Annotated in this window: 108 protein-coding genes and 1 pseudogene (2 of these 109 cut by a window edge); 73 read left to right on the top strand and 36 right to left on the bottom strand. The window is 59.0% G+C overall.

Annotation, left to right across the window (positions count from 1 at the left end; translation table 11 throughout):
* Positions 1-1201: the 3' portion of a 5-guanidino-2-oxopentanoate decarboxylase gene (locus RBB49_RS12370; protein WP_306143100.1), read on the top strand. It extends 413 nt beyond the left edge of the window; the window shows 1201 of its 1614 coding nt (coding positions 414-1614); its start codon lies off the left edge, out of view; it ends in the stop codon at positions 1199-1201.
* 44 nt (positions 1202-1245) lie between these two features.
* Here RBB49_RS12370 and RBB49_RS12365 read toward each other — a convergent pair whose 3' ends face one another.
* Complete coding sequence (locus RBB49_RS12365; protein WP_306143099.1) at positions 1246-2844, bottom strand: GMC family oxidoreductase; 1599 nt, start codon at positions 2842-2844, stop codon at positions 1246-1248.
* Positions 2845-3021: 177 nt separating this feature from the next.
* Between RBB49_RS12365 and RBB49_RS12360 the strand changes: the two genes are divergently transcribed.
* The 4 genes from RBB49_RS12360 (at position 3022) to RBB49_RS12345 (ending at position 7093) form a co-directional block, all read left to right on the top strand.
* Complete coding sequence (locus RBB49_RS12360; RefSeq protein WP_306143098.1) at positions 3022-4185, top strand: TRAP transporter substrate-binding protein; 1164 nt, start codon at positions 3022-3024, stop codon at positions 4183-4185.
* Positions 4186-4277: 92 nt separating this feature from the next.
* Positions 4278-4946 carry a TRAP transporter small permease gene (locus RBB49_RS12355; RefSeq protein ID WP_306143097.1) on the top strand — a complete coding sequence of 223 codons (669 nt, stop codon included), beginning with the start codon at positions 4278-4280 and terminating at the stop codon, positions 4944-4946.
* Positions 4946-6304: a TRAP transporter large permease gene (locus tag RBB49_RS12350; protein ID WP_306143096.1), complete on the top strand. Its 1359-nt coding sequence runs from the start codon at positions 4946-4948 to the stop codon at positions 6302-6304. Before RBB49_RS12355 ends, RBB49_RS12350 begins: the two co-directional genes overlap by 1 nt.
* Positions 6305-6313: 9 nt before the next feature.
* Positions 6314-7093 (top strand): IclR family transcriptional regulator, encoded by a 780-nt coding sequence (locus tag RBB49_RS12345; protein WP_306143095.1) that lies wholly within the window; start codon positions 6314-6316, stop codon positions 7091-7093.
* Between the two features lie 53 nt (positions 7094-7146).
* Here RBB49_RS12345 and RBB49_RS12340 read toward each other — a convergent pair whose 3' ends face one another.
* Together RBB49_RS12340 and RBB49_RS12335 are read right to left on the bottom strand one after the other, a co-directional pair.
* Entirely contained in the window at positions 7147-8055 is a 909-nt protein-coding gene (locus RBB49_RS12340; RefSeq protein ID WP_306143094.1) for an oxaloacetate decarboxylase, read from the bottom strand.
* A 64-nt stretch (positions 8056-8119) separates the two neighbouring features.
* Entirely contained in the window at positions 8120-8794 is a 675-nt protein-coding gene (locus RBB49_RS12335; RefSeq protein WP_306143093.1) for an IclR family transcriptional regulator, read from the bottom strand.
* Positions 8795-8883: 89 nt separating this feature from the next.
* On the opposite strand from RBB49_RS12335, the gene acnA reads away from it, so the two are divergent.
* From acnA to rraA, 3 genes are read left to right on the top strand one after another with little or no spacing between them, the layout of a single operon-like run.
* A complete protein-coding gene (gene acnA, locus RBB49_RS12330; RefSeq protein WP_306143092.1) occupies positions 8884-11463 on the top strand; it encodes an aconitate hydratase AcnA in 2580 nt (859 codons plus the stop codon).
* Positions 11463-12617, top strand: a complete 1155-nt coding sequence (locus RBB49_RS12325; RefSeq protein ID WP_306143091.1) for a 2-methylaconitate cis-trans isomerase PrpF family protein — start codon at positions 11463-11465, stop codon at positions 12615-12617. Before acnA ends, RBB49_RS12325 begins: the two co-directional genes overlap by 1 nt.
* Positions 12614-13114: a ribonuclease E activity regulator RraA gene (gene rraA, locus RBB49_RS12320; protein WP_306143090.1), complete on the top strand. Its 501-nt coding sequence runs from the start codon at positions 12614-12616 to the stop codon at positions 13112-13114. Before RBB49_RS12325 ends, rraA begins: the two co-directional genes overlap by 4 nt.
* Positions 13115-13382: 268 nt before the next feature.
* Here rraA and RBB49_RS12315 read toward each other — a convergent pair whose 3' ends face one another.
* Genes RBB49_RS12315 through RBB49_RS12305 form a run of 3 tightly spaced genes read right to left on the bottom strand, consistent with a single transcriptional unit; the run spans position 13383 to position 16440 of the window.
* Complete coding sequence (locus RBB49_RS12315) at positions 13383-14423, bottom strand: ABC transporter substrate-binding protein (RefSeq protein WP_306143089.1); 1041 nt, start codon at positions 14421-14423, stop codon at positions 13383-13385.
* Entirely contained in the window at positions 14393-15778 is a 1386-nt protein-coding gene (locus tag RBB49_RS12310) for a sensor histidine kinase (RefSeq protein WP_306143088.1), read from the bottom strand. Before RBB49_RS12310 ends, RBB49_RS12315 begins: the two co-directional genes overlap by 31 nt.
* Positions 15775-16440 carry a response regulator transcription factor gene (locus tag RBB49_RS12305; RefSeq protein WP_306143087.1) on the bottom strand — a complete coding sequence of 222 codons (666 nt, stop codon included), beginning with the start codon at positions 16438-16440 and terminating at the stop codon, positions 15775-15777. Before RBB49_RS12305 ends, RBB49_RS12310 begins: the two co-directional genes overlap by 4 nt.
* A 114-nt stretch (positions 16441-16554) precedes the next feature.
* Here RBB49_RS12305 and RBB49_RS12300 point away from each other — a divergent pair, with 114 nt between their 5' ends.
* The 5 genes from RBB49_RS12300 to RBB49_RS12280 all read left to right on the top strand — a co-directional run bounded on the left by RBB49_RS12300 (position 16555) and on the right by RBB49_RS12280 (position 21676).
* Positions 16555-17535 carry a tripartite tricarboxylate transporter substrate binding protein gene (locus RBB49_RS12300; RefSeq protein WP_306143086.1) on the top strand — a complete coding sequence of 327 codons (981 nt, stop codon included), beginning with the start codon at positions 16555-16557 and terminating at the stop codon, positions 17533-17535.
* Between the two features lie 84 nt (positions 17536-17619).
* Positions 17620-18111, top strand: coding sequence for a tripartite tricarboxylate transporter TctB family protein (locus RBB49_RS12295; RefSeq protein WP_306143085.1), 492 nt, complete (start codon positions 17620-17622; stop codon positions 18109-18111).
* A gap of 1 nt (position 18112) precedes the next feature.
* The gene (locus RBB49_RS12290; protein WP_306143084.1) at positions 18113-19636 is read left to right on the top strand and encodes a tripartite tricarboxylate transporter permease; all 1524 of its coding nucleotides are present in this window, start codon (positions 18113-18115) and stop codon (positions 19634-19636) included.
* Positions 19637-19664: 28 nt separating this feature from the next.
* Positions 19665-20858: a CaiB/BaiF CoA-transferase family protein gene (locus tag RBB49_RS12285; RefSeq protein ID WP_306143083.1), complete on the top strand. Its 1194-nt coding sequence runs from the start codon at positions 19665-19667 to the stop codon at positions 20856-20858.
* On the top strand, positions 20855-21676 hold the full coding sequence (locus RBB49_RS12280) for a citryl-CoA lyase (RefSeq protein WP_306143082.1): 822 nt from the start codon (positions 20855-20857) through the stop codon (positions 21674-21676). The genes RBB49_RS12285 and RBB49_RS12280 overlap by 4 nt, the downstream gene beginning before the upstream one ends.
* Positions 21677-21754: 78 nt before the next feature.
* On the opposite strand, the gene RBB49_RS12275 is transcribed toward RBB49_RS12280, so the two are convergent.
* Complete coding sequence (locus RBB49_RS12275) at positions 21755-22807, bottom strand: LacI family DNA-binding transcriptional regulator (protein WP_306143081.1); 1053 nt, start codon at positions 22805-22807, stop codon at positions 21755-21757.
* A 155-nt stretch (positions 22808-22962) separates the two neighbouring features.
* On the opposite strand from RBB49_RS12275, the gene RBB49_RS12270 reads away from it, so the two are divergent.
* From RBB49_RS12270 to RBB49_RS12220, 11 genes are all read left to right on the top strand, one after another.
* Complete coding sequence (locus RBB49_RS12270) at positions 22963-23142, top strand: hypothetical protein (protein WP_306143080.1); 180 nt, start codon at positions 22963-22965, stop codon at positions 23140-23142.
* Between the two features lie 30 nt (positions 23143-23172).
* Entirely contained in the window at positions 23173-24315 is a 1143-nt protein-coding gene (locus RBB49_RS12265; protein ID WP_306143079.1) for a TRAP transporter substrate-binding protein, read from the top strand.
* A 113-nt stretch (positions 24316-24428) separates the two neighbouring features.
* Entirely contained in the window at positions 24429-24944 is a 516-nt protein-coding gene (locus RBB49_RS12260) for a TRAP transporter small permease (protein ID WP_306143078.1), read from the top strand.
* 11 nt (positions 24945-24955) lie between these two features.
* Complete coding sequence (locus RBB49_RS12255) at positions 24956-26287, top strand: TRAP transporter large permease (protein ID WP_306143077.1); 1332 nt, start codon at positions 24956-24958, stop codon at positions 26285-26287.
* 7 nt (positions 26288-26294) lie between these two features.
* On the top strand, positions 26295-27608 hold the full coding sequence (hisD, locus tag RBB49_RS12250) for a histidinol dehydrogenase (protein ID WP_306143076.1): 1314 nt from the start codon (positions 26295-26297) through the stop codon (positions 27606-27608).
* A gap of 4 nt (positions 27609-27612) precedes the next feature.
* A complete protein-coding gene (locus RBB49_RS12245) occupies positions 27613-28365 on the top strand; it encodes an SDR family NAD(P)-dependent oxidoreductase (protein WP_306143075.1) in 753 nt (250 codons plus the stop codon).
* Positions 28362-29357 carry a zinc-binding dehydrogenase gene (locus RBB49_RS12240; protein WP_306143074.1) on the top strand — a complete coding sequence of 332 codons (996 nt, stop codon included), beginning with the start codon at positions 28362-28364 and terminating at the stop codon, positions 29355-29357. The genes RBB49_RS12245 and RBB49_RS12240 overlap by 4 nt, the downstream gene beginning before the upstream one ends.
* Before the next feature lie 10 nt (positions 29358-29367).
* A complete protein-coding gene (locus tag RBB49_RS12235) occupies positions 29368-29658 on the top strand; it encodes a UxaA family hydrolase (RefSeq protein WP_306143073.1) in 291 nt (96 codons plus the stop codon).
* A 12-nt stretch (positions 29659-29670) separates the two neighbouring features.
* Positions 29671-30852: a UxaA family hydrolase gene (locus RBB49_RS12230; RefSeq protein WP_306143072.1), complete on the top strand. Its 1182-nt coding sequence runs from the start codon at positions 29671-29673 to the stop codon at positions 30850-30852.
* A 54-nt stretch (positions 30853-30906) separates the two neighbouring features.
* Entirely contained in the window at positions 30907-31914 is a 1008-nt protein-coding gene (locus RBB49_RS12225) for an Ldh family oxidoreductase (RefSeq protein WP_306143071.1), read from the top strand.
* A 72-nt stretch (positions 31915-31986) separates the two neighbouring features.
* Positions 31987-32406: a universal stress protein gene (locus RBB49_RS12220; RefSeq protein ID WP_306143070.1), complete on the top strand. Its 420-nt coding sequence runs from the start codon at positions 31987-31989 to the stop codon at positions 32404-32406.
* Between the two features lie 28 nt (positions 32407-32434).
* Here RBB49_RS12220 and RBB49_RS12215 read toward each other — a convergent pair whose 3' ends face one another.
* The 3 genes from RBB49_RS12215 to RBB49_RS12205 are packed head-to-tail and all read right to left on the bottom strand — an operon-like array spanning position 32435 to position 34873.
* On the bottom strand, positions 32435-33388 hold the full coding sequence (locus RBB49_RS12215; RefSeq protein ID WP_306143069.1) for a hypothetical protein: 954 nt from the start codon (positions 33386-33388) through the stop codon (positions 32435-32437).
* Positions 33366-33800 (bottom strand): hypothetical protein, encoded by a 435-nt coding sequence (locus RBB49_RS12210; RefSeq protein ID WP_306143068.1) that lies wholly within the window; start codon positions 33798-33800, stop codon positions 33366-33368. Before RBB49_RS12210 ends, RBB49_RS12215 begins: the two co-directional genes overlap by 23 nt.
* Positions 33797-34873, bottom strand: a complete 1077-nt coding sequence (locus RBB49_RS12205) for a glycosyltransferase (RefSeq protein WP_306143067.1) — start codon at positions 34871-34873, stop codon at positions 33797-33799. The genes RBB49_RS12210 and RBB49_RS12205 overlap by 4 nt, the downstream gene beginning before the upstream one ends.
* A 147-nt stretch (positions 34874-35020) precedes the next feature.
* Here RBB49_RS12205 and RBB49_RS12200 point away from each other — a divergent pair, with 147 nt between their 5' ends.
* From RBB49_RS12200 to RBB49_RS12185, 4 genes are read left to right on the top strand one after another with little or no spacing between them, the layout of a single operon-like run.
* A complete protein-coding gene (locus RBB49_RS12200) occupies positions 35021-35314 on the top strand; it encodes a hypothetical protein (protein WP_306143065.1) in 294 nt (97 codons plus the stop codon).
* 8 nt (positions 35315-35322) lie between these two features.
* A complete protein-coding gene (locus RBB49_RS12195) occupies positions 35323-38238 on the top strand; it encodes a caspase family protein (protein ID WP_306143064.1) in 2916 nt (971 codons plus the stop codon).
* Positions 38239-38255: 17 nt separating this feature from the next.
* Positions 38256-38717, top strand: a complete 462-nt coding sequence (locus RBB49_RS12190) for a hypothetical protein (protein ID WP_306143062.1) — start codon at positions 38256-38258, stop codon at positions 38715-38717.
* 14 nt (positions 38718-38731) lie between these two features.
* Complete coding sequence (locus tag RBB49_RS12185; protein WP_306143061.1) at positions 38732-41011, top strand: glycosyltransferase; 2280 nt, start codon at positions 38732-38734, stop codon at positions 41009-41011.
* A 101-nt stretch (positions 41012-41112) separates the two neighbouring features.
* Here the strand turns inward: RBB49_RS12185 and RBB49_RS12180 are convergent, their stop codons facing one another.
* Complete coding sequence (locus RBB49_RS12180) at positions 41113-41772, bottom strand: VPLPA-CTERM sorting domain-containing protein (protein WP_306143060.1); 660 nt, start codon at positions 41770-41772, stop codon at positions 41113-41115.
* Between the two features lie 183 nt (positions 41773-41955).
* Positions 41956-42501, bottom strand: a complete 546-nt coding sequence (locus RBB49_RS12175; RefSeq protein WP_306143059.1) for a TlpA disulfide reductase family protein — start codon at positions 42499-42501, stop codon at positions 41956-41958.
* A gap of 863 nt (positions 42502-43364) precedes the next feature.
* Here RBB49_RS12175 and RBB49_RS12170 point away from each other — a divergent pair.
* The 5 genes from RBB49_RS12170 to RBB49_RS12150 all read left to right on the top strand — a co-directional run bounded on the left by RBB49_RS12170 (position 43365) and on the right by RBB49_RS12150 (position 49351).
* Entirely contained in the window at positions 43365-43625 is a 261-nt protein-coding gene (locus tag RBB49_RS12170) for a DUF4212 domain-containing protein (RefSeq protein ID WP_306143058.1), read from the top strand.
* A gap of 11 nt (positions 43626-43636) precedes the next feature.
* Positions 43637-45424: a sodium:solute symporter family protein gene (locus RBB49_RS12165; protein ID WP_306143056.1), complete on the top strand. Its 1788-nt coding sequence runs from the start codon at positions 43637-43639 to the stop codon at positions 45422-45424.
* Positions 45425-45531: 107 nt separating this feature from the next.
* The gene (locus RBB49_RS12160; RefSeq protein ID WP_306143055.1) at positions 45532-47361 is read left to right on the top strand and encodes a DUF294 nucleotidyltransferase-like domain-containing protein; all 1830 of its coding nucleotides are present in this window, start codon (positions 45532-45534) and stop codon (positions 47359-47361) included.
* Positions 47362-47417: 56 nt separating this feature from the next.
* Positions 47418-47939, top strand: coding sequence for a hypothetical protein (locus RBB49_RS12155; RefSeq protein ID WP_306143054.1), 522 nt, complete (start codon positions 47418-47420; stop codon positions 47937-47939).
* A gap of 5 nt (positions 47940-47944) precedes the next feature.
* A complete protein-coding gene (locus RBB49_RS12150; protein WP_306143053.1) occupies positions 47945-49351 on the top strand; it encodes an exonuclease domain-containing protein in 1407 nt (468 codons plus the stop codon).
* Positions 49352-49374: 23 nt separating this feature from the next.
* Here RBB49_RS12150 and RBB49_RS12145 read toward each other — a convergent pair whose 3' ends face one another.
* Both RBB49_RS12145 and RBB49_RS12140 read right to left on the bottom strand, forming a co-directional pair.
* Positions 49375-50631 carry a hypothetical protein gene (locus RBB49_RS12145; RefSeq protein WP_306143052.1) on the bottom strand — a complete coding sequence of 419 codons (1257 nt, stop codon included), beginning with the start codon at positions 50629-50631 and terminating at the stop codon, positions 49375-49377.
* 281 nt (positions 50632-50912) lie between these two features.
* Positions 50913-51224: a hypothetical protein gene (locus RBB49_RS12140; protein ID WP_306143051.1), complete on the bottom strand. Its 312-nt coding sequence runs from the start codon at positions 51222-51224 to the stop codon at positions 50913-50915.
* Positions 51225-51988: 764 nt separating this feature from the next.
* On the opposite strand from RBB49_RS12140, the gene RBB49_RS12135 reads away from it, so the two are divergent.
* Entirely contained in the window at positions 51989-52468 is a 480-nt protein-coding gene (locus tag RBB49_RS12135) for an RNA polymerase sigma factor (RefSeq protein WP_306143050.1), read from the top strand.
* 32 nt (positions 52469-52500) lie between these two features.
* On the opposite strand, the gene RBB49_RS12130 is transcribed toward RBB49_RS12135, so the two are convergent.
* The 10 genes from RBB49_RS12130 to RBB49_RS12085 form a co-directional block, all read right to left on the bottom strand.
* A complete protein-coding gene (locus tag RBB49_RS12130) occupies positions 52501-53439 on the bottom strand; it encodes a 3-keto-5-aminohexanoate cleavage protein (protein ID WP_306143049.1) in 939 nt (312 codons plus the stop codon).
* A 2-nt stretch (positions 53440-53441) separates the two neighbouring features.
* Positions 53442-54470, bottom strand: a complete 1029-nt coding sequence (locus tag RBB49_RS12125; RefSeq protein WP_306143048.1) for a branched-chain amino acid ABC transporter permease — start codon at positions 54468-54470, stop codon at positions 53442-53444.
* Complete coding sequence (locus RBB49_RS12120) at positions 54470-55333, bottom strand: branched-chain amino acid ABC transporter permease (RefSeq protein ID WP_306143047.1); 864 nt, start codon at positions 55331-55333, stop codon at positions 54470-54472. The genes RBB49_RS12125 and RBB49_RS12120 overlap by 1 nt, the downstream gene beginning before the upstream one ends.
* A 92-nt stretch (positions 55334-55425) precedes the next feature.
* Positions 55426-56136 carry an ABC transporter ATP-binding protein gene (locus tag RBB49_RS12115; RefSeq protein WP_306143046.1) on the bottom strand — a complete coding sequence of 237 codons (711 nt, stop codon included), beginning with the start codon at positions 56134-56136 and terminating at the stop codon, positions 55426-55428.
* A complete protein-coding gene (locus RBB49_RS12110) occupies positions 56123-56851 on the bottom strand; it encodes an ABC transporter ATP-binding protein (protein ID WP_306143045.1) in 729 nt (242 codons plus the stop codon). Before RBB49_RS12110 ends, RBB49_RS12115 begins: the two co-directional genes overlap by 14 nt.
* Positions 56852-56912: 61 nt before the next feature.
* Positions 56913-58199, bottom strand: a complete 1287-nt coding sequence (locus tag RBB49_RS12105) for an ABC transporter substrate-binding protein (protein ID WP_306143044.1) — start codon at positions 58197-58199, stop codon at positions 56913-56915.
* 41 nt (positions 58200-58240) lie between these two features.
* Positions 58241-59164, bottom strand: a complete 924-nt coding sequence (locus RBB49_RS12100) for a 3-hydroxyacyl-CoA dehydrogenase family protein (protein WP_306143043.1) — start codon at positions 59162-59164, stop codon at positions 58241-58243.
* A gap of 3 nt (positions 59165-59167) precedes the next feature.
* Positions 59168-59968, bottom strand: a complete 801-nt coding sequence (locus RBB49_RS12095; protein ID WP_306143042.1) for an SDR family NAD(P)-dependent oxidoreductase — start codon at positions 59966-59968, stop codon at positions 59168-59170.
* Positions 59968-60315, bottom strand: a complete 348-nt coding sequence (locus tag RBB49_RS12090) for a cupin domain-containing protein (RefSeq protein ID WP_306143041.1) — start codon at positions 60313-60315, stop codon at positions 59968-59970. The genes RBB49_RS12095 and RBB49_RS12090 overlap by 1 nt, the downstream gene beginning before the upstream one ends.
* A gap of 63 nt (positions 60316-60378) precedes the next feature.
* Positions 60379-61218 carry a cyclase family protein gene (locus RBB49_RS12085; protein WP_306143040.1) on the bottom strand — a complete coding sequence of 280 codons (840 nt, stop codon included), beginning with the start codon at positions 61216-61218 and terminating at the stop codon, positions 60379-60381.
* Between the two features lie 50 nt (positions 61219-61268).
* Between RBB49_RS12085 and RBB49_RS28400 the strand changes: the two are divergent.
* A pseudogene (locus RBB49_RS28400) lies at positions 61269-61568 on the top strand (helix-turn-helix domain-containing protein); the annotation flags it as partial.
* Positions 61569-61580: 12 nt separating this feature from the next.
* Positions 61581-62150 (top strand): IclR family transcriptional regulator C-terminal domain-containing protein, encoded by a 570-nt coding sequence (locus RBB49_RS12080; protein ID WP_336623419.1) that lies wholly within the window; start codon positions 61581-61583, stop codon positions 62148-62150.
* 40 nt (positions 62151-62190) lie between these two features.
* On the opposite strand, the gene RBB49_RS12075 is transcribed toward RBB49_RS12080, so the two are convergent.
* Positions 62191-62514 (bottom strand): hypothetical protein, encoded by a 324-nt coding sequence (locus RBB49_RS12075; RefSeq protein WP_306143038.1) that lies wholly within the window; start codon positions 62512-62514, stop codon positions 62191-62193.
* A gap of 154 nt (positions 62515-62668) precedes the next feature.
* Positions 62669-63394 (bottom strand): LexA family transcriptional regulator, encoded by a 726-nt coding sequence (locus RBB49_RS12070; RefSeq protein ID WP_306143037.1) that lies wholly within the window; start codon positions 63392-63394, stop codon positions 62669-62671.
* Between the two features lie 58 nt (positions 63395-63452).
* Here RBB49_RS12070 and RBB49_RS12065 point away from each other — a divergent pair, with 58 nt between their 5' ends.
* The 3 genes from RBB49_RS12065 to RBB49_RS12055 all read left to right on the top strand — a co-directional run bounded on the left by RBB49_RS12065 (position 63453) and on the right by RBB49_RS12055 (position 65129).
* Positions 63453-63896, top strand: a complete 444-nt coding sequence (locus RBB49_RS12065) for a hypothetical protein (protein ID WP_306143036.1) — start codon at positions 63453-63455, stop codon at positions 63894-63896.
* 2 nt (positions 63897-63898) lie between these two features.
* A complete protein-coding gene (locus RBB49_RS12060; RefSeq protein WP_306143035.1) occupies positions 63899-64312 on the top strand; it encodes a hypothetical protein in 414 nt (137 codons plus the stop codon).
* A 442-nt stretch (positions 64313-64754) separates the two neighbouring features.
* Positions 64755-65129 (top strand): DUF6362 family protein, encoded by a 375-nt coding sequence (locus RBB49_RS12055; RefSeq protein ID WP_306143034.1) that lies wholly within the window; start codon positions 64755-64757, stop codon positions 65127-65129.
* A 63-nt stretch (positions 65130-65192) separates the two neighbouring features.
* Here RBB49_RS12055 and RBB49_RS12050 read toward each other — a convergent pair whose 3' ends face one another.
* Positions 65193-66062 carry a LysR family transcriptional regulator gene (locus RBB49_RS12050; RefSeq protein WP_306143033.1) on the bottom strand — a complete coding sequence of 290 codons (870 nt, stop codon included), beginning with the start codon at positions 66060-66062 and terminating at the stop codon, positions 65193-65195.
* Between the two features lie 117 nt (positions 66063-66179).
* Between RBB49_RS12050 and RBB49_RS12045 the strand changes: the two genes are divergently transcribed.
* The 13 genes from RBB49_RS12045 (at position 66180) to RBB49_RS11985 (ending at position 77133) form a co-directional block, all read left to right on the top strand.
* On the top strand, positions 66180-66779 hold the full coding sequence (locus tag RBB49_RS12045; RefSeq protein ID WP_306143032.1) for an amino acid synthesis family protein: 600 nt from the start codon (positions 66180-66182) through the stop codon (positions 66777-66779).
* Entirely contained in the window at positions 66751-67530 is a 780-nt protein-coding gene (locus tag RBB49_RS12040) for an alpha/beta fold hydrolase (RefSeq protein ID WP_306143031.1), read from the top strand. Before RBB49_RS12045 ends, RBB49_RS12040 begins: the two co-directional genes overlap by 29 nt.
* On the top strand, positions 67527-68450 hold the full coding sequence (locus RBB49_RS12035) for a flavin reductase family protein (protein WP_306143030.1): 924 nt from the start codon (positions 67527-67529) through the stop codon (positions 68448-68450). The genes RBB49_RS12040 and RBB49_RS12035 overlap by 4 nt, the downstream gene beginning before the upstream one ends.
* A gap of 2 nt (positions 68451-68452) precedes the next feature.
* Positions 68453-69487, top strand: coding sequence for an LLM class flavin-dependent oxidoreductase (locus tag RBB49_RS12030; protein ID WP_306143029.1), 1035 nt, complete (start codon positions 68453-68455; stop codon positions 69485-69487).
* A gap of 9 nt (positions 69488-69496) precedes the next feature.
* Positions 69497-70966 carry an aldehyde dehydrogenase gene (locus RBB49_RS12025; protein ID WP_306143028.1) on the top strand — a complete coding sequence of 490 codons (1470 nt, stop codon included), beginning with the start codon at positions 69497-69499 and terminating at the stop codon, positions 70964-70966.
* A gap of 319 nt (positions 70967-71285) precedes the next feature.
* On the top strand, positions 71286-71966 hold the full coding sequence (locus RBB49_RS12020) for a GntR family transcriptional regulator (protein WP_306143027.1): 681 nt from the start codon (positions 71286-71288) through the stop codon (positions 71964-71966).
* A 21-nt stretch (positions 71967-71987) separates the two neighbouring features.
* On the top strand, positions 71988-73004 hold the full coding sequence (locus RBB49_RS12015) for an ABC transporter substrate-binding protein (protein ID WP_306143026.1): 1017 nt from the start codon (positions 71988-71990) through the stop codon (positions 73002-73004).
* A 90-nt stretch (positions 73005-73094) separates the two neighbouring features.
* The gene (locus RBB49_RS12010; protein ID WP_306143025.1) at positions 73095-73862 is read left to right on the top strand and encodes an ABC transporter ATP-binding protein; all 768 of its coding nucleotides are present in this window, start codon (positions 73095-73097) and stop codon (positions 73860-73862) included.
* On the top strand, positions 73855-74679 hold the full coding sequence (locus RBB49_RS12005; RefSeq protein WP_306143024.1) for an ABC transporter permease: 825 nt from the start codon (positions 73855-73857) through the stop codon (positions 74677-74679). Before RBB49_RS12010 ends, RBB49_RS12005 begins: the two co-directional genes overlap by 8 nt.
* 385 nt (positions 74680-75064) lie before the next feature.
* Entirely contained in the window at positions 75065-75421 is a 357-nt protein-coding gene (locus RBB49_RS12000; protein WP_306143023.1) for a hypothetical protein, read from the top strand.
* A gap of 73 nt (positions 75422-75494) precedes the next feature.
* Positions 75495-76409 (top strand): peptidoglycan-binding protein, encoded by a 915-nt coding sequence (locus tag RBB49_RS11995; RefSeq protein ID WP_306143022.1) that lies wholly within the window; start codon positions 75495-75497, stop codon positions 76407-76409.
* Positions 76409-76807 (top strand): hypothetical protein, encoded by a 399-nt coding sequence (locus RBB49_RS11990; protein ID WP_306143021.1) that lies wholly within the window; start codon positions 76409-76411, stop codon positions 76805-76807. The genes RBB49_RS11995 and RBB49_RS11990 overlap by 1 nt, the downstream gene beginning before the upstream one ends.
* Positions 76804-77133, top strand: a complete 330-nt coding sequence (locus tag RBB49_RS11985) for a hypothetical protein (RefSeq protein ID WP_306143020.1) — start codon at positions 76804-76806, stop codon at positions 77131-77133. The genes RBB49_RS11990 and RBB49_RS11985 overlap by 4 nt, the downstream gene beginning before the upstream one ends.
* Before the next feature lie 132 nt (positions 77134-77265).
* Here the strand turns inward: RBB49_RS11985 and RBB49_RS11980 are convergent, their stop codons facing one another.
* Together RBB49_RS11980 and RBB49_RS11975 are read right to left on the bottom strand one after the other, a co-directional pair.
* Positions 77266-79200 (bottom strand): multiheme c-type cytochrome, encoded by a 1935-nt coding sequence (locus tag RBB49_RS11980; protein ID WP_306143121.1) that lies wholly within the window; start codon positions 79198-79200, stop codon positions 77266-77268.
* 215 nt (positions 79201-79415) lie between these two features.
* Complete coding sequence (locus RBB49_RS11975) at positions 79416-80210, bottom strand: GlxA family transcriptional regulator (RefSeq protein ID WP_306143019.1); 795 nt, start codon at positions 80208-80210, stop codon at positions 79416-79418.
* A gap of 230 nt (positions 80211-80440) precedes the next feature.
* Here RBB49_RS11975 and RBB49_RS11970 point away from each other — a divergent pair, with 230 nt between their 5' ends.
* From RBB49_RS11970 to RBB49_RS11940, 7 genes are all read left to right on the top strand, one after another.
* Complete coding sequence (locus RBB49_RS11970) at positions 80441-81601, top strand: acyl-CoA dehydrogenase family protein (protein ID WP_306143018.1); 1161 nt, start codon at positions 80441-80443, stop codon at positions 81599-81601.
* A 3-nt stretch (positions 81602-81604) separates the two neighbouring features.
* A complete protein-coding gene (locus tag RBB49_RS11965; RefSeq protein WP_306143017.1) occupies positions 81605-83641 on the top strand; it encodes an acetate--CoA ligase family protein in 2037 nt (678 codons plus the stop codon).
* Positions 83634-84416, top strand: a complete 783-nt coding sequence (locus RBB49_RS11960) for a carnitinyl-CoA dehydratase (protein WP_306143016.1) — start codon at positions 83634-83636, stop codon at positions 84414-84416. Before RBB49_RS11965 ends, RBB49_RS11960 begins: the two co-directional genes overlap by 8 nt.
* A gap of 10 nt (positions 84417-84426) precedes the next feature.
* A complete protein-coding gene (locus RBB49_RS11955) occupies positions 84427-85338 on the top strand; it encodes a 3-keto-5-aminohexanoate cleavage protein (RefSeq protein ID WP_306143015.1) in 912 nt (303 codons plus the stop codon).
* Entirely contained in the window at positions 85335-86753 is a 1419-nt protein-coding gene (locus tag RBB49_RS11950) for a carnitine 3-dehydrogenase (RefSeq protein ID WP_306143014.1), read from the top strand. The genes RBB49_RS11955 and RBB49_RS11950 overlap by 4 nt, the downstream gene beginning before the upstream one ends.
* Before the next feature lie 175 nt (positions 86754-86928).
* Positions 86929-87528: an FMN-dependent NADH-azoreductase gene (locus RBB49_RS11945; RefSeq protein WP_306143013.1), complete on the top strand. Its 600-nt coding sequence runs from the start codon at positions 86929-86931 to the stop codon at positions 87526-87528.
* A 750-nt stretch (positions 87529-88278) separates the two neighbouring features.
* On the top strand, positions 88279-89424 hold the full coding sequence (locus RBB49_RS11940; RefSeq protein ID WP_306143012.1) for a DUF2336 domain-containing protein: 1146 nt from the start codon (positions 88279-88281) through the stop codon (positions 89422-89424).
* 312 nt (positions 89425-89736) lie between these two features.
* Here the strand turns inward: RBB49_RS11940 and RBB49_RS11935 are convergent, their stop codons facing one another.
* Complete coding sequence (locus RBB49_RS11935) at positions 89737-90363, bottom strand: LysE family translocator (RefSeq protein ID WP_306143011.1); 627 nt, start codon at positions 90361-90363, stop codon at positions 89737-89739.
* A gap of 88 nt (positions 90364-90451) precedes the next feature.
* Between RBB49_RS11935 and RBB49_RS11930 the strand changes: the two genes are divergently transcribed.
* Complete coding sequence (locus tag RBB49_RS11930) at positions 90452-91213, top strand: extensin family protein (RefSeq protein ID WP_306143010.1); 762 nt, start codon at positions 90452-90454, stop codon at positions 91211-91213.
* A gap of 246 nt (positions 91214-91459) precedes the next feature.
* Here RBB49_RS11930 and RBB49_RS11925 read toward each other — a convergent pair whose 3' ends face one another.
* Complete coding sequence (locus tag RBB49_RS11925) at positions 91460-91891, bottom strand: BA14K family protein (protein WP_306143009.1); 432 nt, start codon at positions 91889-91891, stop codon at positions 91460-91462.
* A 182-nt stretch (positions 91892-92073) separates the two neighbouring features.
* Here RBB49_RS11925 and RBB49_RS11920 point away from each other — a divergent pair, with 182 nt between their 5' ends.
* Complete coding sequence (locus RBB49_RS11920; RefSeq protein ID WP_336623418.1) at positions 92074-92850, top strand: DUF2470 domain-containing protein; 777 nt, start codon at positions 92074-92076, stop codon at positions 92848-92850.
* Between the two features lie 312 nt (positions 92851-93162).
* Positions 93163-93807: a DUF1062 domain-containing protein gene (locus RBB49_RS11915; protein ID WP_306143008.1), complete on the top strand. Its 645-nt coding sequence runs from the start codon at positions 93163-93165 to the stop codon at positions 93805-93807.
* Positions 93808-93862: 55 nt separating this feature from the next.
* Here RBB49_RS11915 and RBB49_RS11910 read toward each other — a convergent pair whose 3' ends face one another.
* From RBB49_RS11910 to RBB49_RS11900, 3 genes are all read right to left on the bottom strand, one after another.
* A complete protein-coding gene (locus RBB49_RS11910; RefSeq protein WP_306143007.1) occupies positions 93863-95620 on the bottom strand; it encodes a methyl-accepting chemotaxis protein in 1758 nt (585 codons plus the stop codon).
* 218 nt (positions 95621-95838) lie between these two features.
* A complete protein-coding gene (locus tag RBB49_RS11905; protein ID WP_306143006.1) occupies positions 95839-99423 on the bottom strand; it encodes a hydantoinase B/oxoprolinase family protein in 3585 nt (1194 codons plus the stop codon).
* A gap of 164 nt (positions 99424-99587) precedes the next feature.
* Complete coding sequence (locus RBB49_RS11900; protein WP_306143004.1) at positions 99588-101084, bottom strand: glycosyltransferase family 39 protein; 1497 nt, start codon at positions 101082-101084, stop codon at positions 99588-99590.
* Between the two features lie 223 nt (positions 101085-101307).
* On the opposite strand from RBB49_RS11900, the gene RBB49_RS11895 reads away from it, so the two are divergent.
* From RBB49_RS11895 to arsH, 7 genes are all read left to right on the top strand, one after another.
* Positions 101308-102303, top strand: coding sequence for a TRAP transporter substrate-binding protein (locus tag RBB49_RS11895; protein ID WP_306143003.1), 996 nt, complete (start codon positions 101308-101310; stop codon positions 102301-102303).
* A 75-nt stretch (positions 102304-102378) separates the two neighbouring features.
* A complete protein-coding gene (locus RBB49_RS11890; RefSeq protein ID WP_306143002.1) occupies positions 102379-102936 on the top strand; it encodes a TRAP transporter small permease in 558 nt (185 codons plus the stop codon).
* Positions 102936-104240, top strand: a complete 1305-nt coding sequence (locus tag RBB49_RS11885) for a TRAP transporter large permease (protein WP_306143001.1) — start codon at positions 102936-102938, stop codon at positions 104238-104240. The genes RBB49_RS11890 and RBB49_RS11885 overlap by 1 nt, the downstream gene beginning before the upstream one ends.
* A gap of 104 nt (positions 104241-104344) precedes the next feature.
* Entirely contained in the window at positions 104345-104803 is a 459-nt protein-coding gene (locus RBB49_RS11880) for a winged helix DNA-binding protein (protein WP_306143119.1), read from the top strand.
* 65 nt (positions 104804-104868) lie between these two features.
* Positions 104869-105207: a helix-turn-helix transcriptional regulator gene (locus tag RBB49_RS11875; protein WP_306143000.1), complete on the top strand. Its 339-nt coding sequence runs from the start codon at positions 104869-104871 to the stop codon at positions 105205-105207.
* A gap of 13 nt (positions 105208-105220) precedes the next feature.
* Positions 105221-105634: an arsenate reductase (glutaredoxin) gene (gene arsC, locus RBB49_RS11870; protein WP_306142999.1), complete on the top strand. Its 414-nt coding sequence runs from the start codon at positions 105221-105223 to the stop codon at positions 105632-105634.
* Positions 105627-106367 carry an arsenical resistance protein ArsH gene (gene arsH, locus RBB49_RS11865; RefSeq protein ID WP_306142998.1) on the top strand — a complete coding sequence of 247 codons (741 nt, stop codon included), beginning with the start codon at positions 105627-105629 and terminating at the stop codon, positions 106365-106367. Before arsC ends, arsH begins: the two co-directional genes overlap by 8 nt.
* A 325-nt stretch (positions 106368-106692) precedes the next feature.
* Here the strand turns inward: arsH and RBB49_RS11860 are convergent, their stop codons facing one another.
* Complete coding sequence (locus RBB49_RS11860; RefSeq protein ID WP_306142997.1) at positions 106693-108858, bottom strand: bifunctional diguanylate cyclase/phosphodiesterase; 2166 nt, start codon at positions 108856-108858, stop codon at positions 106693-106695.
* A gap of 512 nt (positions 108859-109370) precedes the next feature.
* Between RBB49_RS11860 and RBB49_RS11855 the strand changes: the two genes are divergently transcribed.
* From RBB49_RS11855 to RBB49_RS11845, 3 genes are all read left to right on the top strand, one after another.
* A complete protein-coding gene (locus RBB49_RS11855) occupies positions 109371-110063 on the top strand; it encodes a DnaJ family molecular chaperone (RefSeq protein ID WP_306142996.1) in 693 nt (230 codons plus the stop codon).
* On the top strand, positions 110060-110824 hold the full coding sequence (locus RBB49_RS11850) for an N-acetylmuramoyl-L-alanine amidase (protein ID WP_306142994.1): 765 nt from the start codon (positions 110060-110062) through the stop codon (positions 110822-110824). The genes RBB49_RS11855 and RBB49_RS11850 overlap by 4 nt, the downstream gene beginning before the upstream one ends.
* Before the next feature lie 543 nt (positions 110825-111367).
* Entirely contained in the window at positions 111368-111922 is a 555-nt protein-coding gene (locus RBB49_RS11845; RefSeq protein ID WP_306143118.1) for a lytic transglycosylase domain-containing protein, read from the top strand.
* 89 nt (positions 111923-112011) lie between these two features.
* On the opposite strand, the gene RBB49_RS11840 is transcribed toward RBB49_RS11845, so the two are convergent.
* Positions 112012-112686, bottom strand: coding sequence for a pyridoxamine 5'-phosphate oxidase family protein (locus tag RBB49_RS11840; protein ID WP_306142993.1), 675 nt, complete (start codon positions 112684-112686; stop codon positions 112012-112014).
* Between the two features lie 82 nt (positions 112687-112768).
* On the opposite strand from RBB49_RS11840, the gene RBB49_RS11835 reads away from it, so the two are divergent.
* Positions 112769-113102, top strand: the beginning of a protein-coding gene (locus RBB49_RS11835; RefSeq protein ID WP_306142992.1) for a PLP-dependent aminotransferase family protein. The gene runs 1160 nt beyond the window's last position; the window shows 334 of its 1494 coding nt (coding positions 1-334); its start codon is at positions 112769-112771; its stop codon lies off the right edge, out of view.

The following is a 113102-nucleotide window of genomic DNA, read 5'->3' as shown; positions in this document are numbered from 1 at the left end:
ACCGCGCGATCTGCCGGTGGTCATGGAACGTGCCTTCTCTGTGCTTCAGTCCAGAAGGCCGGGGCCGGTGCATATCGAGATCCCGACCGATGTCATGGACAATCCCATCGAGGTGCAGGCTTCAGCGGCGAGGAAACTGAGCGGACCGCGCGCGGCCTCGTCTGATGTTGCCGTGCTGGCGGAAAAATGCCGGGGCGCGAAGGCCCCCGTAATTCTATGCGGCGGTGGGGCCGTCGCATCCCCGGAAAAGATCAGGAAACTGGCACAGTGCATCGACGCACCGGTTGTCACCACGGTCAACGCCAGAGGTCTGCTCGCCGGCGATCCGCTTTCCGTGCCTGCAAGTCCGAGCCTCGCCGCGGTCCGCGCGCTTCTGGCGGCGTCCGACACCGTTATCGCGCTCGGGACGCAGATGGGACAAACGGATTACGACATGTATGCCGATGGAGGGTTCCCGGAATTAAGAGATCTGGTGCGGGTCGATATCGATCCGGACCAGCTGACGCGCGGTCCTGCGGCGTCTCTTCGCATCCTTTCCAGTGTGGAGTTGCTGCTCGATGACCTTCTGCCCGAACTGGAAGATCGCAAGGTCGACAGGGAGGGCGCTGCTAGGGCAAAAGCGTGCCGGGACGCGGCCTTGTCCGGCCTGACCCCGAAGATGCGGACCGAGATCGGCTTGCTTGAGACGATCCGGGATAGCCTGCCGGGCTGCGTTATTGTCGGCGATTCAACCCAGGCGATCTATTCGGGCAATCTTTTCTTCGAGGCAGGACGCCCGAAAGGCTGGTTCAACGCCGCGACCGGTTTCGGTGCGCTTGGATATGGGCCGCCATCGGCTATCGGAGCAAGCCTCGGCGAACCGGATACGCCCGTTGTCTGCCTTGTCGGGGATGGCGGGTTCCAGTTCTCGCTTGCCGAAATCGGGTCCGCAAGGGACTGTGAAGCGAACGTCATTTTTCTTGTCTGGAACAATGACGGCTATGGCGAGATCGGCACCTACATGATCGAATGCGGGATCGAGCCGGAAGGCGTTACGCCGTCCGCACCCGATTTTCTGAAGATCGCCGATGCCTATGGCGTCCCATCCATACGGCTGGACGATGTCACCGAGCTAGCGTCGGCGCTTCAGCGTTTCGCAGACCGGAAGGGACCCGCCCTGATCGAGATCCACGAAACGAACACGCGGGGCGCGACGGCGTAGTCCCCTGAAGCCGAAGGTCAACTCACGCTAAGGTTTCCGCGGTCTCACGCAGCATTCGCGCGGATCAGGTCCGAGGCCTTCTCGCCGATCATGATGGCAGGCGCGTTGGTGTTCCCCGACACGATCTCGGGCATGATGGAGCAGTCCGCAACGCGCAAACCCTCGATCCCGTGCACCTTCAGTTGCGGGTCGACCACCGAACCGGCATCCGTTCCCATCTTGCAGGTTCCGGTCGGGTGATAGATCGAGACGCTGTTCTGGCGTGCCCAGTCGAGCGTTCCCTCGTAGTCGTCCATGTCGAGGGTCGCCGTCGGGCGGAATTCCTCGGCGATCTTGGAGGTGAGCGGAGCGTGGCGGGCAATCTTGCGGGCAATCTTGACCCCGTCGACAATCGTCCGGCAGTCGGTCTCCGTTGACAGGTATTTCGGAATGATCTTGGGATAGCTGCGCGGGTCGGGACCGTCGAGGCGGATCTCACCGCGGCTTTCCGGGCGCAACTGGCACACCGACATTGTGAAGGCAGAGAAGGGGTGTACGCCTTCGCCGGGCGAATCTGCAGACCAGGGCTGAACGTGAAACTGGATGTCAGGCGTTTCCAGTTCCGGCCGGGTCTTCAGGAAACCCGTCGCCAGACTGGCAGCCATCGTCATCGGACCAGCCCGGAAGAGAGCATATTTCAACGCGATTCGCGCCTGGTTGAAGAGGCTCCGGACTTCATCGTTGAGCGTTGGCTCGTTGCACTTGAAGACGAGTCGTGCCTGCAAGTGATCCTGAAGGCCCTGACCGACGCCGGAAAGTTCGTGCACCGGCTCAATGCCGTTCTGGCGCAACTGGTCCGGATCACCGATGCCGGACAGCATCAGGATCTGAGGAGAATTGATCGCACCGCCGGAAAGGATGACTTCGCGCCGGACGGTGATCGATTTTTCGGCTCCGGATTTGTCCCTGTAGGTGATCCCGGTGACTTTCCTGCCATCCATATTGATCCGGCTGACGAGGGCATGGGTGATGATCTGGAGGTTGTCGCGTGCGCGCGCCGGATTGAGGAAGGCAACCGCGGAACTGCATCTGCGCCCGTTTTTCGTGGTCAGCTGAAAATAGCCGACGCCTTCCTGCGTTGCACCGTTATAGTCCGGATTGTAGGGGTATCCCGCGGTCTGCGCGGCAGCGACCCAAGCATCGCAGATCGGCCGTTGGATGCGCATGTTCGAGACGGAGAGCGGTCCGCCTGTTCCGTGAAATTCGTCGGCGCCGCGTTCCTGATCTTCCGAGCGTTTGAACAGGGGCAGGACGTCGTCCCAACTCCAGCCTTCATTGCCCATCTGACGCCAGCGGTCATAGTCCTCCTTCTGGCCGCGCACATAGAGGAGGCCATTGAGGGAAGACGACCCGCCAAGCACTTTTCCACGCGGCCAGTCGATCGACCGGCCATTCAGCCCCGGATCGGGTTCCGTCTTGTAACACCAGTCGACGGCCGGATTGTGCATGGTCTTGAAGTACCCGACCGGAATGTGGATCCAGGGGTTTATATCCCGGCCACCGGCCTCCAGCAGGATGACCTTGTTGGAAGAATTTTCGCTCAGGCGATTGGCGATAACGCAACCGGACGATCCGGCCCCGATTACGACGAAATCTGCCTCCATTTTTGGTCTCCCAATTATTTCTTTGAAAAAAGCCTATGCAAAAAGGACAAAATAAACTAGCCTTTTTTGAAACAAAACGTCTCAAAAATTGCGAACTGGGAGGAAGCAATGAGTGTGATTAATAAACTGAGCAAAATTTCTCGGCGCGATTTGTTCCGCGTTGCAGGTACTTACGGGATGAGCTCGACGCTGCTTGCAGCGGGTACCTTCGGCGGTGCAATGAGCCTTGCCAACCTCGCGTCGGCGGCCGAATCAACCTACGACAAGCGCTTTTCCAAGCCGGCCAAGCATACGCTGAAGTTCGGTGCGGCGGGCTTCAATGCCCGGAACCTGCTGATCGAGCGGGCCGGTGCGCTTGAATTTGCGCGGGACCTGGAAGCACGTACGGACGGCGAGATTCGCATCGAGTTCATCGGCGACAACCAGATCTGCGGTCAGCTTTCCTGCGTGGAAAAGACCCAGCAGGGCATCATCGACATCTACGCCGCCTCGACACAGAACTCGGCAGGCGGTGCGCCTTACCTCAACGTTCTGGACTATGCGTTCATGTTCCCGGGCAGGGCATCGCAGTACTATTTCCTCTACAGCCCGGAATCGCAGAAGATCCTGCGTGACCCGCTCGAAAAGCGCCACGGCCTGAAGTTCCTGTTCAGCCACTGCGAGCTGCGCGGTATCCAGCTGGGTCTTGGATGGGAAGACCGTCCGACCGTCACGAAACTTGAGCAGCTGTTCGGTACCAAGAACCGCGTGACCGGAACGCAGCTCGGCCGTATCGCCATGAAGGCGCTCAACCTGAACCCGGTTCCGGTGGCCTGGGAAGAAACGCTCGACGGTCTGAAGCAGGGCCTGATCGATGGTGCGGAGACATGGGCGAGTGCCGTGGCATATGCCAACATGTCGCCGGTCGTCAGCCAGTCGGTCGACCTCAAGTTCTTCTGCGGCACGGAGCACACGTCGATGTCGGCGAGTGTCTTCGACAGCCTGGAAGGCAACCTGCAGGACGCGGTCATGGAATCCGCCTACTGGGCGCAGGCACACGTGCAGGCCGCCAACGAGGCTGCACTGGTTAAGACGGTCGGTTTCTCCGATCCTCAGCTGCCGGACACGATCTTTGTCGAGAACAACGTGCGTCCGGCCTTCCTGCCGGATAGCGAGATCAAGCTTGCGGAAGAAATGTGCTCGCCCGAGTTCCAGCCGCAGCTGTGGCAGGAATGGCGTGATCGTCTGAATGGCTGGGCCGGTGGCATCGACACCTACCAGGAAATCTACGACATCGCGCGCCGCATTCCGGCCGACATGAAGCCGGAGAACGTCGAGCCGCGGCGTTGGTGGAAAGGCTGATCACCCTTTAAGCTGACCGGGCTGGCGCGTCGATTCCGCGCCAGCCCTATTCGTCTTCAGATCGGGAAAACCGGCGGAACAGGGAGGGGCAGATGGCAATCTGGTCGGATCTTGGCGCGATCCTGAGCGCTTTAGCATCGCAAGACAGTTGGGAAATCCGCAACGCATTGAAATCGGAGGCTGCCTGGGTTCTGGGTGCCTTTGTCACGTTGGTCGGCGGCTTACTCATCGTCCTGATTTACCGGCTTGTACCCTTTCTCGACCGGCATCTGGAGCGCACCATCATGGTGTGGAGCTACCTCGCGATCGCCTTCATCATCTTCTGGGGCGTGATCGACCGGTTCGTATTTGCGAACCAGCAGCCGTGGTCGACCACCATTCCGCCGCTTTTGTTCATGATCATGACGTGGTTCGGAGCGGCCTTTAACGTGCGCCTGCGCACGCATCTGAGTTTCTCCGAATTCAGAATGGTCATGCCGCGCTGGGGACAGATGGCCTGTCTCTGCCTGGATGCTCTGCTCTGGTTCATCTTCGCGGTGATCGTTCTCGTCACGACCTTGAGGCTGACGGCGCTTTCCGCCTCGAACTTCCAGATCGTCCTGGGGACCGACAATGTCATGCAGTGGTGGTTCCTGATCACCGCACCGCTGTCCTTCCTGATGCTTGCGGCCAGGGTGCTTGAAAACCTTCTGGACGACATCCGGAACTGGCGCACCAACCAGCCGCTGATCAAGCAGGCCGTGATCGGGGAGGACACCTGATGACCGATGCAACCTGGGTTACCCTGATCTCAATCAGTGTCACGGTCCTGTTCATGATCGGCGTTCCGGTCCTGCTGGTGATCGCCTACTGGGTTATCGGATGCTCGTTCGTGCTTGGCCTGACGCTCGACAATCTCGGCGCGGAGCTTCTGAACGTCTTCAACAAGGGCTTCGCGCTTCTGGCGATGCCGCTGTTCATCCTGACGGGAGACCTGATCAACCGCTCCGGCATCGCCCGACGATTGTCGGATTTTGCCTATGCCGTGCTTGGCTGGCTGCGGGGCGGACTGGCAATGGCCTCTCTTGGGGCCTGCGGGCTGTTTGCCGCAATTTCGGGATCGAACTCGGCCACGACCGCAACCATCGGCTCCATGCTTCATCCGGAAATGGTCAAGGGTGGCTACGACGAACGTTTCTCGGCGGCAACGGCTGCGGCCGGCGGTACTGTCGGGATCATCATTCCGCCGTCGATCATCTTTATCGTCTACGGCTTCCTAATGAACCTGCCGATCTCCGATCTGTTTGTCGCGGGCATCATCCCCGGTTCGCTGATGGTTATCGGCATGCAGGTGGCCTGCTGGATCATCTGCCGCCTGAACGGGTGGGGGTTCCTGATTCCGTTCCACCTGAACCGGATCCTGAAAACCGCCTTCGGTGCCTGGCTCGGCTTCTTCGCCATCGGCCTGGTGTTGTGGGGCATCTACACGGGCAAATTCTCGCCGACCGAAGCGGCCGGTGTGACCGTCGGTTTCTGCATGCTCGCCGGTTTCGTCAGTTACCCGCTCAACAAGATCCTCGGCAAACGCGGCGATCGGCCGGTTGCTGAAAAAAGCTACGCCGAAATGTTCGTGGTTCAGGGCTTCACCGTCACCGAGGTTCCGTCGATCGTGATCCGCTCGGCCCAGATCACGGGAATCCTCGCACCGCTCATCGCGATTTCGGTCGTGATGCAGCAGATCCTGTCGCTTCTGGGAGCACAGGCGACAATCGGCGATTTCGTGACGTCGATGGGGGGCTACCACGCGGTCCTGTTCACGTCGATGATCATCGTGTTCGTTTCCGGCATGGTTCTGGAAAGCCTTCCGGTCACGATCATCCTCGCGCCGATCCTGGCTCCGATCGCGGCCTCGGTCGGCGTGGATCCGATCCACTTTTCCGTGATCTTCCTGGTCGGTGCATCCATCGGTTTCATTACGCCGCCTTACGGATTGAACCTTTATGTGGCGTCCGGCGTCACGGGAGTTCCCTATTTCCGGTTACTTCGTTATACGGTGCCTTACCTAGTCGCCCTGATCAGTGTCTGGATCGTCGTGTCTCTGACCCCTGAACTGGCGTTGATGCTGCTGCCGAACCGATGATTGCCGAAGATGTCAGACGACCAAGACACAGAAGAAGCAGGAAAAATTCCGACGAACCTGCGTTTGCTGGTCATTCTGGAGGAGGTCGCAAGAGCCGGGGTTCCGGTCGCGCCCTCCACACTCTGCGAACTGGTCGGATTGCCGAAGCCGACCGTTCACCGGTTGCTGCATACCGCCGAGACTGAAGGGTTCCTGCAGCGCAGCCTTGACGGACGGTCCTACGGTCCGGGCAAGCGAATGCGAAAGCTCTCGACGAACACGTTGTCGTCTCAGCGCATCCGGACAGAGCGCCTGAGGGTGATGCGCGATCTTGCTTCGGATGTGGGCGAGACCTGCAATCTTGCGGCGCCCGGACGCGACGGCATGGTCTATCTGGACCGTGTCGAAACCCACTGGCCCCTGCGCATTCAGCTGCCGATCGGAACGCAGGTTCCGTTTCACAGCACCGCAAGCGGCAAGATGTATCTGTCCACGTTGCCGGGATCGGTTCTCGACCGGCTGCTTTCCTCTGTTGAACTGGAGCGGCGGACCGATCAGACGCTGGTCGAGCCCGAAGCGCTGAAGCGTGAGCTGGCGGATACGAAAACACGCGGCTTTTCCGTCGACAACGAGGAATTTATGGACGGGATGACAGCCGTTGCCGTTGCGATCCGCGACGACAGGGGGCGTTTGATGACAACGTTGTCCATTCACGCACCCAGGCAGCGGCATGATATTGACAGCCTGATCACCCAGTTGCCGAAGCTTCAGGAAGCCGCATCCAGGCTCGAACAGATCGTGCTGGAGTAACCGATCCAGGATTTCGGTGTGTACCGCACTGCTTTCCGCGCAGATGGCCCGTTCTAATCGGCAGCATACTCTTTCTCGAGAGCGTCGTAGAAGTCCTTGTGGACCGCGTTCTGGCGGACTTCGAAACTTGCGACGAGGTCACCTTCGTCCATGCGGCCGTCCGTTTTCAGCACGGCCAGCGCGTCATGCATGCCCTTGAGAGCTCCCTGAAGCGCGACGTTGGCGTAAAGCACCAGTCCAAATCCCATGTCGTCGAGATTGGAGAGATCCAGGATCGGCGTTTTGCCGCCGACGACGAGATTGATCAGTTGCGGTGTGCCGGCGAGCCGGGCAGGGATGTCGCGGATGTTTTCAAGCGTTTGGGGCGCTTCGATGAAGGTGATGTCGGCGCCGTCTTCGATGAAGGCCTGGGCGCGTTCGATCGCGGCATCGAAACCGTGCGTCGCGCAGGCGTCGGTGCGGGCGACAATCTGGAAATTCGGGTCGATGCGTGCATCGGCTGCAGCCTTGATCCGGCTGCGCGCTTCTGAAAGGTCAACCACGTCCTTGCCTGAAAAGTGCCCGCATCGTTTCGGATTGACCTGATCCTCGAGCTGAATGGCGCTTGCACCCGCACGTTCAAGCGTGCGCACCGTGTGGGTAACGTTGAGCGCATTGCCGAAACCGGTGTCCGCGTCGACCACGATCGGAAGGTTTGTCGTGTTGCGGATCGTTGACGTGTGCTGTGCGATTTCGGGCAGCGAGATGAACCCGAGATCGGGCATGCCGAGATAGGTGTTGGTGAGACCTGCGCCCGAGATATAGACCGCTTCGAACCCGAGCCCGTCGATGACCCGCGCGGCCAGGGCATTGGCTGCGCCCGGCATCAGGACAGCGCCGCCGCGCGCGAGGCGTTCCCGAAACGCCTTGTTGATTTCGTGGTTCATCATCTTCGCGAACTCCGGTTCGGTTGCCTTGTGCATCTGACTAAGCTGAGCCCTGTCGATTGGCAAGCAGTGGCGGGAAGCGTTCTGTCAGGCGAAACGTTCAGTCCGCCGCCATGAGGCTCTTGGCGAGGCTCTCCAGGAGAGGGATTGCGTTGGCACGCGCCTCTTCGTCAAACCGGGTGGCAAGACCGGAGACGGTGAGTGCGCCTGCCAGTTCACCGGTGTTTTTGAAAACCGGTGTGGAGACAGAGGAAATATTGGGATTGGTCTGGCCGACCGTGCTGACAGTCCCGTTCCTGTTGAAGTGGGCGAGGTCACCGACATCGTCCCCCGAGAAGTGACGCAGAACCAGACCGGACGCGCCGGTCGAGAGTTTCAGACGCATGCCCTCCTCGACGTGGAAGCGCAGCAGGTTCGGCGAATTTTCCCTGTATAAACAAACGCGTTCATTACCAACACGTACATAGAACGAGGCTGTCTCACCGGTTGCTTCGGCCAATATGCGGAGTGAGGGTGCAACATGTTCCCGCTTGGTGAAGTCCCGACGGAAGATCAGACCGAGACGCCAGACACTCGGTCCGACGCTATAGCGGCCATCTTCGTCGCGCTGGATGAACCCGTAGATCTGCATGGAATTGGTCAGCCGCAGGATCGTGCTCTTGTGCAGTCCGGTCTCTTCGGCGATCTCCGCCAGGGTCATGACCGGTTTTTGAGTAGAGAAAGCGCTCAGGATGGAGAGCGCCCTTTCGACGGATTCAGTACGATTGGTGGCCATTTGCGTTCTATCAAGTGAAACGGTGTGAGAAGCACCTTGCTGCAATCCCTGCAGACTGTCTAGCTTTGTATCAACTGAGGAGAGGCAAAGTGCGCACCCATCCGATTGCAAATTCATCATTTCTGGCGGCAGACTATCGCGGCATCCTGGGCGACAGATACCGGAGCCTGCCGTATTCCCTCCGGCTTCTCGCCGAAAATGCGGCGCGCCACTCGCCCGAGGGAGCGGCCGCCCTCGACGTGCTGGCGCGTAATGGTGAGGCGGTTCCCTTCCGGCCGGCAAGACTGCTGCTTCATGACATGCTCGGGATCCCGGCTCTCATCGACATCATGGCGATGCGCAACCTGCTCGAGGAGCAGGGCGGTGATCCGCTCAGCGTCGACATGAGCCTGCCGGTCGATCTCGTGATCGATCACTCCATGTCGATCAATCACTGGGCGGACAGGTTCGCCCTTGAAAAGAACATGGACCGCGAATTCGAGGTCAACCGCGAGCGCTTCGCGTTCCTGAAAGCCTGTGAGACCCGGTTCCCGCGCCTGCGCGTCATGCCGCCCGGCGGTGGCATCTGTCACCAGGTGAACCTTGAATATCTCGGACAGACCGTCCTGCCTTCGAACGAAGACCCGGGTCTTCTCATACCAGATTCCTGCCTTGGAACCGACAGCCACACACCGATGATCAATGCACTCGGCATCATGGGCTGGGGCGTCGGCGGACTGGAAGCCGAGGCCATTCTGTTTGGCGAAACCACGCCTGTGAATGTGCCGCGCGTGATCGGTCTTGAGATCAGCGGGGCCCCGTCCGACGACATCATGGCAACGGATATCGCACTGGTGATTGCTGAAAAACTGCGCGCACTCGGTGTCGTCGACACGTTCGTCGAACTGTTCGGCTCCGGCTATGGCTCGCTCAGCGTGGCGGACCGGGCGACAATCGCGAACATGGCGCCTGAATACGGGTCCACGATGGTGTTCTGTCCCGTCGACGAGCGCACGACAGCATACTTGCGCGATACGGGCCGCGGCGAGGCGGCTGCCACGACGGAGACGTACTGCAAGGCGCAGGACCTTTGGGTCAAAGGCGCTGATCCGGCCATCGCGTATGACGAGGTTGTCCATCTCGATCTCAGCGCCATCGGTCGATCTGTGTCCGGCCCCTCGCGCCCCGAGCAGCGGATCGACCTGGCAAACGCCAGCGACCGGCTGAAACTGGAGGGTGAAACCGCGCGCCGTGTCGGCGTGCCGGACAAGGACCACGACATCGGCGACGGCGACGTGATTATTGCCGCGATAACCAGCTGTACGAACACGGCCAATCCGCGCAACATGGTGACGGCGGCCCTGATGGCGCGCAATGCCGTTGCCCGTGGTCTGAATGTTCCCCCTCACGTCAAGACGTCTCTCGCACCGGGTTCGAGGGTTGTTGCCGGGTACCTTGAGAAGAGCGGACTGCAAACCTCACTCGATACGCTCGGCTTTGAAGTGGCCGCTTTTTCCTGTTCCACCTGCAACGGCATGTCGGGCCCGCTCGACCCGGCGCATGAAACGGCCATCAAGGAAAACGATATCAAGGGGATCGCGGTCCTGTCCGGAAACCGGAATTTTGCCGGACGTATCCATCCGCTCGCGTCGCGAAACATGATTGCCTCGCCGCCACTTGTGGTCGCCTACGCCCTGATGGGAACAATCCTCAAGGACATCACCTCCGAGCCGCTCGGCACCGACCAGGACGGCAATCCGGTGATGCTGTCGGATCTTTGGCCAAAGGCAGATGAAGTAACGGAGATCGTCGAGACCTTCGTGACACCGGAGGAATTCAGCACGAACTATGCGGCAATCGGCGACATCAACACGCACTGGAATGCTCTTGAGGTTGGGCAAGGAACCTATGACTGGGTGCCGTCCAGCTATATCTCGTTTCCGCCATTCGTGCGCGAGATCGACAGCAAGACACCGCCGCTGAGCAACCTGAAGGGGTTGCGGCCGCTGGTCATACTCGGGGACAGCGTCACCACGGACCACATATCGCCGTCCGGCATCATCACGCCGGAATCGGAAGCGGGCCAGTTCCTGCAGAAGCTGGGTGTCTCGCCGCGGGATTTCAATTCCTTCGGGACCCGGCGCGGCTGTTCGGATGTGGTGGTGCGCTCAACCTATGCCAACTACCGCCTCCGCAACGAGATGACGCCGGACAAGGAAGGTTCATGGACCCGCGTCGAACCGGAGGGCCACGTCACCTCGATCTACAAGGCGATCGAGACCTATCTCGAGCGCGGGCAGAAACTCGTCGTGATCGGCGGCAAGGAATATGGCTGCGGCTCATCGCGCGACACGGCGGCCAAAGCGCCATGGCTCGCCGGTGTCCGGGCCGTGATCGTGGAAAGTTTCGAACGCATCCACCGGTCCAATCTGGTCAATATGGGCATCGCGCCGCTCTGTTTTCCGAAAGGTGTCACGCGTCATACGCTTGGACTGGACGGCAGCGAGACCTATGACATCGACTTCGGTGCGGACCTGACGGGTGCCATGCTGACGGTGCACCGCAAGGATGGCAGCTACGACATGACACCGCTGGATCTGCGTCTCTATAATGACGGCGAACGTGCGACCTTCGCCGAAGGCGGGCTGTTGCCGCGCGCCTTCAGAAACTTCCTTAAAGGAGCCGCCTGATGCCAGAGCGCCTGCGCGCAGCCTTCTATCGCGGCGGAACATCCAAGGCGGTTGTCTTCAACGGCGCGGACCTGCCGGCCGGAACGGCGGTTCGGGACCGGATCTTCCTGCATGTGCTGGGCAGCCCGGACGCTTATGGACGCCAGCTGAACGGGATGGGCGGCGGGCTGTCGTCGCTGTCCAAGGTGGTGATTGTCAAGCCGTCTGATCGTGAGGATGCGGATGTCGACTACACATTCGTACAGATTGCCGTCGACGAGCCGCTCGCGGACTACGGGTCGGCCTGTGGCAACATGGCGAGTTGCGTCGGTCCCTTCGCCGTTGATGAAGGCATGATCGATCTTGCTCCCGGACAGACCGATGCGCTCGTGCGGATCTATGACACCAATACCAAACGCATCTATCACAGCCGGTTTCCCGTTTCGGACGGCAAGGCCGTTGAAGAGGGCGATGTGTCGATACCGGGTGTTTCCGGCACCGGGGCGCCCGTGGTGCTGGAATTCCTGACACCGGGCGGCGCGGCCACGGGAAAGCTTCTGCCGACAGGCAATGCGGTCGACGACCTGACCGTTCCTGGACTGGGTAAGATCAAGGCCTCGCTTGTTGATGCCGCCAATCCCGTCGTTTACGTGCGCGCGTCCGATCTCGGCAGGACGGCAACGGAACAGCCGGGGGATCTCGACGGTGACAAGGACCTGATGACGCGCATCGAGGCCGTCCGCCGGGCGGGAGCCGTGGCCATGGGCATGGCTGATACGGCGGAGGACGCGAAGCGTTCCAATCCGAAAGTGGCGATGCTCGGGCCGGCCGCGCAGTTCACGTCGCTCGACGGAGCAAGCCATGAGAAGGCGACGCATGATCTCAATGTGCGTCTTGTCTCCATGGGCAATTTCCATCGGGCGATCACCCTGACCGGTGGGATGTGCACGGCGGTTGCTGCGCAAGTGCCCGGTTCGCTGGTCCAGGAACTCGCCGGGATCGACGGCAGGGACCTTCGTGTCGGAACCCCTTCGGGCGTTCTCACGGTCACGGCCGATGTACGTGCCGGAGCCGACGGACCCGAGGCCTTGAGCGCCGGGACTTTCCGCACGCAGCGGCGCATGATGGAGGGAGCGGTGCTTTATCCGTCCAACCTGCTGAAGGAGCCCTCATGAAGCATTCAGTGCCATTCCACCCGACCTGTGATCTCAACGACACCCATCCTGACAAGGTCCGGCTTGTGCAGTTGCCGTTCCGCGACTTCGGCACGAAGCGGGCCTTTGCCGGAAAAGTCCGGACAGCGGTGATGGTCGAGGACACAAAACTGGTTCAGGACGAGCTGTTCTCGGCCAAGGGAGAGGGCGGCGTGATCGTGCTGGACGGGGGCGGTTCGATGCGCACGGCGCTGCTTGGGGACAGGATGGGTGAACGGCTCATCAACAACGGCTGGGCCGGGATCGTGATCAACGGAGCGGTCCGTGATGCGCAGTTGCTGGCCGATCTTGATCTCGGTATCAAGGCGCTTGGAACAAGCCCCATCAGATCGGCAAAAGCGGGCACGGGTGCCATCGATGTGCCCGTGGCCTTCGGGAGCGTTCTCATCGAACCCGGCATGTTCATCTATTGCGATGCCGACGGCGTGCTCATTACAGATGAACCGCTCACAATTTAGAGCATCGGACGGTGAATGTGCACCATTTGACCGTATCTCCTTTGTCTGCTGAGGAGGCGGATTGCGCGCCGTGGTGTTTCCCACCACAAGTGCGATCCAACGATGTCAGCGGGCAAAGGAGACCGGCCCTTCGGGTGATGGAAAGCAACCCATCGGCAGCGTTGCGCCGCTTGCCCGATACACCGCATCGCCCTGCGCGACGCGCCTTGCCGAATGAGCTGCTTGCCAACATCAAATGGTGCACACTTACCGTCCGATGCTCTAGGTCTCATGGCTGCACCATGGCGTTCAGCCAGGCGCGGATGAAGGTTCTGCGCTTGAGCTGATCCAGATAGACAAGAAGTCCGGGTCCGAGCCGGATCGGCCGGAAGGCGGCTTCCCGTTGCAGGACGGCCGGGTCGATCGACGGCAACCCGGTCAGGTCTTCGATAAGCTGCCGGTTTTCCGCGGAAACGAGGAAATCGATGAACTGACCCGCGAGATCCGCATCGCGGGCGGTTGTCGGGATCAGGACCGTGCGCAGCATCACGGTGGTGAAATCCTTGAACTGGAGGATGTCCAGGTCCGGGTGGTTTTCCAGATGCTGCGCGGCATAACTGCCGAGCACGTTATAGGCCAGCGCCAGCTGGCCATCGGCAACATCTCCGATCATCTGGCTGGAGCAGCAATAGAGCCTCGCGTTCAGTCTTCCCATGACCTCGGCCATGCGCCAGAGCGATTCAGATTGGCGCGAATCCTGCGTTGCGAAGAGATATCCGGCACCGCTTTCCCGGATATCGTAGGTGCCGACCCTGCCGTTGAACCTGTCGGGATTTTCTCTCAGGAGCGCAATCAGCTCGTCCCGGTTCGTGGGCTGCGGCAGGCCTTCGAACGCTTCCCTGGAATAGACAAGCACGGCGGGTTCCTGCGTGAAGGCAAACAACCGGTCCCGCCATTTCGCCCAGGAGGGCAGCGACCCGGTTTCGGCAGAGACATGGCGCTCGGCAAAGCCGTCGTTGACGAGCTTGGTCTGCAGGTCCATGGCGGAGGAAATAGCGATATCGAATTCGGCATTTTCCTCAAAAAGGGCTTTCATCAATTCGCTGCTGGACGCGGTGACGTAGCGCACCCGGACTGTCGGGTTGCGCTCCTGAAAGGCATCGACAAGGGGCGAGAAGATGTCGAGGTCCGCAGTTGAAATGATGTTCAAGGTTGCAGATGGATTGTCGACGTCGAACAGGCGTTCTTCTTCGGCAACAAAAGCATGCGCCGGTGTCGCCAGAGCAATCAGCCCCGTGATCAGGCCGAGGGCAAAGTTATGGAGGCGCACGTTCCTCTCCCTTCCGGATTGTCCGTCAATGCCAGCGTTCCACCGTGCGCCCGCACGACTTCGTCCACAATGGTCAGGCCGAGGCCGGAACCGATAATATCCTTCACGTTGTCTCCCCGCCCGAAGCGCTGCGTCAAACGTTGCCGGTCACCGTTTCCAAGGCCCCGGCCTTCGTCGAGAACATCCACCTGCACGGTGGACGTATCTTCCGATATCTCGACCCTGATCCTGCTGTCTTCCGGTGAATACTTCACGGCATTGTCGAGCAGGTTTCGCAGGGCGTTCTGGAGAAGGATTGGATCCCCCTCGACGGAACTCGTGGTATCTGAACCGGAACAGGTGATGCGGATATCCTTCAGGTCCGCTGTCGGACTGATCGACCGGATCACGTCCTGGGCGAGATCCTTCATGTTCAGTTTCTCTTTTTCCAGATTGTCCGAGCGCAGCGCCACCATGGCATGATCGAGAAGCTGCCCGGCGGAGCGCGAGCTTTCGTCCGCTGCTCGGATCACTTCACGCAGGATCTGCTTGTTTTCCGGCTTGCGCACGCTGCGCATGGCGATTTCGGACTGCGTCCGCACCGTTGCGAGCGGCGTGCGCACGTGATGGGCTGCTTCGGCGATGAAGTCTTCGGTTCGCGCCAGCGACGCGCTCAGGCGGGCCATGAAGGTGTTGAGCGACTGGAGCAGAGGAACAAGTTCGGTCGGCGCGGATGTTTCAACCGGACTGAGATCCTGGGGACCGCGCCTTTCAACCGATTGCGCGAGCCGGTTGAGCGGACGCATGGCGTTGTTGGTGGCGAACCAGCTGAGCGCACCCGACAGCAGAAAGAAGCCCACGCCGGCGGCTGCCGCCGCAATGGAGATCTGAAGCGACACAGCGGCAAGGCCCAGTCGTGTCTGGGCGACCAGAACCGTCAGGATTACGGTTTCATCGCCGACCGTGAGACGCCTTGGAAGGGCTGCAACGCGGACTTCGTCACTCTTGTAGATCGAGGTTGCAAAGACCGCTGCGCCTACTTCCGAAGCGGCCGGCGGCATCGGCAGGTCATCGTAGCCGGTCACGGTCAGATCGTCCGCCGTGACACGATAGAAAACCCGTTCTTCCGCGATCGAGCCGAGCATGGAGAGGGCGGAATAGGGGACGTCCACAAGGATCTGGCCGCGTTCGGCACGGGCCGCCTCCGATATCGCTGTGGCGGAGGCGATCAGAATGTTGTCCTGCGTTGTCTCGGCGGCCTGCTGCGCAAGCGCGCGCACGGTGAAATAAAGCGCGACGGAGAGGATCGCGGCCACCAGAAGAAGCTGAAGCAGGAGGCGTCTGCGAAGGGAACCACGCGCATGGACGGTCGTCATGTGGCGGTCATCCGATAGCCGACCCCGCGAACGGTCTCGATCCTGACGCGGCCGCCCTGCAGTTTCTTGCGGACCCGGCCGACATAGACCTCGATGGCGTTTTCCGAAACGTCCTCGTCATATGAAAACAGCCTGTCGACCAGATGCGATTTCGAAAAGATCATGTCCGGCGCGGAGAAGAAGACTTCCAGGAGACGCAGTTCGCGGTTCCTGAGATCCGATACTTCGCCCGCGACCGCGACAGTACCTGCCAAAGGATCGAAGATCACGTCCTCGAAGGTCTTCTGGTTGCGCGCCGCACCCTGTCTGCGCCTGAGCACGGCGCGGCACCTGGCTTCCAGTTCGGAAAAGTCGAACGGCTTGGTGATGTAGTCGTCTGCGCCGAGATCGAGCATTCGGACCCGATCCGAAACTTCCGAGCGTGCAGTCAGAACGATCACCGGCGTGTCGTTGTCGCCCGTACGGTGTGTTTCGAGAAAGGTCCTGCCGTCGCCGTCGGGGAGCATGATGTCGAGCAGAATCAGTTCGTATCCCGTCGAGGCAAGACAGTCCGCAGCGGTCTCCAGATCAGGTGCGTGATCGACCACATGCCCGTCCAGACTCAGCCGGTCAACAATGGCCTTTGCCAGTTTTTCGTTGTCCTCGATCAGCAGGAAGCGCATGTTTTCAGCCGTTTGCCAATGTTTTTGATGACGTGACAGGTTCCTGTCAGCTTTCCCACTTCTTTTGTGGTTTGCAAGAGGCTCGTGAAGCCTCTGCGTGTCTGGGAGGATATTATGACACTTATGAAGATGACCCGCCGGGTCGTTCTGGCGGCTGCTGCCGCGTCTCTTTCATTCGCAACACCGACCTTCGCTGACGAAGTTGTCGACAGCATTCACTTCCTGATCCCGGGCGGCGCCGGCGGCGGCTGGGACGGAACCGCGCGCGGAACAGGCGAAGCCCTGACCAAAGCCGGTCTGGTCGGTTCGGCATCTTATGAAAACATGTCCGGCGGCGGTGGCGGCAAGGCCATCGGCTACCTGATCGAAAACGCCGACAGCAACCACGGCACGCTCATGGTCAACTCGACCCCGATCGTGATCCGCTCGCTGACCGGTGTGTTCCCGCAGAACTTCCGTGATCTGACCCTGGTTGCCGGCACGATCGGTGACTATGCGGCGCTTGTGGTGCCTGCGGACAGCTCCATCCAGGACGTCAACGGCCTGATCGAAGCCTTCAAGGCTGATCCAGCTGGAACCGCTGTTGGCGGCGGCTCCGTTCCGGGCGGCATGGACCACCTCGTCGCGGCCATGGTTTTCCAGGCAGCCGGCGCTGATCCGGTTGCGCTGAAATACGTGCCTTACGATGGCGGCGGCAAGACAATGGCCGGTCTGCTTTCGGGCGAAGTCCAGGCTGTTTCCACCGGCTTCTCCGAAGCTGTTGAACTGGCCAAGGCCGGCGAAGTCCGCATCATTGGCGTGACGGCACCTGAGCGCGTGGATGCCTATGCAGATGCACCGACCATGGTCGAGCAGGGCAACGACACCACCTTCGTCAACTGGCGCGGTTTCTTTGCTGCACCGGGCCTTCCGGCTGACAAGCTGGCTGCCTATCAAGGTGCGATTGCCAAGATGTACGACACCCCGGAGTGGGAAGAAGTCCGTGCACGCAACGGCTGGGTCAACATTCACAACCCGGGCGATGATTTCCGCTCCTTCCTGGAAGAGCAGGAGCAGGTGATCGGCGATCTTATGAAGCAACTCGGCTTCCTCTAAGCACCGGTTCAAACCGAGAAGACGAAATGCGCGTCCGGGTCCTCCCGGACGCGTCGACCAATCAAGAAATCCTGGGGGGGAACGATGGCGCTCGACCGCTGGCTGGCCCTAGTCATCCTGCTGATCTGTCTGGCCTATGGCTATGCAGCTTATTTCACCATGGACGCGCTGCTGCCGCCGATCATGAAGCGCAGTCCGATCTGGCCATCGAGCTTTCCGAAAGTCCTGGTGATCGGGGGCATCCTTTTGTCCCTTTCCATTCTGCTGGGCCTGGAGAAATCTCCCGAAAAGAAGGACGCCGCGGACATCAACCTGTCGCGTCTGCATGAATACAAGGTTGGTCAGGCGGTGCTGTTGCTCGCCCTGATGGTCGCCTATGCGCTGCTGCTGAGACCCCTTGGTTTTCTCGCAGCCACGTTCCTGTTCCTGACGGTCGGCAGCTTCATTCTTGGAGAGCGCCGTTACATTACGATGGGGCTTGTTGCGGCCATCGCGGCGGGGACGGTCTGGTACCTTGTGGATGTGGTGCTTGGGATCTTCCTGAGTCCTTTCCCATTTTTCGTGAGCGGGGGCTGAGATGCTTGAAGGACTTCTGACCGGCCTCTCCACGGCCTTTACATTCACAAACATCCTGATGGTCGTCGGCGGCTGTCTGATTGGCACCTTTATCGGCATGTTGCCGGGCCTTGGTCCGATGTCGATCATCGCCATCATGATCCCGGTTGCCATCACGATCGGCGATCCGTCCGCGGCCCTGATCCTGCTTGCCGGTGTCTATTACGGTGCCGTTTTCGGCGGGTCGACATCCTCTATCCTGATCAACGCTCCTGGCGTTGCTTCCACCGTTGCGACCTCGTTCGACGGGTATCCGCTCGCGCGAAAAGGACAGGCGGGCAAGGCGTTGACGGTTGCCGCCATCGCCTCGTTCTCGGGGGGCACGATCGGTGCGATCCTGCTGATGGTGTTCGCACCTGCGCTGGCGTCTGTCGCGCTGCTTTTCCACTCGTCCGAGTATTTCGCTTTGATGGTGGTCGGCCTGTCGGCGATTGCCGCCTTCGCCGGGACCGGACAGGTGGGCAAGGCGCTGCTGATGACCTTTCTCGGGCTGATGATGGCAACTGTCGGCGAAGGCGTCCTGTTCAACGCGCCGCGCTTCACCATGGGCGTCATGGACCTGCAGTCGGGCTTCGGCTTCATCACGCTTGCGATGGCCATGTTCGCGCTGCCGGAAGCGATCTTCCTCGTGCTCGACCCGAACCGTTCGAAGACCGGGGATGGCAGCGACGGTGGAAAGATCAAAAATCTGAGGATCACCGGCGAAGAAGCCCGCAGCATCACGCCGGTCATTGGCCGCCAGTCGCTCCAGGGGTTCTTCATCGGCGTCCTGCCGGGCGCCGGCGCGACCATCGCGTCGTTTCTCGGTTATGCGGTTGAGCGCAATATTGCCTCCAAGGAAGAGCAGGAGCAGTTCGGCAAGGGTTCGGTCAAGGGCATTGCCGCTCCGGAAAGCGCAAACAATGCTGCCTGCACGGGATCCTTCGTGCCGCTGCTGACCCTCGGCATCCCAGGTTCCGGCACAACCGCGATCCTGCTGGGGGCGCTGATCGCGCTCAATGTCAGTCCCGGTCCGCGCCTGATGGTGGACGAACCGCAGATCTTCTGGGCGGTGATCATCTCCATGTATCTCGGCAACCTGGTTCTGCTGATCCTGAACCTGCCATTGATCCCCTATATCGCGAAGGTCCTCGCAGTTCCGCGTAACTACCTGATCCCGTTCATTTTGTTCTTCACCTTGATGGGCGCCTATATCGGGCAGAACAATGCAACGGAACTGCTGATCCTTGTCGGCTTCGGGATCTGCGCCACGCTGTTCCGGTTTGCGGACTATCCGCTTGCACCGCTGCTGATCGGGTTCATTCTCGGGCCATTGCTTGAGAACAACTTCTCCCGCGCGATGCAGCTTTACGATGGCGTCGGCTTTGTCTGGGAACGCCCGATGACGCTGGCGCTGCTGATCCTTGCCGTTGTGCTTGTGGTTCTGCCGGGGTACCGGGCAAGACGCGCCAGGCTTCGCGCCGAAGGCGTTGCCGACGGGGATTGATTGACGGCCGGATTGAGGAACGCGCCAGGTGTCGACACCGCTTGAAGGGATCAGGGTCCTTGACCTGACAAACGTGCTGGCCGGCCCCTTTTGCTGCCATCACCTGGCGCATCTGGGGGCGGAGGTGATCAAGGTCGAGGCCGCCGGCCGGGGCGATCTTGCACGCAAGCTCGGGGCAGACCCTGACCTGAACGACAAGGGAATGGGTGTCTCGTTTCTCGCCCAGAACGCAGGCAAGAAATCGGTCACGGTCAATCTCAAGCATCCGAAGGGCAAGGAATTGTTCCTGAGGCTCGTCAAGACCGCGGATGTGCTGGTGGAAAATTTCCGTCCGGGTGTCATGGACCGGCTCGGCGCCGGCTACGACACGCTGAAAACGCAGAACCCCCGGCTGATCTACTGCGCCATTTCCGGCTTCGGCCAGGACGGACCCTGGGTCCACCGTCCGGCCTATGACCAGATCATTCAGGGTGCATCGGGTGTCATGTCGATCACGGGTGACAAGGACAGTGCACCGCTCCGGGTCGGATATCCGGTTGCCGATACAGTGGGTGGGATCACTGCGGCATTCGCCATCTCGGCTGCACTGAATGCCTCACCAAGAGGCAGCTTCATCGACGTGTCGATGCTGGAATCGGTTCTGGCAACGATGGGCTGGGTGGTGTCGAACTACCTCAATGCAGGTGTCGAACCGGCTGCCAACGGCAACGAGAATGTGACATCGGCACCCTCGGGTGCGTTCGAGGCAGGCCATGGCTTGCTCAACATCGCGGCGAACAAGGACGAACAGTGGGTATTGCTCACGGATCATCTGGGCCTGAGTGAGCTGCGTGAGCGGCCCGACTATGCGACACGCGAAGACCGGAAACGGAACCGGCTGGCACTCAAGGCAGACCTGGAAACGGTTCTGAAAACCCGTCCTGCGCGCGACTGGGCCAAGGAACTCAATCGCATCGGTGTGCCTTCGGGCGCCGTGCTCACGGTTCCAGAAGTGCTGGAGATGCCCCAGGTTGCTGATCGCGGTTTTCTGGGCACATACAAGAATGTCCCCGGTGTCGGGCGCGATATCACGGTCACAAGGACGGGTGTCAAACTCGATGGCAAGGCACCGGAAGTCGATGCGCCACCGCCGCTCCTGGGAGAGCACAATCATGAAATCTGGTGCGACCTCGGTGTATCCGAAGCGGAGCTGAAGGCGTTGCGGGAAGATGGTGCGTTATGAGTTCATCCGGCAAGGACGTTTCGGACTGGTGGTCGACGGAGATCATCGACATGGTGCCGGGCCAGATCCGGTTTCGCGGCCATCCGATTGAAGAGCTGATCGGCAACATATCGTTTCCGCAGATGATCTGGCTGATGACGCGCGGCGACCTGCCGGATGACGGCCAGGCAAAGCTGCTCGAATGCGCTCTTGTGGCGGCGGTCGACCACGGGCCGCAAGCGCCTTCGATTGCCGCCGCACGCATGGCGGTCACGTGCGGGCTCGGCCTTAACGGAGCCATGGCCTCGGCGGTGAACATGCTTGACGATGTCCATGGCGGGGCCGGCGAGCAAGCCGTGGAACTCTATGTTTCAATTGACGAAGCAACTGCCACCGGGCTTACGCTTGAAGAGGCGGCTGCGCAGGAGATCGACCGCTGGCAGGCCGAACGAAGCCGGTTCGTTCCCGGGTTCGGGCACCGGTTCCACAAACCGGAGGATCCGCGCGCTCCCCGGCTGCTCGGGCTTATCGATGCGGCAGCTCGGGAGGGAACGGTGAGCGGACGGTTTGCCGCCATCGGCAGAGCCGTTCAGGAGATCCTCAACACCCGAAAAGGCAAACCGGTACCAATGAATATCGATGGTGCCACGGCGGTCGTTTATGCGGAACTCGGTTTTGCGCCGCAGTTGGCGCGCGGCCTGTTCTGCCTGTCCCGCTCGGTCGGCGTGCTTGCCCATGCCTGGGAGCAGATGCAGCAGGGCGGACGGAACAAGGGACCGACACCTCCGGCCTATCGCTGGACCTACACAGGGCCGAACCCGATCGAGGACCTGGATTGAGGGTTGCCGCCGGGGCCGGTTCATTTGCATCAACGCGCCCAGCGTCTTACGGCATGCGTACCTCGCCTCAGAAAATCGCTATCGTTTTGAGGAACCTGTCTGCGGAGCCGGGCCAAGCGTGTTCCTACGGCAGATCGTCGTGGGGAGTTCGACGCTTTCCGGGCGCTCGCCGCTGATCGCGCTCATGAGCGCCCGCGCTGCACATTGCCCCATGCGCCGATGGGGGACGTGAACGGTCGTCAACGGCACCGGCGCGACACTGGCCAGCTCGATGTCGTCGAAACCGGTGATCGAAACATCGCCCGGTATGCTCATGTTCAGGGCGGTGGCGGCACGCAGCGCGCCGACCGCAAGAACATCGTTGCCGCACATGACGGCGGTCGGACGAACGTCCCGCGACATGAGGCTGCGAAAGGCCATGTCTCCCTTTTCGATTGAATACTGCGTTTCCTGGACGATCAGGTCCGACGGGTCCAGGCCGGCCGCTGCCATGGCATCGCGAATTCCGCTGACACGATCACGCGCCCGGTCGTTGGCGGCGGTGTCGGCCGAGATGCAGCCGATAACGGTGTGGCCGTTCTGCAGGACCAGTTCGGCGAGCGAGCGCATGGCAAGACGGTTGTCGAAACCGACCGATAAATGCCGTTTTTCCGGATTGGACGCCCAGGTCAGCACCGTGGGTATGTTTCGCTTTGCCAGATAGGTGTAGATCTGCGGATTGCGCTGGTAGCCGATCAGGAGCAGGGCATCCGCGCCCCGGACCGTCAGTGTTTTTATCTGTTCTTCCTCAAGATCTTCACGGTAGGAAGAGGAAGCAACGAGAAGCGTGCAGCCGTTTTGCTGAAGCTCTTCCTGGAAAGCCTGAATGCCGCGGGCGAAGATTGCGTTTTCCATGGTGGGAATGATCGCACCGATCGTGTTGGTACGACCTGCCGCGAGCGCGCGGGCGCTGTAATTCGGCGAATATCCCAGTTGATCGACCGCATCCATGACGATCTTCAGCGTCTTCTTGGTGACCCGGTCCGGTGTGTTGAGACACCTGGACACGGTCGCCGTCGACACACCTGCCGTAGCGGCGACGTCAGCTAGTGTCGGGACTTCTCCGATCAGTGAATTCGTGACTTCTTCCATCTGTCCAGTTGAGCGTTGAAACGAGACACGTGTCAAAGGTTCGGACACCCTTATATGCATTTTCATTTTCAGAGAACGATTTTTTCTGCTTGCAAATAAAAATGTAAGCGCTTACATTTTTGAAAGCCGGGTTATCTGATCGTTGGGAGGTGATCATGCTTTTGGTTTTGGCGGCCGTCCTGTTTGCCGCATTTGTGATCAATGTTTCGATCGGTTCATTTGGTGCAACGCCGTTGCTTGGCAACGTTGGCGAGATGCTCTTGCTGTTCGCCATCTCGATTGCGTTCACCGCAGCAGTCCTGAAGAGAGAAGCAAAGAAAAGAACCGGCGAATAACTGAACTTGTTGGATTTTTGGGAGGAAAACATGAAGAAAACAGAAGATCTCGCCTCGCATGAGCGCCGCAATTTCCTGAAGCTTGCCAGCGCCGGCGGCTTCACGGCGGCCGTCGTTGCAGGTGCAGCGGGTGTGCTCTGGTCAGACACTGCAGTGGCTCAGACAGCGCAGGAAGAGCGGTCACGCGAGCAGGCTGCCGACCATATCATGACGCTTGCAACCGCCTATGTCCTGGGCGCGTCGCGCAGCTATCCGATCATGCAGCTCGATCTGAAGGAAAACATCCAGAACGCGACGAACGGCAAGGTTTACGTCAAGCTCGCACCTGGCGGACAGCTGGGTGCCGGTGGCGCGCTGGCACAGGCCGTCCAAGGCGGCACGATCCAGGCTGCGCAGCATTCCCTGTCGAACTTCGCTCCGTTCGCATCGGCTGTCGACCTCATCAACATGCCGTATTTCTGCGGCTCCAACCAGCGCTTCACGAACCTCGTGACGTCTGACGCCTGGAAAAAGGAAGTGCATCCGAAAATCGAGGCTTCCGGCTTCAAGGCGCTTTTCTACGTCGTCATCGACCCGCGCGTCGTCGCCGTGCGCAAGGGCGGCAACAAGGTGATCACACCGGCTGATCTTTCGGGTGTGAAGTTCCGCGTTCCCGGTTCCGCGATGCTGCAGCAGTACTACCGCATGGTCGGTGCAAACCCGACGCCGGTTGCATGGGGCGAGACACCGTCGGCCATCAAGCAGGGTGTTGCCGATGCGCTTGATCCGTCCGTCGGCGCTCTCTACGTCTTCGGCTTCAAGGACATCCTGAGCCACGTCACCTTCACCCAGGCGGTGCCGGACAGTCAGGTCTACTCGATGAACCTGGAGTGGTTCAATTCGCTGCCGGCCGATGTCCAGGAAGGCATCGAATTCGCAGGCGAAATCACCGCCCAGCAGAACCTGGCGAAAGTTCCGGCCGCGCGCGCCTACGCGATGTCCGAACTGGTGAAATCCGGCGTTGAATTCCATTCGCTGTCTGAAGATCAGCTTGCCGAATGGAAAGCTGCCGGTGGATACCAGCGTGAAGAGTGGGATCAGTTCAAGGTTGAGCTTGCCGGTTCCATGGACGCCTTCGGCCGCCTTGAAGAAGCTGCCAACACGATGGGCCGTTACTACGTCCACGACGCATGATCTGATGCGTTGATCGGCCAGCGCCAAAGGCGCTGGCCTGGTCCCTTTTCAAACATCACCACGCCCGATGACCGCATCAGATCTATCTGATGGGAACGGCAGAGGAGTGCCCCATGTCGAATGTTCTTCAAGCCCTGGACCGGAACGGCGAGCGATGGCTCCTGCTGGTCTTCTACGTGATGCTTGTGCTGACCATGTTCATTGAAGTGGTCCGGCGTGAGGTCTTTGCCTATTCGTCCATCTGGGGCGAGGAAATCGTCCGTTATTCCTTTATCTACCTCGCGTGGATCGGTGCTGCGGCAGCGGTCAAGGAGCGCGGACACATCCGCATCGACGTGATCATGCAGTATGTCAGCCCGCGGGTGAAAGCGGTGCTTTACATATTCGGCGATCTCGTCATGGCCTTCGTTGCCGTCGTCGCCTTCTACTGGTCGCTTGAGACAGTTCTGGTTTCCGCGAAATTCGGCTCGGTGACCCATGGATTGCGGATCTCGCAGGTCTGGTTCCTGTCCGCCGTGCCCTTCGGCTTCGCCCTGGTGCTGTTCCGACTGGCCCAGTCCCTTCTTCGTGACATCAAAGACTTTCGTGACGGCCGTCCCGTCTACGAAGGCGACAAACTGTTCGACTGAGGGAGACAGCCATGCTTTGGAATCAACTTCAGCAACAGACCGTCGAGCTGGGATGGGATTTTTATGGCCCGGTTCTGATCTTCGTTGTTCTGGTCGCTCTTGCCGTTCCGGTCTGGGCCGCCATCGGGGCAGCGGCAATCGCCATGCTCATGATCTCCGGCGCGCTGCCGCTTTCGCTGGTCGGTGAAAGCCTGTTCCACGGGATCGACCATTTCGCCCTGACAGCCGTTCCGCTGTTCATCCTGACAGGTGACGTTCTTGTGCGCACCGGTCTCAGCCGCAAGTTTCTCGATGTTGCGGAAGCGCTGACGTGCTGGGCGAAAGGCGGTTTCGGCTCCGCGACCGTTCTGGTCTGCGGCATGTTCTCGGCCATTTCCGGGTCCGACGCCGCCGGTGCTGCAGCCGTTGGCCGGATGACCATCGAACGGCTTGTGGAAAGCGGCTACCCGCGTCCTTATGCCTGTGCCCTGGTTGCCGCCGGTGCGTGTACCGGCATCCTGATCCCGCCGTCGATCGCCTATATCATCATCGGCCTCGTGCTCGGAATTTCGGCGTCGACGCTGTTCCTGGCCGCGCTGATCCCGGGCATTGCCATTCTCGTCTCGATCCTCGTGACCAATATCGTCATGAACCGTATCTATGCCTATGAGGGCGGGGGGCTGATGACCTTCGGCGAATGGGCGGCAAATCTCGGCAAGGCGCTGAAATCCGGCTGGTACGCATTCATCGTTCCAGGTGTGATCTTCTACGGCATCTTCTCCGGTCGTCTGACACCGACCGAGGCGGGCGCGGTCGCGGTCATGATCACCATCGGCATGGGGTTCCTCCTGGGGACGCTGAAGCTGTCGGACTTTCCGGCCATGCTCGTGAGCTCGGCCAAGGTGAACGGCGTTATCGTTCCGATCATCGCCTTTTCCCTGCCTCTTGCGCAGGCGCTCGCTATCCTCGGGGTGCCGCAGGGCTTCGTCTACGCGGTCACATCGCTGACCAGTGAGCCGGCGCTGCTGATCCTGTTGATGATCCTGATCCTGATCGCCGCGGGCTGTGTCATGGAGACGACCCCGAACATCGTGATCCTGGCACCGATCCTGAAGCCACTTGCCGATAATATCGGCATGAACGAAATTCAGTTCTGTATCATGATGATCACCGCACTCGGTGTGGGCTTCATTACACCGCCGCTCGGTCTCAACCTGTTCGTGGTGTCGGGCCTGACCGGCGAGTCGATCCTGAAGATCGCAGCGAAGGCAGTTCCGTTCGTCTTCTTCATGCTGCTCGTGACGCTGTTGATCGCCTATGTGCCGGCGCTCTCCACCACGCTGCTGCCAGACATTTACAAGTAGGTGCACCATGACTGTTGAGTATTTGAAGAAAGCGGTCCTCACGTCGAAAACCGACGCGTCCGAAACCACCAAGATCGTGCAGGAAATCCTGGATACGATCGAGCAGGGTGGGGATGCAGCGGCACTCGACTACGCGGCCAAGTTTGACAAGTATGACGGCGACATTCTGCTCAGCGATGCGGCGATCGCCGAGGCAGCAGCCAAGGTCCCGGAAAAACTGAAACGGGATATCGAGTTCGCCCATGCCAATGTGAAGCGCTTCGCAGAGGCGCAAAAGGAGACCTGCCAGGATATCGAGGTCGAAGTCATTCCGGGCCTGATCGCGGGCCAGAAAAGCATCCCCGTCGAAACGGCGGGCTGCTACATACCAGGCGGGCGCTACAGTCATATTGCCAGCGCGATCATGACGGTGACGACGGCCAAGGTCGCCGGCTGCAAGAACATCATCGCCTGCTCGCCGCCTCGGCCCGGTGTCGGCATCAATCCCGCCATCATCCACGCTGCCAAGGTGTGCGGCGCGGACAAGATCCTGGCAATGGGTGGGGTCCAGGGTGTCGCTGCCATGACGTTCGGCCTGTTCGGCCTGCCCAAGGCAAACATTCTGGTCGGGCCGGGCAACCAGTTCGTTGCGGAGGCCAAGCGGATCCTGTTCGGCCGCGTGGGCATCGACATGATCGCGGGACCAACGGACAGTCTGATCCTGGCAGACGGCAGCGCCGATGCAATGGTCGTGGCTGCGGATCTCGTCGGACAGGCCGAGCACGGCTACAATTCACCTGTCTGGCTGGTGACAGATACGAGGTCTCTGGCAGAAGAGGTGATGTCTCTCGTGCCACAGCTCATTGATGACCTTCCGGAGGTGAACCGCGACAACGCGACCGCCGCCTGGCGGGACTACGCGGAGGTCATCGTGTGCGACACCCGCGAGGAAATGGCGGCAACCTCGGATGCCTATGCGCCGGAACACCTGACCGTTCAGGCCGAGGATCTGGACTGGTGGCTCGACCGTCTGTCCTGCTACGGCTCGCTGTTCCTCGGCGAAGAGACGACGGTGGCCTTCGGCGACAAGGCATCGGGGACCAACCACGTGCTTCCGACCTCGGGCGCGGCGAGTTACACAGGTGGCCTGTCGGTCCACAAGTACATGAAAATCGTGACGTGGCAGCGTGCAACGCGAGACGGTGCCAAGCCGATTGCCGAAGCCACGGCGCGCATTTCCCGGCTTGAAGGGATGGAAGGCCATGCCCGAACGGCAGACATCCGGCTGAAGAAATATTTCCCGCAGGAAACATTCGATCTGACAGCGGATCCGGAAGCCTGACCGAATGGCCAATCTGTTCGACGTCTCCGGCAAGGTGGCTTGCGTCACCGGTGCAAGCTCCGGGCTCGGCCGGCGTGCAGCAACCGCGCTTGCGCGGGCCGGTGCGTCTGTCGTCGGGGTTGCCAGACGGTCTGCTGACCTGGAGGAGTGGAGACGGGATGCGGGCGGACAGACGGCAGCCGTCACGGCGGATCTTTCCGACCGCGCGCGTGTCGCAAGCGTGGCGGCTAGCATTGCCGGTTCGTTCGGACCGCCGCAGATCCTGGTGCATGCTGCCGGGATCAATACACGCGAAACGGCCGACGAGGTGACGCCCGAGGGGTGGGACATCACCCTGTCGCTCAACCTGACGGTTCCGTTTTTCCTCTCAAAAGCCTTTGTGCCGGCGATGCGGGAAAAGCGCTGGGGCCGGATTGTGACCTTTGCGTCCCTGCAGACAACGCGCGCGTTCCCGGGCGGTATCGCCTATGGCGCGTCGAAGGGCGGCATTGGTCAGCTCACGCGGGCAATGGCAGAAGCGTGGTCGAAGGACGGCATCAACGCAAACGCGATCGGCCCCGGGTTTTTCCCGACGGAACTGACCGCGGCTGTCTTCGGCGACGACGAACGTGCGAAGCGCAACGCGGCACAAACATGCATCGGGCGCAATGGCGAACTGGAGGATATGGACGGGCCGCTGCTGTTTCTTTGTTCGGATGCGTCTGCTTATGTGACCGGCCAGGTGCTGATGGTCGATGGAGGGTTCACCGCAAAATGAAAGCTCTTGTCTATACCGGGCCCGAGAGCCAGTCCTACAGGGATGTTGCCGATCCGGTACCGTCCGAGGGAGAGGTCCTGATCAAGGTTGCCCATACCGGTATCTGCGGTTCGGACATGCACGCCTTCCTCGGCCATGATGAACGCCGCCCAGCGCCGCTTATCCTTGGGCATGAAGTTGCCGGGACGGTGGTATCAGGCGCGCAATCCGGACGGCGTGTCACGGTCAATCCGCTGGTGAGCTGCGGGGTCTGCGAAGCCTGTCTTTCCGGACGGGACAACCTGTGCGTCAACCGCCAGATCATTTCGATGCCGCCGCGCGAAGGCGGTTTTGCCGATTACCTCGCAATGCCGGAAAGCAATCTGGTAACCGTGCCCGACCACGTCACCGACGCACAGGCCGCGCTTGCCGAACCGATTGCCTGTGGCTGGCACGCGGTGCGGCTGGCAATACAAGCGCTTGCCACAGACCCGGCAAACGCACGCGCGCTTGCGATTGGTGGCGGCGCCATCGGACTGGGCGCTGCCCTGTCCCTAAAGGCGCAGGGCATCGCAAATGTCCAGTTGATTGAGCCGAATGCGGAGAGAGCACATTTTCTGCAGGAAAATTGCGGCATAGACGTTTTGAGCCCGGACCAGGTGGAGGCGAGCGGGCTTTACGATGTCGTCGTGGACGGCGTCGGATATCCTGCCACGCGTACCACGGCGTCGGCCAGGGTCAAACCGGGAGGCGTCATCGCCCATATCGGCCTCGGTTCAGCTGAAGGCGGGCTTGACATACGGCGGATCACCCTTCAGGAAATTCAATTCATCGGCACGTATACCTACACCGCACAAGACTTCCGCGACACCGCAGCAGCCATGTTCGATGGCCGGCTCGGCGCACTCGACTGGGTTGAAAGCCGCCCGCTGTCGGAGGGGCTGAGCGCCTTCACCGACCTGCGCGCCGGTCACGTCGCGGTTCCGAAGATTTTACTGACACCAGACGCCTAAGGAGACATTCATGTCTGAAATTCCCCACCTTCTCGTTCACGAGCATGCCGACAATGTCGGCGTGGTCGTTGTGGAGGGCCTGACCGCCGGCACCGACATGCTGTGCTGTGTCACCCACGACAATTCCACGTTCCGGCTGACAGCGGGCGCAGACGTGCCGATCGGACACAAGATTGCCCTGAAGGACCTGAACGACGGCGACACCGCCATCAAATACGGCGAGGACATCGGCAAGATCATTGCCGAGATTCCGAAGGGCGGCCACGTCCATACCCATAACTGCAAAACCAAGCGCTGGTAAGGAGCCGTGTCCATGTCTTCCAAGTATTCAAACATCACGGTGAAAGCGTTCCGGCGCGAAAACGGCAGAGTGGGCGTACGTAACCACGTCGTCATCCTTCCGGTCGATGACATTTCAAACGCTGCCTGTGAAGCTGTCGCCAACAATGTGAAGGGCACGCTTGCGATCCCGCACGCCTATGGCCGCCTGCAATTCGGCGAGGATCTGGAACTCCATTTCAGAACCATGATAGGAACCGGTGCGAACCCGAATGTCGCTGCTGTCGTCGTGATCGGTATCGAGCCCGGCTGGACCAAGCGGATCGCCGACGGGATCCGGGAAACCGGCAAGCCGGTGGCCGAGTTCTCGATCGAGCAGAACGGTGACTTCGAGACGATCCGTGCCGCATCCTGGAAAGCGAAGGAGTTCGTGCACTGGTCGAGCGAACTTCAGCGTGAAGAGTGCTCCATTTCCGATATCTGGGTGTCTACGAAATGCGGTGAGAGCGACACCACGACAGGTCTCGGATCGTGCCCGACCGTCGGCAACATGTATGACAAGCTGCTGCCGGAAGGCATCACCGGTTTCTTCGGCGAAACGTCCGAAATCACCGGTGCGGAACACATCTGCCAGAAACGCGCGATCAACGAAGAGGTCGGTGAGCGTTGGTACAAGATGTGGAAGGCGTATCAGGACGATGTGATTTTCGCACACCAGACTGATGACCTTTCCGACAGCCAGCCGACCAAGGGCAACATCGAGGGCGGTCTGACAACGATCGAGGAAAAGGCGCTCGGCAACCTTGAGAAGATCGGCCGCACGTCGCAGTACATCGATATTCTGGAACCTGCGGAAGCACCAAAATCCGGCAAGGGGCTCTATTTCATGGATTCCTCTTCCGCTGCCGCGGAATGCGTGACACTCATGGCGGCCGGTGGCGCGGTGATCCACACCTTCCCGACCGGGCAGGGGAACGTGGTCGGAAATCCGATCGTGCCCGTCATCAAGATCACGGCCAATCCGCGCACCGTCCGGACCATGAGCGAACATGTCGACGTGGACGTTTCCGGCATCTTGCGGCGCGAGATGACGATTGACGAGGCGGGCGATGAACTGATCGACATGATCCGCCGCACGGCGAACGGCCGCAACACAGCTGCCGAAGCGCTGGGTCACCGGGAGTTCTCCATGACCAAGCTCTACCGCAGCGCTTAAACGCAGTCGGCAGGCGGCCGGCAACCCGGCCGCCCGCAATGGAAAGGAATACGCGTGGAACCGAGCAATCGACTCAGCCTTGATGAGGCGACCAGCCTGATTCAATCGGCCTTTGCCGGTGTTGGTGTTTCCGGTGACATCGCTCGTTGCGTTGCAAGGGCGCTGGTTGCCGCAGAAGCGGAAGGTCAGGTGGGGCACGGTTTTTCCCGCGTTGAAGATTATGCGGCGCAAGTGCGCACCGGCAAGATCAATGCAAACGCGGTTGTCGAGATCCACCAGACCGGGACCGGCAGTCTTCTGGCGGATGCGGGTTTCGGTTTCGCCTATCCGGCGCTTGAACAGATCATGGAAAGAGGCATTGCACTCGCCGAGACCAGCGGCTGCGTCACGATGGGTGTTACGCGCTCGCACCATTGCGGGGCCCTGTCGGTGCAGGTGGAGAAGCTCGCCCGGGAAGGGCTCGTTACCATCATGGTAGCCAACACGCCGGCTGCGATGGCCCCTTATGGAGCAAAGGAAGCCGTGTTCGGCACCAACCCGATCGCCTTCGCTGCGCCGCGCGGCGGCCGTGATCCGCTCGTCATGGATCTGTCTTTGTCCAGGGTTGCGCGCGGAAAGGTGATGAGCGCGCACAAGGCCGGCAAGCCGATCCCGGAAGGCTGGGCGCTGGACGCAGAAGGCAAGCCGACGACCGACCCGGAAAAGGCGCTGGCAGGGACCATGCTGCCTATCGGAGAGGCGAAGGGCACGGCGCTGGCACTCATGGTGGAAATTCTTGCATCCGTGATGACGGGTGCGTCGTTCAGTTCGCAGGCAACGTCATTCTTCAAGGCAGACGGTCCGTCCCCCGGGGTCGGTCAGTTCCTGATTGCCATGAAACCGCAGGACGGTCAGTTCGCCGAACGGCTGGAGGAACTGCTGTCGCTCATTGAAACGCAGGAAGGCGCACGTCTGCCCGGCAGCCGCCGGTCTTCCGCGATCCGCGAGGCGCAAGCAAACGGCATCGATGTGCCGGTTCGCTACATTGACGCCTTGCGAAAGCTCGCCGAGGGCGGAACCTGAGATAAAGACGGCCGCCGAACATCCAGCGGATCGATCCGGCCACACCGAAGGAAACGGAGGCAACGTAAGCGCATGTATAAGCATATCCTCATTCCGGTTGCGCTCGACCACGAAACGCTTGTCGACCGGAAGCTTGAAATCGCACGGCATCTTCTGGCCGAAGATGGCCGGATCACGCTTTTGACTGTGCTGGAGAACATTCCCGGCTTCGTCTCCGAATTTGTCGATCTCAAGATCGACAATCACCTGACGCAGAAGGTGGAAGACAGGCTCAGGTCGGCAGCCGATGGGGACGAACGCATCAGCTGCAAGGTCGTCACCGGCAAACCGGGCGTACAGATCGCCGCTTTTGCCGAGGCCGCCGGGACTGACCTTATCCTGGTTGGATCGCACCACCCATCGGCGCAGGACTATTTCCTGGGATCGACCGCGTCGCGGGTTGTGCGCAGGGCTGGGTGCTCGGTGTTCGTCGTGAGGGACAGCGACGGCTGAGCATCATCGCCGGATTGCCTTGCGCCCGTCATGCGGTCATTGTCATGCCGAATGCCCGCTGAGGGCGATAGGTTGATTTGATGAAGCGGGAAGCTGCGGCGTCGAGATCAGCGATTTTCAATCCCAGGTCGTCATTCAGGCGAGCGCCGAGTTCCAGGGTCTTGTCACGCCTTGCAGCGGCGTCATTCCAGTTCTGAAGAACGTCCTGCCGCCAGAATGTTTCAATCCAGCCATAGTCGGCCACGCGGACGTGGTCGAAGTCCTCCAGTGCCGTCATCACGCAGCCGAGGCGTGCGCCGAAGATGGCCCAGTCGCCGTTTGGCGCGTCAACGCCAACGCTGCACCAGATCCTGAGGCGCTCAAGGTTGGCAGCGCCAATGTGCTGAAAGAGCGCTTCGCCTTTCGGAAGATCGGGCCACGCTTCATAGGCGAGAATGCCACCGGCGAGATTGAATTTCACACCTTCGCGAAATCCGCCCCGGAAAGCCTGAAACGGACTTGCCGTCATGTGGACTTCAGACAGGACGCGGTTGACCTGGAAGTAGGGAGTTGTCCAGCAGAAGTCGACGGCGGCCTCCCGGCGCTGGGCATTTTCATGCGAGCGCAGCGTCACCAGGGCTTCGCGGGGCCAGATCTTGACGCCGCCATTGCCATATTCAAGGGCGTTCAGGACGTTGCGGGCGCTGAAGGAAAACACCGCGCCCCGATCCCGTGGCGATACGTCGAATGTGCCGGTGAAAAACAGATCGTCAATCAGCAGGTTGTCCGCGTCGATGGTGATGACGTGATCGCTCGCGGCGAGTTCACCTGCCTGCCTGTGCGCTGCATCGAACCCCTCGACACCATGTACGCGCTTTGCGTGCGGCAGAAGCTCCAGAACACGCGCAAAATGCGTGTCGGCATTCGGCTCGTCAAAGCTCAGGAATACGGCATCACATGTCGACAGGTCGAGCACGGTGTCACCAGTCCTTGTCGTTGCCAAGATGAACGATTGCTTCCGGCTGCCACTTCTCGAGCAGGAGGTCCTTCCGCCTGACGAAATAGGCACGCCAGTCGAGTTCGGGAAGGGACAAGGCACCGGCGGTGACATTGGGCAGCGCATCGTAGGCCAGTCCGGTCTCCTGAAGCGGTACAAGATCGGTCAGATCCACAACGATCACCGGCAGCATGTCCTGGTCCTTTGCACCCTTGCGGGCCGCCGGCAAAAGCAGTTCGATGTCTTCCCAGCCAAGGCCACACAGATTGACCAGCATGATCGAGACCGCCTTGCTGGGTCGCACGAGACCGTCGATGACCGGGCTGTCGCTGTTGAATGGCCAGGCGGCTTCACCCGGATCCAGCCCGGGTGTCTTTTCCTTGCGGCCCCAGCTTATCTGGAAAGAAAAATCCTTCATCCAACTCCATACCTGCCGAAAGGTGATTTTGTAAGGGATGTCAGCACGTCCTGCCAAGTGGCCGCCAGCGTTGTCCGGTCGCGTGCCGCCGCTGCTTCGGCTGCGTGCCGGCCCCGTTCCGTCCACACACCGGTGTCTTCTTCAAGCGCGCTCTTCAGGGCGGCCGCGAGACAGCCGTCTTCGTAGATCAGGCCGGATTTCGGAGGGTCGACAACGTCCCGGAGACCGGGCATGTCCGGTCCAAGAACCGAGCGCGCGAAGGTTGCGGCCAGAATGGCGGAACCCGATGTCAGCGACGCCCGGTAGGGCAGCACGACAAAATCGGCGGCGGCGTGCAGCTTGCCGACATTCTCCTGTGTCGCAAAACCCTCGAACAGCACAAGGCGGTCGTCCCCGGGCAGCGTGAGTGTGAAGTTGCTTGCCTGTTCGCCTGCAAAGACCAGCCGGTCATCAGCTCCGGCAGAAGCAAGGAAGGCTTCTGCGAGTTCGACCGGTTGCTTGTAAGGCGCGATCCGCCCGGGAGACAGCACCACACGGCGAGCGCCCGACAGTCCCAGTTCGCTGCGTGCGGTGCTGCGCGCGTAGACCGGGTACGCGCCTTCGTAGTTGTGATGCGCGATGATCCGGATCTTTCTTTCAGGCAATTTCAATTCAGCTCGTGCGGCGGTCAGCGCATGGAGCGAGTGCAGATGGAGTATGTCGGCAAGCTCACACAGGCCGGCCTGGAGATCATCGTTCGCAGCGCCCTTTTGCCTGTCATGCGGTGCAAGATTGTGGATTGTCCACACCACCTTGCCGCCGGCGGCGCGAAACCTTGCCAAATCGTCCAGAAACTCTTCGACAGACTTCGGGGAGCCGGCTCCAATGAGCACGGCATGCTCCCAGTGCAGATGGAACAGGTGCGGACGCTCAGGTGCTTCGGCTTGCAGGCTCAGCGCATCCTCGATCGACCCCGGCTCTGCCGTGAATGCCGGTTCCAGACTTTCGTAAAGCAGCGTCTGGTATGGATTTGTCCCTCTGTAGTCCGGGAAAAACGTGATTTGCTGCGCGCTTAGGTCTTGCGAAGTGATCATGGCTGCAAATCTGAACATCACTGGTTGGCAGGCGGGGACCATGGGGTGATGTCAAACTCAACAGCGTTTGACTTGACACCTAATCCGGGGTCGCTTCTAATCTTTTGCATATTTTTATTAATGTCAAAAATTCGGGTGAAGGCAGCTATGCCACGTTGGGTTCTCGGAAAAGTCCTGGCCTTGCTGAGCGTTCTCGGCATCCCGCTCAGCAACGCCGCGGCGCAGAATTCCCGCCAGTTCGAATCTCCGGCCTCGGCGCGCGCCTACCTGCGTGCGAACCCTGACGGGCCGGAGGCCAATGCCGCGTTTCTGGCGCTCGTGGAGTTTCGCCTGATGCGGGAGAATCCCGGCTTGTCCAGGGACGAAATCATCGCGATCTTCAATCGGAATGCTTCGGCCTCGACCGGGGCACGTCCGGCACCGGTGCCAGGCCTTTATTGAGAAAAACCATGCGTTGGCCAATTCGGGTATTTTTCAAGTCAACCGGAGCCATTGCGATTGCTGCGGTGGTTCTTCTTGCACCTGCAAGGGCGCAAACGACCGATGCGCTGGCCGGATCGACCTCCCGCGTCGCGCTGGTGATCGGCAATTCGGCCTACCAGTCAGTTGCACCGCTGCCCAATCCTGTAAACGATGCCGAACTGGTTGCTGAGAAACTCTGGGAAGCCGGTTTCGAGGTCATTGAAACGCTCGATGGCGATCGGGAGAAAATGCTTGCCGATCTTGCCACTTTCCGCAGCCGCCTCAGAGAAGGCAGTGAGGCGCTGTTCTACTATGCCGGCCATGGCGTGCAGATCGGTGGCCGCAACTATCTTCTGCCTGTTTCCGTCGCACCCAGATCTGTCGAGGAACTGGTCGAGCAGTCGATCGACGCGCAACTCTTTGTCGACATCATGTCGAACTCGGGTGCCAAGCTGAACATCGTGCTGCTGGATGCGTGCCGCAACAATCCCTTCGGGGAAATCACGGACGAGGAAACAGAAACGATCGCCTCGCGCGCAATCAGTCTTGGCGCATCACGCGAAGAAGTGTCGCGAGGCCTGGAACAGCTGTCGCAATCCAGCCGGGGCGGGCTCGCGGAAATGACGGCCGGCGACACGGAAACGGTGATCAGTTTCGCGACGGCGCCGGGGTCCGTGGCCTATGACGGCGAGGGCCGGCACAGCCCCTATACCCAGGCGATTGCCGACAACATCAGCGAACCCGGGCTCGAAATCATCGACCTTTTCAGGAGAATTCGGGGCAGCGTGCGTGAAAACACCGCCGGCGAACAGATCACCTGGACCACGAGCACGCTGGAGAGCCGGTTTTACTTCATTCCGCTCGTGGACGATCTGCGGCTGGCGACGACAGGCATGTCCATTGCGTCCGATACGCTGGGCGGGCTGCCTCCGCGCCGTATCATCGACCGGACTTTCTGGCGGTCCATCCGCGACAGCGAAAGGGCGGAAGCCTTTGCCTCCTACATCCGGACCATGCCGCGCGGGGCCTTCGTCGAGGACGCAAAGGAGCAACTCAGACAGCTCGGGGGCGATCCCGACAGCATCCTTGTTTCCGACACGGCGCTGCCGGACGCCGCTCCTGCCAGGGGGCCGGTTTCCGGAGACAATGGCCGAAACGACATTATCTCTTCACTGGACAGTGCACGCCTGAATATTCCGATCGGGGTCGGCCAAAAGCGGCTTCAAACCGCAGCTGCCGACAATGGTTGGGTCTATGTCGAAAGCGCGTCCCGTCTTGGCGTCGTGACGGAAAGTTCCGGCAAGCCGCTGCATGGCGGCACGGTTCACTGGCTTTCAGACGAAAATGAGCTGTCCTACACGCCCCAGGTCGGCTCCAATGGCGGCCGCGATGCCTTCCGCAGCCTTGCTTTGGGTGAGGAAGGGAACACCGCTCCGATCGAAGCGCAGCTCGATGTCTATGTCGACGCGTGCGATATCCTTGCCGGAAACCCGTATGACAGCCAGCGTGTCACGGCCGGCACCCGGCAGTTCATCATTGACCGCAATTTCGATGCTGCCATCGAAGTCTGCGAAATCGCCGTTGCGAATTATCCGGACGTGGAAAGGTTCTGGGCTCAGCTCGCCCGGGCCTACCGGTCTGCAGGTGAGTATGAAAAGGCGATCGAGTGGCAGCAGAAAGCCGTCGATGCCGGTTATGCCTCCGCCATGGTTTATCTCGGCCAGATGTATCTGGATGCGCAAGCCGTGCCGCAAGACTATCCGCGTGCAAAGGAACTGTTCGAAGAAGCCGCCGACCGGGGGGAAACTGCTGCCTTCACGGCTCTCGCCTGGATCCATCGCGCCGGTGTCGGCGTTCCCCAGGACTATGGCCGTGCCCTAGAGTTTTACCGGGAAGGGGCGGACCTTGGGAACGACTGGGCAATGACCAACATCGCCGAGTTTTACCAGAAAGGGTTTGGCGTTGAAAAGGATCCGAACGAGGCGGTGGACTGGTATACGGCCGCTGCGAAGAGCGGTGAGTTGACGGCACAAACCCGCCTGGCGCGCATGTATCAGAACGGCGACGGCATCCCGAAGGATTTCGAACAGGCGCGCTTCTGGTTTGAAACGGCTGCAGGGCGCGGTGTACCCAACGCGCTTACACGGCTAGGGATCATGTACGAGAACGGGCAGGGGCTCGACAAGGATGTGGAAGCGGCCGTGCGGCTGTTTACACGGGCTGCACAGGAAAACGATGCGGAAGCCTATTACCGGCTGGCAGGTGTCTACGCCTCCAGGCATCCCCTTTATGATGATCCGGAACGTGCCGCTACGCTGTTTGAGCGCGCAATAGAGGAGGATGTCTTCGGGGCGGAGCGCGGACTGGCGCGGCTGCTTCTGGAAGGACGGGGTGTTGCCAAGGATGTGAACCGGGCGCGCGAGCTGTTCTCCGCCGAAGGGGAAAGGAACCCCTGGGCGGCTCGGGATGCCGGTCGCGCGTGGGCCTCCGCCGACGGCGTTGAACCCGATTTTACCGAAGCCGCCCGCTGGTTCCGGATCGCGGCAGAGGGGGGTGTGCCGTGGGCCGCGCTCGATCTGGCACGCCTGACTGAAGCCGGGCGCGGGGTACCCAAGGACAGGCGCGCTGCCCTGATCTGGTATGCCACGGCGCTCGGGTTGAGCGACAATGCGAGTCTGGCCGAATCCGTAGCCAAGAGCACGTCTTCCTTCACACGGAAAGAGTATGTTGCGGCTGCCCAGTCAATCCTGTCGGAGCTCGGGGTTCTGTCCGGCCCGGCAGACGGGCAACTGGGGCCTGCGACGCGCCGGGCCGTCAATGAGGCTTTCACGGCGCGAGGACTGACACCACCAGGCGATGATATCACCCTCGATGATCTGTCGAGACTGACACAAATGGAATGAAAGACAGGCGGGAACCAATGATCAAGACCATTGCAGCTCTATTCGTCCTAACTGTGTTCCTGGCAGGATGTGTCAGTTCCTCGGTCAGCCGTCCTGACGTGTCCATCGATGCAGAAGTCGCCCGTCTGAAGCAACAGGGATTCCGGCAGGTGACACGGACATCCGACGGAACGCGCATCTTGCGCTACAGCGGCCGTATCTCGTCCGCGGTCGAATGCAGAACCGGCTCGAACAGCTTCGCGCGCATTCCTTCCAGGCAACGGACAGCGGATGGACAGACGCAGACCATCACGCTTGACGCCTATCTTCAACTCTCACCCGGGTCCGACGGCATCCTGCGCAATTCGGGGCGCGACGGCATCTACATTGTCACAATCAAAACGCGCGAGCGAGGCGGCAGCACCTCGCTGACCGGCATCAAATTCGGACCGCGCGGCCAGGCGACCTCCCGCTCCGGTCTGACATGCCGCGCAGCCTAGTCGGACGATCCTAGTTGGCACGGTCATCCGCCGTACGGCTTGATGTTTTTGTACTTGCAGACATTCGTATCGGCGATGTCGCAGCGCCGTGCCATGCCGCAATGCTTGAAGGGCTCGCCAAGGCCGGGTACCGGGTCGGCGTTCTTCCGGTTGCGCCTGCCGAGATCAAGACGGACCCTTACGCGATAGACGCAACCTATTGCCGGCTTTTCGAAGAGGGCCGCTTGAGGCGTCTGGCTCCTGGCGTGCAGGTCGAGTGCGGACTTGCGCTCGGGCTCGACGCACGTCTGTTTTCCGTGCCTCTCGGTAACGTGTGTTCGGTCAAGGCAGATCATCGCGTGATAACGCTTGAGCGCCCGGCCGATTTCGCGTCCATGACGCCCACCCAGCTTGAGTGTGTTGCGGAAAACACTGGCGAGGTGCTCGGCGGGCCGGTTCTCTGGGCCCCGACAACACGGATTGGCAGGGATGCTCTGTCCTACTGTGTCCCACACTGGCCGACAACAAAAACCGACTGGTTGCCGACAGTGCCTTCAGCGCGCATTTCACATCGAGAGGGAACGGAACGGGCGCGGCCGACCGTCGGTCTGGGCCATCATGCACGCGCGCGGTCGGGGCCATGGATCGTGTCGGTTGCAGCTGGTGCACGCGCCTTCCGGGCCGCCAACGTCCTCTGGCGGCTGCGTGCCGCGCCGGATGCAGATCGCCCTTTATGGCCGCAGGCCGCACCCGTCGAAGTCTGGCCCGACGATCAGATCGGGTTTTTCGAATTCCTCGGCAAGATCGACATCCTCGCCAATGGCACTCAGGCCGCCGACGATCCGTGTCCTGTCGAAGTCCTGTGCGCGCTTCAAAGCGGCGTCGTTCCCTTTCTCGAACCCGCATACAGAGCCGTTTTTGCGGGAACGGCGATCTATGGCCGGTCGTCCGAGATTGCCCAGCGCGCCCTGGAGTTTCATGAGACCCCCTCTCTCGTCGCCGACCTGCGGGCCGGCGGCAAGGAGCTCATTGATAAAATGTTCACGGCTCAGGCCGCTGTTTCCAGAGTGCGGGATCTCATCGGCAAACCGCGTGACAACCCCTATGCGCCGGCAGTTCACGCGTCACCGGGCAAGCGGGTGCTTTTTTATTCGACCAACGGTATCGGGCTTGGGCATCTGACGCGTCAACTCGCCATTGCCCGGCGCTTGCCTGCACACCTCACACCCGTGTTCGTGAGCCATTCCAGAGCCGTCGATATCGTGCATCGCTACGGGTATTCGGGTGAGCATCTGCCGTATCATTCAGCTTACGGTGAGCGCAAGGAACACTGGGATGTGGCGCTGACGGATGCGTTGACCGCAGCTCTCGACTTCTACGATCCCAGTGCCCTGGTTTTCGACGGCAACGTTCCGTTCCTGGGACTGATGAGGGCGATGGATACGCGGCCCGATGTCGCGCGGGTCTGGATCCGGCGTGCGTTCTGGGGCGCGAACCGGGATCTGGATGCACTGGACCGGGGCGCCACGTTCGACCTCGTCGTGGAACCGGGCGAGCTGGCGTGGGCGCGCGACGACGGGCCGACCGTCGCCTATCGGCCTCAGGCGCTGCTGGTGCCGCCGGTCAGACTTCTGGACCGAAATCAAATGCTGGACCGGCAGGCTGCCTGCGCGCAGCTCGGCCTTGATGCGGAGCATGTCAACGTTCTCGTCGCGCTTGGATCAGGCAACAACACCGATACCAGCCGTATGGCAGCGCGGACGCTTGCGCACCTTCACGGGCGTTCCGGTGTCGGGACAACGCTCGCCGAGTGGCGTATCGCCGGGGAGAGCACAGACTTGCCGGCAGGTGTTACCCGGCTCACCGAGTACCCGTTCGGCAAATTTCTGAGAGCATTCGACATTGCCGTGGCCGCAGCGGGTTACAACACGTTCACGGAACATATGGCGGAAGGATTGCCAACCGTCTGGGTGCCAAATGAACACGCGCAGCAGGACAGGCAAATCCTGAGGGGACGTTTTGCAGAGGCAAACGGGCTGGGTTGTCTCGTGCGGCACAGAGCCGATTTCGGCCTCAAGCCCGCTCTTGATCGCTTGCTGGACCCGGGAACTCGAGAGGTCATGCGCGCTGCGCATGCCGGTATCGCAAATCATCTTGCAGAGAACGGCGCGACTGGTGCGGGTGAAGCGATTGCCAGTCTGTGCGAGACCGCGATGGTCAGGGTCGTGCCCGGGCGGGACGATGATGAGCCGCAGCCGGACGATCCCGATGTTGAAAGCGATGAGGTCGATGACGTCAGCGACAGTCCTGCATAGGGTACGGGTCTTCCTGACAGCTGTTGTCCTGCCGGACCAAAAAACCGGGCCAATTGGCCCGGTTTCAACTTCACACCAAAAAGTCCGTTTTCAAACCCCGGTCAGGCGGCCTTGCGCCTGCGCATCCGCATTCCCGCGAGAACGGCAAGGCCAACCGGGAGAAGAGCGATGCCGGCTGGCAGCGGTACCGCGGTAAGTTTGAGATTGAAATCGCAAACCGAACCGTTGCCGCAGGGAGCTCCCGGTCCACCGTTGGGTCCCTTGGTGAAGAACCACCCCGAAAGTCCGAGCATGTTTTTCTTCTTGTCATTGGCGCCGACGCCATACTGGAACGTATAGGGACCGTTCTGGGGCTTCATGAGCAGTTCGTACATGCTCGTGAAGGTTCCGACACCCGTCAACGTGGACACGTCCACGAGATCCATGAAGGTCCAGGTCGTTTCGTCGCCCTTGTTCTTTCCCTTCGCGTCCAGGCCCGCCGCTGTCTGAGCGGTCCAGTCCCGGAAGTTTGCAAAGCTCAGCTTCACGTCGTAACCGTCGCCGATATTGTTCGTGGCAGTACCAGTCAGCGATCCGGTATCGTCGCTGTACCTGGTGAACGTGGCACCAGGCTGAAAATGATAGCTCAGGCCATTCATGTAGAGGCTGTGCTTGCCGGGTGCGTAGCTCATCACGTTGTATTGTTCAACGACAGTCGCAGCTGTTGCAACCGATGCGCCAAACATGAGCAGCACCGCTCCCGCTATTACACTTCTTAGCATGGGTTTTCCCTCTTATCGCTATGTCTAAACACAATCTTTCTTTTTGAATTAACCTCACGTTTACAATGTTCTCCAGCATCGGTCAATGCGAGTTGCGTTGGGGGGCGGAGTGCCACTCCATTCTGCAACCTTATTGCAATCAAAACGGGTTTTTTCCAAAATACGCTGGCCATGGTCCATCACCTAGGATCCCAAAATCGAGGACAGCTGGTCCATCGTCTCGGGGCTGTCCCACTTGGCCGGTCCGACCATGCGTCCGATTTCACGGCCTTCCGGGTCGATCAGCACCGTTGTTGGAATGCCGAAGACATTGAAGCTGCGCATGGAGTTCTGGGACGGGTCCATGTAGACGGGAAGGTCCGTCAGCTTGTGGAGCCGGTAGAAGCTTTCGATGTTCCCTGCGCCGGTCGTGTCGATGGAGATCGGCATCACGCGCATGTTCCGGTTGCCCAGATCGCGCGCGAGCTGATCAAGCGCGGGCATTTCTTCGCGGCACGGCTCACACCAGGTGGCCCAAACGTTCACGATCAGGTAGTCGCCCGCAAAGTCCGTCAGGTCCAACGCGTTACCTGCAGCGTCTGAAAAAGCCGTCTCGGGGAGTTCCCGTGGTGTTTCAAGCATGGTGAAACGGCCTGGAGGCAGGTCCGAGCTGAAGAGAAGCGGATAAAGATTTGCCACAACGACAAAGCTGCCGATCAGGACCAGGAATGTCGTGAGTGATGAACGCATGAAACAAACTCAAATTCAAAAGACGGGCTTCAAGTCCTGCAGCTTGTTTTCCGCATGCTGTGTCGCCTCGTTTCAGTTATTCAGGTTTGTTAGCGCAGTCGACCGCCGGTGTGATCAAAAAACTGTGTGCCCGCACGCAACAGCTTTGCCGAATCCGTTTGTGCATTTCTTGCAAGAACGCATTTGGTTCGAGCATAAGGGGGCGCACCAGTGTCAACATCACGGTCTCAGATTTCACGCCTGCAAGCCACGATCGCTCGTCCGATGCGAAGATATGTTGCAGTGCATTATCAATTGGTTGAATGCGCATGCCTAATTTGTATTGCCGATCGGCCATTGACCGGGCGTGGCTCGGTTCAGAACCGCGTGTGTGATCCAGTTCATACGTCTGAAACGTGAGAATTCTGCGGATTTTGACGATCATACATAAGTATTAATCCATCGGAATAGTAGTACTCATACGTATGATTATACCTAAGTAGCGTAATTCGTAAGTAGTGTTGTAAACGCAAAAGCCACTGCTAGTGTCCCGATCTCAATTCTGATCAATTCAGTCTTGCTCATCAAAGTTGTTTTTCGGATGTGAAGCCTAGTGAGGCAGGTTTTGCAAATTTTCGAAGCAACTTTCGAGTAAATTGTCTGGTTTGTCTTGTGGGCAATCTGTGCGTGTCCGGTTCGTGTGACCGACGGTCAATTCCCGCTCCAAACGGATCAAGAATTTCCCAGCCTCACTTCAAGGTCTCGTCTTCGTCTTTTGTGCGATGCGGAAATCTCTGTCGGGGCCAGACATAGTCGAAGGAGACGCAAGCAGCCGCGCGCATCAACGGTGCTTGCATACAGCAGGACGAAGTGGAGGAGACACCATGTCCGAAAACTCATCCAACAACGGATACTGGTCCGCGAACATGCGGATCATATCGATCAGCCTCGTTATATGGGCGCTGGTTTCTTTCGGGTTCGGCATTCTGCTGCGCCCCCTCTTGAGCGGGATACCCGTGGGCGGAACGGATCTCGGTTTCTGGTTCGCGCAACAAGGTTCAATTCTTGTCTTTCTCGCGATCATCTTCTTTTACGCATTCTGGATGAACAGGGTCGACCGCGAGCACGGTGTGGACGAAGAATAGGGGCCTGACAGATGGATCAGTTTACTATCAACCTGCTGTTCGTGGGAGGTTCCTTCGCGCTCTACATCGGCATCGCGATCTGGGCCCGCGCGGGCTCGACCTCCGAATTCTATGCAGCCGGACGCGGCGTGCATCCGGTGACCAACGGCATGGCGACGGCAGCGGACTGGATGTCCGCGGCGTCGTTCATCTCCATGGCCGGCCTGATCGCGTTTACCGGTTATGACAACAGTTCCTTCCTCATGGGCTGGACCGGCGGCTACGTGCTGCTTGCCCTTCTGCTCGCGCCTTACCTGCGCAAATTCGGCAAATTCACGGTTTCCGAATTCATCGGAGACCGGTTCTACAGCCAGACCGCACGGATCGTGGCGGTTGTCTGCCTGATCGTTGCCTCGACCACATACGTCATCGGACAGATGACGGGCGTCGGCGTTGCCTTCGGCCGCTTCCTGGAAGTGGACAACACGACCGGCCTCCTGATCGGTGCCTGTGTCGTTTTCGCCTATGCCGTTTTCGGTGGCATGAAGGGCGTGACCTACACGCAGGTGGCGCAGTATGTGGTTCTGATCACGGCCTATACCATTCCGGCGATCTTCATCTCCCTTCAGCTCACCGGTAACCCGATTCCGGGTCTCGGACTGTTCGGAAATGACGTCGCCAGCGGCGTTCCGCTGCTGACGAAGCTGGACCAGGTGGTGACCGAACTCGGATTCAATTCCTATACAGCTCACCATTCCAACACGCTGAACATGGTGCTGTTCACGCTGTCACTGATGATCGGTACGGCTGGGCTGCCGCACGTGATCATGCGGTTCTTTACCGTGCCGAAGGTTTCCGACGCGCGCTGGTCCGCGGGCTGGACGCTGGTCTTCATCGCCCTGCTTTACCTGACCGCTCCGGCCGTCGGTGCCATGGCGCGCCTCAACATCACCGAGATGATGTGGCCGAATGGCGGCATCAATGGCGGTGCAGTCGCTGTCGAGACGATCGCCGAAGATCCGAAATACGACTGGATGGACACCTGGCAGAAGACGGGCCTTCTCGACTGGGAAGACAAGAACGGCGACGGCAAGATCCAGTACTACAATGACAAGAATGCCGAGATGCAGACCCTTGCCGCCGAAAAGGGCTGGGTGGGCAACGAACTGACAAAGTTCAATCGCGACATTCTCGTGCTTGCAAATCCGGAGATTGCCAATCTGCCGAGCTGGGTGATCGGGCTGGTTGCAGCAGGTGGTCTCGCCGCTGCGCTGTCGACGGCTGCCGGATTGTTGCTGGCAATATCCTCGGCGGTCAGTCATGACCTGATCAAGGGTGCGTTCAATCCACGGATTTCGGAAAAAGGCGAACTCCTGTCGGCGCGAATTGCCATGGCGGTCGCCATCGTGGTGGCAACCTATCTGGGGCTGAACCCGCCAGGCTTTGCCGCGCAAACCGTGGCGCTGGCCTTCGGACTGGCGGCGGCATCGATCTTCCCGGCACTGATGATGGGGATCTTCTCGACCCGTATCAACAACACCGGTGCGGTTGCCGGCATGCTGGCGGGCCTGATCGTGACACTGGTCTACATCTTCTTGCACAAGGGCTGGTTCTTCATCCCGGGTACCAACACCTTCACGGATGCGGATCCTTTGCTCGGGCCGATCAAGTCGACCTCCTTCGGAGCCATCGGTGCTGCGGTCAACTTTGCGGTCGCCTATGTCGTCTCCGGCATGACCAAGGAGACGCCGCAGGCGATCAAGGAACTGGTCGAAAGCGTGCGTATCCCAAGAGGTGCAGGCGTCGCGCAGGATCACTGAGACAACGCTGTGGCGGGTGGCTGGTTTCCAGCCACCTCGCGGAATATGATCCCGTTCTGCCCGGTTTACGCCGGGCAGGACACCCTTTTCAGGACGAGGCGTTTTGAATGTCCTTAAGTGTCGGCCAGATTTTGGGGTTCCTGAAATCGCTCCATCCCTATGATGCGCTGTCACACGATGTGCAGGAGAAACTGGCGGAACGGTTTGAAGTTCGCCACGTTGAACCCGACACGCACATCTACAAATTCGGCGACCAACTTCCGGGTCTCTTCGTGATTTACGAAGGCGGTGTGAAGATCCGGGACGAAAACAGCGTCGTTGTCAGTCATCTGGTTCACAGGAACACGTTTGGCGAACGCGGTCTTTTGAAAGACGGTGCGGCTGCCACTTCCGCGCAGGCCGACGAAGCGTCCGTCCTCCTGGTGCTGCCGCCGGCAGACTTCCGCAAACTCATGGACGAACAGAAAGTCGTTGCGCGGTTCTTCGATCGGGCGCGCAAGCCGGGGACACGCGGGCGGGATCTTGCGACGACACTTGCGGAAACGCTTATGGCGCGAAATCCGATCACATGCTCAGCCGATACCATCGTTCAAGACGCAGCGCGTACGATGCGCGACAGGCATATTTCCTCCCTTTGCGTAACGGATCCGGGGGAGGCGCTGCTTGGCATCGTGACCACGCGGGATCTCACTGGAAAGGTGCTGGCAGAAGGGTTGCCCGGTACGACCCGTGTTGCCGAACTGATGACCCGGAACCCGTTGGCGCTCCCGCCGACCGCGATCGGGACCGACATCCTTCACCTCATGATGGAACGGCGGATCGGGCACATTCCAATCGTCGAAGGCAATCGTCTGGTCGGGATGGTGACACAAACCGATTTGACCCGTTTCCAGGCGATCAGCTCGGCAGATATGGTCGGCCAGATCACCCGTGCGGCGACGGCACAGGATATGGCTGCGGTTACCGCGCATATCCCGCGTCTGCTGTTGCAACTGGTCGCCGCAGGCAGCCCGCACGAGGTTGTCACGCGGCTGATAACCGACATAGCCGATACAGCAACACGCCGCCTTCTGGTACTGGCGGAAGAAAAGCTCGGGGCACCGCCCGTTCCCTATCTCTGGCTTGCCTGCGGTTCCCAGGGGCGGCAGGAGCAGACCGGTGTCAGCGATCAGGACAACTGCCTGTTTCTCGACGACACGGTCACCGACAGAGACAGGGACGGCTATTTTTCTGAACTCGCGCGGTTTGTCAGTGATGGTCTGAACACGTGCGGTTACGTCTACTGCCCGGGCGACATGATGGCGACGAACCCGCGCTGGTGTCAGCCTGTGCGGGTCTGGCAAAGCTATTTCGAGGGCTGGATAAAAAAGCCTGATCCGGAAGCGCAAATGCTCAGTTCCGTGATGTTCGATCTACGGCCGATCGGCGGCGACAAGCGGCTGTTTGAAAACCTTCAGGAAGAAACGCTCAAGGCTGCGGCTTCGAATTCGATCTTCGTGGCGCATATGGTCAGCAACTCGCTCAAGCATCATCCCCCGCTCAACCTGCTAAGAGGACTGGCGACGATCCGATCCGGCGAAAACAAGGATACGCTCGATACCAAACTGAACGGGGTCGTGCCGATCGTCGACCTGGCGCGGATATATGCGCTGCAAGGTCAGATAACAGCGGTGAACACAAAGGCGCGGCTGCTGGAGGCGCGCGCGAGCGGGCGGCTCAGCCAATCGGGGGGCAGCGACCTGCTGGATGCCTATGATCTGATCGCCGAGACCCGGTTGCTGCATCAGGCCGGCCTCATCAAGCTCGGACAGAAACCGGACAACTTCCTGCATCCCTCAACACTGTCGGACTTTGAGCGAAGTCATTTGCGGGATGCCTTTGTCGTGGTCAAAACAATGCAGTCCTCAATAGGACACGGTCGCGGAATGCTGGGCTGAACCACAGCAGAAGCGGAATGGATGGGGTGTCGCAGACCCCGTTCGGGAGGAAAGAAATGTTTGTCGAGCTGATCGCAGCTTTCGTCGCCGGTATCGCGGCTGCAGGCGTTGTCATGCTGATCAATCGCCTGCTGGGCGGACGGCTGCCGCGCTGGTTTGCACCGGTTGCCGCCGGTGCCGCAATGATCGTCACAACGATTGCGAACGAATACGGCTGGTTCTCCCGGACGAAAGAGGCGATGCCCGAGGGCATCGTGATCGCGCAGACGATCGAAAACCGGGCGTTCTACAGGCCATGGACTTATATCCAGCCCTTCGTGGAGCGGTTTGTTGCCGTTGACACTGGCACCATCCGCAGGCATCCGGACCGGCCCGAGGAGCGTCTCGGAGAGACCTATTTCTTCGGCAGATGGTCACCGGTAAACAAGCTCACCGTGCTGGCGGACTGTAAAGGCAACCGTCGGGCTGCCTTGACGGATGCCATCGCGTTCGAAAAAGGCGGCGCTGTCTCCGGAGCCGACTGGATTGATGTTCCCGCCGACGACCCGATCGTTTCAACAATCTGCGGAGTGGAATGATGCTTATGTCACTCAGTCTGCGAATGCGGACTTTCCTGCTCTTTTCCGGTTCCGCGGCTGTCTGTTCCGTGCTCGTTGTCCTGTCGCATTATTTTGCATTCAACCGGCTGGACGACGGCGGAGCGGTGTCCGCCTTCCTTATTTCCGGGTCTCTTTCGGCCTTTGCCATCCTTGCCGTCACCACCAAGGTCTGGCTGCTGTTCGATGAAAATGTCGCCAAGCCGGTCGATCATCTTGCCGTGGCCATCCGAACCCGCGCACATGCCGGCGTTGATGCCCTGGTTGATTTGCACAGCTCGCGTTTCCTCGGAGACCTCGGACCGGCCGTTCAGGCGGTGACGGGAAAACTCTCCGAGGTGTCGGCGGAGACCAATGACATCGTTGCCAACGAAACCGCACGGCTGATGGCGGAAAAAGCACATCTGTCGATGCTTTTGACCGAGATACCGGTGGCCATCATTCTCGTCAGTCCGAACCACCGGATCATGCTTTATGACGGGCAGGCAGCCGATGTTCTGGGTCAGGTCCATGTTCCGCGCCTGAGCGCTTCGGTCTTCGACTATTTCGACGAAACGGAGTTGCTTGCCGCCCAGGAGAAACTTTCCGAGGGACGCTCCGAGGTTCTGGCCAAGGTCAAGGGCAGCCGGGGGAAACTGAGTTTTGAGCTGCGCCTCAAGAAGCTCAAGAAGGTGCCCGGCTACATGATCCTGATCGACGGCACGAAAGCTCAAATCTCCCCCGAGGCAGAGCGCCCGCTGATTTATGATTTCGACCTTGATGAGCAGGAAAGCGAACGCGCACTGGAAAACAGACCGTTGCAGGACCTGCAATTTGTTGTCTTCGATACGGAAACCACCGGCCTGATGCCCAACAAGGATGAAATTGTCCAGATCGGTGCCGTGCGGGTCGTCAAGGGGCGGATCGTGCCCGGCGAGACCGTGGATCAACTGGTCAATCCGGGATGCGCCATACCGCCGGCCTCAACGAAGGTGCATCGGATTACAGATGACATGGTCGCCGGTGCCCCGGACGCCGGCAGCGCGGTGACGCGGTTTCACGGCTTCGCCCGCGATTGCGTCATGGTCGCGCACAATGCGCCTTTCGATATGGCGTTCCTGAACAGGCATGCCAGAGTTTGCGGCCTTTCCTGGGACCACCCGATGCTCGACACGGTTCTCCTGTCCGCCGTTCTCTTCGGTGAGACGGAAGCGCATTCGCTGGATGCCTTGTGCGCGCGGCTCGACATCACGATCGCGCCCGAGCACAGGCACACGGCGCTCGGAGACGCGCAGGCGACGGCCGAAGCACTCTGCAAGATGCTGCCGATGCTGTCGTCGCGGGGTTACACCACGTTCGGCGAGGTCATCCAGCAGACCCGCAGGCACGGCAGGCTGCTCAAAGACCTGAACTGACTGGCGACCCACATAAACGGGCTCTAGTCGAACACGTGGCCGTGCTGGTAGCGCTCGTCCTTGCCGGCGGCTTCGGTGAGGGCGGCGACGTTTGATTTGGTGAAAAAGCCGTCAAACGCCTTGCATCGCTCGATGTATTCCGTGATGAGCAGCGTGTGCTTCGAATGCTTGGAAAAGATCTGTTTCAGGTCGGGTGAATCCTTGCACTCACCCACGACATGGGCAAGGAACGGGATACCCTGCTGCCCGAGCAGGCCGACAACATAGTCGACGTTCTTCTGGTTCGAAGGATGGTCTCCGTCGAGGATCTCCACGGCCATGTGATGCATTCTTCGCCCGTAGTTGCGGACGAAATCTTCCGTCGGCATGGGCAGGTTCTCGAATGAATTGACAAAGGACGGCGTGTTGTTGGCCGTGAACACCTTTGCCGGTGACTGCTTGTCGTCGCTGACAATCGGACAGCGGTTTACATTGGTGGACGAATTCATGTCGGAGATGTTGTAGGCACCCCAGAAATAATAGGGAACCATGGTCTGGAATTCGAGGATCGCATCCTCGCGCTCGCCTGCCAGAATGCGCGTCGCCATGTGATCATAGCCGAGCATCAGTTCATTGAGACCGTGCTGTTCGGCAAAGGCGATGCCGTCCTGCAGCGATGCCTTTTCGGCCTCGGTCAGCTCGACCCGTTCGCCCAGCGCCAGGCTGTCCGGGTCGTTGAAATCGTGATTGGAGTAGCCGATCCGGTTGCCGGTAAAATCCGACGGCGTGGAGAACACAATCCCCTTTGAAGTGAAGACATCGTTTTCCGTGTCGCCGGGATAGTCGAAACGGATGCTCTGCGCTTCCAGTGTTTTTTGAAGTTCTGCGGTATCGGCGCAGTGAAACACCTCCCCGACATAGCGGGTGTTGGGCTTCTGACGTGATAGCGGATAGAGCACGTTGAGGCGTTTGATGTAGTCCTCGTAACTGTCCGAAAGCGGCTCCATCAGAATGACCGCAGGAAACTCCGGCCTGTTGTGCAGGACATGGAACTTGTGCGTGCCGGAGATATAGCTGGAATGATAGCGGTTCGGTGTCATCCGATGCAGCTCAGCCATTGTCGGAACGCCGTCGCCGGTCTCGACCTGAATGACGACCGCTTTCATCCGACCGACGAGATCGTTCACACCGGTCTTTGCCCGGCGGGCATAGATCTTCGGCAGATACTCCTCGAAGAATTCCGAATTTTTCTTGTCACCCTTGGGCTTGTAGTCGGAATAGTCGAAAGGCAACGCGTCCATGATGCTCAGGTCCCCGGTGAAGTACGATTGTCTTGTTGTCACGTTCATTAGGACGGATCGCACCCGGCACGTCAATTGGTTGCCGGAGGTTGCGTTTGCAACGTGGTGGAAGAAGTCGTTTTCCCGAGCCTGCCGCGCCAATTACTTCTTTTCAAACAGAAAGGCCACGCGCGATGCGTGGCCCTTTCTTGTTGACAGGTTCCCGGTTACGGGACTGTCGTCCGGTGCTCTTCTGATTTCAGCTGATGCGCACAGTCAAACTGTTCGCACTTTCCTTGGGATCAGCGCAGAGCCCGTGCGTTGTCAGCCTGAAGGCGACGGACGGAAACCGGCTGGTTGCCATTCAGATCACCATAGGCCTGGTCGGCGTAGTCGGCAAAAATGCGGGCGTCAGGCTGCTTGGCGCGGTTCGTGGAGCGGCTCAACTGGCTGTTGTTGATGTTCTGCTGGTTGCTTGTGAAAAACACCGGCTCGGAACCGTTGGAGTCGCCATAGAGACCGCCGAAGTCGATTGCGCTTGCCGTGCCGACGAATGCGCCGGAAACAAAGATTGCTGCGATGACGGAGGAAACGATTTTCTTGCTGGTACGCATTGGTATGCTCCTATTCGTATGCTTGTGTCGGTCAGAGGTGCCCGGCGATGTGCCTGTGTCTGCGCCTCGGTTACAGCATATGAACGCTCAGGGCATGTAAAGGTTCCGAATAATTTTAAAAAAATATCACTCATTATAATATACGGGAAAAATTATTCGATTATCTTTGAATAAATTTCAAATTCTTATTTTTGTAATTAGTGATCTAAATCACTTATCAACTTGTATGTTACTTTAAAAAAATGTCTTTTGAACGCATTTTTTGATCTTGTCGCGACACCGATATATCTCGCCGGCGAAAGTTCCGTTTTCTTTTCCGTGTGTTAGGGTCAGGGCCCATGAATTTGGTTAAATTGGCGCAGCAAACGGCGATGAGTTGCAAGGAAAAGCGCGACAAGCGGGCTTTCTGCCCGGTTGAGCGGTTTGACGTAGCAGACCGAAGCCGTTTTTGCGTCCCGGAGGGATAGGGTGAATTTGCCCGGCAACGTCGTTGCAAATCTTTGGAAACCGGACGGTTTCCTGCAGCTTTGCGCCTCGTATCCGAACAAATTCATCCCTACCAATTCACCCAAATTAATGGGTCCTGACCCTAGACATCTTGGATTTTTCCAGATCACTACAAGTAACTTTTGCGTGGTTCAAAGTGTTGAGCCGATTTTGCGCACGGACTATCAACTCGTCATGAACTTCCTTTGAAAGATCTAAAACAAGATCGCCATCAACACTAGATGCTGGTCATCGCAACAGCCGCCAGGGAGGGCTAGATGACCCGCTTACAAGATCGCTTCTCAAAAGACCTGCAATCTGAAATCCCGCATTTGTGGCGTTTCGCCCGGTCCATCTCCAGTTCGTCAGAAGCCGCCGACGACCTGATGCAGACCGCCCTGGAGCGCGCCTTGCGCAACCGGGCTCAGTATGCGGAAGGCACGAAGCTCAGGAGCTGGCTGTTTGCCATTGCCCGCAATGCACAGCTCGATGAGTTCCGCAAGGTCGAACGCCGGGGGCACCATGTCCCGATCGAGGAATGGTACGAGCAGGTAACCGCTGCCCCCGCTCAGGAGAAGCATGTCGAACTCGGCGATGTCGCCAAGAGCCTGGAAAATCTGCGTCCTGAAGAGAGGGATGTCCTCGAACTCTGCGTTTTTTCAGGCCTGTCACACGATCAGATCGCCAGCCAGATGGGTGTTGCCATCGGCACCGTGAAAAGCCGGCTGTCGCGGGCCCGCCAGGCGCTTGCCGCGTGACGTGCCGCAAACGGCCGCTTTGCGTCCATCGGTTAGAACGCGACGCGATCTCCGCCCTTGAGGTCCAGCATTTCGCGCGCCTCATCGGGGGTCGCCACTTCACAGCCCAGATCCTCGACAATGCGCCGGATTTTGGCGACCTGCTCCGCATTGGATCTGGCTAGCTGGCCACGGGCAATCATGAGGCTGTCTTCCAGTCCGACGCGCAGGTTTCCGCCCATCTGGCTGGCCGTGGTTGCAAAAGGCATCTGAACGCCGCCGGCCCCAAGAACGGACCATTGATAGTCGTCGCCGAACAGGCGGTCCGCCGTTCGTTTCATGAAGACAAGATTGTCGATGTCCGGCCCGATACCGCCCAGAATGCCGAAGATGAACTGAATGAAGACGGGTGCCTTGAAGAGCCCCGCGTCCATGCAGAATTTCAGATTGTAGAGATGGCCGACATCGTAGCATTCATGCTCGAACTTGACGCCATGTGATCCGCCGAGCTCGTTTGCCACATAGCGGATATCGGCAAATGTGTTCCTGAAAATATAGCCTTCCGAGTTGCGGATATAGTCTTCTTCCCAGTCGTATTTGAAGTCCTTGATCCGGTCGGCGATCGGATGGAACGAAAAGTTCATCGATCCCATGTTGAGCGAGCACATTTCAGGCGATGCCCATTTGGCCGGTGCGATCCGCTCTTCCATGGTGTTCACAAGGCTGCCGCCAGTCGAAACGTTCACAACCGCGTCCGTCGCCTGCTTGATCACCGGAAGGAAGGCCTTGAAGTGATCGGGCGCAATCGAGACGGAGCCGTTTTCCGGGTTGCGTGCATGAAGGTGGAGGATGGACGCACCCGCCTTGGCAGCCTCGATTGCCTGATCGGCAATGTCCTCGGCGGTGAAGGGAAGTGCATCCGACATGGTCGGGGTGTGGATGGCACCCGTCACGGCGCAAGTGATGATTGTCTTTTTCCGTTTGCGAGCCATCTCTACTTTCCGTTTTTCTGATTTTCGTCCACGACCCGCCGTGACAGCGGGAAAAGTTCCAGACCGGTCCTGTCCTTGACGAAGCCCCAGATCCCCCTTGGCGCCTTCAACATGACCACGATGGCGACGAGGCCGAGCAACAACAGGTAGGTCGTGCCGAGATCGGCGAGCGTCTCACGCAACAGGAAGAAAACGATCACGCCGATGATCGGGCCTTCAAGCGTGCCGATGCCGCCGATGACGACGATGAAGATCACGAAGGCGGTCCAGTCGTTCACGCTGAAGGCTGCATCCGGCGAAATCCGGAGTTTCTGCAGGAAAATCAAGGCGCCCGTTGATGCCGTCAGCCCTGCGGTCACGACATAGACGATGAACTTGTGGCGCCAGATGTCGATGCCGAAGCTGTTGGAGGCGACCTCGCTGTCCCTTATGGCAGTGAGTGCAAGACCGTTCCGCGATCTAAGAAGAAGGTAGATCACGGCAAGAACGAGAACGGCCATGCCGAGGGCAAGCCAATATGTGGTGGCCTCGCGCATGGAGCGGCTGGAGGCCATGGACCGGACGATTGCGACCGGAAGACTGGTGCCCGAGCCGCCGCCGAGGGAGGAAACCTGGGCAAAGCTCAGCCGGAACACTTCCGCGATGACCCATGTGCCAATGGCGAAATAGGCCCCGCGCAACCGGAAAATAAGGAAGGCGACGGGGACGGCCACGAGTGCGCCGAGAAGTCCGGCAATCGGGATCGCGGCCAATGGCGACAGGCCTGCAAAGATCGCCAGCGCGAACAGCATGTAGCCACCGAAGCCGACAAAGGCCTGCTGGCCGACCGAGACAAGACCGGCGTAACCGGCAAGCAGGTTCCAGAGGCAGGCGAGGGAGAGGTAGAGAAAGATCTCGCTCAAGAGCCGCATATCCGCGCGGCCGGCCCACCAGGGAGCGGCGACCAGGGCGGCGAGGACAAGGAAACCGGCAAGCGCCGCGATGCGGGTAGCCGGCGATGATCTTGAGATTGAGTAGGTTGCTGTTGTCATCAGTCAATCCGGGGAAACAGGCCGCGCGGCTTCACCGCGAGAACGATCAGGAAGGCGATGTGACCGGCAAGAAGCTGCCAGCCGGGATTGATCTGCGCGCCGATGTTCTGGCTGACGCCGAGGATGATGCCGCCGATCAGGGTGCCCCAGAGATTGCCCAGCCCGCCGATGATGACGGCCTCGAACCCGAAAATCAGCCGGCCCGGCCCGATCGACGGGTCGAAACTTGTGCGGATACCGAGAAAGACACCGGCGATACCGACAACGGCGAGGGACAGGGCCATGGCGAGCCCGAACACATGGGCCTTGTTGAGACCCATCAGCTGGGCAATATCCTGCTTGTCCGATACGGCCCGGAAGGCGCGGCCCAGCGCCGAGCGGTAAAAGACCCACTGCAGCGCTGCGATAACGGCCACCGCGACAAGGAACATGAGCAGCGGCAGCACGCCGATGTTGAGATCGCCCGGAAGGGCGAGGCTTGCGGTTTCAATGGCACCGGCGTTCATCTTCTGCGGATCGGCGCTGTAGATTTCCAGAAGCCCGTTCTGGATGATCACGGACAGTCCGAACGTGACCAGCAGAGGCGGCAGGATATCGTCGCCCAGGGTCTGATTGAGAATGCCGCGCTGGAGCACGTAGCCAAGAAGGGCCATGACGGGCACCACAATAAGGAGCGCGAGCAAGGGGCTGACACCCAGCGCGCTTGTGGTTGTAAGCGCCAGGAAGGCTGCCAGGACAATGAAGTCGCCATGGGCGATGTTGACCAGGCGCATGACGCCGAAGATCAGCGACAGCCCGGCGGCGAAAAGCGCATAAAGGCCGCCGAGCAGCACGCCCTGTACGATGGCGTTTATCCATTCCATCCAAATGCCTTTCCGCAGTTTGCTTTGCCGTCTTTTGCAGTCTTTCTCAACGCATGATTCCTGTGCGATCCCCGGGTTGGTTCAGTCATGTTTCACACACCGAAATAAGCGGCACTGATCTGTTCGCGGGTCAGTTCGTTTGAACGTCCCTCAAGCGAGATCCTGCCTTCCTGCATGCAATAGACCCGGCCGGCGACACTCAACGCCTTGGCGATGTCCTGTTCGACGATGACGGCACTCATGCCCTCACCAATGATCCCGGGCAGGGCGTCGTAGATCGACTTGATAATGATCGGCGCGAGGCCCAGGCTGATCTCGTCGAACAGGATGAGTTCCGGGTTGGACATGAGGGCGCGCCCGATGGCGACCATCTGTTGCTGACCGCCGGAAAGCGCGGTCGCCTGCACCAGACGTCTTTCCTTAAGGACCGGGAAAAGCGCATAGACCTTGTCCAGGTCCCACGCGCCCTTGCGGCCCATCTGTCCGCCGATGACGAGGTTCTCTTCCACGGAGAGCGATTGAAACAGCTGCCGGCCCTCCGGCACCATGGCAATTCCGGTTTTGGCAACCTGATCGGCACGCAGTGCCCCGATCTGAGCGCCGTTGAAGGTGACCATGCCGGGCTGGTTGGTCAAAAGGCCGGTGATCGACCGCATGAGAGTCGTCTTGCCGGCCCCGTTCGCACCGATGATGGCGACGACTTCGCCGGGCTGAACGCTGATGCCGACGTCGAACAGGGCCTGGAAGTCGCCATAGTGAGCCGTGAGCGCGTTGGTGGCCAGAAGGGCGTCAGGCATCGGCATCCACTCCCATGTAGATTTCCTGCACTTCCCGGCTCGCCATCGTCTCTTTCGGGTCGCCCTCGGCGATCTTCCGGCCGAAATCGATCACGATGAGACGATCCACGACCGACAAAAGCGCGTGCACGATATGCTCGATCCAGATGATCGAGATGCCGGTCGCCCGGATCGTATTGATGGTTTCGACGAGGGAATGACATTCGTTTTCGGTCAGGCCGCCGGCGATCTCGTCCAGCAGCAACAGCTTCGGCTGTGCACAAAGCGCGCGGGCCAGTTCGAGCCTTTTGCGGCCGAGCAATGTGAGCGAGCCGGAAACATCATTCGCCCGGTCGATCAGACCTGTGAGCTGCAGCATCTCAAGACAGTGCCGATTGGCCTTTTGCGCGGGCAGCTTGGCTCCGTGTGTTGCAGCGACCAGAACATTTTCGAAAACGGTCATGCCGGAAAAGGGCTGCGGGATCTGGAACGAGCGGGCAACGCCCAGCCGGCACCTTCGTGCAGCCGAATGCCGCGTGATGTCCTCGCCGCCGAAGACGATCTGTCCGCTGTCGGCCCGGACCGTTCCCGTGATCAGGTTGAACATGGACGTCTTGCCAGCCCCATTCGGCCCGATGACACCAAGGGCTTCGCCCTGATCGAGCTGATAGGAGAGCTGGTCGGCCACGGTGATCGCACCGTAGGATTTGGACACGTCCTTGAGTTCGAGAACTGGAGCCATAAACGCCTCTTGGGGAAGAAAACCTGGGCGCACGGCGGTGAAGCCGTGCGCCGATGGGGCATTACGCCAGCAGTTTCAGCTTGCCGGTTGTGGGGATCTCCGGCGCGCTGTGATTGGACGTAATGACCAGTTCCATGCCGTTGGCACCTTTTTGCCACTGGCCGGCAACGAGCGGTGTCTTGGAGACGTTCTTCACCGGGCCGAAGCCCCAATTGACATGCCCGACCACCGTCGGCAGATCCGTAGCCTGAATGGCCTCCAGGATCGCGTTCGGGTCTTCAAGATCGGCGGTGCGCCTGATCACATCCGTCGTGACTTCGAAAAGTGCGTGCTTGAAGCCGATCGGTTGCGTCCAGGGGCGGCCGGAAGCGGCGACATAGCCATCCGCCAGCTGTTTCGCGCTTTCGCCGGTCAGCGATGAAGAGAACGGATGCTCCGGTGTCCACCAGATTTCGGAGGTCAGGCCGTCGCCGCGGTCGCCAAGGGATTCAATGACCGAAGGAAACAGAAGTGCCTTGCCGATGGTAACCACCTTGGGCTGAAATCCCTGCTGCGCCGACTGCGACCAGAATGTCGCAAAGTCGGGCGGGATCATGTTGCCCGTGACGATCTCGCATCCGGCTTCCTTGAAGGCGGAGATCTGCGTTGAAAAGTCGTCGGTCAAGGGCTGGTAGCGACCCGGATCAGTGAGTTCGAACCCGCTGCCGACAAGGGCAGGGGGGAAGCCGACCTTGTCGTCGCCCCAGGCGTTGCCATCCGCGTCGTTGGGGAACAGTCCGCCAACTTTCCGTTCGACGCCGGCTTCCTCCCAGAGCGCGAGAAATGCCTTGATGACGTCTTCCAGTCCCCAGAAGAAGTGATAGGTGTAGTCGAAACCCTGGGCCGGATCGCCGTTGCGGCCGAAGAAGTAGGGCTGCCACGGGCAATCGGTTGTGATGCAGGGGACTTCGTTGAGTTCCGCCTGGTCGGAGATCGGGTTGGTGGTGTCCGGTGTCGACGCGCCGACGAGAATGTCGACCTCGTCGCTCAGGATCAGTTCCGATGCGACTTCCGCTGCCCTGTTCGGATTGGACTGGCTGTCCTTGGAGATGATCTCGACCTTGTAGGATTTGTTGTTGTTTTCAACACCGCCTGCAAGAGCTTTCTGGATACCGGCCAGGACGTAGTCGTCTGCTTCGGCAAAGCCGGCGAGAGGCCCGGTGCGGGGGCTGACATGGCCGATCTTGATAACCGGGTCGGCTGCATATGCCCTGGTCCTGGTCAGGATGGCAGGTGCCGCCAGTCCCGCCGTCGCGCCGGCAATGAAGCCGCGGCGTGAGATGCCGAATTTCTTTCCAATGAGCGTCATCGTCTATCCTCCCAGATGCGCTTTTCAAGGTCGCAGGCGGTTCACTCCAAGATGGTGTCCAGCCTGCGCAAGTGAGTTGAAACACGCTGGCGGAGCTGATCCGCTTCCTCCGGTGTCCAACCCCTGAAACCTTCACCAGACTTCATTCCGAGCTTTCCTGCCTCCACAAGGCCGCGCAGATAAGGAGAAGGTGAGGGCCGATTGTCGAGATCGGCCAGTACGTTTTCATGAATATCGAGTGTCAGATCGGTGCCGACCAGGTCCGCGTTGGCGAGCGGGCCCAGTACGGACAGGCGCCGTCCGAAGCTCGTGTTGACCACAGTGTCGACATCGGCTGCGGTGCAGACGCCTTTTTCGACAAGGCTGATTGCCTCGCGCCACATTGCATGCTGCAGCCGGTTGCCGATGAACCCGGCAACGTCCTTTTCGACGCGCACCGGCGTCTTGCCGACCGAGGCCAGGAGCTCCATCGTTGCCTTCACCACCGCTTCGGAGGTCCACTCGGTGCGGATGACTTCGACCAGCGGGATCATGTGCGGCGGGTTCCACCAGTGGGTTCCGAGCGCTCTGCCACGTTCGCCGAGGTCCTGCATGATGGTCGTGATCGGGATGACCGATGTGTTGGATGCAAAGATGCAACCGGCCGGCGCATGGCGTTCGGCGTCAGCAAATAGCGCACGTTTCAGGTCCGGTTTTTCCGGAGCTGCCTCAAAGACGAAATCGGCGTCGCGAACACTGTCAGCCAACCGGGAAACCGGTGCTATGCGGGCAACCGTATCCGCCGTTTCAGCATCTCCGGCACCAAGCGCGGTCAGGCTCGTGCGCACGCGTTCATGCAAGGTGTCGAGAGAGTTCGGATAAGCATCGTAGACCCGAACCTCATGACCGGCGCGCGCAAGGGTCAAGGCGATGCCATGGCCCATCAGGCCGGCACCGAGGACCGCTATGTTCCTGCGTTCGCTCATCGCCTAACCCGCCGTGTAGCCGCCATCGGCATAAAGAATATGTCCGGTATAGAAGTCGGACGCTTTCGAGGACAGAAACAGGAGCGGACCGATCAGATCTTCCGGTTCGCCAAGTCTTGCCTTTGGCACGCGTGCCAAAAAACCGTCCCTGAACCCTTTCGCGAGTTCGTCGTCCTCGAACATCCAGGAGGTCAAGGGAGACCGGAACACCGTGGGCGCAATCGCGTTGACGGTGATGTTGTCCGCTCCCAATTCGCATCCGAGCGCCTTGGTGATGCCATCGACCGCCGCCTTTGACGCGCAGTATGCGGTGTAGCCCGCCGGGTGCCCGAGGAGACCGCGGGCCGAGGAGACCAACACAATCTTGCCGCCCTGGGATTGCTTCATCATCTGCGCGGTCGCGGCGCGGGCGAGAAGCCAGGACTGGGTGACATTCGCTTCCATCACATTGGAGAAGTCTTCCGGCGCAAGATCATTGATCTTGGCAACCTTGTTCATGCCGGAGGCGACGACCAGAATGTCGAGGGAGCCATGGTGCGTAACGCAGTTCTCAACCATCTCCTCGCAGGTCGCCGCATCGGATGGGCGCTTGTTGACCGTTTCAACAGCCGCTCCCTTGGCGCGGCACTCTTCGGCAACTTTCTCAAGAGCTTCACCGTTTCCGGCGGCCAGGATGAGGTCACAACCGGCACCGGCCAGCGCGTTCGCCGCCACGGCGCCGAATGCGCCCGTTGCCCCGGTGACGAGTGCAACCTTGCCCTTGATGTCGAAAAGTTCGAGCGGATGGGTCCAGACGTCGGCCATCAGTTTTTCTCCGGCGGATAGGGAATGACGACAAGCATGGTGCAGACATGGTTTGATCGGTTTTCGATCGTGCGCACTTCGCCAGGCGCAATCGTGCAGCTGTCGTATTTCTTCAAGACGGTGGTCGCCCCGCCGGTCTGAACCGTCATTTCGCCGTCCAGAACGACATAGACCTTCTCGAACGGGGTGGAATCCGGGCCAGCTCCGCCTCCGGGGAGAAACTGGCTCAGACCGAGCCACTGGTTCTCAGGTCCGCCTTCTTCAAAGCCTTGCAAGCGCAAGCCGACAACACCGTGGTGGTTGGGAGCCTCGTAGGGCTTTGCGTCTTCAAAACGCTTCACATGCATCGCTTCCTCCCAGACGCGGCATAGGCGACCGCCGCCGGAGCGGCGGTCCTCAATTTCGGATGATCAGAAGTCTTCGCCCGGCTCGATACGGTACTGCTGACCGCGGTCGATCATGGCAACGAGACGGATGATGCAACCGTCGCCCCGATCCCAGTTCCAGGGGAAGAACGCGAAGGTGCAGCGTTTGCCGGTGACCGCATCAAGGTCTCCGCCGACATTTTCAATCCCGAGGATGCCGTTGGAAAAGAGCGTGTTGTGGACCGGTTCCCATTCGGGGAAATCGTCCTTCCAATCACGACCGCCGGACCATTCAAGATACTCGGCTTCCAGATGCGGCAGGATCGGGCCGTTTCGCTGGGGGCCGATCGCGGTTGCCAGCGGGTGATCGTTGGCCTGGGTGTCGTGTCCGACAACCTTGACGCCCTTTTCAACCATCCAGTCGGCGGCGGAGGGCACAAGGCCGGGACAGTAGGCGAAATAGTCGCCGTCTTCATACTGCTTGTGCCAGCCGGTGTTGATGATCAGGACATCGTTCTTGCGGATGGCATGGCCGCAGGCCTTCTCGAGATCGTCAGCCGTGATCTGTTCCCATTTCTGCTTCGGAACGGAGACCACCAGGCCGGACCCGAAGAAATGGGGCAGCGGAACCTCGTCGATGAAGGGCGTGCCCTGAACCACATGGGCCGGCGCATCGATATGCGTGGTGACATGCATGGTTGTCGTGATCGTCTGCGAAAGCACGCCGGATTTTGCCATGTAGTGCTTCCGGTCGATCTGAACGTCCTGGAAGTAGGGCCAGTTCGGGCACTGGAAACCGTAGCGGTGGGACAGGTTGTAGAATTCCACGCCCATATCGTTGTTCAGATTGTCCTGAAATTCGATGCCGCGAATAGTCACTGACATATGTGTTCCTCCCGTCAGTCAGTGTATCACTGTATTGCTAAACGGTACAGATGCATCGTAATGTGGTCAAGAGTGAATCTCGACACGAAGGAAAATTTGACCTATATGCTGCGATCAGCGCTATGCAAAAGGCGAATCCAGCGGTGGGTCAAAGAGGGCAGAAAATGGTTTTGGCGATGGATTCTGAGAAAAAAGTCCAATCAAATCAGGGTGTACAAGTCATATCCCGCGCGGCTGAAATTCTGCGTGTCCTGAAAAACGACAATAGCGGCCTCAGTCTTGGTCAAATTGCTGAACGCGTACGGCTGCCCCGCTCTACGGTACAGAGGATCGTCAACGCACTGCTGTCCGAACGCCTTGTCATGTCCTCATCCGCCGAGGGCGGGCTTCGTCTCGGCTCGGAAATCCAGTCCCTGGCCGCCGCTGGGCGGGTGAACATGACGGAACTCGTTCATCCGGTTCTGACCGATCTTGCCAGGCGCACGAAAGAGACGGTGGATCTTGCGGTGTTTCGCGACGAGCACATGGTGTTTCTCGACCAGGTTGTCGGCACACATCGCCTTCGAACGGTTTCCGCGGTCGGCGAGGTCTTTCCGATGACGGACACGGCCAACGGCAAGGCCGCGCTCTCCCTGTTCGAAGATGACCGCGTTGCGGCGATTGCCAGCCGGGAGCTGAAGGGCGGCGGTGAAAGCCAGCGGCCCCTGTCCGACTTTCTGCGAGAAATCGAAGACATTCGAAAGACGGGGATTGCGTGGGACCTGGATGAACATACCCAGGGCATTTCGGCCGCGGGCTTTGCCTTTCAGGATCCGGTCGGGCTGACCTATGCGATCTCGGTGCCGGTGCCCTCGCACCGGTTTGGCGCCCTGAAGGAGAGCCTCGCGGATCAGCTTGCGGATGCGAGGGCGGCTGTGCTCAAGCTGGTCTGACCTCATCTCCTTCGTGTAACCTACAGCCTGGCCTGCCGGGCTATGCGGCGACACGCACGGTAACGCCGGCGCGCCTGCTGTCGATGCGTTCAGCGCCATAATCGGACCAGTTTTCCGGGGCGTTCGAGTTCGGGTCTTGCCGGTCAGGAAAAGCTTCGCTTATCACGTCCTCGGTGATGTCGCAGCACCAGCCCTCTGCGGGGTTGAATTCCAGCACCGCCCTCACTTGTTCGAGTTGCCCGTTCCTGATGTCTTCAACGAGCTTATGCTTGCGCATGTCGCTCAGCTCGAACTCGGGCGTATAAAGGCAGTTCCCGAGTTCACAGATGACCGAGAAAATGGATGTATCCAGGTTTGGTTTCATCAAGCACCTCCTTCAAAACTCGATCCAATTTATACGCATTTTACGTACAAAACAAGCTTTACGAAGAAATATGTACGCAAAAACGTACGGTCGTTGTGCGAATTGAACAGCGATCTCAAGCGGTGCAGGCTGCGCGGACGTGTGCCGATCCGCGTCAAAGAGGTTTGAACACCATAACGATTTTTGCCTTGATCTTGACTTCGGTGTGGTCGGCATCGCCCTCGCGGTAGACAATGGTTTCCTGGAATCGCGGGTCATCCGACTCAGGCATGAGTTCGGACTGGCCATTCAGGTTGACGAGGCGTTTGGCTGTGCGCTCGATTGTCATGCCTTCGTCCCTTGAGCGTTCAACGAGCACCAGATCGTTTTCCTTCAGTTCAATGCCGGCTGCGAGATAATCGACGCACAAAAGCAGGTCGCCGTTGCCGGCAATCCTGTTCAGGGACTCTCCGCGCACCCGAACGACATACTGGGCCTGTGCAGGGAAACGAATATCGTATGATACTGTTGATTCTATTGAATTTTCGGCTTCAAAAAGCGCGGCTTCCATCCAGAGTCCCGCGGCGACTTCACCGACAATCGGCACGCCGGATTTGGGCAGATCCGGGATCTTCTTCTGGATCTCGGCGACAGAACCGTCAGCCAGGGCGAGGATTTCATCGCGGGTGATGGCTGGTTCACCCTTTCCGGGAAGGACTGCCAGAAGTTTGCTGATGAAATTCGCGGGAAGACCCGTTTCCGGATAGTCGGCTGAGAAGTAGCGCTGAATGGAAGAGGCCTGCGAATATCCCATTTCTCTTGCAATTGCACGAAGGGAAAGGCCGGACCTTTCCTTCAGTTGCCGGAGCTTGTCGTGGAGGCTCGTCGCAGATTGATCCATGGTGCCGGTGCCGTGATGTCTGTCGGATTGAATTTCCTTTTAGCGTATGAAAACTGCGTTGACAAGTATACGCGTTTTGCGTACAGATAATATCTGCGCCTGGTTGGCGCTGAAGTTGGTCAGTTCAGAACTGGAAAGGGTAGGTTTGGTGGACGGACTCAAGGAACAGATTGAACAGGCAAGAGACCGGGTGGCGCATTTCCGCCTGCGCGCCGAAAGGCCGTGCGCGCGCCTGGAAGACGAATATGCGCTTGAAAAGGCGAGAACCCGGCTGCTGACGCTTGAGCTGAAATGCCTGAGATCGCAGGTGAAGCCAAACGAACATCCCGGGACGAAAGGGCAGGGCCGGACTTCGCAGCAAGGCAGGTCGTCAACCGGAAACCCTGCTGTCAGTAGAATTATGAGAACAAAACATGAACATTTGCGTTTGAGTGCACGGGAACAGGCGGAGGCATCCTTCGCCGCTCTCAAGAAGAAGACCAAAACGTCGGAGGAGTGTTGATGGTGTCAGGCGGTTACCTGGACAAGCTCGCAGCCGAGTACGGCATTCACTTCGTGGCGCCGGCCAGGCGCATCGACGGGCGAAATCAAAGCAAGGCCCGTGGTACCTGCCAGGCGCTGCTCAAGAAACATGGGCCGGGGCATTTGCGGCTTGTTTTTGGCCTGATCAATACGCCGGTCAACCGCGGAAACTGGTCGTCCCATGTTCTTTCGGCGGTCTCATGGCTTGTATTGAACAAGCCGGAACTCGTCGAACACCCTGCTTTCGTCTCCCAGTTCGATCTGCTGAGGCTCGATGAAATGCTGGAACGGGCCAAGGACATTAATCCGAGCGCGCCAACAATCACACTGGCCGTTCTTCTCGCGCATGAGTTGGACGGTTCTGTATCAGCAATTTTACCGGGGAAAGTCGCTTGAGCATGCTTGCCTTGAAGTTCGAGTTGATTACACTCGCCTCAGCAATCATTGAGTGTGTAGAAAGACTGTGGCGATGCGCGTCAATCGTGTGGCGCGTTGCAGGGGCGAAACACAGGCTGGGCGGTGTAATCGGGCGGAGTTCGATAAAGCTTGGTGGGGCAAATGGGTGTTTATCAGACAAAGGCGCAGGTTCACGCTTTCGAGCGGGGCTTTCAGGCTTACGGAAAAGGCAAGTCGCAATCCGACAATCCTTATCCGCGCGAAGCCGACTATTTTGGATGTTGGATGCAGGGGTTTCAAAAGGCACAGGAGCAAGGCCGCGACGCAGAGCAAAAGCTTCAACCCCGGTTATAGGGGATCTGCAACACAGTACTTTCCCAATGCCTGTCGGAGGCCGTCATCTGGAGTTTCCTGATCTCAGGGCATGGGAAAGGACGACAAGATGAGCGGCATGCTGGACAGCAAGGAGATCATGTCCCGACTGATTGAGGCCTTTGTCGTCGTGGCCAGCACAGGCAAAGGCGATGGTCCCCGGTCCGTTCTGTCCGCATGGCCTGATTTCCGGCGCAAGATTGCCAGGCGCAGGAGAACGTTTGCTCCCCGGCAGATTTCAGATGCGGAGGAGGCGCTGACCTGGTTTGCCCTGGTTGAAGACCCGGACAGCCGACGAGCCTTGCAGTTCGAAATCATGTGCAAGGCGGGTGGTGGCCCCTTCAGCCGGACATGTGAAAAATACGGCTGGAAAAGATCCACCGTGACAAGCCGGAACCGGGTGGTCCTGAAACAGATTGCGCGAAAACTTGAGGGTGGCACCTGACCTATGCAGGTTTTCGATCTAACCGGGAAGGCTCACATGGTTTCCCGGTTGAAGTTTCGCACCTTAACCGATTTTGTCCGGAGTGTCGGCCGCGCAAACGGAAGCAACGATCCAGTTCCTGAAGGCGACTGCCGCCGCCGTTTTCGACTTCATTGAGAGATAGTAGTTTTCGTTCGCGGTCAGCGAAGCCTCGTGCGCTGGCGTGATCAGGCCTTGCCGGCGGGGTGCGGTGGCGAGGTGTTCATGAACCAGGCAAACACCGTTGCCATGAATGGCCATCTGCAATGCGGGGCCGTACGAATCCACAAAGAGACTTGGTGAAAGCGGCGCAATACCCGCCACCTGCGCCCACGGTTTCCAGCCGTCAGAAGTTCCAACAGCCTCGATCAGCGGCAGGTCCTCGAGTTTTCCTTCAAGTGCGGGAGACTTCAAGGCAATCAATCTGTCCGTGCCCAGCAATTCGGCGTCGGAACCTGCCTGTTTGCGCGAGCCGAAGCGGATTTCAACATCGGCGGCCGTTTGTGTGAATTCGTCAGGCCAGACAGCGCCGATCAAGCGAAGGACGATATCAGGATGTCTTTCAGTGAACTCCGGCAGTCCGGGAGCAATGACCCACTGGATGACGCTGATCGATGCTGAGACCGTCAGCAAATCAGTCGCCTGGTCGGTGGCGAAAGCGGCCGTCGCGCCTGTGAGGGTTGCCAGTGCTGCATCCACCTGGGGGAGTAGCCGGCGGCCATGATCGGTGAGGGCAAGGCCTCGTGCCTTGCGGTCGAAGAGCGGGACACCGAGACGCATCTCCAGCGATTTGACCTGCTGGCTCACAGCCGACTGGGTCATGCCGATTTCGCCGGCAGCTGCCGTGAAGCTGAGATTTCTGGCTGCGGCCTCAAATGCGCGGAACCAGTTGAGAGGCGGCAATGCCGGCGTCATGAGCAAGTTACCTATTAGTCTGACTAATATCTGAGACTGAAAATCATTCGTTTGTCGGAAAAGTCAAGGCGCTCGATACTGTTCCGGATGATTTGGAAGGGGGCTTCGGTGGACGGAATGGATCCTGAGATCAGGAAAATCGTGACCTATGACGAGGAAGTGTTCGTCGAAGGCTTTCGAAAGGCGGATGTTCCATGGCGCATGTTTGCAGTGGCTGCGGTGGTGCGAAATCCATGGGCCGGCCGCTACGTGGACGATCTGGGGCCGGAGATCCGACGTTTCGGCCCGGTACTCGGTGAACTCATGACCGAAAGAATGATCAAGCTTGCGGGAAACGGTGATGCGATCGAAGCCTATGGAAAAGCTGCCGTTGTCGGCCTCGACGGCGAGGTGGAGCATGCGTCCGGACTGATCCACACACTGCGGTTCGGCAACCACTACAGGCAGGCCGTCGGGGCGAAATCCTATCTGGCGTTCACCAACACACGTGGCCCAGCCAATGCGCCGATCATGGTTCCGCTGATGGACAAGAACGATGCCGGGCGCCGGTCTCATTACCTGACCATACAGTTTGCCATTCCCGACGCCCCGAGAGCGGACGAGATCGCAGTTGTACTTGGCGGGGCAACAAGTGGCCGGCCCTTTCACCGGATCGGCGACAGGTATCAGGATCTGGAAGAGATGGGCCATGACCTGGACAACCCTGCCGCGGTCTGACCGGAACGGCCTTGCCGTCGTTGCGGCGGGCAAGGGACCGCGTGTCCTTTTGATTCATGGTGTCGGTCTGCGGGCGGAGGCCTGGAATGCCCAGATTTCCGGTTTGAGCCCGCGCCATGAAATTCTCGCCCCCGACCTTCCGGGCCACTCCGCCAGTGCTCCGTTGCCGGAGGTGCCGGATCTGCAGGCATACAGCGACCGAATTGCGAGCCTGCTTGATCGCCCGGCGGTGGTCGTGGGGCACTCCATGGGTGCGATGATCGCGCTGGATATTGCCTGCCGGTATCGCGAGCAGGTGCACGGCGTTGTTGCCCTGAATGCAATTTTCCGGCGTAGCCCGGCTGCCCGGGTTGCCGTGCAGGAACGCGCAGCTCGGATGGACGAGACCGGCACCGCCGATCCGATGCCGACACTTGTCCGATGGTTCGGAGAGCGCTCAAGCCCGGAGCGCGATGCCTGCCATGGCTGGCTCAGCGACATGGATCCGCAAGGGTACAGGGCTGCCTATTCCGTTTTCACGCGTGAAGACGGCCCGGCAGATGAAGCGCTCAGGGGGCTGTCTTGCCCCTCGCTATTCATGACCGGAGGCCGTGAGCCGAATTCAACTCCAGCCATGAGCCAAGCGATGGCCGCTCTTGCCCCGGACAGCAAGGTGTCGGTTGTCGAGGAGGCGGCGCACATGATGCCGATGACACATCCATCGGAGGTCAACCGCGGCTTGCTGGAGTTTGCAGAGAGGTGCCAGCCATGAGCGAAATCGAACCGCGTGAACTCAGGGACGCCTTCGGGCGGTTCATGACCGGTGTCACGATCGTCACGTGTCTGGATGAGGCCGACCGACCAGTTGGGTTCACGGCCAACTCGTTTTCATCCGTGTCGCTGAGCCCACCGCTTCTGCTGGTGTGCCCTGGAAAATTCCTGTCGAGTTTCAAAGCTTTCAGCGCATGCAGCAGCTTCGGGGTCAGCGTGTTGAGTGAGGGGCAGGAAGACATTGCCAATGTCTTCGCCGGTTACAAGGGCGACCGCTTTGCCCGCGTGGACCATACTCCCAATTGTGATGGCATACCGCTTATCGACGGTGCCGTTGCCTCTTTTTCCTGCCGGACGCATCAGGTCATGCCCGCAGGCGATCATTCGATCCTGGTTGGCGAGGTCAGAGAATTCGCCCAGAGCCCGGGGCGCGGACTGGGTTATGCGGGCGGACAGTTCTTCAGTCTCGGTCTTGAGCACAAGGCACGGGATCCCGGGGCAAGAAAGAATATTTGTGGCGCTCTTGTGGAGGTCGATGGCGGCGTGCTCCTGCAAGCGTCACCGGAGGGATACAGGCTGCCGGAATGCGTTGCGCCTGACAGGACGTCGCTGAGGGTATGCCTTCGCAATGAACTGCAGGAGCAGGGCATGGATGTGGAACTCGGGCCGGTCTACTCCGTCTTCGACGATCCGACCCAGGGCATTCATTTTGCCTATCTGCTGGCAAAGGCGACACACGTTTCGTTGCCGGCCGGCTTCGAACGTATCCCATTCTCCGAATTGCACGGTCTCACGTTCAAGTCCGCAGCGACTGCGCGCATGCTGGAGCGGTTCGCGGAAGAGGCCCGGACACGAAATTTCAATCTCTATCTCGGCGATGCTGTCTCGGGCGAGACGCACCAGATCCAGGAAAGGGCCTGATCATGGAGTTCTCTCTCTTTGCGCATATGGAACGGCTGTCGCCGGACGAGCCTCACGCCAAGCTCTATGAGGACTTTCTGTCCCTTTGCAGAATGGCGGACGAGGGCGGCATGCGCGCGATCTGGACGGGCGAGCATCACGGCATGGAATTCACCATCGCGCCCAATCCGTTTCTGTCGCTCGTGGATCTTGCGCACCACACAAAGAATGTCCGCCTGGGCACCGGCACGATCGTTGCCCCGTTCTGGCACCCGATCAAACTTGCAGGTGAGGCGGCCGCCGCCGACCTTATGACGGGCGGGCGGATTGAACTCGGGATCGCCCGGGGAGCCTATTCCTACGAATATGAGCGGATGATGCCCGGGATGGATGCCTGGGAAGCCGGGCAAAGAATGCGGGAAACGACCCCACTCCTGCGCAAGCTCTGGCACGGCGATCATGCCCACGACGGCGAATTTTTCAACTTTCCCGCAAGCACCGCCTCGCCGAAGCCCGTGCAGGAAGACGGGCCGCCAATCTGGATTGCGGCCCGGGACCCGAACAGCCACGAATTCGGTGTGCATCAGGGGTTCAATATCCAGGTCACCCCGCTCTGGCAGGGGCACGAGGAGGTGGAAACCCTGATGGGGCGCTTCAACGATGCCTGCGAAACGCATGACGGGCCGAGGCCGAAAATCATGCTTCTGCACCACACTTATGTCGGTTCGGACAGTGACGACGTCTATACCGCAACGCAGGAGCTTTCCCGGTTCTATTGTTATTTCGGTGCCTGGTTCCAGAACAAACGGCCCGTTTCGCAAGGGCTGATCGCCGAGCTTTCGGAAGAGGAAATTGCAGGAAACCGGATGATGGCACCTGAGAACCTTGCCAGGGATCTGACGATCGGGACGGCGGCGGAGGTTATCGACAGGATCAGGCGCTACGAGGATCTGGGGTATGATGAGTTCTCGTTCTGGATAGACAGCGGCATGAGCGCGGAGCGGAAGCGCGCGTCTCTCGGCCGTTTCATCGACGATGTCATGCCGGCATTCAGCTGAGGGACCAACATGCAGCACTATCAGCTCTTCATCGACGGTGTGTGGACCGAGGGCAGCAACGGTCAGGTGATGTCGTCGCAAAATCCGGCGACCGGCGAAGACTGGGCGAGCTTTGCCTGCGCTTCAGCGGAAGATGTCGACCGGGCAGTTGCCGCCGCGAAGCGCGCCCTCGATGACCCCTCATGGCGGGACATGACCCAAACCGCCAGGGGAAAGCTTCTTTACCGGTTGGCAGACCTGATCGAGGCCCATGCGGGACAGATCGGCGAGGTCGAGACGCGGGACAGCGGCAAGCTGCTGGCGGAAACCGCCAGCCAGACAAAGTATGTCGGCGATTACTATCGCTACTATGCCGGTTTGGCCGACAAGATCGAGGGCCAGGTCCTTCCGATCGACAAACCGGATATGCATGTCTTCACGCAGCGCGCCCCAATAGGGGTGGTTGCGGCGATTGTTCCCTGGAATGCACAGATGTTCCTGACGGCGACCAAGCTTGGTCCGGCGCTTGCGGCAGGCTGCACCGTTGTGCTGAAAGCCTCGGAGATCGCACCGGCGCCAATGCTGGAATTTGCACGCCTCATCGAAGAAGCTGGCTTTCCGGCAGGTGTTGTCTCGGTGATCACGGGAGACGCGGAGAATTGCGCCATTCCCCTGACGCGGCACAGGCACATCGACAGGATCGCGTTTACCGGCGGGCCGGAAACCGCACGGCATGTGGTCCGAAACTCGGCCGAGAATTTTGCAGTCACCACATTGGAACTCGGCGGAAAGTCTCCGATCCTTGTGTTTGAGGACGCGGATCTGGAAGGTGCTGCCAACGGCCTGATCGCCGGTAATTTCGGCGCCTCAGGGCAAAGTTGCGTTGCCGGGACACGCGGTCTTGTGCAGCGGCCTGTCTTTGAAGAACTTGCCAGGCGTATTGCGGAAAAATCCGAGGGCATCGTTGTCGGCGATCCGCTGGAGGCAACAACGCATGTCGGTCCGCTCTGTACCGGTGCACAGGTCGACCGGATCAAGGCTACACTGGATACGGCGCGGGGGCAGGGAGCGCGGATCCGTTTCGGAGGCGAAGCGCTCGATCGGCCCGGCAACTACATGGCGCCGACGCTTGTGGAATGCGCAACGCCGGAAACGGCGACGCTCCACGTCGAGATGTTCGGCCCGGTGATGTCGCTTTTGCCCTTTGATACCGAGGAAGAGGCAGTCGCGCTCGCGAATGACACACCTTACGGGCTCGGGTCCGGCGTCTTTACACAGAATGTCGCGCGCGCCCATCGTGTTTCGTCGCGATTGAGGGCAGGGATCTGCTGGGTGAACACCTACCGGGCGGTTTCCCCGATCGCGCCTTTTGGCGGGTTCAATCAGTCGGGCTATGGACGGGAAGCCGGGCTGGAAGCGATCCTCGACTACACGCGCACGAAAACGACCTGGATCAACATGTCGGAAGCGCCCATGAGCAATCCGTTCGTCATGCGCTGAACCGCGGTCCATTTTGGGTTGATTGGGCAGCACGCTCGAATCCAGCCCGCTGATCGAACGTTTTCACTCCACACAGCGCGGGGTTTGGGTACTGGATCCCGGCTTTCCGCTGCGCTACAGCCGGGACGACAGTTCAATCGAAAGCGGATAGCCTCACATGTCCCATTTCTTGGGGGATCGGACGGTGCCGCACCGCGAGCGATTCTGTCGAAAGCTTAATTTGCCTAGCCGTCTGTGACGGTGTCTTGTGCTGTTGTACTTGACAGCGCTCTGTCGATTATCGGAAAAATATCCAACTTTTTTCAAATCAAGGCACAGAATGCTTTTCGGCGGACGCAAAGAGGATGACGACACAGTCGTGGCAATGCTTGCCTCCGCGATCCGTCGCGACATTTCGTTTGGCGTGCTGCCTCCCGACGAAAAGCTCAAGATCGAGGCGCTTCGCCAGGCCTATGGCGGATCCAACCACTCCATGCGCGAAACCCTGCGGATGCTGGCGGCGGAAGGATTGGTCGAGGCGACCAGCCAGCGCGGTTTCCGGGTCATGTCGGCGACACAGGAAGACCTGGAAGACATTCTCCTGATGCGCCTGCAGGCTGAGAAACTGGGGCTCAAGCGTTCCATGATTCGCGGTGACGTCGCCTGGGAATCGAAGGTGGTTGCCGTTTTCCACACGCTGAGCCGGGCGGAGGCGGCGGTCATTGCCCAGCCCGATGACGTGACGGCCTTGGAGTGGGACGAGGCTTGCCGCGCAGTGTCGGAGACGCTTTTGTCGGCCTGTGGTTCGCGCCGGCTTATTCAGATGGCAGGGAAATTCTACAATCAGTCGCGGCGGTTCCGTCTTGCGCTTTTGCGTGAAGGACGGATCGATTTTTCAGCGCGGGCGCAGCGGCTGGAAAAACTGCAAAAGGCCGTTCTCGGCCGCGACGAAAACAGTGCGCTCAGACTGCTTGAAGACGATATCCGTGCCGATCTCGGCGCGAGGCAAGAAACAGCTTGAACGAAACGGGAGGACCAGAACATGAGACTGAACAGACGCCAGACCCTTGGCCTGATGGGGGCCGCTGCCGCGACGACATTGGCAGCTCCCGCGATTGCACAGAACCGGAAAATCGTCGTTGGCGCGCTGCGCTTCACCTCGCATTCCGGCAGCTTCATTGCTCTTGAACGGGGCTATTTCAACGACGCCGGCCTTGATGTGGAACTGAAGTTCTTTCAGGCGGCGCAGCCGATGGCTGTTGCCATTGCCTCCGGCGACGTGGACTACGCCGTCACCGCTGTTTCCGGTGGCCTGATTTCGCTGGCCGACAAGGGGGCGATCAAGGTGATCGGTGGTGCTCTCAGCGAGGAGGACGGAATTGACGGGCAGAAAATCCTGGCATCCGACGCGGCATTCAAAGCAGGTCTGACGTCGCCTTCACAGCTTGGCGGCAAGACCTTCGGCATGTCCACGGCCGGTTCGTCCTTCCACTATATGGGCTCCAAGGTTGCCCAGGCCGAAGGTGTCGAAATGTCGTTCAAGCCGCTACAGAAAGTCGGTGCCATCATAGGAGCGCTCAAGTCCGGCCAGATTGATGCCTGGTCGATCGTTCCCCATATCGCCAAGCCGCTTGCCGGTTCCGGTGCGGTTCATATCATCGGCAACATCTCGGACTATCTTCCCGGTTACCAGGTCACGACCGTCTTTACCTCGGCCAAGAATGCGTCCGATGAACGGGGGCAGACCGAAGACTTCCTGGCCGGTTTCGGCAAGGGCGTCAGCGACTACAATTCGACAATGATCGACAAGGCCGGCGGCGATGACGGCGTGAACGAGATGGTCGACCTGATCCACAAATACGTCTACACCGACCGCCCGCGCGAGAAGGCGGCACCTTCCATTATCAACGGAACAATGCGGATCAACGAAGGCGCGCGTCTGAACGTTGCCTCGCTCAAGGATCAGCTTGAGTGGTTCCAGTCCGAAGACCTGGTCGGCAAGGACATCACGCTCGACACGCTTGTCGACGGCAGCTACGTGGAAATCTACGAAGGCTAGGTGCGCGCCGGTGCGGAGGTGGTGGCCGGGACATGTCGCGGTGGCCGTCTCCGCGTTTGCGGAGTGCGGTCAGGTGACGATCACATGGGCATGGACATCAGGTTAGACGGCATTTGCCATTCCTATGGCGACACCGATGTGCTGCGCGACATCTCTCTGGAGATCCCGACAGGGCAGATCGTCTGTCTGGTCGGCCCGTCCGGGTGCGGGAAGTCGACGCTTCTGCGGTTGATCGGAGGGCTTGAGCGGCCCGGCAGCGGGCGCGTGCTGCAACTTGGCGCGCCACCCGCCGACAGCCTTAATCCGCTTACGTTCGTTTTTCAGGATTTCGCCTTGCTGCCGTGGCGCAGCGTGAAGGGCAACATATCGCTTGTTCTGGAAGACCACGGCATTCGGGGTCAACGGTCCAAGGCGATCATCGACGACGTCCTGAAGCGTACGAAGCTCTCCGATTTCGCCGATGCACTGCCAAAACAGCTCTCCGGGGGCATGAAACAAAGGGTCGCGATCGCGCGTGCACTGGCGGTCAATCCGGCAGTGATGCTGATGGACGAACCCCTGTCGGCGCTTGATGCGCAGACACGCGAATTGCTGATGGACGATCTGGTGGCGCTCTGGACCCGCCAGCCGTTCACCGCCGTCTACGTGACCCACAATCTGGCCGAAGCCGTGCGGCTCGGGCATACGATCGTGGTGTTGTCGCGCCGTCCGGGCCAAATCCGCGAGATCGTGCGGATCGACACACCGATCGGTGAGCGCCGTGCAGGCGATCCGGTCTGTCAGACCAAGCACGATCTGCTTTGGGAGCTCATGCGCGAAGAGGCACGTGCAGCGGACGAGGAACTGATCGATGGCTGAGACGGAAGCCGCAAACCGCCCGAATGACGACAAGCCGATCGAAGTGCGGTTTCGCGGTGGCGGTTTTGCCCCCAGATCGCTCCGCTGGGTGGGCGTTGCCGTGTTCGTCGTGCTGATCGGTCTGATCCAGTGGGGCACGCAGAGCGGCTGGATTTCCGCGCTGACGCTGCCCAAGCCGAGTGATGTGCTGGCGACATTCGTTCAGCTTTGGGAAAGCGGCCTTCTCTTCAAGCATCTGCAGCCGTCCCTCACGCGCCTTGTGATCGGCGCGGCCCTTGGTGCGAGCGCCGGCATCGCGACCGGGGTGCTGATCGGGCTGTTTTCTTACGTCCGCGCCGGGCTGGTGCCTCTGGTCGCGGCCATCTTCCCGATCCCGAAGATCGCGCTTCTGCCTCTGTTCGTGATCTGGTTCGGGATCGACGAGGGCTCCAAATATGCGCTGATTGCATTCGGCACGTTCACACCGACCGTGGTGGCGACCTATGGCGCGGTCGACAATGTCGACAGATCCCTTATCCGCATGGGGCAGAGCTTCGGTCTTTCCTGGTCCTCGATCGTGCGCAAGATCGTTCTGCCGGGGGCGATGCCGGGTATTCTCTCCGGCCTTCGCATCAGCCTTGCGATTGCCATCATTCTTCTGGTCGCGGCTGAAATGCTTGGTGCTGAATACGGTATCGGGGCGTATATCCTCGAGGCCGGCTCGCTCTATGACCTGGAACGCCTTTTTGCAGGGGTTGTGATCCTGTCGTTGCTGGGCGTTCTTGTCAGTGCGCTGATCGGCCTTCTGGAAAAGCGGTTGCTCGGATGGCGGGTATGACATGGAATCCGCCTTAAAACGCCAAGTAGTCAAACAGAGATAACGTGCTGACACTAAAAAGACTTTAAGGGCTCACTGTCTGAAGTGGTGTTTGAGATCTGAGCCCTTCGTGGACGGTTCGTCAAAACGCGGCTAAGAATGCCGCTATTCCAGTACATTGGGGAAGTGCGGCTGAAGCCGCACTGACGGTCGTGCGCGCGCCGCCTTGAAAGGTTTTCGCGTCTGGGTTGTGTTTTGGAACAATTCATGAACATAGTGCGGCGAATGAACGGGAACAAAAGCAATGGCAGATTTTGAAGATATCACCGGCTGGCAGGAAGAGCTGGAGGCGTTTAGGGAATCTGGAAAGCGGAACCGTGACCATGTACGGAATGAGGAATGCGTGATGGCAACCAAACTTGTAAATGGAACCCGTGTCACCCTGACGAGCGGTGAAGAGACGGCATTTGAAAGCGCGCGGCCAGGATTGAAGGCCGCGGACGTGAAGGCGGAGGCCTCGCGCCTGATCCTTGCCATTGCGCCGGACTGGAAACAGCGAAACTACATCGCGCGGGCCACAGAGCTTGTCCGCAAGGTGCAAACCGACGGCTCATTGACGACAGATGAGCAGAACGAAGAAACCGCGATGAAGGCGCTCTGGGCGAAGGTCAACGCCATGCGTGCCAAGTCGGACGAATTGGAAGCCTTGAGCCCGATACCTGCGGACTATGCCGCTCAGTTGGCAGCTGTTGCCAACGCTTAAACGTAAAAGCCAAAGCAGAGACTGACGACCGAACCGCCCTTGAGGCGGTTTTTTTGTCTTGAAAGGAACTCAAATGCAAACCAGCGAGAGAGGTGTTGCCTTCATCGAGGCACACGAGGGCTTCGTTGCGCGCGCTTATCTGGACCCGGTGGGCGTGCTCACGATCGGGACCGGCTTCACGAACCGGAGCGATGTGTTCCGCAAGTACTGGATCGCCAAGCATGGCCGGCCGCTGAAATCCGGAGACACCATCACCCGTGCGCAAAACCGCGATATTTTGAAAGCCGCATTGGCGAACGAGTACGAGCCGCCGGTTGAAAATGGTATGCCGCCCGACGCGCTTCAACACGAGTTTGATGCAGCTGTTTCTGCCACGTTCAACCTCGGGCCAAAATTCATGGGATGGAAGGCGGCGAAACTCTGGAAGGCAGGCAGGCGTGCAGATGCGGCCGAGCATTGGCGGAACAACTACAACAAGGCCGGTGGCCGTCGCCTGCCTGGCCTGGTGCGCCGTCGCAAGGAAGAAGCGCGTCTGTTTGAGACAGGTGCGTATTCCGGCCACGGCGAGGGCTCGCAGCGTACAGGAAGGGACGCCAAGCCGGCCGAACCTGACCCGGGTGTCCAGGAAGCCCAAGAAGCTTTGAGGCACTTTGGCTTTGATCCGGGTGACATTGATGGCTGGATGGGCCGGAACACAAGATCGGCCTTGATGGCGTACCAGAAACAACATCCGCACCTTGAGAACGACGGGATCCTCGGACCGGCCACGATGGCGCAGCTGCGCCGGGACGCTGTTGCGGCCAAGGATGCGTTGCAGAAGGGTGGGGGGCTGACAGTCCTTTCCGGGTTTGGAGCGTTCCTTTCCGGGCTCCCCTGGGGCTGGATGACGGCGGGTGTCGCCGTCCTGGCGGCCCTCTATTTCGCCTGGCGGTATCGTGATGTGATCGCGCGCCGGATCAATTTCCGAACCGGGCGGGAGACCGCGTGATGCTGGCCGGTCTCGTCAAGGTGTTTCTGGGCGGGCCTTTCAATCGGATCTTTGATACCGTTGATCATGCCCTGGACAACGAAACCGAACGGCAAGGGATCAGGGCAAATGCCCTGAACCGCTATGCAGAGACGGCGGCTATGGACCGGGCGGATGCCCGCAAATACCGGGTGTTCTGGTTTGCCTGGGGGCTGTTCGTCTTCCCGCTCGGGATCTGGTGGGCCCTCGTTCTTCTCGATACGGCCATGACCGGCGTCTTTTTTGTCGACCTTGGAATTTCGGACTTGCCGGACAGCATCCAGCCGAAGGCGGATCTCATCTTTGCTTCAATCTTCGGCTCGGGCGGGGTTGCCCTGGCAAGTCAGGCGGTCGCGAGCGCGATCAGGGGGCGTCGTTGAAACCTTTTGTCGACTGGTTCCTGGCGATGCCGCTTACCAAGATCGCCGTCATTGCCATTTTTGCGACGATTGGCGCGGCTCTTCCAAAGGACCTGTCACCGCGTGACCGGCTCATGACCTTTTTTGTCGGCTTCATGGCCGCATTGGTGTTTGGCGAGCCGTTGCGCGAGGTCCTGTCAATGTCGGACAGTTGGGCATTCGGCATGGCGGGAATTCTCGCCATGACCGGCCGCAATCTGGCAGTCTTCATCCTTCGTGCGTCCCGTGACCCGGTAGGGTCCGGAAAGGCATTGCTTGAGCTCTGGCGAGGGAAACCCGACCGGTAACCTTCAATCGTGTGCGATCGATCGCAATAACCAAGGCTTGCGGTGTCCTTATGACTCAAGACAGCGATCGCTTTTCGATTTTACGTCTTTCAAATGAAGTTCGAAGGATATGGGCAACTAACCATCAGGCATTTATCGGAAATACTGGTTTTTCAAAGCAAGCAGATCTTCGTTTTCCGGGTTCAGGATCAAAGCTTTTTGCAAGGCGAATTCCGCGGCCGCAGGGTCTTGTTGTGCCAGGTGTATCCGCACAAGAAACACCCATGCCTCGGCAAGCTGTGGGTCCAGCGCGGTCACTTCTTCAAATGCAGAGATAGCGGCCCGCGGATTTCTCATCGCAAGCGCGGTTCCCCCAAGGCTCATGTGAGTTTCCGGAAAATCGGATTTAGCGGCAAGGGATTGCTGCCATTCGCGTGTCGCAGAGCGGGCCGCATCCGAGGCAAACACGGACGACTGTCCACGCGGCAGAGTGAGGAGTTGGCGCGCCGCGGAAATCCGAACGGCCTTTGCGGGATCTTCAAGTGCTCGAAGAATGTTCTGGGCAGCAGTCTCGAACGGAGCATTGCGCTGTGCCGAAACGGCAGCGCTACGTACCAAAGGGTCTGTATCGTTCAGGAAGTCTCCTGCACGCTCGGCGAGAACAGGGTCAGCATTCCGCGTCAGCAGGTCGAGCGCTGTCGCACGGACGATAGCCGGATAAGATTCCTGGTCGGCAATAGCCAGAAGATCTTCGCCAATTCCATTTGTTTCCTTGCGGGCGGAGGCGAAGATTTCGCCGTAGTGGGGGCCTCGATGCCGGCTGTCCGGAAACCTCGTCTCAAGTTCGCCAGCTGCCCAGGCTGCGGTTTTGTCCAAATGACAGTCGGTGCAAGCGTTCGGCGTTCCTATTTTTGATGAAAGGTCAGGTCTTGGAATCCTGAACGAGTGATCGCGCCGGCCATCGATGCCCATGTAGGTGCGCTCGATCATGTGGCAGTTGGCGCATTGCGCGCCTTCGGATCCGGCTTCGTGAAAGTGATGCGACGCATCGTCATAGTTTTTCAAAGCCAGGCTTGGAAAACCCGTATTTCCTGCTGGCGAGTGACATTGTGTGCACATGGCATTGCCTTCGGCCCTCAATTGTCCGCTATGCGGTTCGTGACAGTCCGAACACCTCACGCCGGCCTCATGCATTTTCGACTGCAGGAACGAACCGTAGACATAAACCTCATCCAGGATTTGCCCGTCCGGGTGATAGAGGCCCTCGCGCAGGAGAGCCAATCGGTAAGCGTCATGAAAAGGGGTCCCCGAAATGGGACTTGAGGCTTGAAACGGCTCGCGGCGCGCGTGACACGCAGCGCATTGCTGGATTTCAGTTTGCGCGCGCTCAGTGGAAAACTCGACGAGCAATCCCTTTTCATTCACGTCCGGAAAGGGGCTTTCGCTCACTGCCTCCTGTTTTGCCCAGGCCACATGCGCTTCGCCCGGCCCGTGGCAGGCTTCACAGCCCACCCCGATTTCGCTCCACGAACTTTGATACTGTCTGTCCCGCAGGCTGTAGTTCTTCTGGAAATCCGTGGAGTGGCATTCTGCGCAGCGCGCATTCCAGTTCTTGTACGGACCGCTCCAATGGAAGCCGTCGTTTGGTGGCAGTTCCTGGTCCGGATAGAGGTGATACCATTCCTTTTTGACCTGATCCCAAACAACATCGAAGGACTGCATGCGTCCTGGTTCCGTTTCGATCAGATATTGCTGCAGCGGCGCAATCCCGCCAACGCCGGCTATCCTGAATGTCGTTGGACCATTCTGGACGTCATCGGTCTCCACGAAAAAATTACCATCCTGCCGAAAAAACCTGCTCTTGCGGCCAAGATGCACAAACTCTGTATCATCGAAATTACCGTCAACAGTTTCGTCGCTTGGCTCTGTCCACGCGAGGGCATGATGTGAGTTCTGCCAGGCGTTGGTCTCGGTCTCGTGGCATCCGGCACATGTTTGTGTGCCAACGAAGTGCGGTGTAGCGGCTTCCTGCGCCTGTGCTGTGCTCACTATCCCGACAAATGTCAGGAAAACCGCTGCACTGCGCATGGATGCCAACATACTCGTGTTTCCCGGTCTGACGGTTGTTCAAATCAGCAATGAGCGCGTGTCAATAAAAGATGCTTGACCAATACGCCGCTTCTTCGCGTTCGATCATCGGGTATCGTTGCGGGAGTTTTGTCAAGGTGCCTTGCCGGACGCTTCGGCGTCAGAGGTTTGCGTTGTGTCGACTGTTTCAGTGATCGGCGAACAAGATTGCCTGCTCAAGAAGTTCGGCGATAGGAGCCGGGCGGATGTCCGAATTCCTGACGAAATGCCCTTATCATCGCACTTGTATTCCGGTAGCCGCACCGTTCGGCGATTTCAGCAATGCTCAATGTGGTCAATTCCACTTGCCGCCGCGCCTCGCGCAATCGAATTCCCCTGTAGATCGAAAGGGGTGTGGATTTTACCTTTTCCTGAAATCTCTTTTCCAGCGTTCTCTGATCGGAACGCAGTTGCCTGGCGAGTTCGGGAATGGACAAAGGCTGTTCCAGGTTTCGACGCATGAGCGCCGTGGCACTGCGCACAAGCGCATCGGCCGACCAGCGTTGCAGCGGGTCATACATGTCCAGCTTGTCGCCGTGCATGAAAAGGGCGGCAATTTCCAGCGCGAATGTGGGACTGTGTTCGCGGCGTATCAGTTCCAGCATGAGCTCGAATGTCGTCGATGCGCCGCCACACGTCGCGAGGCCATCCTCGATGACGAACCGGTCTTCAACGGCATTCACTTCGGGAAACGCTTCCAGAAAGGGTGTGTATTCGTCCCAGTGTATCGTCGCCCTGCGCCCGTCCAACAGGCCGGCCTTGGCAAGAAGCCATGCGCCGGTATCCATCCCGACCAGAGTCGCATAACGACGGCGCGCCGCGCGCAGCGACTGGCTCATTTTCGGGTTTGACAATTCGCCGTAACCGTAACTCGGCATGATGAATAGATAGTCGCCGCCACCTGCTGCAGCGGTCATCGGCCTGGTCTCGACCGGCAAGCCGCTTGACGATGTCACCTTTCCACCCGGCATGCTGAAATGCTCCCAGACATACAGTTTCTGACGAGCGATTGTGTTAGCTGCGCGAAAGGGTTCGATTGCATTGGCCAGACAGTGATTTGAGAATTCGTCGAACAGCAGGACATGAATCGATCGCGGTTGAGAGAAATTTTCCAAATTCTGCATATCAATGCACCAAAACTGCACATCTCTTTCCTGTTTGTTGTTTCATTTTTCATCACAGCTGACAACAGGAGGAAGAGATGCATTTTGGTCTGAGCGAGGAGCAGGACATGATCGTTTCGACGGTTCGCTCATTCGTCGAAAATGAAATCTATCCCCATGAAGCCCTGGTCGAAAAAACAGGGCAGGTTCCGCCGGAACTCGGGGAGGAGATCAAGCGCAAATGCCTCAACCTCGGCTTCTACGCCTGCAATTTTCCAGAAGAGGTAGGAGGTGCCGGTCTGAGCCACCTGGATTTCACGCTCGTGGAGCGCGAGCTTGGACGTGGTTCCATGGCTTTGACCCATTTTTTCGGGCGGCCCCAGAACATTCTCATGGCCTGTACGGGCGAACAACGTGAACGTTACCTCTTGCCGGCCGTTCGCGGTGAAAAAATGGACGCTCTAGCAATGACGGAGCCGGATGCGGGGTCTGATGTCAGAGGCATGAAATGCCAGGCGGTCCGAGACGGCGGCGACTGGGTGGTTTCCGGCTCGAAACACTTCATTTCCGGGGCTGAACACGCGGATTTTTTCATTGTTTTTGTTGCGACCGGCGTTGACGAAACGCCAAAGGGTCCCAAAAAGCGGATCACCTGTTTTCTCGTGGATCGCGGAACGCCCGGTTTCGAGGTCCGTGACGGCTACAATTCGGTCAGTCACAGGGGCTACAAGAACTACATCCTCTATTTCGATGGATGCAGGCTTCCAGATGCACAGGTTCTGGGAGAGGTCGATGGCGGTTTTGCCGTGATGAACGAGTGGCTTTACGCGACACGGCTGACCGTTGCGGCAATGAGCGTCGGACGCGCACGCAGATGTTTCGACCACGCTGTATCCTATGCAGCGGATCGCAAGCAGTTTGGCCAGGCCATTGCAAAGTTCCAGGGCGTGAGCTTTCAGGTTGCGGACATGATTACCGAAATCGATGCGGCCGACTGGCTGACGCTCGTGGGCGCGTGGCGGCTCGATCAGCAGCTGCCTGCCAACAGGGAAATTGCCAGCGCCAAGCTCTACGCCACCGAAATGCTCGCAAGGGTCACGGACACAACGCTGCAGATCCATGGCGGCATGGGCCTGATGGATGACTTTCCTATCGAACGGTTCTGGCGGGACGCACGCGTGGAACGGATCTGGGACGGAACCAGCGAAATCCAGCGCCATATTATCAGCCGGGATCTCTTCAGACCGCTCGGGGCTTAATTCATGAAGGGTCTCGAGAGCCTTTTGCGTCCGAAATCCGTCGCCGTTGTTGGCGGAGGCTTCTGGTGTGCGAATGTCGTCGATGAATGCCGGAAGCTCGGCTTTGAAGGCGATATCTGTGTTGTGCACCCCACCAGAAGTGAGATGGGCGGATGCCCGGTGGTGCGATCGATCGACGATCTCCCATTTGTTCCCGATGCAACATTTGTCGGCGTCAATCGGCATGCGACAATCGAGATTGTTCGAGCACTGTCAAAGATGGGCGCAGGCGGAGCGGTGTGTTTTGCATCCGGTTTTCGGGAAGCGGCTGCCGAACTTGCAGATGGCGACACATTGCAGGATGCGTTGATCGAAGCCGCCGGGGAGATGCCATTTCTGGGCCCGAATTGCTACGGTTTCATCAATGCGCTGGACGGTGCGGCACTGTGGCCGGATCAGCATGGACTGATCAGCGCACAAAGTGGTGTTGCGATCCTGACCCAGTCGTCCAACATTGCATTGAACCTTACAATGCAGGCGCGCGGCCTGCCGATTGCCTATCTTGTAACCGTCGGAAACCAGGCGCAAAAAGGGCTATCTGCCCTGGCAGATGCCTTGCTTGAAGACGAGCGTGTAACGGCCATCGGCCTGCATATTGAAGGTCTGGACGATCTGTCAGAGTTTTCAGACTTCGCCCGAAGGGCGCACGCAGCAGGCAAACCTGTCGTCGCTTTGAAGATCGGCCGATCCGAGCAGGCACGCGCTGCAACAATCTCGCATACGGCATCGCTTGCGGGCAGTTCCGCGGGGGCAAGCGCCTTGTTCGCGAAACTGGGCCTTGTCGAGGTCAAGAGCCTCGCTGTCTTTCTGGAAACCCTGAAACTGGTCCACGCGGCGGGGATGCTCCCTGACAACAAGATCGTTTCCATGTCCTGCTCTGGCGGAGAAGCCAGCCTTGTTGCCGACTCAGCCATCGATCTGCCAGTTTCCTTTCCCGCACTGAACTCCGCGCAGACGCAAATGCTGCAGGATTTGCTGGGTCCGAAGGTCGCCTTGGCCAACCCGTTGGACTATCACACCTATATCTGGGGAGATACGGAAGCAATGAGCGCCGTATTTGCCGCGATGATGGAAGGCGATGCTTCTTTCGGCATCGTCGTTCTGGATTTCCCGCGAAACGACAGATGCAACGCTGACGAATGGTTGAAGGTCATCGATGCAGTGGCCGCCGCAAAGGCGAAAAGCGGAAAACCCATGGGAATAGTCAGTTCCCTGCCGGAAACGATGCCTGAAGACGTTGCGGCTCGTTTGCTGGCACGCGGGATCGTTCCGATGGTCGACCTGAATGACACCATGGCTGCGGTGGCCGCTGTTTCGCAAGCGGGCCGCACAGAAAAAACGCTCGCTGTTCACGTTCCCGACGCGCCGAAAGGCGCAGTTGAGATCGGGGAGAGCAGATCAAAGAACATTCTTCAGGAACACGGTTTGCGGGTTCCCGAAAGTGGTTCGGCGAATGGTCTGGAAGGTGTGGTTGCGGTGGCCGAGGAAATCGGGTTTCCGGTCGTTCTCAAGGGAACCGGTATTGCGCATAAAAGCGAGGCCGGTGCTGTCGCACTGCGGTTGACAAATTCAGATCAGGTTCTGGCTGCGGCTTCAAAAATGCCTTCTGATACTTTCCTGGTTGAAGAAATGGTCTGTGATGTTGTCGCGGAACTTCTGGTCGGTGTGGTGCGCGACCAGGCTCACGGATATGTTTTGACGCTTGCTGCAGGTGGCGTATTGACAGAGCTTTTGCAGGACTCGGTCTCCCTGATTTTGCCGGTCGCCCGTGAAGACGTGGACGAGGCGCTGGGCAAGCTCAGGATCGCCCGCCTCCTTGACGGTTACCGTGGTCAACCTGCATGTGATCGTGGGGCCATCGTCGATGCCGTCATGGCTGTTCAATCCTATGCATTGTCGGTACCGGTCAATGAGGTGGAGATAAACCCGCTGCTGTGCGGCACGAATTTCGCAATCGCCGCAGATGCGCTGATAAAAGGTGAGGAGACAAGCGATGGATAGCCCGCTGAAAACCCGCAAGGAAGGCCAGATCCTCGAAGTGATACTCGACCGTCCAAAAGCCAATGCGATCGATCTTGAAACGAGCCGGCTGATGGGGGAAATCTTCACGGACTTTCGGGACGACCCTGACCTTCGCGTCGCAATTGTTACCGGTTCGGGAGAGAAGTTCTTTTGCCCCGGCTGGGATCTGAAAGCCGCAGCCGATGGCGATGCCGTCGACGGGGACTACGGCAAAGGCGGGTTTGGAGGCCTGCAGGAACTGCGCGGTCTTAACAAACCCGTCATAGCAGCGGTCAACGGTATCTGTTGCGGCGGCGGGCTTGAGCTGGCCCTGTCGGCTGACATTATCCTGGCTGCCGAGCATGCGGAATTTGCGCTGCCTGAAATCCGTTCCGGAACGGTGGCCGACGCCGCGAGCATCAAGCTGCCCAAACGGATCCCCTACCACATCGCGATGGAAATGCTGTTGACCGGCCGTTGGATCGACACGCAGGAAGCTGCGCGTTGGGGACTGATCAATCATGTCTATCCGGCCGATCAACTCATGCGGGAGGCGTGGACCCTTGCCAGATTGCTCGCGTCGGGTCCGCCTCTGGTTTATGCCGCTATCAAGGAAGTTGTCAGGGAGGCAGAGGCCATGACGTTCCAGGACGCGATGAATCGCATCACAAAAAGCCAGTTCGAAACCGTCGAAACGCTCTACCGGTCGGAAGATCAGCTTGAAGGCGCCAAGGCCTTCGCGGAAAAACGGGACCCGGTCTGGAAAGGCCGATAGGAGACAAGCAATGCCGCTGCAAATGAATCGGAACGTTTTCATCACCTGCGCCGTTACGGGCTCCGGATCGACCCAGGACAAGTCACCGCATGTGCCGCGCAGCCCCAGGGAGATTGCTGACAGCGCGATCGATGCGGCAAAAGCGGGTGCTGCCATCGTTCATTGTCATGTCCGCGATCCTGAAACCGGTGTCCCTTCCAGACGCATTGAGCTTTACCGGGAAGTGACCGACCTGATCCGCGCGGCTGATGTCGATGTGGTTCTCAATCTGACGGCGGGGATGGGGGGCGATATCGTTTTCGGTTCAACCGAAGCGCCGCTCCCGGTCAATGAAGCCGGGACCGACATGATCGGTGCAGCTGAGCGCATGGCACACATTGCCGAGTGCCTTCCGGAAATCTGTACCCTCGATTGCGGGACAATGAATTTTGCCGAAGCCGATTACGTCATGACCAACACCCCCGGGATGCTGAGGGCGATGGGGTCCATGATGACGGAACTCGGCGTCAAACCGGAGATCGAGGCGTTCGATACCGGACATTTGTGGTTCGCAAAGCAACTGGTCAGCGAGGGTACGCTGGCCTCTCCAGCGCTTGTTCAATTGTGCATGGGTGTACCTTGGGGCGCGCCGAACGATCTGAACACGCTCATGGCCATGGTGAACGCCATACCGAGCGACTGGGCCTGGTCCGCGTTCAGCCTTGGCCGGGATCAGATGCCCTATGCGGCGGCCGCAGTTCTTGCAGGCGGAAACGTCCGTGTCGGTCTTGAGGACAATCTTTTTCTTGAAAAGGGCGTTCTTGCAACAAACGCGCAGCTCGTCGAAAAGTCGGTGAAAATTATCGAAGGCATGGGCGCGAAGATCATGGGGCCGGAAGACGTGCGTTCCCTGCTCGGCCTGACGAAGAGGGCGCCAAGATGAAGGCCTGCATTGTCGGCGGCGGTGTGATCGGTGGCGGTTGGGCAGCGCGCTTCTTGCTCAATGGCTGGGATGTCGCGGTCTATGATCCCGACCCTGAAGCCGAGCGCAAGATAAACGAGGTTCTGGCCAACGCGCGCAGAAGCCTTCCGTCCCTGTATGACTGGCTGTTGCCAACGGAGGGAACGCTGAAATTTCACGAAAGCCTTGCCGAGGCGGTCGAAAATGCCGACTGGATCCAGGAAAGTATCCCGGAAAGATTGGAGCTCAAGCACAAGGTGCTCGGCGAGGTCAGTGTCCTGGCGGCTGAAAACGCCGTTGTTGGATCGTCGACCTCCGGGTTCAAACCGTCGGAACTCAACAGTGCAGGTGCGCGCGCGATCGTTACCCACCCTTTCAACCCGGTTTACCTGCTCCCGCTCGTGGAACTGGTGGGGGATGGTGAGACAACAGCAAAGGCTGCCGGTATCCTGCGCGACCTGGGCATGTTTCCGCTTGTTCTGCGCAAGGAAATCGACGCGCATATCGCAGATCGTCTCCTGGAAGCCGTCTGGCGCGAAAGCCTCTGGCTCGTCAAGGACGGCGTTGCGACCACCGAGGAAATCGATGAAGCCATTCGCATGGCTTTTGGCATCCGCTGGGCTCAGATGGGGATGTTCGAAACCTACAGGATTGCCGGCGGCGAAGCCGGTATGAAGCACTTCATGGCGCAGTTCGGCCCTGCGCTCGAGTGGCCGTGGACGAAACTCATGGATGTTCCGGAGTTCACGGAAGAACTGGTCGACCTGATTGCCGGGCAATCCGATGCCCAATCGGGTCACATGACCATTCGTGAGCTTGAACGAAAGCGCGACGACAACCTTGTGGGCATGATGCGTGCGCTGAAAAAAACGAATAGTGGTGCCGGGGAGGTGATCAACAAGCATGAAGGCAAGTTGTCCGCGCACGAGGATCCCGTCCTGCCGGTCACAGGCAGCCGGCATGTTCCGCAAAGCTGGGTCGACTATAACGGCCACATGAACGAGACACACTACCTGGAAGCGGGAGCTGCGGCGACCGACCGCTTCATGGAGATGATCGGCGCGGACGCGGATTACATCGCATCGGGCCGCAGCTATTTCACGGTTGAAACGCATATCCGCCATCTGGACGAAATGCTGGCGGGTGAACGCCTCATCGTGACGACCCAGGTATTGCAGGGCGAAGGCAAGAAGCTGCATCTCTTCCATTTCCTGAGAAAGGCAAATGGCACGCTGGTCGCAACCGTTGAAACGTTTCTGTTGCATGTTGATCTCAAAACGCGCGGAAGCTCGCTGCCGGGTGCTCAAGTTGCCGAGAAGCTGGGGCAATACGCGGACAAGCATGTACGCATGGACATGCCGGAAGGTGCGCAACGGTATGTCGGCCAACGCGGTTAGCGGATCGCCAGACCAAGTGCTCGCCCGCTCGCTCCGCGGCGGAAACCTTGTCAAAGGCCGAGAGGTGTTCAGTCAACAGACTGTTCACTGAAATTGATCTAGTTTTGCGATTCTTATCTCATTATCTCCTGTTTGAGAACAAACGGATTTGTCTGTCTCAAACAGGAGAACGAACATGTCGCCCAACGCCAATACCATTCTTCATATCGACGCTTCCGCTCGCAAAACCAACTCTGTGACACGGGAGCTCACAAGCGCGCTGGTCAGTCGCTTGACTGAAAAAGACCCGGATGCAACGGTCTTGACCCGCGATGTCTCTACGGGTCTGCCATTCCTGGACGAAGAATGGGTCGGAGCGAATTTCACTGACCCGTCTGAAAGAAACGCAGAGCAGCAGGCGAAGCTTTCTCTTTCCGACACCCTGGTCGATGAACTGAAATCCGCAGACACGATCGTGATCGGGACGCCGATCTATAACTTCTCGGTTCCGGCTGCGTTGAAAGCCTGGATCGATCAGATCGCGCGCGCGAGAGAGACATTCAAATACACGGAAAACGGACCTGTCGGTCTGCTAGAGGGGAAGAAAGCCTATGTGCTTGTTGCGTCCGGCGGAACGAAGGTTGGATCCGAAATTGATTTCGCCGTGACCTACCTGAAGCATGTGCTTGGCTTCGTCGGGATCAAGGACGTAACGATCATCGCTGCCGACCAGCTCATGGCCGATCCGTCCAAGAAGGACCATGCCTTGACGCAAACGCTGGAACTTGCCGCCTGAACCGGCTTCCTAGCCGCGCTTTTGTGGATAAGTTCAGGGAGTTGTCTCACTCAGTGAGATTACTGCACTCAATAATTGCATCATTGAGTTGACCGAAAAGCAAACCGGCTTTCAATTGAGATTGCGCTGCGTCGGGCGAAACGCCCGACGCGAACGACGAAGACAGGAAAAAGAAGCCGACAATCGGTGCCGGCCGACACCTTCTGGTGCGGCGGGCTCGAGTGTCAGTCACTGTCAAAATTGTCTATCAACACATTCCCGAGTTTCGCTCTAAGGCGTTGTTTTTAACTCGTTTTAAGCTGTCGGATCAGATGATCCCGACAACTATAGCAGCTAGAAATACAAATGCTGCGATAAAGGCAATCCTGTTCAGGTTCCGCGCTAGAGTCATCTGTTCGCTCCCGATTACCTCACGTTGACCCGTCAATACTAAGACAGTGAATCTTGGAAACGAAGCAAAAAAGATGCTGCATTGCGGCGAGAGATGTACAATCATTGATTGCATATTTGGCCGTTCCTCTCCTTAACGCCTTGATAACGAACGACTAGATGTCAAAAAAATGAGACGTTGTTTTTTCGTGCGCGCCAAAACTTTCTTGATTTCGCCAGTCGCCTTGACAGCCTGTTATCGATATCACGCTTCGCGAAAGCTCCCCTCGGCTCCGTGGGGCATCCGCAAAAACCAGTAGCGTCCTGTTAAGAAGCTTTTGATACCGTCCGAAACGGCGTGACGTGCGCTTCGGAGAAGCAATGATCAATTTGTCGAAACTTGCGGAGCTGGCAAAGGATTCCAGTGCCACCGGGCGTAAAGGCCTTATCGGTGCGCTGACGGATATGTTTGTTGGTGCCGGCAAGGAACGGGATGAGCAGATCAGCCTCCTTTTCGGCGACATTGTTCTGAAGGTTCTCGGGCAGCTTGAAGAAGAGACCCGCATGATCCTTGCGAAGCGCGTCTGCCAAGAAGAGGACGCACCGCACGAGTTGATGGTGAAACTGGCCAATGACTCCATTTCCGTGGCCGAACCTGTCCTGGAGCATTCTCCGGCTCTGACTTCCGAAGATCTTGTCGATATCGCGTCGAACGCTTCCATGGCACATCTGGGCGCGATTGCCGGACGAAAGACCGTCGACAAGGCCGTCACGACCGTTCTCGTTGACCGTGGTGACAGCAAGGTATTGAAACGCGTTGCGGAAAATGAAGGCGCGGAGTTTGCGGAATCATCGTTCCTGAAGCTCGTTGAAAAAGCGCGCTCGGACGAGTCGATACAATCGGCGCTGGTGAACCGACCGGACCTTCCTGAAGAAGCGGCGCATGCGCTACTGCCGTTTCTCACGGATGCCCTGAAAGAGCGGATCACATCGCTCGGCGCGGACAACACGCTTGTTAACTTGCTTGCGCAGCGTGCGGCAACGGAAGTGGCTGCTCGCGCGCACAAGCTGGATGATGCGCGCGAAGAATCAAATGCGCTTATCAACGAGGTCTTGGGCAACAAGACCAGGATTGACGATGCAGTGACATCCTTTGCGCGCGCGGACCGGACGGCCGAGTTGGGCATGCTGCTGGCCCGGGTCAGCGATTTGCCTCCGGCAGCAGTTTCGCAACTGCTGTTCAGCGCAAGCGACAAGCCGCTGATCATCCTGTGCAAGGCCAATGGTGTGACAGCGGAAGCCTACAAGGACATCCTGACGATGCGTGCGCGCCGGCTTCGGATCGGCGGTCTGGAACTCAACGCGGCCATCCAGCGTTATTCCGCGCTCAGCGAGGAAGGGGCCAAGCGCTCCCTTGAAACGCTGAAGAAATCGGGCACCTCATTCGGACTGAAAACCGACGAGACGGGCAGAAAACGGCCGAAACCGAAGGTCAAGCGTGCGACGGCGTTCGCCGCCAGCCGCTAGCAACATGCAGAGCGCCTAGAGCTTTTTCCGAGCAATTTGGATCATTTGACCGAGGCCCTTTTTCGCGCTGGCGAGACGGTTCGCCCGCCGCGGTGTTTCCCACCGCAAGGGTGGACCAACGATGCCAGAGCGAAAGAGGGCCCGGCCAACTTTAATTATTTTCGCTTGAACGCGTCCCGGAACGGGTGAGAATATCCAGCCCATCGGCTGCGTTGCGCCTCTTGCACGATGCACCGCATCGCGCTTCGTGACCCGCCTGGCCGAGTGAACCGGATATCCTCATCAAATGATCCAAATTGCTCGGAAAAAGCTCTAGCCTGTTGATCTTTGCAGCGTCGCCGTCATCGCTGCTGCCGAAATCAGAAAGCCTCCGCCGATCCTGTTGACCAGCCGAAGCAGAGACGGGCTCCTGAGCTTCTGGCCGACAGCCGCGGCCGCAAGCGCATAAACGGCCGCATTCAGAATCCCCAGCACCACGAAGGTCGTCCCAAGCAGGAAAAGTTGCGGTGCCACGGCTGATTGCGGTGCGATGAAATGTGGCAGGAACGCCATGAAGAACACGATGCCCTTCGGGTTCAGCGATGTGACGACGTAGGCGTGCCAGAAGATTTTCCGCGCTGAGATGTGCTGCATCTCCTGTACGTTCTGCACCGCGGGGCGGCTGCGCCACATCTTGATGCCGAGCCAAACCAGATAGGCTGCGCCAACCCATTTGAGAACGGAGAAGGCGGTTGCGGAGGCGGCCAGGATCGCCCCGAGGCCCAAGAGGGAGACCGCTGCGGCGGTCGCATCGCCCAGGCCGACACCCAGAACGCTTGCCAGTGCCGACCGTCTTCCCTGGGTCAGGGCGTAGCTGACGACAAGCATGATCGTTGGACCCGGGATTGCCAGGACAATAAGCGTTGCCACAACATAGGCGGAATAGAGTTCAAGTGTCATACGGGTGTCTCGACATTCGAAAAGCGGTGAGGGATGCTGGTTGGCAGTCAGCCACATATGAAACGTGCCTGCAAGTCAAGAGGGGCGAATGCACAGGACGCTGCGCTTAGGGTATACCGCAACGGTCTTTTTGATCTTCTCTTCCGGTCTTGCACAAGCCGCCGAGCCCATCCCCGTTCCCAAACCGCTTGCTGTACCTGGTCAGAAGGTCTCCGGGGATACAGTCTCCACCCCGCTTCCCAAACCGAAGCATGAACAATTACCAGATGAAGCTGCTTCAGTTGCGGTAGAGGCCGCGTCCTGCGACCTTTCCGGCGTGGACTTTGAGAGCATTCCGCCGGTTCGCGGCGAGTTTTCCGGGGATGCCGGCTGCGGTATTGAAACCCCGGTCAGGATAACTGGAATCGAACGGGAAAGCGCGTCCGTGGCCCTCAAGGGATCGGTCACCATCTCCTGCGAGTTTGCGAAAACATTCACACAATGGCTTCAGAGCGATGTGCTGCCGGCGGCGGAAAAGCACTTCAATGGCGGCATCAAATCGATTGCCACCGGGCCGGGGTATCAATGCCGCCGGCGCAACAACCAGCCCGACGGCAAATTGTCCGAGCATGCGCTGGGCAAGGCGGTCGACATCTCGGGTTTTTCAATGCTGGAAGGGGCTTCCGTCTCGGTGGAGACGGACTGGGGGAAGGATACGCCGCAGGGCCGTTTCCTGGAAGACATCCACAAAAGTGCGTGCGCCCGGTTCACGACCGTTCTAAGTCCGGAAGGCGACGAATTTCACAAATCCCACCTGCATGTCGACATCGGCTGCCACGGCAAGACCTGCACTTACCTGATCTGCCAGTAAGCGGCGTTTCGCTACAGGGCGGTCACAGCGCCCGTCTTGGGACCGTGCAGATTAGGCATCCGAACGAACCCTGTGTGGTATCAGAGGCTTGGGCACTGTGACCAAACGTATGACATGATATTCCGTCTTGAGGAATTTCAGGCGACGTTCCGGGTGACTGAAATCTTCGAAAAAGCGGCAGCAGGCGGAAGTCAGTTCGGCTGACGGGATGCCTGCTGCCGGAAGGTGCGGGACGAACTCGGAAAGTTACTGGCAGAAACGCTGCTCGCCCCGATACGTGGTGTAGGTACCGGTCGAGGGATTGAACGACCGGAATTTCGAAGAGCAGTACTGGTACCAGGCCGGGCTCCAGGGCTGGTATCCGACTGCGCCGTGGACCTGTCCCGGGTAAGGGGCAGGCGGGTAGTAGGTGGCCGGAGGCGGAGGCGGCGGCCCGGCATAGGCCGGGCGGTTGGCCGCGCCAAGCAGGATGGCCCCAGCGGCGAGGCCGATGACACCGGCTGCGACGGCGGCGCCGACATTGTTGTTGTTTCTGTGACGCTTGTGGTTGTGGTGATAACCACCGTGGTGATGGCCCTGCCAGCCCCGTTTCGGGCCGGCCTCGGCTGTTGCAATTGTCGGAACGAGTAGGGCGCCGGACAGGGCGACTGCAATCAGGCGTTTGCTCAAGGTTTTCATCGTTTTGTTCTCCAGGTGCCTGCGCCTCTTTTGTCCGGCGCCGTATCTGATGTGACGACATTCGCATATCGGCCCTGAACGGGTTCTGAGATGCCCGTTCATCTTGCGTTCAGGTTCGCGCTGTGGTGTTTCATCACTTGCAAAGGAACAACTGGCAGCCAGAAGAACCCCGGGAGACAGGTGTGAACACGCGCAACGAGAATGCCAAGGAACCGATGTCGGCCATTCGCGAGACCGACGACCAGTCCCGCCGCATGGCGAAGGACCTGATCCGGAAGGCGCGCTTCGGGGCTTTGGCGGCGATCGAGGCGGGCACCGGTCATCCGCTCGCCAGCCGCGTGGCACTTGCCACGGATCTCGACGGCACACCTATCATTCTCACGAGCACCCTGTCCGGTCATACATCCGCGATCCTTGAAACACCGGACTGCTCGCTGCTGATCGGGGAACCGGGCAAGGGCGATCCGCTTGCCCATGCGCGGGTCTCCCTGTTTTGTTCGGCGGTCCGCATCGAGCGGGAAAGCGAAACCCACAAACGCCTGAGGCGACGGTACCTGGCGCGTCATCCGAAAGCGGAGCTCTATGTCGATTTCGGAGATTTCGCTTTCTTCAGACTGGAGCTCAAGCGGGCGAGTCTGAACGGTGGATTCGGCAAGGCGTTTGAACTGGAGCAGGCGGATCTTCTGACAATACTCGGCGATGCTGCCGGCTGGCAGGCGATGGAGGAGGGTGCCGTTGAACACATGAACGACGACCACGCAGACGCGATCAAACTCTACGCGGAGGTCCTGTGCAAAGGCGAAAGTGCCACCTGGCGCCTGTCAGGTCTCGATCCTGAGGGACTCGATCTTGTTGCAGGAGACAGGATCGAGCGTTTCTGGTTCGAGGACCCTCTTGAAAAACCCTCAGACTTGCGTCCGGTGCTGGTCGAGCTTGCCAAAAAGGCACGCAGCGCCTGACCGTAGTGCGCGGCGGGTCTTGTTCTGGCCGGATGCATCGGCTAGAAAAACGCTCCGTTTCAATCAGGACGATTATCTTGCCTACGCTCTGACCGGTCTTCGTATCCGCTTGTCGTTCATATGAGCGACGTTTTGACTTGTTCGTCATTCGGCGGATCGGGACCGGTGTGGCTTTGCCCTGCCGTATTGATTTTCCGATACGCCGCATCAACCTGACTTTCCTGAGCAGCCAGACCGACGTCTGCCGGCAATCCTGCCTGCAGGCTCCCGACTGACCGGTGGCGGACTTCCTTCAATAGGAAGACCGACGGAATGTCTTTTCCCTTTTTTGTCCAATGGACCGTCTTGAGCGCAGAAACCCTGCACATCGAACGACAGTGCGCCCGCTGTGGCCGCATCACGCCTTTCGTGTCGACGGACAGGTTCCGGCTGAACGCCAACGGAAGCCGTCTCGATGCCTGGCTGATCTACATGTGCCGTGATTGCGGCAATCGCTGGAACCGAACGCTGTTTGAACGGCGCCCGGTTCGAGCTCTGCCGCCCGAGACGATCGATGCTCTTCAGAGGAACGATGCCGGCCTTGCGCGCTCCTTTGCGGCGCAAGCGTCGAAGCGTACCGACAGGTATCGGTCCGGCAACACGGAAACCTTCAGGATCGAGGCAAAAATCCTCTCCCTTGTAGGACCGTTTGAAGACGGTCTGGAGCTGGTTCTGCTGAACCCGGGGAACCTCCGAGTTCGGCTTGACCGGGTCCTCGCCGATGGATTGTCGGTTTCCCGGAGCAAAGTACACCGGTTGTCGGAGATGGGAGTCTTTCGTTCCCGGACGGCTTCCAAGAAAGCGCTCAGGCAGCCGATCGGTGAAAAAACAGTGCTCGGACTGCAGTGCCTGGACCAGCAAGTTCTGCCCGACCTGCAGGAGAGACTGCTACGGCAGGGCATGCCCCCGGGAGATTGACCGGGTCTTGACCTAATGGCCGGAAGTCCGCTTCCGGCCAACTCGCCATCTTTCGTCAGGCGGCGCGCAAATGGCCGAGGAAATCGGCGAGCCCGTTTCTGATGGTCGAGATCTGCGCCGACACGTCGTCGACCCTGTCCGAAACTTCTCTCGCTCTTGAACCTGACAGCTGCGCTGCCTGGTTCACTTCCACTATATTCCTTGAGATATCGGCACTGCCGTGGGCGACCTCCGTCGCATTTTTCGCGATTTCCGAGGTGACGGCATTCTGCTCTTCAATAGCGGACGCAATACCGGAGATCTGTTCCTGGATCGCGCTGACGGACGAGACCACTTTGGAAATGGCCTCCGAGCAGGTCGAAGCGCCGGATTGAACACCGCTTAATTGCGTTCCGATCTGATCAGTCGCCTGTCCTGTCTGTGTTGCAAGCGCCTTGACCTCTGAAGCGACAACTGCAAAGCCCTTACCTGCTTCACCGGCGCGGGCGGCCTCGATCGTCGCATTCAGGGCAAGCAGATTGGTCTGGTCGGCGATGTCGCTAATCAGTTTGAGTACTTCCGTGATTTCCTCTGCTGCGGATGAGAGCTGACCGACCGTCCCGCTGGAGGTGTCGGCCTGCTCGGTGGTTTGCGATGTTGAATCGTTGGCGAGCGTGACCTGGCGGCTGATCTCCTGGATCGAGCTTGCAAGTTCCTCCGAAGCGGAGGCGACGGACTGGACACAGGCCGTGGACTCCTCTGCAGCTGCTGCCACGGTGTTGGACCGGTCTATGGTTTCGTCGCTGTTCCGCGTCAACTCGTGCGCGCCTTCGGTCAGATCTTTCAGAGCCAAAACCACCGCCTCGCAACTCGCCATCAATTCGCCTTCCAGCTCGTCGGCCAATCTTAGGCGCGTATCGCGTCTGTCAGCCTCGGCCTGCAGTTCCTCTTCTCTGGCCTGCTCCTGAAGGCGCTTCATCTCGATCATGTTGATCCGAAACGCCTCGAAAGCCTCCGCCACCTGTCCGATTTCGTCGCGGGAGCGGACGCGCACATTGATGTCCGTGTTGCCCTTAGCAAGCTCGCTGAGCCCGCCCGAAACCTCGTTCAGCGGTTTGGAAATCACGAAGCGCGCAAACAGGATTGATCCCACCAAGCAGAGCAGGAAAGTCATCACGGATACGATCGTGATCTGCTCAAGCGCCTGTTTTTCATGTTGTTCTGCGGCAAGTGCGGCCTCAAGAGTGAACCTCTCAATCTCTTCCAGAAGCGCGATCAACTCATGGTCGAGCCGTTCCTGTTCTTCTTCCAGGGTCGCGAGAAGCGTCTTCGCAGCCTCGTAGTCGTCGATCTCGACAAGATGCATGATCTCGTCGACATGATCTTTGTACTGGGCATATTCCTTCTCGATGCGCTTCAGTTGGCGAACCGCCATCGCAAATTCTTTTTGTTCCGCTGTCGAACTGCTGTTCGCCAGCGCGTATTCGGCAAGTTTTTCAGCCTTCAGGATTTCGTCGGCAACTTGAAGTTCGAGTTTCTGAAGGCGGGCCTTCATGGCCTTGAAACCCGTTTTTTCTGCCTCCGAACGGACACCGGCAACCCGCATCATGCGTTCGACCAAGGCGGCTTGCTCCAACTGGTGATTGGTCACGTGGCTGATAGCTTCGGTGAGCGGGATGTCTTTCTCGGCAATGTTTGCGAGTTCCTTGCCGATCTGGTTCATCTGGAAAATCGAGACCGCGGATACAACAACCAGGCCGATACACAGGAATGCAACCAAAGAGAGAATTTTGGCTGCAACCGAACGAGAGATCGGATTCGATAGTCGTATCATGTTTGTCTCGCAATTCTTCTGAATCACCTGAAAACGCAACGTAATTCTTCTATATTTAGCGAGCATGCGTTGAAAATTGAGTTAAGTCTTTTCCCTCAGGTTTTAGTTGTAAATTTCGCCTATTGATAGAAATAACGGTATTTAAGTTGATCAAACAAAAGAAAGCCGCTCTCCGGAAGAGAGCGGCTTGTCAAACGTCTTTCATCAATGAAGGAAGATCAGGGTTGGCCCCAGCCTCCTGCGGTCGGGGTAATTACCGTGACCGCTTCGCCGGGTTCAAGCACGGTCTGGTCACCCCCCTCCAGCACTTCGATCGCGCCGTTTAGACGGCGCACTTCCGTGCTTCCGAGTTCCCCGTCCTCGCCGCCGTTCATGCCCTTGGGCCTGATGCTTCTGTGCGAAGACAGAATGGCGCAATCCATTTTTTCCAGGAAGCGCAGCGTCCGCCGCGTGCCGTCACCGGCAGACCAGGTTCCCTTGCCGCCGGAACCTTTGCGGATGTGAAAATCCTCAAGCAGGACCGGGAAGCGGAATTCAAGCACTTCAGGGTCCGTAAGCCGTGAATTGGTCATATGGGTATGGACACCATCGGTGCCGTTGAACCCGGGCCCGGCGGGAGAGCCGGAGCAGATGGTTTCATAATACTGATATGTGTCGTTGCCGAATGTCAGGTTGTTCATCGTTCCCTGTGCGTTGGCCATGGCACCAAGCGCTGCGAAAACGGCGTTCGTGACGTGCTGAGAGGTCTCGACATTTCCTGCAACAACAGCGGCAGGGTAGGACGGGCGCAACATGCAATCGTCGGGAATGATGATATTTATCGGCTTGAGGCAGCCGGCATTCATCGGAATGTCGCCTTCCACCATCACGCGGAAACAGTAAAGGATCGCGGCACGGGTCACCGGTTCCGGAGCATTGAAGTTGTTCAGCTTCATGCCGGAAGTCCCCGTGAAGTCGACGGTCGCCTCGCGCTTTTCCTTGTCGACGGAGATCCTGACCTTGATCACGGATCCCTGATCGGTTGGATATTCGTACTCGGACTCCTTCAGAGCTTCGATGACGCGGCGGACACTTTCCTCGGCATTGTCCTGCACGTGACCCATATAGGCCTGGACAACGTCCAGACCGAAATGCGCGACCATCTTGCGCAGTTCCTGGATGCCCTTCTCGTTTGCAGCGATCTGGGCAGACAGGTCAGCAACATTCTGATGCGGGTTCCGCGCCGGATAGGCGTGGTCGGTCAGAAGTTCGACCAGTTCTTCTTCGCAGAAACGCCCCTCGTCGACGATCTTGAAGTTGTCAAAAAGAACGCCTTCCTCATCGACATTGGTTGCGCGCGGGGTCATCGAGCCCGGCGCCGAGCCACCGACATCCGCATGGTGACCGCGCGAAGCGGACCAGAACAGGATCTCCTTGCCGTCGTCGTCAAAGACCGGCGATACCACCGTGATATCGGGCAGGTGTGTGCCGCCGTTATAGGGGGCGTTCAGCGCAAAGACATCACCGGGTTTGATCTTGCCTTTGTTCAGCTTGATGATCGTTTCGACCGACCGGTCCATGGAGCCGAGATGCACCGGCATGTGCGGGGCGTTTGCGACCAGGGCACCGTTTGCATCAAAAACGGCGCAGGAGAAATCCAGCCGTTCCTTGATGTTGACGGAATAGGCCGTGTTCTGGAGCGTGACGCCCATCTGCTCGGCGATGGACATGAACAGGTTGTTGAACACTTCCAGCATCACCGGATCGGCATGGGTGCCAACGGCGCTTGCCCGTTTGAGAGGGACGACGCGCTTCAGGATAACGTGATCCTTGGAGTTGACTTCCGCCTGCCAGCCGTCCTCGACCGCGATCGTCGCGTGCGGTTCGATGATCACCGCCGGTCCGGTAACGCGTGTGCCGGGTTTCAGGGCATTGCGCTTGTAGATGCCTGCGTCATGCCACGTGCCCTCCGAGTAAAGGCGTGTTGTTTCAGCGACGTCAGGGGTGTCCGATGAAAGGCTGAGGTCCGGTTCGACGAGGCCGGCGCCACCGCCGGCGGTTTCCACCTCGAGCGCTTCAACAACAATCGGCTTGTTGTCATAGGCGAAGCCGAACTGCTTCTTGTGGGCCTCTTCGAAGGCTGCCCGCATTTCAGCAACGCCATCAAGCAGAACGGGCAGGGGCGTGTCCGTTCCGTCGTAGCGCAAATGGGCCGTCGCCGTTGAGCGTCGGGCTTCAACCGGTACAGCCTGCCGCTCAAGCTCGGCTTCGGTCTGCCGGGCCAGCTCGTCTCTGAGTGCGGCAAGCTCCGGCAACAGATCCGCCGTCAGTGTCTTGACGACCGCTTTCTGCCGGTCTGCGCGAATATCGGCGAGCCCCATGCCGTAGGCTGAAAGAATTCCGGAGAAGGGGTGCAGAATGACGGTGGTCATGCCAAGGCTGTCTGCAACGCGGCATCCCGTCTGTCCACCGGCTCCACCGAAACAGGTGAGGGCGTATTCGGTGACGTCATAGCCGCGTTGAACCGAGATTTTCTTGATCGCGTTCGCCATGTTCTCGACCGCGATCTTCAGAAAACCGTCGGCGACCTCTTCCGCCGTGCGGCCATCGCCGATTTCGGTAGCAAGCGTCTCGAACTTTTCCCGGACGGTTTCCCCATCCAGCGGCTGATCCTGATTGGGGCCGAAGATTTTCGGGAAGAACGCAGGTGCGAGTTTTCCCGTCATCAGGTTGGCGTCAGTGACCGTCAGTGGCCCGCCGCGCCGGTAACAGGCCGGCCCCGGGTTGGCTCCTGCCGAATCCGGACCGACCTGAAAGCGGCCGTCCGTATAATGCAGGATGGACCCGCCTCCGGCAGCGACCGTGTGAATCATCATCATCGGCGCGCGCATGCGCACACCTGCCACTTCGGTCTCAAAGGCACGCTCGTAGTCACCCTCGAAATGACAGACATCCGTGGAGGTGCCACCCATGTCAAAGCCGATGATCTTGTCGTAACCGGCCATGCGGGAGGTTTCGACCGCGCCGACGACGCCGCCGGCCGGACCGGACAGGATGGCGTCCTTTCCCTGGAACAGGTCCGCCGCGGTCAATCCGCCGGACGACTGCATGAACATGAGGCGCGGACCTTCGCCGAGTTCAGCCTGAACCTGGTCGACATAACGGCGCAGGATCGGCGAGAGATAGGCGTCGACGATCGTGGTATCGCCGCGCCCGACCAGTTTCATCAGCGGCGAGACCTCGTGAGACACCGAAATCTGCGGAAACCCGATGTCTTCCGCGATTTTTCTGAGCGTCTTTTCGTGCGACGGGAAAGCGTAGGCGTGCATCAACACGATGGCAATGGAGCGAATGCCGGCATCCCATGCGGCCTGCATTTCAGCGCGAGCCTGGCTTTCATCAATTGCTGTCTCCACGGTGCCGTCTGCGCGCACGCGCTCTTTGATTTCATGGACACGCTCATAGAGCAACTCGGGCTTGATGATTTCCTTGGCAAAGATCTTCGGGCGGGCCTGGTAACCGATCTCGAGCGCATCTCGGAATCCGGCCGTAATGAAAAGTGCCGTGCGTTCCCCCTTGCGCTCCAGAAGCGCATTGGTTGCCACCGTTGTGCCCATCTTGACGGTCGCGACCTGGTCGGACGGTATCGGCGCGCCCCTATCCACACCGAGCAGTTCGCGGATACCCTGGATCGCGGCGTCGCGATAGGCTTCCGGATTTTCCGACAGCACCTTGTGGGGATGCAGAGTGCCGTCAGGCGAACGGCCGACGATATCCGTGAAAGTGCCGCCCCGGTCGATCCAAAAGTCCCACTTCGCTGTCATTTTCTTTCCTCTGGTGTCTCAAACTGAAATTCTCACGGTGTTTCAGCTTCGGTCGGTTCTGATTTGAACGTTAGTGGCTTTATGTTGACATTTTATCGATAAATTGTCGATGAGAAAATTCCGAATTCCGCATTTGAGATGTAAAAGTCATCGAGATCAGTGATTTAATTGTGATTTTCCGACATGGTCTCCGCTCTGTCTTGCGCCGGTTTCCTGAAAAGCGACAATCCGCTGGCACCCCAGCCAAAGGTGCGTGCAAAAGGTTCGTCTGCCTCCAAGTCGAACGCTTGTCTTGCGGCTGCGAGTTCTTGCGGGTTGGTGTGTACCACAAGCAGCCAGTCATTGCCTGCCCGGGAGGCGCGCTCATACGGCACGATGTCCTCGGCTGTTTCGGCAGTTATAAAGCTGCCGGGTGCCCTCAGGTAGTATGCCAATGCGGGTGCAGCGAACCCCTTGTACAGCATGAGCCGATCATCTTCAGACCTCTCAGAAAGATAGGCCCCGGCTATCCCGCGCCATTCCGGTCTGACTTTCTCGGTGAGGGTGAATCTGAGCTCGGGAAACGTGAGAACCAGCGAGACTGCGATCAGCGCTGCAGGTACCACCTTGGGCGAGACGCGATTTGCGCCTGCGGATGCCAGCAACAGCAGGCCCGGCCACGATGCGATGAGGTAGCGATCGAAAAGGATCGGCTGAACAAACAGCGAGTAGAGATAGGCGAGCACCACGGGGCCGAATGTAAAGGCGATGCATATCGTGAGCATACGCGGATCAAAGGGTGAGGGCGGTTTTTGCGGATCGTGTTGAAAGTTAACCGGCAGAATGCAAAGCAACGCCAGGAAGAGCAGCAACCAGAAAAGAAGCAGGGACCCGGTGATCCCGAAAATCATGGTCTTCAGGAACGGAAGGTCCGGAAAGGCGATCCAGAAGCCCGCCTCTGCGACGGAGCTTGCGCGAATTGTGAGAAGGTACAGCCAGGGCAGAAAGGCAACGGTGCTGATGCCCATTGCCAGGCACGCGCGCAAGGCATTCGACTGACCGGCGGACCGGCCGGAGATCAGGTCCCGAAGCGTGAAGAACGCGCAGACAGTTCCGACTGACGCGAAGGTGAGGATCGCGTAAACGTGACTATAGAGAAAAAGGGCGCCAAAGAGTGCGAGCAATGTGAGCCACAATGCCGATGCTCTGTTCAACACCTTGAGTGTCGCGAGCAGATAGGCCAGCCCGCAAGCCGCCTGAAGCGCGTACATGCGGGCTTCGGTCGAATACCAGATGTGGAACGGCGAAAGGGCAAGCAGGGCCGCTGCTGTCAGCCCGGCGATGCGTCCTGCCAGAAGCTTGCCAGCCAAAAAGGTGAGCAACACGGCGACCACGCCCAGGAGGGCCGATGGCAGGCGAAGAGCTGTTTCGCCGTCGCCGATCACCGGAATCGTCATCCACAAAATGATGTTGTGCAGCGGCGGGTAATTGTCGGTTGCAACGCTTTCCAACAATGCCAGCAGGGAACCGTTCGACTGACTCCAGCTGACCGCCTCGTCGTACCAGATACTCGTCCGGTCGAGATCAATAAGCCTTAGTGCGGCCGCTGCGGCGAGCACCACGACAAGAAGCAAAGTGCCCGCGATCCTGGTAGAGCGGCTTTCTCCGGTCGTCTGCAGCACTTTTTTGTTCTCCCGCAATGAATTAGCGACGCTAGACAATTCGTTTCAAAGAAGAAAGAGCGATCTGTCATTGACTTTTCGATGATAATTTATCGATAAAACGTTGATGTTTTGATTTTTTGAGTCTAGCTTTGCTTCGGATGCGCTTTTCCGAGGTGCCGAGAACAAGGCACAGGAAACAGCATCAGGCCGGGATGGATCCGGCTTCCAAGAGGAGAACTTCATGCTGCATTCACGTATTTTGAACAAAGCCGGTGTCCGTCTGGCGACCGCTGCCGTTTTCGGCCTTGCCGGGCTTGCCGTGGCATCGGCCGAAACCAAGTGGGACATGCCGACCCCTTACGGCGACAGTAATTTTCACACGCAGAACATTGCGGCTTTCGCCGACGACGTTAGTGCGAAAACCGACGGTTCCCTGACGATTACGGTTCACTCCGCCGGGTCGCTGTTCAAGCATCCGGAGATCAAGAATTCCGTCCGCAAGGGACTGGCACCGATCGGTGAGGTTCTGGTTTCACGTCTCGCCAACGAAGATGCCGTTTTCGGTGTGGATTCCGTTCCTTTCCTGGCACCGTCCTACGACAAGGCATGGAAACTCTACCAGGCGTCCAAGCCGGGCCTTGAGGAGAAGCTGGGCGAGCAGGGCCTGCAGCTGCTGTTTGCCGTGCCGTGGCCGCCGCAGGGCATCTATGCGAAGAAGGAAGTCGTTGCGGGAGATGATCTGAAAGGTCTCAAGTTCCGCGCCTACAACGCGGCGACCGAACGTCTTGCGCAGCTTGCCGGTGCAGTGCCGACGCAGGTTGAGGTGCCGGACATCGCGACCGCTTTTTCCACCGGCCGTGTCGAGGCAATGATCACATCGCCGTCCACCGGTGCCAACTCCAAGGCCTGGGACTTCCTGACCCATTACCACGACACCCAGGCCTGGCTGCCGAAGAACATGGTAATCGTCAACAAGCGCGCATTCGATGGTCTGAGTGATGCAGAAAAAGCCGCGGTGCTGGAAGCTGCCGAGCTCGCCGAGAAGCGTGGCTGGGAAGCCTCCAAAGTCGAAACCAAAACCAAGACCAATGTTCTGATCGAGAACGGCATCAAGGTGGTTCAGCCGAGCAAGCAACTGATCGAGGATCTTGCCGCAATCGGGGAAACCATGGCCGCCGAATGGCAGGACAACGCCGGCGAAGCCGGTGCGGCCGTCATTGAAGCTTACAAGAACTAACAAAGACAGCAAAAGCGCCGGGCCGGAAGAGCCCGGCGTTTTTATAACAAGCTGCTTATCCGGTAGGGGAAACCGATGCGTAAGGCTTTGAATTCGCTGTATCAGGCGTCAACGGCTCTGGCTGCCTGCTGCCTCGTGGTGATCGCCAGTCTTGTGGTCTTTCAGGTGTGTGGAAGACTGTTCGACGGCGCAAGGAAACTTTTCGGCCTGGAACCGTTGGGCCTGCAGGTGCCATCCCTCGCGGAAATTGCCGGGTTTCTTCTGGTCGGAGCCTCGTTTCTGGCGCTGGCAGGAACGCTGCGCAACAGCGATCACATTCGAGTCTCGATCCTGCTTCAGGCCGTGCCGCCCGCATTTGCACGTTTTCTGAACCTCTGGGCCGTAGCCGTGGCATGCGCGCTTGCATCCTATTTCACCTGGCACGCCGGCTGGCTGGCGTTCGACAGCTACAGCTACAACGAAACCTCCTACGGTATCATTCCCATTCCTCTCGTCTATCCGCAGATCGTCATGACACTCGGGTTGATGGTCTTCTCGATCTCACTCTTCGACGATCTCGTGCAGATCCTGGCCGGAAGCGAGCCGAGTTTTGAAGCCGTCGTCAAGGACGACGTGATCGAAGGGAAAGAATAATGGACCTCTCCCTGATCGCACTGTTTCTCGGTCTTGGAATGCTGGCTGCCCTGGCAACCGGGATCTGGGTTGCCGTCGCTCTCCTCGGTGTGGCCCTGGCCGCAATGATTGCGCTGGTCTCGGTCCCGGCCGGGCCGGTCATGGCAACGACCATCTGGGGGGCCGCGAACTCCTGGGACCTCACGGCGTTGCCGATGTTCATCTGGATGGGCGAGATCCTGTTCCGCTCCCGCCTGTCGGAAGACATGTTTGCGGGGTTGTCGCCATGGATGCGCAACCTGCCGGGCCGGCTTCTGCACGTGAACATCCTTGGCTGCGGCATCTTCGCGGCCGTTTCCGGGTCATCTGCCGCAACCACCGCCACGATCGGTCGCATGTCTTTGCCCGAGCTGAAGCAACGCGGCTACGATGAACGGATCGCCATCGGTACGCTCGCCGGGTCGGGAACGCTGGGGCTCCTGATCCCGCCGTCTATAATCTTGATCGTCTACGGGGCTGCGACGGAGCAATCCATCGCCCGCCTGTTCATGGCCGGCGTGCTGCCGGGCGCCATGCTGTGCATACTTTTCATGGGCTATGTTGCGTTCTGGTCCATCCTGAACCGCTCCAAAATGCCACCGAGGGAAGAGGCCATTCCATTCCTGGAACGCTTGAAGTCAACGCGGCGCCTGTTTCCGGTCATTGGTCTTATTGTTGGTGTAATCGGCTCCATCTATGCCGGACTGGCGTCTCCCACGGAGGCGGCCGCGATTGGCGTGACCCTGTCGCTGCTTTTGTCATGGGCCTCCGGAACGCTCTCGCGCAGGAGCTTTGTGGATGCGCTGATGGGCGCGACGCGCACGTCCTGCATGATTGCCTTCATTCTGGCGGGAGCCGCTTTCCTGACGGTTGCCATGGGGTACACGGGAATCCCGCGAGAACTTGCTTCCTGGATTGGAGCGATGGAGCTGTCACCCTATGCACTGCTGATCGCACTGACCCTGTTTTTCGTTGTTCTGGGCTGTTTCCTCGACGGTATTTCCGTCGTGGTGCTAACGACGTCGGTGATCCTGCCCATGGTGGAGCAGGCCGGGCTCGACCTTATCTGGTTCGGTATCTATCTGGTGCTGGTCGTTGAAATGAGCCAGATTACCCCTCCGGTCGGCTTCAATCTGTTCGTGTTGCAGGGCATGACGGGGCGGAATATTTTCTCGGTCGCGCGTATGGCGTTGCCATTCTTCCTGTTGATGATCCTTGCCGTGGTGCTGATTGTTGCCTTCCCGGGCTTGGCTCTTTGGCTTCCGCAGTCGATGCTGAGCAACTGATTATGCCTTAGGGAGAGGTCGGAACGGTGTCGGGAAAGTCTGGAACCAAGAGTGATAGTCCAATCGGCCCGGTTGTCTCGGCCGCGCATCTTGCGTCAGGGGCGATGCCGGCACTCTCGGAAATCGAATTTGCCGTTACCATGATGGTGAACGCCTACCATCGCTGGATGGTGCGGTGCATCGCTGCCAGCGGGTCCGAGGGCCTTGGCCCTCTTGACGTCCTCGTGCTTCACACGGTCAACCACCGGGGGCGGGCAAAAACGTTGTCCGACATCTGCCTTGTTCTGAATATCGAAGACACGCACACCGTGACCTATGCCATGAAGAAACTCCAGAAGGCCGGGCTGATTGCGTCCGGCCGCCGCGGCAAGGAGAAAACAGCGGAAATTACCGCAGCCGGCGAAACCGCCTGTCTTGAATACAGGCGGCTGCGCGAGGCATTGCTGGTCGAGCCGATGAAGGCGCTGGGTCTCGACGAAAGCGAGTTGTCCCGCTTGGCCGCGACGTTGCGGCTTGTGTCCGGCAACTACGACCAGGCCGCACGTGCGGCAGCAGCCATGTAAATTTGAAGTATCTGCCACGCGTTTTTTGAGCTGGTATACTACAAAATTTCTTGTAGCATCGAAATATGAAACAGTCAGAAGCCATATCGGCGCTTGCGGCGCTTGCGCAGGAGGACCGGCTCGCCGCATTCAGATTGCTGGTTAGCGAGGGGCCACACGGGCTCCCGTCCGGCACGATTGCCGAAAAGCTCGATATTCAGCCGACGCGCATGTCCTTTCACCTGACAACGCTCGAACGGGCCGGACTTCTGGCCGCGCACCGGGAAGGCCGCCATATCCGCTATGCGGTCGACTACGCTCAGATGAAAGGCCTACTGGCATTTCTCATGGAAGACTGCTGCGCGAACAATCCCGCGATTTGCGGGCTCGAAGACCTCAAACCGCCGCATTCCACATCCCTTTAATAGGACCAGACAGATGACGATCACGATCTATCACAACCCGAAATGCGGAACCTCCAGAAACACGCTTGCCATGATCCGCGAAGCCGGGGTCGAGCCAGAGATTGTTGAATATCTGAAGACGCCGCCCAGCCGGGAGAAACTCGTTGAGCTGATCTCGCAGATGGATGTTTCCGTGCGCGATCTCCTGCGCCAGAAAGGGACCCCCTATGACGAGCTTGGTCTTGGAGAAGACAAGTGGTCGGACGACCAACTGATCGATTTCATGATGGAGCATCCGATCCTGATCAACCGGCCTGTCGTTGTGAGTGACAAGGGTGTCCGGCTCTGCCGTCCGTCTGAAAGGGTCATGGATCTGCTGCCCACCGATATCGGATCCTTCACCAAGGAGGATGGCCAGGTTGTCGGCACTGGGGCGGCAGATGAGTGAGACGGAAATGAGGCTCGACGACCTGCCCAACCTAAGCGCCGGAAATTTTCGGTCTGTCTCGGAAGAAATGCTCGAACAAGGCAACAGGCCGACCCATCCCGTGCGCGTGTTGCTGCTTTACGGCTCATTGCGGGAGCGCTCGTACAGCCGGTTTCTGGCACAGGAAGCAGAGCGGCTGCTGAAGGCATTGGGCGCGGAGACGAGGATATTCGATCCGTCCGGGCTTCCATTGCCGGACGATGCCGAGCCCGATCACCCCAAGGTACGGGAACTCAGGGATCTCAGCATCTGGTCGGAAGCCCAGGTCTGGTGTTCGCCGGAGCGCCATGGCGCCATGACGGGGATTCTGAAAACGCAGATCGACTGGATACCGCTCAGCACGGGCGCGGTCCGGCCCACGCAGGGAAAAACCCTCGCCCTGATGCAGGTCTCGGGAGGCTCGCAGTCGTTCAACGCGCTCAACCAGATGCGTGTGCTCGGGCGCTGGATGCGCATGGTCACGATCCCCAACCAGTCATCCGTTCCCAAGGCCTATCTCGAGTTTGACGACGACGGCCGCATGAATCCGTCCCCGCTCTATGACCGGGTTGTCGATGTCGTGGAAGAACTGATGAAGTTCACGCTGCTCGTTCGTGGCCGGTCCGACTATCTTGTCGACCGGTACTCGGAGCGCAAGGCGGAGCGTGCGGCAAACGACACGGTGGCGCAGGCCGCCCAGGGTGTGGTCCGCTGATCGCAAACGCTCTCCGCGGATTCCTGACGGGGTCCGATTTCAGGTCAGCCTGACGGCCCTAGGGTACGGACTCATAAATGAAGTCAATTTGGTTTGGATCGTTTTGACCAACTGCGAGAAGTGAAAGCGCAGGAAATGTGGTTCATTTTCAAGCCTTTCGCGACGTGGCAGATGGCCAAAACGGCCAAATCCGAAGGACGGCAAAATGGCCTCACCTCGCAGCGTCACCGCGCTTGACCGGGCAAAAAAGCCCGCTCCGCACACGCTTCCTCCCGAGATTTTGCCATTTCTGCCGCCAAATCGGCTTCATTTTTGGGTCCGTACCCTAGCCGGTGACGGTTTCCGGCTCATCGGAAGAGGGGCTGTCGGAGATCTTGGCATATTGCGCCAGGGACGGCGAAAGCGTGATTTTCGGTGCGTCGGGGGCCTGTTTACGCTTCTGCGGGAACCAGAAACCGCCGTCCTCGTTGTGCGGGAAAATCGGATAGTCGGCTTCATGCCGTTTCACGCTGTCCGGTTTGCCGAACATATAGCCTTGCACCAGATCGCAGCCTGCAGCGCTCAGCAAGACAGCCTGTTCTTCGGTTTCGACGCCCTCTGCCGTGATCGTGACATTCAACGAGCGGCCCAGTCCGACGATGGAGGTGACGATCGCGTCCGTGCTTGGATCCTTGCCGAGATTCTGGACAAAGGTCTGGTCGATCTTGATTTTGTCGAACGGAAACAGGCTCAGGTAACTGAGCGACGAATACCCGGTTCCGAAATCGTCCATGGCAATGGACACGCCCATGTCGTGGATCTGCCTGAGCGTTTCAATCACGGCTTCCGTGTTCGATATGAGCAGGCTCTCCGTGATTTCGATTTCAAGACGGCTCGGATCCAGACCGGAACTATGAAGCGCCTGGGCGACCCGTTTCTGGGTCTCGCCTGCAACGAACTGGGCTGCGGAAACATTGACCGCCACACGCCGGCTCAGGTCTTCCCAAAGCATGGCTTCCCGGCATGCATTGTTGAGCACCCAGGTGCCGATTTCATCAATAAGGCCGCAGTCCTCCGCAATCGGAATAAACAGATCGGGTCTGATTTCACCCTTGCTCGGATGTTCCCAGCGCACCAGGGCTTCATATCCGCGCAAGGTGCCGTCCCGCAGGGCGTATTGCGGCTGGTAGAGAAGCTTGAACTGGTCAAGCTTCAGGGCCTTGACCAATCCGTTCTCAACTTCCTTGCGCTTCTGGGCCTCCGCATCAAGCCCGGGCGTATACCAGGAGAAGGTCGACCGGCCACTGTGCTTGGCGTTGTAAAGCGCAAGGTCGGCGCAGTGCAGCAGGCGCGAAACACGCCAGGACCCGTCGGTCGCGCGTGCGATCCCGATGGAAAGGGACAGCTTGATTTCGTTTCCGTCGATGATGCAGGGCGCGTTTGTCGCCGCAATCATGTCCGCGGCCAGACGTGTCATTCGGGCCGGGTCGGAGACCGACGTCATCAGCACCGCAAACTCGTCGCCCGACAAACGCGCGACAAGATGCTTGTGAAAGACGGTCTGCAATCTTTCCCCGACAACCTGCAGAAAAACATCGCCAATGCCGTGCCCGTGCGTGTCGTTGATTTCCTTGAACTTGTCGACGTCGATCAACATCACGCCGACGTTTGATGCCTTGGCCTGGGCAAGGCGCAGGGCCTCCGCCAGCTTGGCATTGAACACGGCCCTGTTGGGCAACCCGGTCAACGTGTCATGATGGGCGAGGTATTGAAAATTGCTGTTCGTGCGCACCTGGTCATAAAAGCGCATCCAAAGAAGGATCGCTGCGAATGCAAAGGATATCAGGCAGAGCACGCCAATTGCCGCGCTGATCGACCAGATCAGGCCGGACAGACTTTTCAAAATACCGGACTGCGTCACCAGCAGGACCAGACTTGGGGAGGCCTCCCTGGACTTGTCGGGGTTGAAGACAACAATTGCGTTGGAACCGAAGGCGCCGAACCACGTCATGTCCGGAACAATTGTCAGGGGACGGTCGGAATTGAAGGCTGCCCAGGCATGGTTCAACGTCCTGACAGAGGTCAGTTTGTTTTGGGCAAGCCAGTCAATTTGCGCGAAATTTGGCAATCCGGGACGATCGGCAGCTTCCCCGGAGGGATAGACGAGACTCGTGTCCAGGATGGTTGAATCAACGTATTTGTGCTCCAGGACCTTCCGAATCTGCGCGATTGTCCGAGACGATACGGATGGTTGCGCGAGGGTCTCGTTCGTCAGCGAAGGACGCAATCCCTGCAGTTCCTGCAAAGGGTGCTTTTGTGTTTCTACCGTTTGGGCCGCAAGAATGTTCTGGATGTCTGCTTTCTGATGGATGTAGTCCTGTTCCAGACCTCCGACCAGCAGCCAATGGGTCAGCAGCCGATTGCTCACATAGACGCCTAGCGCCAGCGTCAGAACCAGCGTCATGGACACGAAAAATATGACAATGTTGCTTCTAACGAGTGGAATTGCCATCCGGCGCAGTACCGTCATACGAACACATATCAGCCGAATTTAAGCGGAAAACCTTTAACCATCATGAATCCTTGGAAAAAGTCCTTAGTGAATTCGAGGCAGGCAATCTCGTGACCAGACGCGGCCGTTTGTGGGTCCGTACCCTAGGAGATGGACTCATAAATGAGACTGAAATGGCATGCGAAATGGCGAAACTCCGTTAGGAAGGGTGTGCGGAGCGGGCTTACTGCCCGGTCAAGCACGCTGACGACACGGGGTGAAGCCATTTCCATGTCCTTCGGATTTGCCCGGCTTGCTCCTCCTCGGCGTCGCGAAAGGCTTGAAAATGAAGCACATTTCCTGCGCTTCCGCTCCTTGACGAGAAGCAAGCCGCCTCAAACCATTTCTGCCTCATTTATGAGTACATCACCTAGTCAAAGACGGCGACTGCCGATAAGACTCGGGAGCAGCATTGATTCCATGCGAAGCAGGCGCGTCTCCGCTTCGTGATTTGAGCATATCAGGAGCTTTCGGTGAGCGTCTGGAGCAGCATCGGCAGTATTGTCAGCGCGATCGGAACCGGTGGTGCACAGGTTGTCGACCGGCTTGTGCAGCTTGTCCTTGCCCGTCCCGAAGGCACCAGCAGCGTCGGCTTCACCGTGGCTATGATTGCTCTGTCCGCGAAGATGGCCAAGGCGGATGGTGTCGTCACGACAGACGAGATCATTGCCTTCCGCGAACTGTTCGAGGTGCCCCCGAAAGAAGAACGGAACGTGACTCGACTTTTCAATCTTGCGCAGGAAGACGTGGCAGGATTTGAAGTCTATGCCAAGAAACTGGCGGATCTCTTCCCCTACGACCGGAAAACCCTTCTCGATATTCTGGACGGGCTGTTTCATATCGCCAAAGCTGACGGCGTCGTCCATGAGAGCGAGGTTGGCTATCTCTCCCGGGTCGCATCCGTGTTCGGTCTCGATGAACGCGAGTTCTCGAAAGTTCTTGCAAGGCATGTTCGCAAGGATGGCAATCCGTATGAAGTCCTCGGGCTCGGACCAGAGGCAAGCGATACGGAACTGAAAGCGCACTATCGCCGTGAGGTGCAGGAAACCCATCCGGACCGGCTGATGGCACGGGGTGTGCCGGAGGAATTCGTCAGAATTGCAAATGACCGGTTGGCGGCGCTGAACGATGCGTGGGCGAAAATACGTGCGGAAAGAGGTATATGAGCGTTGAAACCGATACCGGCGTGAAGGCGCGCGTGCATCCCTCACCCAATCACGGCGAGCGGGCGACCGGTGCCCCGATCGACATGCTCATCCTGCACTATACCGGGATGCAGAGCGCTGAAGAGGCGCTGCAACGGCTGTGCGATCCGCGTGCGGAAGTCTCCGCGCACTACCTGGTTCAGGAAGACGGTACCATCCTCCAGTGTGTTCCCGAAGCAAGGCGTGCATGGCACGCTGGCAGGAGTTTCTGGAAGGGGGAGCGGGACGTGAACTCAAGGTCGATCGGCATTGAGATCGTCAATCCCGGGCATGAGTTCGGCTATCGTGCCTTTCCGGAAATCCAGATCGATGCGGTGGCCGGTCTGGCGAAGGATATCTGTCGCCGGCACAACATCCATCCCTGGATGGTGCTGGCGCACTCGGACATTTCACCGGAACGCAAGGAAGATCCGGGCGAGTTGTTTCCGTGGAAACATCTGGCCGAGGCCGGGGTCGGTCTCTACGTGGAACCGCATCCGATCGTTGCCGGTTTGCTGATGCAGGAAGGCGATGCAGGTCAACCCGTCGAGGCGCTGCAGTCCATGCTTGCGCTCTATGGCTATGATATTGACATCAACGGGACCTTTGATTCCAAAACCAGGTATGCGGTGATGGCGTTTCAGCGTCACTTCCGCCCCGAGAAACTCGACGGTGTTGCCGACCACTCTACGATCGAAACGCTGACTTCGCTCTTGCGAAAGCTTCCCTCGTTTTCCACCTAGGACTTTGAAAAGACCCTGGGCAGCGGATAAAATCAAGCGTTGTATTTGTTCGCTTTTCGCCTTCGCCGGTTCTTGTGGAGGGCCACTGTCCGGTGATTTTGCGTTGCAGCAATTTTGACTGAAAAAATTTCACCCCGTCACAGTCTTTCTCCTCGGCGCCGGTAAATTGCCGGAAACCGGGCCCGATTTGGTCACAAACAGTGTGATCCGACAAATTCGGGCCGGTTTTGCGGTAAATTTCTGAAACAAATAGAAATAATTCGTGATCTGTACGCGCTCATTTTTGTCCAAACGGTCCGGCAATTCTCCGCCCCGAATTCAACCGCAACAAAAACCAAAAGGGCTGGACGCATGTTACGGTCATTTACCAAACTCACTGGGGCGCTTTGTCTTTTCGCCTTTGCAACATCCACCGCGACACCGTTCGCCATCGCTGCAAGTTCCGGATCGGATCCGATCCTGCATGTCATCGATCCGGAAAAGAGGAAGCAGAACGAGGAGAAGATCGCGGCTCGCGAAGAAGTCGGATCTGGTTCCAAGCCTATCCTGCACGTGATCGAAACGGATAACGACACGACGAAGAAGAAAGCCAAGACCGCGGCCCCGAAGAAATCGTCGACGGCCAAGGCAAAGGCACCCTCCAAGACCAATGCCAAAAAGGCAGTACAAGCCAGATCGAAAACGCCCGCCAAAAGCACCCGGACCAAAAACGCGTCGGCGAAGAAGGACGATTTTTCCAGGCTGATCCGCAAGGCTGCTGCCAAGCATGGCGTTCCGGTCAAGATCGCGAAAGCTGTCGTTGAAGTCGAAAGCAACTTCAACCCGCGTGCACGCGGTCGTGCCGGTGAAGTCGGTCTCATGCAGATCAAGCCGGCAACGGCGCGCGGCATCGGCTATCGCGGGTCGACCAATGCGCTCTACGATCCGGAAACGAATATCGAATGGGGCATGAAGTACCTGGCAGGTGCGCATCAGAGAGCCAATGGCGATCTGTGCGGAACGATCCTTCGTTACAATGCCGGTCACTATGCCAAGCGCATGAACCCGGTCAGCCGTAAATACTGCAGCAAGGTCAAGCGCATCATGTCATCAAGCTAGGTGATGGGCGGTCACGAACATTGGGGGAAAGCCGGGCTTTCCCGTGGGCAAAACCAGACCCCGCTGCGTTCGCAGCGGGGTTTTTTCGTCTAGGCAAATTTGCGCCGGGCGGCCGGGATCGAGGCCGGAACAGGGGTGCCCTCGGGCACGTCATAAGCGTCAAACGGCTGACCCAGTGCCGTGGTCACGGGGACAACGCCGGCCCACAAGGGGGTGCCGAGGTCGTCCTTGTCGTCGACCGGACCGCCGGTACGGACCTTCGTGCTGACATGTTCGATATCCAATATCAGCACTCCGGTCGCCTTGTGCTCTTTCGCACTCATTTCGCGGCACTCGTCCCAGCGACCGGGAAGCATATGATCGGTTATGGCGGCCAGCGCCCGAACCTGCTCTTCCTTGTCTTTGACCAGCCGCGCGGTGCCATGGACGATCGCACAGCGGTAGTTCATCGAATGGTGGAAGGCAGAGCGGGCTACAACGAGACCGTCGAGCAGCGTCACGGTCAGGCTCGCAGGGACACCCTTGGCGTTGTTCTTGACGATGCGGGTCGTGCTTGCGCCGTGTATGTACAGACTGTCGCCGATCCTGGCATAGGCCATCGGGATCACCATCGGTCTGTTTTCGTGAACAAACCCGCAATGCGCGACAAGGCCCGCATCGAGAATTTCATAGGCGAGCGCCCGGTCATAGCCACCCCGGCTCATCTGCCGGATTTTCGCGTAGCGTGGCTTGTCTGCGGCTTGCCGCTTTTCCAGTGTGGACATGGCTTGCTCCAGGTGTGGTTGGATCTTGTAAAGCCCGGTTTCTCCGATAAACTGGAGTTTCAAAAGATCCGGTTTTTGGAAAATGACAGAACCAGTTTTTCCTGAAGGTATCCTTTCGCTTGACCGATCCGGGCCGATCCCCCTTTCGGAACAGATCTATCGCGGGTTTCGGGACGCGGTTCGTACCGGTCTGTTGGCGAAGGGCGCGAAACTGCCCTCGACCCGCCGCCTCGCGGCGTCGCTCGATGTTGCGCGCAACACCGTGAATGCCGCCTACGAGTTGCTTCAGGCCGAGGGCGTCATCACGCTGAGGGCAGGCGCGGCACCACGGATAAGCGAGGATCTGCCGCCCGAGGGAAGCTACGGGCAGCAGGTCGATGCCGGTGTCCAGCCCGATCTCTCGGCCCGTGGACGGC

Source organism: Roseibium sp. MMSF_3412 (genome assembly GCF_030733265.1).
Classification (GTDB): Bacteria; Pseudomonadota; Alphaproteobacteria; order Rhizobiales; family Stappiaceae; genus Roseibium.
Note: the sequence above shows the minus strand (reverse complement) of the source record. Positions and strands in the feature narration are given on the sequence as shown.

Bases quoted from the DNA above. Each gene is read 5' to 3' on its own strand.
- RBB49_RS12365 (WP_306143099.1), bottom strand. From the start codon at position 2,844: ATGGAGGCAGATTTCGTCGTAATCGGGGCCGGATCGTCCGGTTGCGTT.
- RBB49_RS12360 (WP_306143098.1), top strand. From the start codon at position 3,022: ATGAGCTCGACGCTGCTTGCAGCGGGTACCTTCGGCGGTGCAATGAGC.
- RBB49_RS12355 (WP_306143097.1), top strand. From the start codon at position 4,278: ATGGCAATCTGGTCGGATCTTGGCGCGATCCTGAGCGCTTTAGCATCG.
- RBB49_RS12350 (WP_306143096.1), top strand. From the start codon at position 4,946: ATGACCGATGCAACCTGGGTTACCCTGATCTCAATCAGTGTCACGGTC.
- RBB49_RS12345 (WP_306143095.1), top strand. From the start codon at position 6,314: ATGTCAGACGACCAAGACACAGAAGAAGCAGGAAAAATTCCGACGAAC.
- RBB49_RS12340 (WP_306143094.1), bottom strand. From the start codon at position 8,055: ATGCACAAGGCAACCGAACCGGAGTTCGCGAAGATGATGAACCACGAA.
- RBB49_RS12335 (WP_306143093.1), bottom strand. From the start codon at position 8,794: ATGGCCACCAATCGTACTGAATCCGTCGAAAGGGCGCTCTCCATCCTG.
- RBB49_RS12325 (WP_306143091.1), top strand. From the start codon at position 11,463: ATGCCAGAGCGCCTGCGCGCAGCCTTCTATCGCGGCGGAACATCCAAG.
- rraA (WP_306143090.1), top strand. From the start codon at position 12,614: ATGAAGCATTCAGTGCCATTCCACCCGACCTGTGATCTCAACGACACC.
- RBB49_RS12310 (WP_306143088.1), bottom strand. From the start codon at position 15,778: ATGACGACCGTCCATGCGCGTGGTTCCCTTCGCAGACGCCTCCTGCTT.
- RBB49_RS12305 (WP_306143087.1), bottom strand. From the start codon at position 16,440: ATGCGCTTCCTGCTGATCGAGGACAACGAAAAACTGGCAAAGGCCATT.
- RBB49_RS12300 (WP_306143086.1), top strand. From the start codon at position 16,555: ATGACACTTATGAAGATGACCCGCCGGGTCGTTCTGGCGGCTGCTGCC.
- RBB49_RS12295 (WP_306143085.1), top strand. From the start codon at position 17,620: ATGGCGCTCGACCGCTGGCTGGCCCTAGTCATCCTGCTGATCTGTCTG.
- RBB49_RS12290 (WP_306143084.1), top strand. From the start codon at position 18,113: ATGCTTGAAGGACTTCTGACCGGCCTCTCCACGGCCTTTACATTCACA.
- RBB49_RS12280 (WP_306143082.1), top strand. From the start codon at position 20,855: ATGAGTTCATCCGGCAAGGACGTTTCGGACTGGTGGTCGACGGAGATC.
- RBB49_RS12275 (WP_306143081.1), bottom strand. From the start codon at position 22,807: ATGGAAGAAGTCACGAATTCACTGATCGGAGAAGTCCCGACACTAGCT.
- RBB49_RS12270 (WP_306143080.1), top strand. From the start codon at position 22,963: ATGCTTTTGGTTTTGGCGGCCGTCCTGTTTGCCGCATTTGTGATCAAT.
- RBB49_RS12265 (WP_306143079.1), top strand. From the start codon at position 23,173: ATGAAGAAAACAGAAGATCTCGCCTCGCATGAGCGCCGCAATTTCCTG.
- RBB49_RS12260 (WP_306143078.1), top strand. From the start codon at position 24,429: ATGTCGAATGTTCTTCAAGCCCTGGACCGGAACGGCGAGCGATGGCTC.
- RBB49_RS12255 (WP_306143077.1), top strand. From the start codon at position 24,956: ATGCTTTGGAATCAACTTCAGCAACAGACCGTCGAGCTGGGATGGGAT.
- hisD (WP_306143076.1), top strand. From the start codon at position 26,295: ATGACTGTTGAGTATTTGAAGAAAGCGGTCCTCACGTCGAAAACCGAC.
- RBB49_RS12245 (WP_306143075.1), top strand. From the start codon at position 27,613: ATGGCCAATCTGTTCGACGTCTCCGGCAAGGTGGCTTGCGTCACCGGT.
- RBB49_RS12240 (WP_306143074.1), top strand. From the start codon at position 28,362: ATGAAAGCTCTTGTCTATACCGGGCCCGAGAGCCAGTCCTACAGGGAT.
- RBB49_RS12235 (WP_306143073.1), top strand. From the start codon at position 29,368: ATGTCTGAAATTCCCCACCTTCTCGTTCACGAGCATGCCGACAATGTC.
- RBB49_RS12230 (WP_306143072.1), top strand. From the start codon at position 29,671: ATGTCTTCCAAGTATTCAAACATCACGGTGAAAGCGTTCCGGCGCGAA.
- RBB49_RS12220 (WP_306143070.1), top strand. From the start codon at position 31,987: ATGTATAAGCATATCCTCATTCCGGTTGCGCTCGACCACGAAACGCTT.
- RBB49_RS12210 (WP_306143068.1), bottom strand. From the start codon at position 33,800: ATGAAGGATTTTTCTTTCCAGATAAGCTGGGGCCGCAAGGAAAAGACA.
- RBB49_RS12205 (WP_306143067.1), bottom strand. From the start codon at position 34,873: ATGATCACTTCGCAAGACCTAAGCGCGCAGCAAATCACGTTTTTCCCG.
- RBB49_RS12200 (WP_306143065.1), top strand. From the start codon at position 35,021: ATGCCACGTTGGGTTCTCGGAAAAGTCCTGGCCTTGCTGAGCGTTCTC.
- RBB49_RS12195 (WP_306143064.1), top strand. From the start codon at position 35,323: ATGCGTTGGCCAATTCGGGTATTTTTCAAGTCAACCGGAGCCATTGCG.
- RBB49_RS12190 (WP_306143062.1), top strand. From the start codon at position 38,256: ATGATCAAGACCATTGCAGCTCTATTCGTCCTAACTGTGTTCCTGGCA.
- RBB49_RS12180 (WP_306143060.1), bottom strand. From the start codon at position 41,772: ATGCTAAGAAGTGTAATAGCGGGAGCGGTGCTGCTCATGTTTGGCGCA.
- RBB49_RS12175 (WP_306143059.1), bottom strand. From the start codon at position 42,501: ATGCGTTCATCACTCACGACATTCCTGGTCCTGATCGGCAGCTTTGTC.
- RBB49_RS12170 (WP_306143058.1), top strand. From the start codon at position 43,365: ATGTCCGAAAACTCATCCAACAACGGATACTGGTCCGCGAACATGCGG.
- RBB49_RS12165 (WP_306143056.1), top strand. From the start codon at position 43,637: ATGGATCAGTTTACTATCAACCTGCTGTTCGTGGGAGGTTCCTTCGCG.
- RBB49_RS12160 (WP_306143055.1), top strand. From the start codon at position 45,532: ATGTCCTTAAGTGTCGGCCAGATTTTGGGGTTCCTGAAATCGCTCCAT.
- RBB49_RS12155 (WP_306143054.1), top strand. From the start codon at position 47,418: ATGTTTGTCGAGCTGATCGCAGCTTTCGTCGCCGGTATCGCGGCTGCA.
- RBB49_RS12150 (WP_306143053.1), top strand. From the start codon at position 47,945: ATGTCACTCAGTCTGCGAATGCGGACTTTCCTGCTCTTTTCCGGTTCC.
- RBB49_RS12145 (WP_306143052.1), bottom strand. From the start codon at position 50,631: ATGGACGCGTTGCCTTTCGACTATTCCGACTACAAGCCCAAGGGTGAC.
- RBB49_RS12140 (WP_306143051.1), bottom strand. From the start codon at position 51,224: ATGCGTACCAGCAAGAAAATCGTTTCCTCCGTCATCGCAGCAATCTTT.
- RBB49_RS12135 (WP_306143050.1), top strand. From the start codon at position 51,989: ATGACCCGCTTACAAGATCGCTTCTCAAAAGACCTGCAATCTGAAATC.
- RBB49_RS12130 (WP_306143049.1), bottom strand. From the start codon at position 53,439: ATGGCTCGCAAACGGAAAAAGACAATCATCACTTGCGCCGTGACGGGT.
- RBB49_RS12125 (WP_306143048.1), bottom strand. From the start codon at position 54,470: ATGACAACAGCAACCTACTCAATCTCAAGATCATCGCCGGCTACCCGC.
- RBB49_RS12120 (WP_306143047.1), bottom strand. From the start codon at position 55,333: ATGGAATGGATAAACGCCATCGTACAGGGCGTGCTGCTCGGCGGCCTT.
- RBB49_RS12115 (WP_306143046.1), bottom strand. From the start codon at position 56,136: ATGCCGATGCCTGACGCCCTTCTGGCCACCAACGCGCTCACGGCTCAC.
- RBB49_RS12110 (WP_306143045.1), bottom strand. From the start codon at position 56,851: ATGGCTCCAGTTCTCGAACTCAAGGACGTGTCCAAATCCTACGGTGCG.
- RBB49_RS12105 (WP_306143044.1), bottom strand. From the start codon at position 58,199: ATGACGCTCATTGGAAAGAAATTCGGCATCTCACGCCGCGGCTTCATT.
- RBB49_RS12100 (WP_306143043.1), bottom strand. From the start codon at position 59,164: ATGAGCGAACGCAGGAACATAGCGGTCCTCGGTGCCGGCCTGATGGGC.
- RBB49_RS12095 (WP_306143042.1), bottom strand. From the start codon at position 59,968: ATGGCCGACGTCTGGACCCATCCGCTCGAACTTTTCGACATCAAGGGC.
- RBB49_RS12090 (WP_306143041.1), bottom strand. From the start codon at position 60,315: ATGCATGTGAAGCGTTTTGAAGACGCAAAGCCCTACGAGGCTCCCAAC.
- RBB49_RS12085 (WP_306143040.1), bottom strand. From the start codon at position 61,218: ATGTCAGTGACTATTCGCGGCATCGAATTTCAGGACAATCTGAACAAC.
- RBB49_RS12080 (WP_336623419.1), top strand. From the start codon at position 61,581: ATGTCCTCATCCGCCGAGGGCGGGCTTCGTCTCGGCTCGGAAATCCAG.
- RBB49_RS12075 (WP_306143038.1), bottom strand. From the start codon at position 62,514: ATGAAACCAAACCTGGATACATCCATTTTCTCGGTCATCTGTGAACTC.
- RBB49_RS12070 (WP_306143037.1), bottom strand. From the start codon at position 63,394: ATGGATCAATCTGCGACGAGCCTCCACGACAAGCTCCGGCAACTGAAG.
- RBB49_RS12055 (WP_306143034.1), top strand. From the start codon at position 64,755: ATGAGCGGCATGCTGGACAGCAAGGAGATCATGTCCCGACTGATTGAG.
- RBB49_RS12050 (WP_306143033.1), bottom strand. From the start codon at position 66,062: ATGACGCCGGCATTGCCGCCTCTCAACTGGTTCCGCGCATTTGAGGCC.
- RBB49_RS12045 (WP_306143032.1), top strand. From the start codon at position 66,180: ATGGATCCTGAGATCAGGAAAATCGTGACCTATGACGAGGAAGTGTTC.
- RBB49_RS12040 (WP_306143031.1), top strand. From the start codon at position 66,751: ATGACCTGGACAACCCTGCCGCGGTCTGACCGGAACGGCCTTGCCGTC.
- RBB49_RS12035 (WP_306143030.1), top strand. From the start codon at position 67,527: ATGAGCGAAATCGAACCGCGTGAACTCAGGGACGCCTTCGGGCGGTTC.
- RBB49_RS12030 (WP_306143029.1), top strand. From the start codon at position 68,453: ATGGAGTTCTCTCTCTTTGCGCATATGGAACGGCTGTCGCCGGACGAG.
- RBB49_RS12025 (WP_306143028.1), top strand. From the start codon at position 69,497: ATGCAGCACTATCAGCTCTTCATCGACGGTGTGTGGACCGAGGGCAGC.
- RBB49_RS12020 (WP_306143027.1), top strand. From the start codon at position 71,286: ATGCTTTTCGGCGGACGCAAAGAGGATGACGACACAGTCGTGGCAATG.
- RBB49_RS12015 (WP_306143026.1), top strand. From the start codon at position 71,988: ATGAGACTGAACAGACGCCAGACCCTTGGCCTGATGGGGGCCGCTGCC.
- RBB49_RS12010 (WP_306143025.1), top strand. From the start codon at position 73,095: ATGGACATCAGGTTAGACGGCATTTGCCATTCCTATGGCGACACCGAT.
- RBB49_RS12005 (WP_306143024.1), top strand. From the start codon at position 73,855: ATGGCTGAGACGGAAGCCGCAAACCGCCCGAATGACGACAAGCCGATC.
- RBB49_RS12000 (WP_306143023.1), top strand. From the start codon at position 75,065: ATGGCAACCAAACTTGTAAATGGAACCCGTGTCACCCTGACGAGCGGT.
- RBB49_RS11995 (WP_306143022.1), top strand. From the start codon at position 75,495: ATGCAAACCAGCGAGAGAGGTGTTGCCTTCATCGAGGCACACGAGGGC.
- RBB49_RS11990 (WP_306143021.1), top strand. From the start codon at position 76,409: ATGCTGGCCGGTCTCGTCAAGGTGTTTCTGGGCGGGCCTTTCAATCGG.
- RBB49_RS11980 (WP_306143121.1), bottom strand. From the start codon at position 79,200: ATGCGCAGTGCAGCGGTTTTCCTGACATTTGTCGGGATAGTGAGCACA.
- RBB49_RS11975 (WP_306143019.1), bottom strand. From the start codon at position 80,210: ATGCCGGGTGGAAAGGTGACATCGTCAAGCGGCTTGCCGGTCGAGACC.
- RBB49_RS11970 (WP_306143018.1), top strand. From the start codon at position 80,441: ATGCATTTTGGTCTGAGCGAGGAGCAGGACATGATCGTTTCGACGGTT.
- RBB49_RS11965 (WP_306143017.1), top strand. From the start codon at position 81,605: ATGAAGGGTCTCGAGAGCCTTTTGCGTCCGAAATCCGTCGCCGTTGTT.
- RBB49_RS11960 (WP_306143016.1), top strand. From the start codon at position 83,634: ATGGATAGCCCGCTGAAAACCCGCAAGGAAGGCCAGATCCTCGAAGTG.
- RBB49_RS11955 (WP_306143015.1), top strand. From the start codon at position 84,427: ATGCCGCTGCAAATGAATCGGAACGTTTTCATCACCTGCGCCGTTACG.
- RBB49_RS11950 (WP_306143014.1), top strand. From the start codon at position 85,335: ATGAAGGCCTGCATTGTCGGCGGCGGTGTGATCGGTGGCGGTTGGGCA.
- RBB49_RS11945 (WP_306143013.1), top strand. From the start codon at position 86,929: ATGTCGCCCAACGCCAATACCATTCTTCATATCGACGCTTCCGCTCGC.
- RBB49_RS11940 (WP_306143012.1), top strand. From the start codon at position 88,279: ATGATCAATTTGTCGAAACTTGCGGAGCTGGCAAAGGATTCCAGTGCC.
- RBB49_RS11935 (WP_306143011.1), bottom strand. From the start codon at position 90,363: ATGACACTTGAACTCTATTCCGCCTATGTTGTGGCAACGCTTATTGTC.
- RBB49_RS11930 (WP_306143010.1), top strand. From the start codon at position 90,452: ATGCACAGGACGCTGCGCTTAGGGTATACCGCAACGGTCTTTTTGATC.
- RBB49_RS11925 (WP_306143009.1), bottom strand. From the start codon at position 91,891: ATGAAAACCTTGAGCAAACGCCTGATTGCAGTCGCCCTGTCCGGCGCC.
- RBB49_RS11915 (WP_306143008.1), top strand. From the start codon at position 93,163: ATGTCTTTTCCCTTTTTTGTCCAATGGACCGTCTTGAGCGCAGAAACC.
- RBB49_RS11910 (WP_306143007.1), bottom strand. From the start codon at position 95,620: ATGATACGACTATCGAATCCGATCTCTCGTTCGGTTGCAGCCAAAATT.
- RBB49_RS11905 (WP_306143006.1), bottom strand. From the start codon at position 99,423: ATGACAGCGAAGTGGGACTTTTGGATCGACCGGGGCGGCACTTTCACG.
- RBB49_RS11895 (WP_306143003.1), top strand. From the start codon at position 101,308: ATGCTGCATTCACGTATTTTGAACAAAGCCGGTGTCCGTCTGGCGACC.
- RBB49_RS11890 (WP_306143002.1), top strand. From the start codon at position 102,379: ATGCGTAAGGCTTTGAATTCGCTGTATCAGGCGTCAACGGCTCTGGCT.
- RBB49_RS11885 (WP_306143001.1), top strand. From the start codon at position 102,936: ATGGACCTCTCCCTGATCGCACTGTTTCTCGGTCTTGGAATGCTGGCT.
- RBB49_RS11880 (WP_306143119.1), top strand. From the start codon at position 104,345: ATGCCGGCACTCTCGGAAATCGAATTTGCCGTTACCATGATGGTGAAC.
- RBB49_RS11875 (WP_306143000.1), top strand. From the start codon at position 104,869: ATGAAACAGTCAGAAGCCATATCGGCGCTTGCGGCGCTTGCGCAGGAG.
- arsC (WP_306142999.1), top strand. From the start codon at position 105,221: ATGACGATCACGATCTATCACAACCCGAAATGCGGAACCTCCAGAAAC.
- arsH (WP_306142998.1), top strand. From the start codon at position 105,627: ATGAGTGAGACGGAAATGAGGCTCGACGACCTGCCCAACCTAAGCGCC.
- RBB49_RS11860 (WP_306142997.1), bottom strand. From the start codon at position 108,858: ATGGCAATTCCACTCGTTAGAAGCAACATTGTCATATTTTTCGTGTCC.
- RBB49_RS11850 (WP_306142994.1), top strand. From the start codon at position 110,060: ATGAGCGTTGAAACCGATACCGGCGTGAAGGCGCGCGTGCATCCCTCA.
- RBB49_RS11840 (WP_306142993.1), bottom strand. From the start codon at position 112,686: ATGTCCACACTGGAAAAGCGGCAAGCCGCAGACAAGCCACGCTACGCG.